This window comes from Paractinoplanes globisporus DSM 43857, from assembly GCF_000379645.1.
Taxonomy (GTDB): Bacteria; Actinomycetota; Actinomycetes; order Mycobacteriales; family Micromonosporaceae; genus Actinoplanes; species Actinoplanes globisporus.
Genome location: NZ_KB903304.1, coordinates 115344 through 207889, shown reverse-complemented (window position 1 = coordinate 207889; position 92546 = coordinate 115344). Strand labels below are relative to the sequence as shown.

Sequence of the window (92546 nt, the reverse complement as noted above, 5' to 3'; positions counted from 1 at the left end):
CCGCGGGCTGGGGTGACGGGCGGGCTGAGGCGACCGCGGGCTGGGGTGACGGGCGGGCTGGGGCGACCGCGGGCTGGGGCGACGGCGCACTGGGACGCGCGGATGGGTCGGGCGGTGCGAAGGCGGCTGGAAGAAAGGAGGCGGGGCTTGTGGACTTGGGCGTGGCGGTTAGCGGCAAGATAGGGGCATGACGCTCAGCCTGCCGATCGATGCCGAGGCCAACAAGCTGCTGTCCAGTGACCCGCTGGCGCTTCTCATCGGGATGGTGCTGGACCAGCAGATTCCGCTGGAGAAGGCGTTTACGTCGCCGTACGTGCTGGCGCAGCGGCTGGGGCATGCGCCTACGGCGGTGGAGATCGCGGAGTTTGACCCGGAGCGACTGGTGGCGATCTTTGCGGAGCCGCCGGCGTTGCATCGGTTCCCCAAGGCGATGGCGGCTCGGGTGCAGGAGGTGTGCCGGGGGCTCGTGGAGGAGTACGACGGAGAGGCGGCGAACCTCTGGGCCGGGGTTGCCGACGGCCGGGAGCTGCTCAAGCGGGTGGCGTCGCTGCCGGGGTTCGGTAAGCAGAAGTCGCAGATCTTCGTGGCGCTGCTCGGGAAGCAGTACGGCGTCGAGCCTGAGGGCTGGCGGGAGGCCGCGGGCGCGTACGGCGAGGTGGGCTCGTTCAAGTCGGTGGCCGACATCGTCGACGGTGAGTCGCTGGGCAAGGTGCGTGCCTACAAGAAAGAGATCAAGGCCGCCGCCAAGGCCTGACCGCTCGGCGGGGCCACACGCGTCCGGGCCCTAACTGGGCATTGGCTGTGTTCCGGTGCAAGGATGGGGAGTCGATCGGAGTACCCCATCGTGAAGAAGCAGCCGGAGCGGCCAGTCCTGATCACCGACGCCGCCCGCAGCCAGGACGAGCAGTTCCACAGCCGTCAGGTCCGCTACGTGACGATGATGGGCCTGCGAGCGGCCTGCCTCATCGTGGGAGCCATCCTGATCAGCGCACACCCGCCACTGCTCGCCCTCTGGCTTGTCCTCTGCGTGATCGGCATGGTCACCCTGCCCTGGGCCGCCGTGCTCATCGCGAACGACCGTCCCGCCCGGTCCAAGGCCGAGCGCGCCGCGTCCCGTGCGGCCCGGGAGAAACCGCAGCCCTCCCTGGCCCAGCACACCGCCGAGGAGGTCGAGTACCTGACGATCGACGCCGAGCCGGTCGAGGGCGCGCGCTGGGTCGCCCCCGAGCCCGAGCCCGAGCGCAAGCAGCGCTAACCCCGGGGCCGGGCGCCGATCTGGGCGACGGCCTTGGCGCCGAGTGCCGCGCCGGCCTCGAGCGCGGCCTGCGGCCCCGCATCGGAAAACCAGGCGTCGAGCAGGCCCGCCGCGAAGGCGTCACCCGCGCCGGTGGGATCCTTCACGCGTACGCGCGGAGCAGCCCCGTGCCAGATCCGGCCGTCCCGGGCCGCCCAGCACGCTCCGGCCGCTCCCTGCTTCACCACGACGTTCGCCGCGTGCTTTGTCAGGCGGGCCGCCTGCTCGGCCGCTGTGCCCGCGCCGGCCAGCACCTCGGCCTCGTCCGCGTTGCACAAGAGCAGGTCGGTCCCCCGTACGAAAGCAAGGAAAGCCTGAGCACCCACGGCCCGTAACGGCGCCGCCGAGGCCGCGTCGACGCTTGTCGTGAGGCCCAGCTCCGAGGCGGCCGCCAAGGCCGCGAGGCCGGCCCGCCGGGAACCCTCGTGCAGCAGCGGATACCCGGACAGGTGCAGATGACCCGCGCCGGCCTCCTTGATCGCGGCAACAACGTCGTCCGGGTCGAGCAGCAGCGACGCGCCCCGGTCGGTGACCATCGTGCGCTCGTGGGGCCCGGCCAGCACCACCACGCTGCCGGTCGGGGCACCGGCGTGCGCTCGTACCGCGCAGCGCACGCCCGCCGACGTCAGCTCGGCCACTCGCTCCCGGCCCGCCGCATCGTCCCCGACCGCGGCCACCAGAGTCACCCGCCGGCCGGTCCGGGCCAGCCAGGCGGCCGTGTTCGCCGCCTGGCCCCCGCCGCCCACGGAGATCGCGGCGGCGGTGTCCGAACCGATCTCGATCGGGCCCGAGTGCGCCACGAGCACGTCGGTGACCAGATCGCCGACGACGATCACGCGGGTGCGGAGAAGCCCAGCGTGACTGGCGCCGAGGTGCTCGCCACCGCGATCTCGGCGGCGAGCGCCGCGTTGCGCAGGATGATCCGCACGTTGACGGCCAGGCTGCGCCCCTCGGTGCTCTCGTGGAAGTGGGAGAGCAGGAACGGGGTGACCGCCTTGCCGGTGATGTGGTCGCGGGCCAGCAGCTCGAGGCCCTCGGCCAGGGTGCGGTCGTGCAACGCCGGGTCGAGCTGCTCGTCGGCCGGCAGCGGGTTGGCCAGGATCAGCGCGCCGGCCCCGACGGCCTGGTCGGCGCGCGCCCGGATGACGTCGGCGACCTGGCCGGGCGAGTCGAGCCGCCAGTCGATGTCGAAGCCGCCGTCGGTGACGAAGAAGCCCGGGAAGCGGTGCGTGCGGTAACCCGCCACCGCGACGCCGAGGGTCTCGAGCCGCTCCAGCGTCGCGCCCACGTCGAGGATCGACTTGACCCCGGCGCAGACCACGACGATCGGGGTGCGGGCCAGCGTGACCAGGTCGGCCGACTCGTCGAACGTGACGCTCGCCTCCCGGTGCACGCCACCCAGGCCGCCCGTGGCGAACACGCCGATCTCGGCGGCTGCGGCGACCGCGCTGGTGGCGGCGACCGTGGTGGCGCCGTCGGCCCGGCGGGCGGCGGCCACGGCCAGGTCGCGCACGCTCAGCTTGGCCACCCCCTCGGCCAGCGCCAGGTGCTGCACCTGGTCGTCGTCGAGGCCCACGATCAGCTCGCCGCCGATCATGCCGATGGTCGCCGGCACGGCGCCGTTGTCGCGCACGGTCTGCTCGATCTCGCGCGCCACCCGCAGGTTGTCCGGGTGGGGAAGGCCGTGCGAGATGATCGTGCTCTCCAGCGCGACCACCGGCCGGCCGTCCCGGCGGGCACGGGTCACCTGCTCGCCGTATCGAATCGCGAAGTCAGTCACGACGCAACCGTACGGTGCCGTTGGACCGTCCCGCTGTGAGGTGTCAGACTTGCTGGTTGGAGCTTCGTACCCTCCGCCGCGCTGGGGGCGCCGGCGGTACTTTTTACCGAAGGGCAGATTTCTCGTGACAACGCAGATTCTGGAGCGGCCGGAGACCAAGGACGCCGACACCGGCCCGGAGATGTTCCATTACGTCCGCAAGGAGAAGATCGCCGAGAGCGCGGTCATGGGCACCTTCGTCGTGGCGCTCTGCGGTGAGAAGTTCCCGGTGACCAAGACCCCGAAGCCGGGCTCCCCGGTCTGCCCGCAGTGCAAGGAGATCTACGAGGCGATGAACCACTGAGTGGCTACGGCCTCCTCGTCGGTGATCTGATCGGTGTCGCGGTCTTCGCCGCCTCGGGCGCGTCGGCCGCGATCGCCAAGCGTCTCGACCTGTTCGGTGTCGCGTTCGTCGGGTTCGTGGCCGCGCTGGGCGGGGGCATCCTGCGCGACCTGGTGATCGGGTCGGTCCCGCCGCTGGCATTCGCCGATTGGCGGTACGCCGTGACCGCCGTGACCACCTCGGTGGCCGTCTTCTGGCTGCACCCCCAGTTGTCGAGGCTGCGCCGCACCGTCCTGTTGCTGGACGCGGCCGGCCTCGGCCTGTTCACGGTCACCGGCACCCTCAAGGCGCTGAACGCCGGAGTGCCGCCGGTCGGCGCCTGCCTTGTCGGAATGTTGACCGCGATCGGCGGCGGCCTCGCGCGGGACCTGCTCACCGGCGAGATCCCGGTGGTGCTGCAGCGCGACATCTATGCCGTGGCCTCGCTCTGCGGCGCGATCCTCGTCACGATTCTGCACGCCGCGGGGCTCGCCGGTCCGATCCCGACAGTGGCCGCGGCCGTGCTCATCACCGGTGTACGGCTGCTCGCGCTGCGCCGGCGGTGGTCCGCGCCGGTCGCCGTGCCGTGAGCCGTCTCTGGCTATGCTGGCTTTTCGTGTCCGGGACTTGAAGGGATGTTCGTGAGCCCGCCATTGCCGGATCTGGAGATCTTTCCGCCCCTGCGCGCATGGCAACGCAAAGCCCTGGTGGAGTACCTCCGCCGCCGCTCCGACGACTTCATGGCCGTGGCCACGCCCGGCGCCGGCAAGACCACGTTCGCGCTTCGGATCGCGGCCGAGCTGCTCGCCGACGGGACCGTCGAGGCGGTCACCGTGGTCTGTCCCACCGAGCACCTCAAGTCGCAGTGGGCGGCCGCCGCCGGACGGGTCGGCATTCAGCTCGACCACGCCTTCCGTAACGCGGACGTGCACTCGTCCCGCGACTTCCACGGCGCCGTGCTCACGTACGCCCAGGTCGGTATGGCCCCGGCCGTGCACCGGCGGCGCACCATGACCCGCCGTACGTTCGTGATCCTGGACGAGATCCACCACGCCGGTGACTCGCGGAGCTGGGGCGATGGGGTCAAGGCCGCCTTCGAGCCCGCCGCCCGGCGCCTGATGCTCACCGGCACCCCGTTCCGCTCCGACGAGAACCCGATCCCGTTCGTCACCTATGAGCGCGGCGAGGACGGCCTCCAGCGTTCGCGGTCCGACTCCACCTACGGGTACTCCGACGCGCTCCGGGACGGCGTCGTGCGGCCGGTCCTGTTCATGGCGTACTCCGGCGAGACCCGCTGGCGTACGAGCGCCGGGGACGAGCTGGCCGCCCGGCTCGGCGAGCCGATGACCAAGGATCTGGTGGCCCAGGCCTGGCGCACGGCGCTCGACCACCGCGGCGACTGGATGCCGCAGGTGATGCGGGCCGCCGACGCCCGGCTGTCCCGGCTGCGCGAGCACGGCATGACCGACGCCGGCGGCCTGGTGATCGCGAGCGACCAGCAGACCGCCCGGGCGTACGCGAAGCTCCTGCACGAGATCACCGGCCAGCCGGCCGTAGTGGTCCTCTCCGACGACGAGGGCGCTTCCGGGCGCATCGCCTCGTTCGCCGCCTCCGAGCAGCGCTGGCTGGTGGCGGTCCGGATGGTCTCCGAGGGTGTCGACATCCCGCGCCTGGCCGTCGGCGTGTACGCGACCAGCGCCTCCACCCCCCTCTACTTCGCCCAGGCGATCGGCCGCTTCGTGCGCTCCCGGGTGCCCGGCGAGACGGCCACGGTGTTCCTGCCCAGCGTTCCGCACCTGCTCGGCCTGGCCAGCGAGATGGAGGCGCAGCGCGACCACATCCTGGGCGCGCCGAAGGAGAAGGACGGGCTCGACGACGATCTGATCGAGCGGGCCCAGCGTGAGGAGGACGCCTCCGGCGAGCTGGAGAAGCAGTTCGAGGCGCTCTCCTCGATCGCCGAGCTCGACCAGGTCATCTACGACGGAACATCATTCGGTACGGGCGCGCGCACCGGCACGGCCGAGGAGGAGGAGTACCTCGGCATTCCCGGCCTGCTCACGCCCGACCAGGTGTCGATCGTGCTGAACAAGCGGCAGGCCGAGCAGGTGGCCGCGCAGAAGCGGCAGAGGACGGCCGAGCCGGTGCCGGCCCAGCGCGACCCGGTGAGTGCGCCGATGACCGCGGGGGAGCGCCGCAACAGCCTCCGCCGGCAGCTGAACACGCTGGTGGCGGCCCATCACCACCGCACCAACCTGCCGCACGGGAAGATCCACGCCGAGCTCCGCCGGCTCTGTGGCGGCCCGCCGAGCGCCCAGGCCACGATCGAGCAGCTCGAGGAACGGATCGCGACGATCCAGACGATGTGAAGTCCTCTTGACGTCAAGAGAACTTAACATCATGATGGGCACATGACAGTGCTCGACCGCGTCGTGCGGTGGAATTTGGATCTCGACGGCGACCTCTACGGCGACGAGCGGGAGCGGTACCGGTGGTACGAGGGCATCGCCTTCGCGTCCTCGCTCCAGTGGGTGCTCATCCCGTGGGCCGCCGCGATCATGGTGTGGCCGCTCGGGAAGCCCTCGATCCTGCCGTTGTCGATCGTGCTGGCCGCGCTCTACCTGCCCATGTGCCTCTGCACGGCCTACGTGCGCGGCCGCCGGGTGGACACCACGCCCCGCTCCTGGCATGCCAAGCGGATCGCGCTGACCGTCCTCGGCAGCCTGCCGCTGGCGGTCTTCGGGCTCGGCGCGCTCTACGTGCACGACCCCGACAGCGCCACGTGGTTCGGCCGGTTGTTCGGCGCGGTGCTGGGCGCCTCGATCGGGATCGGCGCCACGATCCTGGAGACTCGTCGTCGCCGGAGGCGTGATGCCCTCGCCGGGGACGAGGACTGATGACGCCTACCGCCGGCCCGGTGCGGGCCCCGGAGGCGGACGGCGCCGCGGGCGCCCGGATCAGGGCGGCGCGCAAGGAAGCCGGACTCACTCAGCAGGGGCTCTCGGCGACGGTGCAGGTGAGCCGTCAGACCATCATCGCGATGGAGACCGGCGACTATGCCCCGTCCGTGTACCTGGCCATCAAGGTCGCACGGGCCCTGGGAGTGACCGTGGAGAGCCTCTGGGGGGTGTGAAAAGGGACGCCCCACACCTGGGCGTCCCTACCTCACGTCTTTGGGGGGATCAATTGGAGTTAGACATCATGTCCGCGCCACGCCAGGTGAACTCCGGGTCCGCCGCGTACTGAACCGCGATCTTCACCAGGTCCTCGGCGTACCGGTTGGCGTGGTGTCCGCAGAACACCAGCTCACCGCCACCAGCCAGGGTCAAACGGAGCTTTCCTGCTGCATTGCAGCGGTCGCACCGTTCATCGGCTGCGGTGCCGGCCACACTACCCGCCGGCGGCGTGAGAGTCGGGGTCATCGCCTTCCTCCTCTGTTCGAACCGATGAACATGTTCCTCGGCTACTGCTCACATCGTGCAACACCCTGCACCGTTGCAGCCTTCCCACTGTGCCCCGGGGGGACCGAGGTCACACGTGTTCCGGCTAGTGTGCCGTGATCCCAGGGTGCCACGTCAACGATCACTTCTGCACAACGGTCTGATCACCACCCGGCGATGTACGAGTGGTGACCAAACAGACACGCTGTGTTGACTGAACGAACTAATCCAGGTAATCCCGGAGCACCTGAGACCGGGACGGGTGACGAAGCTTCGACATCGTCTTGGACTCGATCTGCCGGATCCGCTCCCGGGTCACCCCGTAGACCTGACCGATCTCGTCCAGCGTACGCGGCTGGCCGTCGGTCAGGCCGAAGCGTAGCCGGACAACGCCGGCCTCGCGCTCGGAGAGCGTCTGCAGCACCTGCTGCAGCTGGTCCTGCAGGAGCGAGAACGAGACCGCGTCGACCGCGACGACCGCCTCGGAGTCCTCGATGAAGTCGCCGAGCTGGCTGTCGCCCTCGTCGCCGATGGTCTGGTCCAGCGAGATGGGCTCCCGGGCGTACTGCTGGATCTCCAGCACCTTTTCCGGGGTGATGTCCATCTCCTTGGCCAGCTCCTCGGGGGTGGGCTCGCGGCCCAGGTCCTGCAGGAGCTCGCGTTGTATGCGGCCGAGCTTGTTGATGACCTCGACCATGTGCACCGGGATACGGATGGTGCGGGCCTGGTCGGCCATCGCGCGGGTGATCGCCTGCCGGATCCACCAGGTGGCGTACGTCGAGAACTTGTAGCCCTTGGTGTAGTCGAACTTCTCGACCGCGCGGATCAGGCCGAGGTTGCCCTCCTGGATCAGGTCGAGGAACGCCATACCGCGGCCGGTGTAGCGCTTGGCCAGCGACACCACCAGGCGCAGGTTGGCCTCGAGCAGGTGGTTCTTGGCCCGCTCGCCGTCGCGGCCGATCCAGCGCAGGTCGCGCTCCATCGTCCGCTCGAGCTTCTCCTCGCCCTCCTCGCAGGCGCGCAGGCGCTCGGCCGCGTACAGCCCGGCCTCGATGCGCTTGGCCAGCTCGACCTCCTGCTCGGCGTTGAGCAGCGGGACCTTGCCGATCTGCTTGAGGTACGCCCGGACGGAGTCGGCGGACGCGGTCAGTTCGGCGTCACGGCGGGCCTGCTTGAGGGCCTCGGACTCCTCGTCGTCCCACTCGAAGTCGCCGTCGGTCGCCGAGCTGGCGGCGTCGGTCGCGGCGGCCTCGACCATGGCGGCGGGCTCCTCGACGACCACGTCCTCGATGATCTCGGCCGCCAGTTCCTCGGGGTCGATCTCCTCGGCGTCCTCGGGGCCCTCCTCGCCGGGCGCGGCGGCCTTGGCCGGAGTCGCCTTCTTGGCGGGCGCGGCGGCGGTCTTGGCGGCGGTCGCCTTCTTGGCGGGCGCCTTCTTGGCCGGCGCGGCGGGCTTGGCCGGCGCTGCCTCGGCTGCGGCCTCCGCCGGAGCGGGCGCCGCGGCGGCGGCCTGCTTCGGAGCCGCTGCCTTCTTGGCCGGAGCGGCCTTGGCGGTGGTGGCCTTCGAGGCGGGTGTGGCGGCACGGGCGGCCGCGACCTTGCGGCGGGTGCTGGCCGAGCCGTCGACGACCACGGTGACGCCGGCGTCCACGAGCCCGCGCAGGATCTTCTTGGCCTGAGCCGGGTTCACCTCGGCCGACTCGAGTGTGCGAGCGACCTCGGCCGACGTGAGCTGCCCGCCCGCGCCCTGCGCATGGGCGATCAGGGCCTCAGTGAGAGAACGAACGTCGGCACCGTTCTGGTGGGCTTCTGTCACGAAAGACCTTCCGGAGGCGATGTGGTTGAGCGGCCGTCAGCCCAGCGCAGCGCACGGCGAGGAGGCTGGCCGGTGTTGGTGTGGGGACCCCCGGAACGCGCACGATCGGAGCATCTGATGTCCGCGAAGCGGTGGGTAGGCGTGAATTGTAGCGCCGTCGAGTCAGATCCTCCCGCCGCAGCACGCCGCAGGGGGTCGCCGACCTCGCCGGAGACACGTGGCGCGAGAATGGTATCGGCGGAAAGGGCGAATACGTGAGCGAGATTCCGGCGGCCGACGAGCTGCTCTCGATAGCGGTACCCGTGGCCCGCGAGGCGGCGGCGAGGGCGCGGCGGATGCGGGCCGAGGGCATCACCGATGTCGAGACCAAGAGCACCCGTACTGATGTGGTCACCGCGGCCGACCGTGCGGTGGAACGCCAGGTGGTGGACGCTTTGCGCGCCGCCCGGCCGGGCGATGGCGTGCTCGGCGAGGAGTACGGGGAATCCTCCTCCGAGGCCGGCGCCGTGCGCTGGATCCTCGACCCGATCGACGGCACCGTGAATTATCTGTATGGGCTTCCGTCGTACGCGGTCTCGCTCGCGGCCGAGGTCGGCGGCGTGGTGGTCGCCGGCGTGGTGATCAACGCGGCCACCGGCGACGAGTGGACCGCGACCCGCGGCGGCGGCGCCTGGCGCGACGGCCGCCGGCTGCGCTGCTCGGCCCAGACCGACCTCGCGCAGGTTCTGCTCGGAACCGGTTTCGGGTACGACGCGAAGCGCCGGGCGCACCAGGGCGCGGTGCTGGCCCAGCTGATCACCCGGGTGCGCGACATCCGCCGCTTCGGCGTGGCGTCGCTCGATCTGTGCGCGGTCGGCGAGGGCCTGCTCGACGCGTACTACGAAAAGGGTCTCAATCCGTGGGACCACGCGGCCGGCGGCCTGGTCGCCACCGAGGCCGGCGCGATCGTCGGCGGTCTTCTCGGCGCGCCGCCCGGGCTGGACATGGTGGTGGCGGCTCCGCCGGCGATCTTCGGAATCCTGCACGACGCCCTGGTCGAGCTGGACGCGGCCGGCGGCGCGTAACCTCTAGGAGTTGTCGTCCTTCTTCGCCGGCTTGACGCAGGCGCCCGGCGGGAGGGTCGGCTCGCCGACCTCGACCAGCGACTGGTTGACCTCGGTGGTCGTGGCCAGCTGCCGGAACTTGTTGCCAATGACGAGCTCGATCACGGCGCCCTTGCGCTTGGCGTTGTACTCCATGTTGCCCTGGTCCAGGAAGTACGCCCGGAGCAACTGGGCCCGGCCGACCGCGTCCGGCCCGAACCGGATCTCGGCGACGCCCTTGAACTTCGTCTTGCTCTCGCCCGGCTTCTGCACGGTGAACCGGCGGTTCTTGAACTCGTTGGTCACGCTGTCGGCCAGCCCGGGGGTGCTGGTGCCGTTCAGCACCCTGACCGTGACCTCGGCCGGGTCGTCCGGCAGCGTCACATCGGCCAGCGGAGCCCCGGCCGGGCAGTTCGAACCGGTAACCGCGTCGCCCTGCGTGTCGCGGACGAGCGCGGTGATGACGAAGACCACCGCGGCCACGGCAAGCACGCCGACGACGACGAGCGCTCGGACGCGGGCAAAGCTCATGGGGCTGGCTCCAGATCGGGGTGATGCGCCCGGCGGGACGCGGGACCTGTCGAGAGGTTAGCGTCTGTGCGCCAGGCATGCGGAAACAGGGAATCCTTCCGGCGCGCCGACGATGATCCAGACCGTTGTGCCCCTACTTTGATGTCGCCTCGGTCACATCGGGAACAATGGGCCGCCTGTATGCGTACAACGATGCCGCGACGCAGGTAAGGTTCCGCGCTCGCCGGGGCAGTTTCTACAGGTCAGTACGAGTGTCAGAAATCGTCCGCCGGAAGCGGGAACCGAAACCTCGTCACAGGCGTTACTAACGCCAAGTGACTCATCGATACAGGAGAGTGAAAACCGATGGCCACCGACTACGACGCCCCGCGTCGCGATGAGGTCGACCTCGGCGAGGACAGCCTCGAGGAGCTCAAGGCCCGTCGCGCCGACTCTCAGTCGGGCTCAGTGGACGTCGACGAGGTCGAGGTGGCGGAAAGCTTCGAGCTGCCCGGCGCCGACCTGGCCGACGAGGAACTGACCGTCAAGGTGCTGCCCATGCAGCAGGACGAGTTCCGCTGCGCCCGTTGCTTCCTCGTACACCACCGCAGCCAGCTGGCCGCGGAGCGGAACGGGGAGCTGATCTGCCGCGAGTGCGCCTGACCGGCGGCTCGCGCGCAGCGCGCCACCACCCGGCCGCCGCCAAGCGGTCGGGCGTGCGGGCGTTACTGGTTTGACCCCGCTGGTTTCAATCGAGGACACCACGGGGCATTCGGCTCTGAGCCGATGTGAAGCAACACGGGGAGGACACCATGAGCCACCCTTCACCTGACGTCGAGCCGGGCGCCGCCACGCCCGACACCGACGCCGACCTGGGCGCTGTCGTTCCGGCTTCGGCCGAGGCGGGCGCCGATCCGGGCGCCGTCGTGCCGATCTCGGCCGAGACGGACGCCGATCTGGGCAAGACGGTCGCGGCGCTGACCGCCGACGACCTCGAGCCGGCGAGCCGGCGCGAGCTGCTCGGCCGTCTCGTCGGCGACATCCGCCGGCGGGGTCTGGGCCAGCTGTTCCGTCCCAAGGCCGCGCTGCGCTGGATGGCCGACGTGGTCACCGACATGGCGCCGCACGTGCCGATCCGGGACCGGGCGATGCTGCACCGCCACTTTCCCGGCCTGGACGACGAAGACCTGGCCGAGCGTCTGATCCGCAACGCCGCGCGGTCCGCCGCAGGCATCGGCGCGATCGGCGGCGGCGTGGCCGCCGTCGAGTGGATCGCCACCCCGACCCTGCTGTCCGCTCCGGTGCTGCTGGCCGCCGAGACCGTGGCCGTGGTCGCGATCGAGCTGAAGCTGATCGGCGAGCTGCACGAGGTCTACGGAAGACCGGTACCGGGCGGGACCGGACAGCGCGCCCTGCACCTGCTGCAGGCCTGGTCGCAGCAGCGCGGGATCAACCCGCTGCTGCCGGGCGTGGGCGTCGCCACCGTGCTGGGCACGGCGGCCCGGCGCGACCTGCAGCGCAGCCTGCTGCGCCGGTTCGGGCGCAGTCTGAGCACGATGGGTCCGCTGCTGACCGGCGCGGCCGTCGCGGGTTACCTCAACCGCCGCGCGACCCGCTCGCTGGGCGAGCACGTCCAGAAGGACCTCAGGCGTTCCCGGCCCGCTCTGCCGCCGCCAGCAAAGCCGTAGCCAGCTCGACCGGGTGCCGCGTGCTGATCACCCAGAAGGGTGTCGGGTCCTCCGGGTCGTCGAGCAGCACCTGCACCGCCGGGCCGATCCACGGCCGCTGGATGATGAACGACATCGGGTGGGCGCCCACCCCCAGGGACTCGCGCTTGCCGGCCGCGTCGAGGGCGATCACGTCGGCGATCACGGTCAGCGGCAGCCGGGCGTCGTCGACCTGGAGCTCGTCGGCCGTCACGGTCACCCGGATGCGGCCGAACCAGACCAGCAGGGCCGCGGTGACCGGCAGCAGCACCACGAACAGGGGCCAGGCCGGCAGGCGGGTGAAGCCGAGCAGGACCTCGAAGCTGACGATCAGATCGACCGCCAGGGCGGCCAGCCACGCCCACACGGAAAGCCCCAGCCGCTCGGTGTAGAGGACGGGTCCGGTGGTGCGCGCGGGGGACTCCGGTGTCACCCTGGAAGGGTACGGCGCGCCTCCGAAAGCGGGCACGGCAGGATGGCAGGGTGGGTGCCCGGCCTTGATGAAAGAAGCTGCCTTGACCGACGTAGTCATCCCGATCCGCAGGCTCGACCCCGACCTGCCGCTACCGGCCTACTCGCACCCGGGCGACGCCGGGGCCGACCTGGTCGCCGCCGAGGAGGCGTCGCTGCCGCCGGGCGGGCGGGCGGCCGTCCGCACGGGCATCGCCGTGGCCATCCCGCAGGGCTATGTCGGGCTCGTGCACCCGCGGTCCGGCCTGGCGGCCCGGCTGGGTGTGACCGTGCTCAACGCGCCCGGTACGGTCGACGCCGGCTACCGCGGCGAAATTCTGGTCATCCTGGTCAATCACGACCGGGAGAAGACGGTCAAGATCTCTCGTGGCGACCGCATCGCCCAGCTGGTGGTCCAGCGGGTCGAGCGAGCCGTGTTCCAGGTGGTCGACACCCTCGACGACACCGCGCGCGGTGCCGGCGGTACGGGATCGACCGGCGGACACCAGTCTTTGATCACGGAAGGTGGCAGTGATGTTCTCCCGTAAGCGCGGCGGCCCGAAGCACGTGCGTCCGACCGACGCGCCGCCGTCCGCGGCGCTCGCGCAGAGCCTCGCGGCGGACGACGACGACGGCCCGGCACCCGACCACGGCCCGTGGGACGCCAAGTACGCCCCCGACGGCGTGGAGCGGCTCGACCTGGGCAGCCTGCAGATTCCCGCCATCGAGGGGGTCGAGGTCCGGGTGCAGGCCAACCCGGAGGGCGTCGTCGAGCAGATAGTGCTGGTCGACGGCGACAGCGCGCTGCAGCTCGGCGTGTTCGCGGCCCCGCGTACCGAGGGCATCTGGGACGAGGTTCGTGCCGAGATCTCGCAGGCGATGTCCTCCGACGGTGTCTCGCCGCGTGAGGTGCGCGGGCCGTACGGCGTGGAGCTCACCGCGCGGGTCAACACCCCGGACGGCCCCGCCGACGTGCGGTTCGTCGGGGTGGACGGGCCGCGCTGGATGGTGCGGGCGCTCTACCAGGGCGTGGCCGCGGCCGATCCGACCCGCGAGGGGGCGCTCGGCGAGGTGCTCTCCGGGCTCGTGGTGATCCGCGACGCCGAGGCCCGGCCGGTCCGCGAGGCGCTGCCGTTGCGGCTGCCGAAGGAGATGACCGAGCAGGCGGCGGCACAGTCGCAGGAGCAAGGAGCCAACGGCCACCACCCGTGATTCGGCACCGCCGACGGCGTACCGTATGAACCATGTCCACCGATGAGCGCACCGGTCTGCGCAAGTTCTTCGACCGGCTGACCGCAAGCGACTCGGAACTGGACGCCGAGGCTCTCCAGCGGGAGAGCGCGAAATGCGGCGCCATGCCGGCCGGCCAGTGCAGTCGCGGCCAGGTCGTCTCCGTGTCCGGCCGGTTGCGCACGGTGGCGTACACTCCTCGGACCAACCTGCCGACGCTGGAGGCCGACCTCTACGACGGCAGCGATGTGGTCACGCTGGTCTTCCTGGGCCGCCGGTCGATCGCCGGCATCGAACCGGGCAGGCAGCTCACCGCGCGTGGCCGGATTGCCATCCGGGACGACCGCAAGGTCATCTACAACCCGTACTACGAGCTGGAGGCGCCCCGGTGACACCCGGCAGCGAGCCGCGTCACGCCGCGCAGGAATCCGTGGAGGAACGGCTCGCCGAGGAGGTCGTCGAGGAACTCGACCTCCACGAGGTCGAGGACCCTGACGAGCTTCCCTCGATGAGCGAGCAGATCGCCGAGCAGCTCGGCGGCGTACGGGGTCTCATCGAGTCGAGCCTGCCCGTTCTCACCTTCGTACTGTTGAACGTGCTCCTGGGCGACGCCGTGCTCGGGCTCGACAAGCGGACCGCGCTGTACTGGGCGATCGCCGGCTCGGTGATCTCCGCGGTCGGCATCGGCGTCTTCCGGCTGATCCGCAAGCAGCCCGTCCGGCACGCGGTAAACGGCCTGTTCGGCATCGCGATCGGCGCGTTCCTGGCCTGGCGTACCGGCGAGGCCAAAGACTTCTACCTGCCCGGCATCCTGCTGACCTTCGGGCAGGCCGCGGTGCTGCTGCTCTCGGTGATCGTGCGCAAACCCCTCATCGGGTACGCATGGGGCATCATGGCGAACAAGGGCCATCAGGACTGGTTCGGCAACACCAAGCTTTTCCGTACGTTCCAGTGGCTCACCCTGGTCTGGGTGGTGTCGCTGTCGCTCCGCGCCGGGATCCAGTACTACCTGTGGGCCCTCGGCGAGGCGAACGCGCTGGGCATCGTCCGGATCCTGATCAGCTGGCCGATCTACGCCGCCACGTTCGCCTTCACCGCCTGGGCCATCCACCGCGTGACCACGACCCAGAAGGTCGCGCCCGCCTAGCTCCCGATCTCCCGTCCTTCACTGCCCAGCACCACCGCGCGGATCTGGTCCTCGACCTCGCTGGTGCAGACGAAGATCAGCTCGTCGCCGGCCTCCAGCGAGTCGTCCGGGGTGGGCACCAGGACCCGCTTGCTGCGCAGGATCGCCACCAGGGCCGCGTCCCGCGGCAACGGCACGCTGCGCACCGGCTTTCCCTCGTACGGCGCGTTCCGTGGCAGTGTGATTTCGACGAGGTTCGCCTCGCCCTGCCGGAACGTCATGAGCCGCACCAGGTCGCCGACCGTGACGGCCTCCTCGACCAGGGCGGCCATCAGGCGCGGCTTGCTGACCGAGACGTCGACGCCCCACTGCTCGTTGAAAAGCCACTCGTTCTCGGCCCGGTTGACCCGGGCGACCACCCGTGGCACCGCGAACTCGGTCTTGGCCAGCAGGGAGACGACGAGGTTGACCTTGTCGTCGCCGGTGGCGGCCACCACCACGTCGCAGCCGGCCACGTCCGCCTCCTCGAGGCTGGACAGCTCGCAGGCGTCGGCGAGCACCCACTCGGCCTCCGGCACCCGCTCCGGCCGGAGCTGACGGGGCTGCCGCTCGATCAGCATGACCTGGTGGCCGTTGCCGATCAGCTCCTGCGCGATCGACCGGCCGACGTTGCCGGCCCCGGCAATGGCGATCCGCATGGTCAGTGCCCTTCCCTCTGCGAGCCGGCGGCGATGTCCAGCACGTCGCCCACGGTGTCGTCGGTGACGAGCATGAAGATCTGGTCGCCGTCCTGGATGACGGTCGACGGGGTGCCGAGCGTGCCCATCCCGAAGCGCATCAGGTAGGCCACCCGGGAACCGGTGGCGTCCTCCAGCGATTTGAGCGTGCGGCCCACCCAGTCGCGGTGCATCGGCGCCTCGACGATCGAGACCACGCTGGTCGGGTCCCGGAAGACCTCGACGGTGCCCTCCGGCACGAGGTGGCGGACCATCCGGTCGGCGGCCCAGCGGATCGTGGCCACGGTCGGGATGCCGAGCCGCTCGTAGACCTGGGCTCGGCGGGAGTCGTAGATGCGGGCGACCACCCGGGACACGCCGAACGTCTCGCGGGCCAGCCGGGCGGAGATGATGTTCGAGTTGTCGCCGCTGGAGACGGCCGCGAAGGCGTCGGCGCGCTCGATGCCGGCCGCCCGCATGACGTCGCGGTCGAAGCCGACACCGGTCACCGTGATGCCGCCGAACTCCGAGCCCAGGCGGCGGAACGCGTCCGAGTTCTGATCGATCACCGCGACCGAATGGCCCCGGCCGTCGAGGTTCTGGGCCAGCGTGGAACCGAGCCGGCCGCACCCCATGATCACCACGTGCACGGGTCGAGCCCTCCAGGATCAATGCTCACATCAGTGAGCGTGCCATGCGCGTCTGGCGGACGGCGGCCGGGGCGGGATACGCGGCCGGTCGACCGCCCGTACCCTTGGCACTCGTGGCAAGTTCGACCTCCCTCGCCAAGCGGCTGCTGCTGGGCAGACCGTTCCGCTCCGACCGGTTGCAGCACACGCTGCTGCCCAAGCGGATCGCCCTGCCCGTCTTCGCCAGCGACGCGCTGTCGAGCGTGGCGTACGCGCCCGATGAAATCCTCCTGACCCTCTCGATCGCGGGCGCCGGGGCCTTCGCGATCTCGCCCTGGATCACTCTCGCCGTCGCGGTCGTGATGATCACCGTGGTGGCCAGCTACCGGCAGAACGTGCACGCCTACCCCTCGGGCGGCGGCGACTACGAGGTGGCGACGGTCAACCTCGGCCCGCGGGCTGGACTCGGGGTGGCCAGTGCGCTGCTGGTCGACTACATCCTCACGGTGGCGGTGTCGACTTCCTCCGGCGTGGCGGCCCTCGGCGCGACGTGGGGGCTGGCGAAGGACAACCCGGTGCCGTTCTGCGTCGCCGGCATCGTGATCCTGACGGCGCTCAACCTGCGTGGGTTGCGCGAGGCGGGCACGGCGTTCGCCATTCCGACGTACGCGTTCATCGTGGTGATCGTCGGGGTGATCCTGACCGGCCTGTTCCGTGAGTTCATCATGGGCCAGGATCTGCGCGCTCCCTCGGCCGACCTGGTGATTTCCGCCGAACACGGGAACCTGACCAGCTTCGCCTTCGCCTACCTGCTGTTGCGAACGTTCTCCTCGGGCTGTGCGGCGCTCACCGGTGTCGAGGCGATCTCCAACGGCGTGCCCGCGTTCAAGCCGCCGAAGAGCAAGAACGCGGCCAGCACGCTGCTGCTGCTCGGTGTGCTCGCGATCGTCATGCTGGTCGGCATCGTGGTGCTGTCCCGCATCACGCACCTGCAGTTCGTCGAGGACCAGACCACGCAGATCCTCGCCGGGCCGAAGGGGTACGACCAGAAGCCGGTGGTCGCGCAGCTCGCCGAGACGGTCTTCGGGAACGGGTCGCCGCTGCTGTACGTGGTCAGCGCGGTGACGGCCCTGATCCTGTTCCTGGCGGCGAACACGGCGTTCAACGGGTTCCCGGTGCTCGGCTCGATCCTCGCGCAGGACCGTTACCTGCCGCGTCAGCTGCACACCCGGGGCGACCGGCTGGCCTTCTCCAACGGCATCATCTTCCTGGCCGCGGCGGCGATCGTGCTGGTCATCGCGTTCCAGGCGGAGACGACCCGGCTGATCCAGCTCTACATCGTGGGCGTGTTCGTGTCGTTCACGCTGTCCCAGGGCGGCATGATCCGCCACTGGAACCGCCTCCTGCGCACCCAGCGGGACCCCGCCCGCCGGAGCCGGATGAAGCGGTCCCGGGCGATCAACGCCTTCGGCATGGGCCTCACGGGCGCCGTCCTGATCGTCGTGCTGGTGACGAAGTTCCTGCTCGGGGCGTGGATCGCGATCGCGGCGATGCTGGTCATCTACGTGACCATGCTGGGCATCCACAAGCACTACACCCGGGTGGCGCAGGAGCTGCAGCCGACGGACGAGCGCCCGGTGCTGCCGAGCCGCAACCACGCGGTCGTGCTGGTCAGCAAGGTGCACATGCCCACGCTGCGCGCGGTCGCCTACGCCCAGGCGACGAGGCCGGACACGCTGACGGCGGTCACGGTCAACGTGGATGACAAGGACACCCGCGCGATCCAGGACGAGTGGGAGCGACGCCAGATCCCCGTGCCGCTCACGGTTGTCGACTCGCCCTACCGCGAGATCAGCCGCCCGATCATCGACTTCGTCAAGGGCATCCGCCGCGGCTCGCCCCGCGACGTGGTCACCGTCTTCGTGCCCGAGTACGTCGTGGGCCGCTGGTGGGAGAACCTGCTGCACAACCAGAGCGCCCTGCGCATCAAGGGCCGCCTGCTGTTCGAGCCCGGCGTGATGGTGACGAGCGTCCCGTGGCAGTTGCGCTCCAGCCAGGACCGCGACCTGGAACGCTTCGACCGCGGCCTGAGTCGGGCCCCGCAGCGCGGCCCTCGCACCCGCTCCGCCGACGCCGAGCCCCCGCCCTCCGACGACTCCGAGGGAGCCCACGCGTGACGGATCCGAGCCTCGACCTGGTCGAGGGCGACCGGGTGGAGCTGGTCGTCGGCGCCCCGGCCCACGGCGGCCACTGCGTGGCCCGGCTCGACGGCCGCGTCCTCTTCGTCCGCCACGCCCTGCCCGGCGAGCGGGTGACGGCCGAGATCACCGAACGCCACAAGGCCTTCCTCCGAGCCGACGCCGTCGAGATCCACGACCCGTCCCCCGACCGCGTGGCACCCCCCTGCCCCCACGCGCATCCCGGCGGCTGCGGCGGCTGTGATCTCCAGCACGTCGCCGGCGACGCGCAACTCCGCTGGAAGACCGAAGTGGTCCAGGAACAGCTCCGCCGCCTGGCCAATCTCTCCTTCCCCGTACGCGTCGAAGCCCTCCCCGCCACACCACGCCCCGGAAGCACGACCGTCGAGGCCGAGCAGGCGCTCCTCGGCTGGCGCAGCCGTGTTCGCTACGCCGTGGACGCCGCCGGCCGCCCCGGCCTGCTGCAGCACCGCTCGCACCAGGTCGTCCCGGTCGATCGCTGCCGAATCGCCCACCCCGCCATCCAGGAGCTCGACCTGCTCCAGCGGGCCTGGCCTGACGCCGACGCCATCGAGGTGACCGCGTCAACCGGCGGCGACCTCGCGGTGTTCACCCGCCCAACCGGCAGCGGGCCGCCGCCCACCAACGACCCTCTCGACGGTGGCTCACCCGCTGCCGCCTCGCCCGCTGCCGCCTCGCCCGGCGCTACCTCGCCCGGCGGTGACGGCCCAGCCGGCACTGCCTCGCCCGGCGACGGACGCCCGCCCGGCGCCGCCTCGCCTGGCGCCCGCCGCGAACGGCTGGCCGGCCCCTTGGAGGTCGTCGAGGTAGCGGTCGGCCGCCGTTGGCGCGTGCCGCCCGAGGGCTTCTGGCAGATCCACCCGGCCGCCGCCGACACGCTCGCCGAGGCCGTCGTCGACCTGCTCCGCCCGGCCGAGGGCGAAACGGCCTGGGACCTCTACGGCGGCGCCGGCCTCTTCGCCGCCGCGGTCACCACTCTGACCCGCGCTCGCACCACTCTGGTCGAGTCTTCCCCGGTCGGCTGCGCCGCGGCCCGCGCGAACCTCACGGACCTGCCCACGATCGAGATCGTGGAGGCTCGCGTCGAAACGGCCCTGCACCGCCGCCGCGTCACCGGCCCGGTAGACCTCGTGGTCCTCGATCCGCCTCGCTCCGGCGCCGGCGCGAAGGTCGTCCGCGGCCTCGCCCAGGCCCGCCCGCGTGCCATCGCCTATGTGGCCTGTGACCCGGCGGCCCTGGCCCGCGACGTCGGCACGTTCCGCTGGCTCGGCTGGCGGTTGACCGCCCTGCGCGCGTTCGACTGTTTCCCGATGACCCAGCATGTCGAATGTGTCGCCCTACTGGAGCCTCCTTCCTAGAGATTCGCTTCGTGTGCCTCTCGGTTCTCGAGCCTTCCAGGCTTGGCCTCCCGGCGCCTCCGACCCAGGTACACATTCGGAGATCGCGGATTTCGTACCTGGGTTGGACGCGCCCGGTGGCGCGACCTGAAATCGTTGTGGGCAGCCGAGCAGCAGGGCTCGTCAGGGCTCGTCAGGGCTCGGGATAGCGAGGAAGGCGCAGGCGCCACGCGAAGAGGGCATAGGTGCCGCCGGCACAGATCAGCCAGGTCAGGGCCGCGTGCAGGAGGGCACGCCATAGATATCCGGCGTCCGCGCCGTCGATGACGTAGGTGCCCAGTTCACGGAGCGACCAGAAGGGCATCAGGTGGGCCACCAGCGTGGGTGGGTCCGCGAGCATCTGCACCGCACAGATGCTCAGCAGAGCGAGCGCGCCTTCCAGCTCGCGCGGGAGGAGGGCGGCGATGAGGCTGCCCAGCGGGGCCGCGACTACCGCGGTGAGGGCCATCATCAGGGCGGCCGCCCAGGGCCGTTCCGGGCGCTGATCGGCCACGACGAGCGCCCAGTACGCGGCCGCCAGCGCGATGCCGCCGGCGGTGAGGGCGAGGAGCCGTCCGCCGATGACGGCCAGGGTTGACGCGCCGGTCAGCCGCAGGCGGGGGTCGACGCCACGGGCGGCGTTGACCACGAAGAGGGTGAGCGCGGAGACCGCCCACGCCATGCCAAGGGCGAGCATGCGCACCGATTGCCCCTCGGCGCTCCGGCGCAGCAGATAAAACCACAGTGGAAGAGTCACCATGAGCGCCAGCGCAACCCGCCGCCGCCCGACCTCGCGCGCCGAGAGTGCCGCCACCACCAGCGCGGTCATGCCCGGCCCTCCGTGCCTGCCTCGGCCATGCCCGTCCGGCCGCCCTCACTCGTGTGCGGCTGTGCTCGCCCACGGCCTTCGCCTGTGTGCGGCTGTGCTAGCCAGTGGGCGGCGGCTCGATGCTTCCCCGCCCGGAGAACCGTCGTGGGGTGGGCGGTCGTGGGTGAGTGCCGCTCGGTGCGGGTGGTCACGCGGTGGCTCCCAGGTCGTGGACTTGGTTGACGTGTTGCAGGTCGTGGAGGAGGTGGGTGACGACCACGACCGCCTTGCCGGCGTCGCGCCAGGCGAGGATCTGCTGCCAGAAGCTGAGGTAGGTGCCCTGGTCGAAGCCCTGGTAGGGCTCGTCCAGCAGGAGCAGGTCGGGGGAGTGGAGCTCGCCGAGGACGAGGTTGAGCTTCTGGCGGGTGCCGCCGGAGAGGTGCTGGGTCAGCTGGTCTCGGGAGGGGCGCCAGGCCAGGCGGCCGGCGAGATGCTCGCCGGTGGATCGGGCGCGGCGGGGTGCGACGCCGGCCGCGGCGCCGAAGAGCGTGAAGTGCTCGTCGGCGGTGAGCCAGCCGGCTGTGCCGCCGTCCTGGGGTACGAAGCCGACTCGGCGGGTGCGTTGGACCGTGCCGGAGCTCGGGCGGGTCAGGCTGGCGCAGATGCGCAGGAGGGTGGACTTGCCACAGCCGTTGGCGCCGACGATCGCGGCTACTTCGCCTGCGCGGACGGTGAGGTTGACGCCGGCGAAGATGGTGCGGCGGCGGTAGCGCTTGCCCACGCCGGTCAGCCGTAGCCGGACGTCGCCCGGATCGATCGCGCCGCCCGAGGGCCCCGCCCCGGCCTTCGGCACGGCCGGGTTGAGGGCCGTCGGGTTGAAGGCTGTCGGGTTGAGGGCCGTCGGGTTGAGGGCCGCCGTGTTGAGTTCGGTGATCAGGTGGCGGGCGTAGAGGTGGGCGGGGCCGAAGAGGGCATCGGGGGCGGTGGCGCATTCGGCGGCCTGCTGGGTGGTTTCCTCGGCGAGCCGGCGCGCTCGGGGAGGCTGGACGCCCAGCCGCAGCAACTCGTCCGCGAAGCGGTCGGCCCAGCCGCTCGCCGGCCCGGCTCCGCCGCTCGGCCCGGCTCCGCCGCTCGGCCCGGCTCCGCCGTGCGGGTTGGGGCGGGGGGAATCGGGTGTCATCGGGGGGCTCCGGCGGCTACCAGTTGGTCTATGCCGTCGCGGAAGCGGTGCCACTCTGCCGCTTGGGCGTTCAGGGTGGCTTGGCCGGATTCGGTTACGGCGTAGTACTTGCGGCGGGGGCCCGACTCGGAGGGGTGCCAGCTGGGCTCTACCCAACCCTGCTGCTCCAGGCGCAGCAGGGCGGGGTAGAGGGTGCCGCCCGGCACGTCGGCTACGCCGGCCGCGGCCAGGCGTTGGGCCAGGCCGTAGCCGTAGTCGGGGCGTTCGCGCAGCATCGCCAGGAGGCAGAGGTCCAGGAAGCCGTGCAGCCACGGGCGCGGTGGGGTCACCATGGCTAGGTAGGCTAGCTGCTAACTAGGCTGTCTGACTAGCTGGCTTGCTCGGCGGCCTGGATGGCGTTGCGGAAGAGCATGGCTACCGTTGTCGGGCCTACGCCGCCTACTCGGGGAGTTATGGCGCCGGCCACCTGGGCGCAGGACTCGTCCACGTCCGGTAGTAGGCGGCGGCCCTCGTAGCGGACGCCGGCTCCGATGACCACCGCGCCGGGCTTGACGTGTTCGGGCTGGATGATGTGGGGGACGCCGGCCGCCGCCACCAGGATGTCGGCTCGCTGGGTATAGCGGGGCCAGTCCTGTACGCCGGTGTGGACGACCGTGACGGCGGCGTTGGCGGTGGGGCGCTTCTGGGCCATCAGCATCGCCAAGGGGCGGCCCAGGGTGGCGCCTCGGCCGAGGATCACCAGCTCGCGGCCGGCTACGGGGATGCCGTGGTGTGCCAGCAGGGCCTCGATGCCGGCGGGGGTGCAGGGGAGCGGGCCGGGCATGCCCAGGGCGAGGCGGCCCATGTTCAGCGGGTGCATGCCGTCGACGTCCTTGTCGGGGTCGAGGGTCTGCAGGGCCCTGTCGTAGTCGAGGTGGGCGGGGATCGGGTACTGGATCAGGACGCCGTGGACGTTCTTGTCGGTGTTGAACTCGTCGATCTCGCGGTGCAGGTCGGCCTGGGTGGCGTCGGCGGGCAGGTGGCGATGGGGGGACGCGAAGCCCAGCTCGGCGGCCTGTCTTTGCTTGATGCGGATGTAGCCGGCGCTGGCGTCGTCGTCGCCGACCAGGATGGTGGCGAGGCTCGGGACAATGCCGCGCTCCCGCAGCTTGGTCGCCCGGGCTGTCACGTCGGCCAGAACGGCCTCGGCCACCGGAGCGCCGGGCAGCAGGCGGGCGGAACTCTGGGGGGTGCTGTCGGACATGGGACTCCCTCGGGCACGGAAACCCAGGCGGTCGATTCCCGTGGCCGGCTCCCCGATGGTCACCCATCCCCGTGCCGCCAGTCGCGCAGAGGTTCCAAGCATGCCATATCGCCCATTCTGTGAGCGACGTCACCGGTCTCGGGGATGTGCAGGTTGTGTGTAGGACCCGGCTCTGTCCGTTCGCGCGGCGTGCCGCCACATCCCGCGCCGATAGACTTCGCACCCATGAGCGAAGCCCACCCCGCCTCGACCGGCCTGCTGGCGTCCATCACCTCTCCGGGTGACCTCAAGCGCCTGACCCCCGAGCAGCTGACCCTGCTGGCCGCCGAGATCCGCGACTTCCTGGTGGCCAAGGTGTCTCGCACCGGCGGTCACCTGGGGCCCAACCTGGGCGTCGTGGAGGTGACGCTGGCGCTGCACCGGGTCTTCGAGTCGCCGATGGACAGCCTGCTTTTCGACACGGGCCACCAGGCGTACGTGCACAAGATTGTCACCGGCCGGCAGAGCGGCTTCGACCTGCTCCGGCAGCGCGGTGGCCTCTCCGGTTACCCGAGCCAGGCCGAGAGTGAGCACGACCTCATCGAGAACTCGCACGCCTCGACCGCCCTCTCCTACGCCGACGGCCTGTCGAAGGCGTACGCCCTGCGTGGTGAGGACCGGCACGTGGTGGCCGTGGTCGGCGACGGCGCGCTCACCGGCGGCATGTGCTGGGAGGCGCTCAACAACATCGCGGCGGCGAAGAACCGGCTGGTCATCGTCGTCAACGACAACGGCCGGTCGTACGCGCCGACCATCGGCGGGCTGGCCGACCACCTGTCCACGCTGCGGCTCAACCCGGGCTACGAGCGGGTGCTCGACCTGGTCAAGGACGCGCTCGGCAACACGCCGGTGGTGGGCAAGCCGGTCTACGAGGTGCTGCACGCGGTCAAGAAGGGCATCAAGGACGCGGTCAGCCCGCAGCCGATGTTCGAGGACCTCGGCATCAAGTACCTCGGCCCGGTCGACGGCCACGACGTGCAGGCCATGGAGTCGGCGCTGCGCCGGGCCAAGGGCTTCAACGCGCCGGTCATCGTGCACGCGGTGACCCGCAAGGGCTACGGCTACCGGCCTGCCGAGCAGGACGAGGCCGACTGCCTGCACGGCCCGGGCGCGTTCGACCCGCAGACCGGCGAGCTCACCGCGAAGCCGTCGGTGAAGTGGACAAACGTCTTCGCCGACGAGCTGGTGCGCCTCGCCGACGAGCGGCCCGACATCGTCGGCATCACCGCCGCGATGGCCGAGCCGACCGGCATCGCCGCGCTCGCCCGCAAGTACCCCGGCCGGGCGTACGACGTCGGGATCGCCGAGCAGCACGCGGCCACCAGCGCGGCCGGCCTCGCGATGGGCGGCCTGCACCCGATCGTCGGCGTCTACGCCACGTTCCTCAACCGGGCCTTCGACCAGGTGCTGCTGGACGTGGCGATGCACCGGCTGCCGGTGACCTTCGTGCTCGACCGGGCCGGCGTCACCGGGCCCGACGGCCCGAGCCACTACGGCATCTGGGACCTGAGCGTGTTCGGTGTCGTGCCCGGCATGCGTATCGCGGCGCCGCGCGACGCCACGACGCTGCGCGAGGAGCTCCGCGAGGCGGTCGCGGTCGACGACGGGCCGACGATCGTACGGTTCCCGACCGGCTCGGTGGCGCCGGACACCCCGGCCGTGCGCCGCTTCGGCCAGGTCGACGTGCTGCGCGAGGCCGACCGCAAGGACGTGCTGCTGGTGTCCGTGGGCTCGTTCGCCGGGCTGGGCATCGAGGTGGCCGAGCGGCTCGCCGAGCAGGGCTACGGCGTGACCGTGGTCGACCCGCGCTGGGTGCGCCCGGTGCCGATCGAGCTGATCGGGCTGGCCGGCCAGCACCGCATGGTCGTGACCCTGGAGGACGGCGTCCGCGCCGGCGGTGTCGGCGACGCGGTGGCCAGCGCGCTGCGCGACTCGGCGGTGGACGTGCCGCTGCGCGACTTCGGCGTGCCCGCCGGTTTCCACCCGCACGGCACCCGCGCCGAGATCCTCACCGCGCTCGGCCTGACCGCCCAGGACATCGCCCGCGACGTGACCGAGTGGGTCTCCCGCCTGGAGGAAGCGGCGGAGCCGCAGCCGGCTCCGTAAGGCCGTAGAACCGCCCGGCCGCAAAACTGCGTTACCCATTCATAACCGCTCGAAAGGGACCGCTCCGCGGCGGTTCCGTTATCTAGTCGTTATTTTTGGGCCATGGACGACAACGGCGGCATGGTCATGATCGATCTTGGTCTCGAGCGTGGCGAGCCGCCCACCTACTCCTCTCCCGGCCGGCGCCCCAACCCGATCTGGGTCCCGGCGGCGCTGCTCGCGGCGCTCGTGCTCCTGCTCACGGCCGGTTCGGTGGCGCCCTCGCCGTCGCCGCTCTCGGCGGTCTTCCGGCTCCAGGTCGGCCCGGCCGACACGTACACGACGACCGACGACGGCCAACTGCTCGCGCAGACGTTCGGGCTGCTCACCTCGTACGATCTGAGCAGCGGGCGGCTTCGCTGGCAGTCGGGCCAGTCCACCCCGGCCTACCGGCTGCGGCTCAGCGACGACCTCGTGCTGATGCGGCCCTGGACGACCGGCGCGAGTGAGGCCGGCACCACCGCCGTCTCCACCTTCACCGGCGCCGGCCTGTGGGAGCGCCCCGGCAACGTGGTCAGCATCGCCGGCTCGTCCACGCTCCTCGCCGTCTCGTCGCCGCGCACGCTGACCGGCCCCGGCCGCCGCGTCCAGGGCAACATCGACGCCGTCGACCCCACCACCGGCCGCACCATGTGGACCGTGCACGTGCCCTCCACCGCCGTGCTCCTGGGCGTCCCGGGCGTCGGCGACGACGAGTCCCGGATGCTGCTCGTCCACGACGACCGGACGCTCGCCATCCACGACCTTGAGACCGGCAAGCTCCTGGTCAGCCGCACGGTGCCGGGCGCCGACTACAACCCCGAGAACCCGGTCGTGGCCGGCGGGCGGATCCTGCTGCGGCATCCGGGCATCGTCGGGGCCGAGATCAGCTCGTACGACCCGGTGACCCTCAAGCAGGAATGGACAGAGCCGTCCGGCAGCGCGTACCAGATCGCCGCCTGCGGCATCCTCGCCTGCCTGAGCGGCCCCGACGGGGTGCGCGCGATCGACCCCTACACCGGCGACACGGTCTGGACGAACGGCGGCTGGCGCGAGCTCGTCCAGTACGGCGAGACCTACGTGGCGTACAGCGACCCCGACGGCACCACCCCGGTCGGCGTGGTCGACCCGCAGACCGGCGCGCTCCAGGTGGCGCTGGACGGGTGGCGCCCGGTGACCGGCACCGGCGCGCACGGCCAGCTCCTGCTCACCCGGGCCGTCGACGGCGGAAGTCGTACCATGGTCGCCGTCGCCCACCCCGGCGACGCACGACCGAGCCTGCTGGACACCCTGCCCCAGGGCACCGGCGACTGCCAGGCGGCCACCGGCGCGCGGCTCGTGTGCCGCACCATGTTCGGCGAGCTCGTCGTCTGGGCGTACCAGGAGAGGTAAAGCGTTGGCACTGATCGAGCTGGACCTGACCACCCAGCCCGACCCGGCGCTCAGCTCTGCTCCACCCGCCTACCGGTACCGGCTCCCCGGCCTGCTGCTAGCGGTCGTGCTGGTGCTCGTGCTCGGTGGCGCGTCCACCGGCGCGCCGACCCTGTGGCGCTACCTCGGCGCCGTGCCACCGCCCGGCGGCTCCGAGACCCAGTCGCGGCTGGTCGGCGACCGCGTCTACACGATGGCCTCGGCCGGCGGCCAGCGCATCGCCACCGCCTGGCAGATCGAGACCCCGCCGCGCAAGCTGTGGTCCGTCCGCTTCCCGGCCCGGGTGGCCGGCCCCGACGCCGTCAGCTACGGCGGGGTCGAGGCGCGGCCGGCCGGTGACGTCGTGCTGCTCTCCGACGGACCGGCCACCACCGTGGTCGACGCGCGGACCGGAGCCGGCCGCTGGCGCTCGCCGTTCGGCGTCACGCCCCTGCCGGGCGGCCGGATCGGTGTCACCCAGAGCCAGGTGTTCCGCCCGGGCACCCTGTACGACCAGGACTCCGGCGAGCCCGGCCTACTCTACTTCTCGTCCGCCGGCGAGCCGCACACCGAGCCGCCGGTCCGCACCGAGGTGCGCGGCATCGACCTGCGGACGGGCGCCGCCGTCTGGACCGCTGCGGCGGCCGGCTCCGTCAACGTCTTCACCGCCCCCGGCGACGCCCCGGCCGTGCTCGTGCTCGCCTCCGACCGGCTCGAGCGGATCGACGGCGACACCGGCCGGCTCGAGCACACCGTGAAGCTGCCCCCGATCGGCGACAACGGGCCGGCCGGCGGCACGCTCACCGACGGCCTGCTGGTGGTCCGCTACGGCGACTACGCGTTCGACGGGCAGGAGGTCGCGTACGCCACCGACACGCTGGGCAAACGATGGCAGCGATCGGTCCCCGAGGTGCTGCTCGACCCGCCGAGCTGCGGCGACCTGCTCTGCGCCGGGCCGCGCTCCGCCCTCGACGTGCTCGACCCGGTCACCGGCCGGGCCGCCTGGCGCGCGCCCGACGAGGTCGATCTCGGCGAGCAGAACGGCTACGTCCTCGAGCAGGACACCGACGGGGGTACGCCGCTGCGGCTGGTCGACCGCTCGACCGGCGAGACCCGGGTCGACCTGAGCGGCTGGGACGCCGGGCTCACCGCCGACGAGGGCCTCCCGCTGGTGCTGCGCCGGAGTCTGAGCGCGGGCAAGAGCGCGTTCGGCGTCGTGCTCCGCGGCCGGGTGCAGCTGCTCGGCGAGAGCAGCGGGCCGGTGAGCGACTGCACCTCCGACCGCCACTACGTGATCTGCCGCGGCAACGACGGATTGCAGGTCTGGGCCTACAGCAGCTGAGCATCGCGGCGCACAATGGGTGGACCGTGAGCAACGCTGTGATCGATCTTGGCGAGGTGCCGGATCGCCGGGCGACACCGGCCGAGATGCCGATGCGCCGGCCGCCGGTGCCGTACCGCGCGCTGCTCGCCGCCCTGTCGGTGGTGCTGCTCGTGCTCCTCGGCGGCGCCACCTACCAGCACCCGCCGCCGGCGCCCACGGTGATCCCGGCCAAGCTCGGCGACACCTTCACCCTCGACGGCGACCGGATGTACGTGATCGCCGCCGGCGGCGTGGACAGCTTCGACGCCGTACGCGATCGGGTCGTCACGACCTACCGACTGCCCTCGATGCGGCTGCTCAGCCGCACCACGGTCAGCGTGGCCGGCACCGTGGTCGGCGTCCAGCAGGCGGGTGACACGGTCATCGTGGGCTACCAGCTCGACGCCAGCGGCAACCAGGAGACCGTCGCCTACCCCGTCGGCGGCGGCACCGTGCTGTGGCGCCGCCCCGACCGGTTCGTCGCCGCGTCCGTCGCCGACGGCACCGCCCTGCTCAGCACGGCCGACGGCGACGTCGCGGTCGACCTGGCCACCGGTCAGGAGCGCTGGCGGGTGCCGCGCCCCACCGACGGCTTCGTCGCCGAGAGCGGCGTCGGCAACGGCTTTCCCGACTGGGTGGTCGTGCTCTCCGACTCGGGCCGGCTCGAGACCTGGGACGCGCACACCGGGCAGCGCCGTGCGACCGCCTCCGTGCCCGGCGCCGCCGACCGGATCACCGGGATGATCTGGCCGGTCAGCCAGTACCTGCTGATCGCCGAGGACGGTGGCTACGACGGGTACCGGCTGCCCGGCCTGCAGCGGCTCTGGCACACCACGGTCGACCTCAGGCAGAGCTGGATGCAGTCCGACTGCGGCTCGGTGATCTGCACGTTCCGGCAGCAGCAGGGAATGACCGTGCTCGACCCGGCCGACGGCCACGCGCTCTGGGATTCCGACCGCTGGGTGTACGCGGAACCGCTCGGGCCGTACCTGCTGGCCACGGCGAGCACCGTCGAGAGCGACGTGCCCGAGCTGTGGGTGCTCGACCCGCGCACCGGGCGGGCGCTCGGCAACTTCGGCGCCTGGCAGGGGCTCGCGCCGGCCGGGAACGGCCTGATCTACGGCAAGCGCGACGTCCGCGGCTCGTACCAGGTCTTCTACGGCCTGCTCGACCCGGCCGACCGCTCGGTCGACGTGCTCGGGCTCGCCGACCGGGTCTCCGGCGGCTGCGAGACCAGCGCCGGCGTGCTGGTCTGCCGGCTCATCGACGCGTCGGTCGCGGTGTGGCGGCTTCGGTAGCCTTCTCTTACAGCCTCTTCACACGAGGTCGGGGAGGCTATGCCCGGCGGTGGCGATGGAGGTCGTGCGGTGCGCGTGCTGGTGGTGGAAGACGAGCGGAACCTGTGCGACGCGATCGCCCGTGGGCTGCGGCGCCAGGGTATGGCCGTCGACGTGGCGTACGACGGCCTCCAGGGCCACGAGATGGCGTACGTGACTCGCTACGACGTCGTCGTGCTCGACCGTGACCTGCCCGGCAAGCACGGCGACGAGATCTGCGCCGACCTGGTCGCCTCCGGCGCGCTCACCCGGGTGCTGATGCTGACCGCGAGCGGCACGGTCGCCGACCGGGTCGAGGGCCTGCAGCTCGGCGCCGACGACTATCTGGCCAAGCCGTTCGCCTTCGAGGAACTGGTGGCCCGGGTGCAGGCGCTCGGCCGGCGCGCCACTCCCGCCGCCCCGCCGGTGCTCACGGTGGGCAACCTGATCCTCGACCAGACCCGGCGGGTCGTCACCCGCGGCGGCGCGCCGATCGAGCTCACCAACAAGGAGTTCGGCGTGCTCGAGGAGCTGCTCAAGGCCCGCGGCGGCGTGGTGTCCAGCGAGGAGCTGCTGGAACGCGTCTGGGACGCGAACACCGATCCTTTCACCACGACCGTACGGGTCACCGTCATGACCTTGCGGAAGAAGGTCGGCGACCCGCCGCTGATAGAGACCGTCGTCGGCGCGGGGTACCGCGTCCCCGAGCCGGTCGGCCTCTCATGACCGTCTACCTCGGTACGCGAAACCGCAAGGTGGACCTCAGCCTCCGCCCCACGCTGCGGCTGCGGCTCACCCTGCTCAACGGCATCCTGCTGGTCGGCGCCGGCGCGATTCTGGTGCTGCTGGCCTGGTTGCTGGTCGGGGACGCGATGCACCCGGTCGACGCGCTCAGGGGCGGCTCGTCGGTCACGCTGGCCGACGGCACGACCCGCGACGCGATCACCTGGCAGACCGGGCTGGTCGATCGGGCCTCCCGCGAGGTGCTGGTCAAGGGCCTGGTGGCGCTGCTCGCGATCGGCATCATCGGCATCGCCGGGGCGTACGCGGTGGCCGGCCGGGCGCTGCGCCCGCTGCACAAGGTCACCCAGACCGCCCAGCGCCTCGGCGAGGAGACGCTCGACCAGCGCATCCGCTACTCGGGCGCGGACGACGAGGTGGCCGAGCTCGCCCGCACCTTCGACGCCATGCTCGACCGGCTGGCCGGGGCGTTCGAGTCGCAGAAACGCTTCGTCGCGAACGCGTCGCACGAGCTGCGCACCCCGCTGGCCGTCATGCGTACCGAGATCGACGTGACGCTCAGCGACGACGAGGCCGACGTCGCCGAGTACCGCCGCATGGCCAAGGTGGTGCGCAACGCCTCGGAACGCGCCAACGGCCTGGTCGACGCGCTGCTCGTGCTCGCCCGCTCGGAGGCGCAGTCCGGCCGCCGCCTGGTCCGCAAGGTGCCGGCCGACCTGGCGACCAGCGTCTACAACGCGCTGTCCGCGGTGAAGGCCGAGGCCGAGCGCCTCAAGCTCGACGTGACCACCGACCTGAAGCCCGCGCCGGTCGTGGGCGATCCGAGCCTGCTCGACCGTCTGGCCGGCAACCTGATCGAGAACGCGATCCGCTACAACCACCTGCTGGGGAAGCTCTGGCTGCGCACCGAGATGGTCGACGGGCAGGCGCGGCTCATCGTCGGCAACACCGGTTACGAGGTCGAGCCGGCCGACGTTCCCGGGCTCTTCGAGCCCTTCCGTCGCGGTGGGTGGGAACGCACCGGTTCGCGGGGGTCCGGCTTGGGGCTTTCGATCGTACGAGCGGTCTGCGACGCCCATGGCGGGACAGTCTCGGCCGTGGCCCAGCCGGGCGGCGGCCTCGAGGTGACAGTCTCCCTGCCCACGGCCGACGCCACGCCGGTCGTCGCGGCCACCGCCTCCGTCCCCCGCGGCAAGAACGTCGGCCTCGCCACCTAGGCGGCCAGCGATCCGGCCTCGCGTCGGACCGTGCGCAAGCGGGACGGGGTGATACCCAGTTCGGCGGCGATCTCCGCCTCGGTCAGGCCCGGCCGCGCCGCCTTGATCTGATCGGCGAGTGCGATCGTCTCCGCGGCGGGACGGCGCTCTTTTTTCGGGGGCACCGCCTGGCTGGTCGTCGCCCGAGAGGCCGGCCTGCTCCGCTGCGCCGGCACCGCACGGCCCGCAACCGCACCGACGGGCTGCCGCGGCTGGCGGGTGAGGTTCGGCGTGAAGGCCGCCGGCTCCCCTGCGTCCTGCGAGAGCGCGGCGGCGATCTCCGCGCGGGTCCGGTGGTCCATCGGCGAGTTGCCGCCCCGGGCGGCCGGGGCGAGGTGGAGGGCCTGGGTCGGACGAGCCGCTGGGGCAGGATGAGCGGCCTGGGCCGGGTCTTCCGCCGCGGCGGCCGGCTCGGCGTCCGTGTTTTCCAGGGTCGTGATGCGGCCGCCCAGCTCGACCAGGCAGATGCTGGCCACGACGATCAGGCCGTCCACGGAGAGCGGCAACAGATACGGCGAGGCGCCCGTCTCGCCGTACCGCGCGGCGACTCCCGCCATGTGCCAATAGGAGACCCAGGCCGCGATGCCGGCGATCGTCGCCGTCGCGATCAGGCGGGCCGCGGCCAGCCAGCGGCGGTGCACCGGGACCCGGGAGATCAGCTCGACGGTGAGCAGCAGAGCCAGCGGGGGCCAGGCGGCGATGGCCTGGCTGATCGGGTTGTCCAGCGCGTGCAGGACGTTGGCGACCACGGAGGCGGCCACCCCGAGGAACAGGGTGGCGCGAACCGCCCACCGGACGCGACGCAGGTGCTGCAGGACCACCACCGGAACAACTCCTCAGTCAGTCGAAAGGACCGACCCATCCTGACCGGTGCTGGTTACACGAACGCTCCCGGCGCGGAACCGTGTCCGGTCCGTGCCGGGAGCGTTGCGATCATGTGATCGAGTCGCGCGGCGTGTCGGCTTGACTGCCTCAGCTCTTCTTCTCGATCTGGGCCCGGAGCCGGGGGAACTCGGCCTTCGCCTTGGCCACCGTCTTGTCGTACCAGATCAGCATGCCGATGCTGCCGTCGTCGGCCCAGCTGCACAGCGCCATGGACGCCCCGCTGGCGTCGGCCGCACCGCACTTGGCGGCGCCGCCCAGCGAGCCGGTCGGCGCGGAGACGATGCTGGAGACCTTGAGGCCGCCGATGCCGAAGCTGGAGAACATCTGGTCGAGCGTCTTGGCCGGGTCGTCGACCGGGGCCTGGGCGGCGGCGACCACCACGATGTCCTGCTTGCCGACCGTGCCGTAGAGGTTGCCGATCGAGTTGGTCGCGCCCGGGTACTCGCCGAGAGCCGATTTCAGCGTGGTGGACATGCCGGCGAACTGCGCGTCCTCGAGCTTGGGGCGGCCGCCCAGCGTCTTCGGCGCCGCGATCGTGATCTTGGTGGCCGGGGCCTGCTGGGTCGGGTCGGACGTGTCCTGGGTCGCGGTCGTCGTGGGAGTGGTCGGCTCCGTCGTCGACGTGTCGGACGCGTTGTCCTTGTCCTTGTTGTTGTTCGCGATCAGGGCCACGGCCGTGCCGCCGCCGACGCACAGGACCAGAACGATGCCGATGACCGTCAGGATGATCGGCAGCGTCTTCGATTTCGGCTTGGGCGGGGTGGGCGGCGGGTAACCGGGCTGCCCGAATCCCTGCTGGGCGTAATCGGGCTGGCCGTACTGCGGCTGCCCGTACTGAGGCTGCCCGTATTCCGGCTGGCCGTACTGCGGCTGCTGGCCGTAGTCGGGCTGACCGGAGGAAGGCTGGCCGTACTGCGGCTGCTGACCATAGTCGGGCTGACCGGAGGAAGGCTGCCCGTATTGAGGCTGCCCGTACTCAGGCTGCCCGTACTGCGGCTGCCCGGACGAGGGCTGAGCCGGGTACGGCTGGGTGGGCGGGTAACCCGGCTGCGGCGGAACCGAGCCCGGTACGTCGGGATTGGGCTGACCCGGATACTGCGCGCCCTGATACGGCTGTCCCGGGTAGGGCTGGCCGGAGGAAGGCTGACCGTTGTAGGGCGGGCCGGAGTACGGCGGCTGCGACATCAGGGCTCCATCGATCGACTACACCACCTGCGAGACTATCGGGCCCCGGCAATCGGGGTCGTCCCCCGAACCGTCTTCCGGCCCACCTCCGACCGGACAAACCCACCGCATGTGCGACAACGCCCCACACCCGGGCGGGCGTGGGGCGTCGTCCATCCGACCAAAAGTTGCTCGCGGAAGGAAGTAGGTCAGGCGGGGAGACTCGCCACACCTTTCGGCAGGAACCGCTTGCCGGTGACCCGCTCGGCGACCCCGCTGCGGTCCAGGTACGGCGTCACGCCGCCCAGGTGGAACGGCCAGCCGGCGCCGAGCACCATGCACAGGTCGATGTCCTGCGCCTCGGCGACCACGCCCTCGTCGAGCATGATCCGGATCTCCTCGGCCAGGGCGGCCAGGGCCTTCTCGCGTACCTCCTCGGCCGACAACGGCGCGGAACCGCCGACCGCCAGCTTGGCCACCTCGGGGTTGATCTCGTCGTCGACCATCAGCGGCAGGCCGGCGTCGACGATCTTCTTGAGGGTCGGCGAGTCGGCGAAGCGCGAGGGGAACGCCCGGTGCAGCGTCTCGCCCACGTGGTACGCGACCGCCGGCCCGACCAGCTGCAGCAGCGCGATCGGCCGCATCGGCAGGCCCAGCGGGTCGAACGCGCTGTCGACCACATCGAGCGGGGTGCCGGCGTCGACGGCCTGGAAGACCTCGCTGGTGAAGCGGGTCAGCACCCGGTTGACCACGAACGCCGGAGCGTCCTTGACCAGCACCGACGACTTCTTCAGCTCGCGGCCCACGGCGAACGCGGTGGCCAGCGTGGCGTCGTCGGTCCGCTCGCCCTTGATGATCTCGAGCAGCGGCAGAACAGCGACCGGGTTGAAGAAGTGGAACCCGACGACGCGGGACGGGTGCTCGAGGTCGGCGGCCATTTCGGTCACCGACAGCGAGCTCGTGTTGGTGGCGAGGATCGCTTCGGGGGAGACGATCTTCTCCAGCTCGGCCCAGATCTGCTTCTTGAGGTCGAGGTTCTCGAAGACGGCCTCGATCACGAAGTCGGCGTCGGCGATCACGGACTTGTCGACCGAGCCGCTGACCAGGCCGCGCAGCTTGGCCGCGGTGCCCTCGTCCATCCTGCCCTTGGCGACCGTCTTCTCGATCTGGCCCAGCACGTAGCCGACGCCCTTGTCGACCCGGGTCTGGTCGAGGTCGGTCATGACCACCGGCACCTGCAGCCGACGCGCGAACAGCAGCGCGAGCTGGGACGCCATCAGGCCGGCGCCGACGATGCCGACCTTGGTGACCTTGCGGGCGAGCGACTTGTCGGGCACCCCGACCGGCCGCTTGGCCCGCCGCTGCACCAGGTCGAACGCGTACAGCGAGGCACGCGCCTCGTCGCCCATGATCAGGTCGGCCAGCGCCTGGGTCTCGGCCGCGGTGCCGTCCTCGAACGACGCGTCCTTGGCCAGGGCGAGCAGCTCGAGCGCCTTGTTCGCGGAGGGGACGGCGCCGTGCAGCTTCTCGTCGAGCTGCTGCTTGGCGAAGAACAGCACCCCGTCCCACATGTCCTTGTCGACCTCGGGCCGCTCGACGGTGACATCACCGTTGATCACACCCGCCGCCCACTCCAGCGACCGCTCCAGGAAGTCGGCCGGCTCGAACAGCGCGTCCGCCACGCCCAGCTCCGCCGCCTGCGCGGGCCGGAGCACCTTCTGGGTGAGCGGGTTCTGCAGCATGACCTGGGCCGCGCCGGGCGCGCCGATCAGGTTGGGCAGCAGCTGGCTGCCGCCCCAGCCCGGTACCAGGCCGATCGCGACCTCGGGCAGGCCGAGCGCCGCCGCGCCGCCGGAGACCGTGCGGTAGTGGCAGTGCAGCGCCACCTCGAGGCCGCCGCCGAGCGCCGCGCCGTTGATGAACGCAAAAGTCGGAATTGTCGAATTCTTCAGCCGGGCGAAGACGCGGTGCCCCAGCTCCCCGAGCTCGACCGCCTGCCCCCGGGATGTAATAAACGGAATGCCCGTAATGTCAGCGCCAACACAGAAAATGTAAGGCTTTCCGGTCAAGGCGATGAAGGCCGGGTCTTCCGCCGACGCCGCCGTGATCGCCGCATCCAGCGACGCCAGTCCGCCCGGCCCGAAGCTGTTGGGCTTGGTGTAGTCGAGCCCGTTGTCCAAGGTGATCAGCGCGGCCTTCTTCGCGAGGCCGGGCACCCGGACAAACCGGACGAGAGCCTTCGTCACCAACTCATTCGGGTGCTCGATGGTCACTTCGCTGCGCCTTCCCACTGAGGGTTCTCCCAGATCACGGTGCCGCCCATGCCGATGCCGATGCACATCGCGGTGAGGCCGTAGCGGACCTCGGGGTGCTCGGCGAAGTGCCGGGCCAGCTGGGTCATCAGCCGCACGCCCGAGGAGGCGAGCGGGTGACCGATGGCGATCGCGCCGCCCCACGGGTTGACCCGCGGGTCGTCGTCGGCGATGCCGTAGTGGTCGAGGAAGGCGAGCACCTGCACGGCGAACGCCTCGTTCAGCTCGAACAGCCCGATGTCGTCGATCGTCAGGCCGGCCTTCTTGCGCGCCTTCTCCGTCGACGGAATCGGCCCGTATCCCATGATCTCCGGCTCGACGCCGACAAATCCGTAGGAGACCAACCGCATCGCCACGGGCAGCCCCAGTTCGCGGGCGGATTCCTCGTCGGCCAGCAGCGCGGCGGTCGCGCCGTCGTTCAGGCCGGCGGCGTTGCCCGCGGTCACCCGGCCGTGCGGGCGGAACGGCGTCTTCAGCGTGGCCAGCTTCTCGAGCGACGTCTCGCGAGGCGCCTCGTCGACGGTCGCCAGCCCCCAGCCCTCTTCCGCGCTCCGGATCGCGACCGGCACCAGATCCGGCTGGAGCTTTCCGTCCGCGTACGCCTTGGCCGTCTTGATCTGGGAATTGAGGCCGAACCGGTCCGCGCGCTCCTTGGTGATCTCCGGGAGGCGGTCGTGCAGGTTCTCCGCGGTCGAGCCCATCACCAGCGCGGACGGGTCGACCAGCTTCTCGGCGAGGATGCGCGGGTTGGGGTCGACGCCCTCGCCCATCGGGTGCCGGCCCATGTGCTCGACACCGCCCGCGATCGCGAAGTCGTAGGCGCCCATCGCGATCCCGCCGGCCACGTTGGTCACCGCCGTCATCGCGCCCGCGCACATCCGGTCGATCGCGTAGCCGGGCACGGTCTTCGGCAGCCCCGACAGCAGCGCGGCCGTCCGCCCGATGGTGAGACCTTGATCGCCGATCTGGGTGGTGGCCGCGATCGCGACCTCGTCCACCCGCTCCGGCGGAAGCTGAGGATTGCGCCGCATCAGCTCCCGGATGCAGCGAATGACCAGGTCATCGGCGCGGGTCTCGGCATACATGCCGCCCGCCTTGCCAAATGGTGTGCGGACGCCGTCAACAAAGACGACCTCGCGTACTACACGGGGCACAGCAGCCTCCCTGCGGGCACGTTTGATAGGCGAATGCTACTCGTCAGTAACTAAGGCGTGCCACCGCCCCACGGAAATGTCACAGACCCGCTAAGACCAAGATCAAATTCATGAGGTCGTGCCTGGTTGCATGGTGCAGACCGTCGCTCCCGCCGAGGCCGGCCTGGGGCCCAGCTTCGCTGGCCCGAGGCCTTCATTCTGCGTGAGTGGCAAAACCCGAGCGGGCCCTCCCGCAACCTGGCCCGCGGCGCCGGTGGGGGCGCGGCTTCGCCGGCGTGGGCGGTTGCGCAAAACCCCCAAACCGGCGCGCGCGGCGTTGTCAGGCCGTCAGGCTGCCGGGGGCGGATCGGGGAGCACCTCGGCGAGCTGGACCGCGAGCAGCGTGATCTGCCAGTTTCGGGCGCCGAAGCCGCGCAGCGTGTCCGACACCGTCTGCGCCGAGACCTCGTCCGGCGGTGACCAGGCCAGCCGGCGGACGTAGTCGGGGCTGATCAGGTTTTCGGGCGGCAGGCGGTGCGACTCGGCGGTCGACACCACGACCCCGCGGCAGCGGGCCAGACGAGCCGCCGCGATCGGGTCGCGTTCGGCCCATCGGTGCGGCGGGGGAGGGCCGTCCATCGGCTGGTTCACCGGCAGGGCGTCGTCGGGCAGCGCGCGGGCCTCGTCGAGCGCGTCCAGCCAGACTCGGGCCAGGCGGCGGACCGACCGGCCGCCGAAACCCGGAATGGCCAGGAGCGCCCGCTCGTCCTTGGGGTCCGACTCCGCGGCCGCGACGATCGCCGAATCCGGCAGGACGCGCCCGGGGGCCGAGTCCCGGCGGGCCGCCACGCCGTCGCGGGCGTACCAGAGAGCGCGCACGCGGGACTGCGCCCGCGCACCCCGTACCCGATGAATGCCGGAGGTGCGGCGCCAGGGATCGGGCCGGACCCGGGGCGGACGGTCGGCCGAGGCCACCAGCGCGGCGAACTCCTCCGCGGCCCAGGCGGCCTTTCCCTGCCGGTCCAGCTCGGCGGCCAGATGGTCGCGCAGGTCGGTGAGCAGTTCCACGTCCAGCGCCGCGTAGGTCAGCCACGACTCGGGAAGCGGCCGGGTCGACCAGTCCGCGGCCGAGTGGTGCTTCTCCAGCGAGAACCCCAGCAGTTGCTCGGTCAGCGCGGCCAGGCCCACCCGGTCGAAGCCGGCCAGCCGGGCCGCCAGCTCGGTGTCGAACAGCCGTCGCGGCTTCATGCCCAGCTCGGCCAGGCAGGCCAGGTCCTGGCTGGCCGCGTGCAGCACCCACTCGCTCTCGGCCAGCGCGGCGTCGAGCGTGCGCAGATCATCCAGCGGCAGCGGGTCGATCAGCACCGTGCCGGCGCCGGCCCGGCGCAGCTGTACCAGGTAGGCGCGCTGGGTGTAGCGGTAGCCGGAGGCGCGCTCGGCGTCCACGGCGACCGGGCCGGCGCCGGCGGCCATGCGGGCCACGACGTCGGCCAGCTCGGTCTCGGACTCGACCGGGCGGGGGGTGCCCTCGCGGGGGGCGGTCAGCGGGACGGCGGCGGGCAGGGGGTCGGGACCGCCAGACGTCGGGTCGGGCGGCTCGGGGAGCGGTCGTCCGTCCCCTGCCGGTTCTGGCTCGTCCCGACGGCGCAGGGGTGCTTCGTCGGTCACTCCGTAACCGTACGGGTGCACCACCCCACCGATGTGCAGCCGGGTCCCGGCGCGTCGGTTCTCGATCTAAAGCCGACTCATCCGCTGAGCCGTTCTTTCCGTACTACCTCTCGCAGCGCCGAGACCCGGGAGGCCGTGCCGGATGACCACCACGTACGACCCGTTCATCCCTGCCGACGGCACCGACCAGCACCGATACGACGGGCGGAGGCGCGCGCAGGAGCGGGAGACCGGGCCCGCGTGGGGCGCCGAGCCGCGCTGGGAGCCGCAATACCAGCAACCCCAGCAACCCCAGTTCCAGGAGTACGCCGAGCCGCACCGGCCGGCCGAGCAGCGCTGGGACTCCGAACCGCCGCGCGAACGCTGGGAACTCGAGCCGCCGCAGCAGCAGCGCTGGGAGCCGGAACCGACACCGCACCCGAGGGCGTGGCAGACCGGCACGTTCCCGGTGGCGGTCGAGCCCGAGCCGGAGCGCACCCGTTCCAGGGGTGTGGCTCCCCTGGGCGCGGCGCGGGGCAAGGTGAAGCCGCTGCTGGCCGGCCTGGTCGCGGTCCTGGCCGTGGTGGCGGGCTGGCAGGCGTACCGGATCGAGAGCATGAGCAGCTCGAACGCCTCGATGCAGTCGGTGCTGGCCGCGGAGCGGACCCGGACCGACCGGCTCGAGAAGGAGCTGGCGGGCGTCTTCGACCCCGAGGCCGTGTCGTCGAAGGTGCTGCCGAGCGTGTTCCGGGTGCGGGCCGGGGAGTTCACCGGCACCGCGTTCTCGGTCGGCACGAAGGCGGCGAACGGGCAGGCCAACCTGCTCACGAACTACCACGTCGTCGCCGAGGTGTGGACCGGCGGCGGCAAGGCGGTGACGCTGGAGCGCGGCGCCACGAAGATCAACGCGACGATCGTCAAGGTCAGCAAGGCGAAGGACCTCGCGCTGCTGCGGGCCAACCAGGAGATCGCGCCGCTCGCGGCCTCGACCGCCCAGGTCAAGCCCGGTCAGCAGGTGGTCGTGGTGGGCGCGCCGCTCGGCCTGGACGACACGGTCACCACCGGCGTGATCAGCGCCTACCGGCCGAACGACCCGGACGGACCGACGATCCAGTTCGACGCGCCGATCAACCCGGGCAACTCTGGCGGCCCGGTCGTCAACGCGAACAACCAGGTGGTCGGCCTGGCCACGGCCAAGGCGAAGGACGCCGAGGGCATCGGCCTGGCGATCCCGGTGAAGACCGCCTGCTCGACGTTCTCTGTGTGTTGAAAAGGCGCTAGCCGACGCGGTGGCGGTCGTTGAGGGCCGTCACCCCGGGCGGCGGCAGGCCGGCCGTCGAGGCCAGCATCGCGCACCAGCCGAGCAGGTGGGCGGCCGTGTCGGTGGAGGTCGGCGTCCAGGAGGCGCGCACCTCGAGGTCGGCCGTGGGCGCCGGCCCGGCCAGCTCGCCGAAGCGGGTCGACGCCGTCTGCGTGATCGTGCCGCCGATCGCCGTGTAGGCCGCCGCGTGCTGCTCGAGCGCGTCGGTCAGCCAGGTCCACGCGACCGCCGGCAGCAGCGGGTCGCCGGCCATGTCCGGCTCGAGCTCCGCCGTGACCAGCGTGACCAGCCGCAGGTCGCCGCGCCAGGCCTCGTGCCCGGCCGGGTCGTGCAGCAGGATCAGCCGGCCGCTGGCCACCTCGTCGCCGGCGCGCAGCACGGTGGCGCTCAGCGCGAACGAGTGCGGCGCCAGCCGCTGCGGCGCCGGGATCTCCTCGAGCAGGATCTCGGGTCGTGGCGCGGCCGCCCGCAACCCGGCGACGGCGCGGGCGAACGCCTCGGGGGCAGCGGAGGGGGTCGCCATGCGGGGAAGCCTATGCCGCCCAGCGGTGTCCGTCGTCGATCGCCGCGCCGACGCTCCTGCCCAATCCCGCCGCCCCGGAACGGGTCAGCCGCCGTGGCAGGATGGCGCGGTGACGTCAGTGTTGAACGATTCGCCCTTCGTCCGAGCGTGCCGCGGCCAGGATGTGCCGCACACCCCGGTCTGGTTCATGCGGCAGGCCGGTCGCTCGCTGCCCGAGTACCGGAAGATCCGCGAGGGCATCGGGATGCTGGAGTCCTGCCGGCGACCGGAACTGGTCACCGAGATCACCCTGCAGCCGGTGCGCCGGCACGGTGTGGACGCCGCGGTCCTGTACAGCGACATCGTGGTGCCGATCGCGGCGGCCGGCGTCGATCTCGACATCGTGCCCGGCACCGGGCCGGTGGTCGCCGACCCGATCCGCACCGAGAAGGACCTCGACCGGCTGCGGCCGATCACCGCCGACGACGTCTCGTTCGTGGCCGAGTCGGTGCGGCTGCTGGTCGGCGAGCTGGGCGCGACGCCGCTCATCGGGTTCGCCGGCGCGCCGTTCACGCTGGCCAGCTACCTCATCGAGGGCGGTCCCTCGCGGACCTACACCAAGACCAAGGCGATGATGTACGGCGAGCCGGGTCTCTGGCACGCCCTGCTCACCCGGCTCTCCGGGATCACGCTCGCGTTCCTGCGTACCCAGATCGAGGCCGGGGTCAGCACGGTCCAGCTCTTCGACTCGTGGGCCGGCGCGCTGTCCGAGGCCGACTATCGCGAGTACGTGCTGCCGCACTCGCGCGAGGTGCTGGCCGGCCTGTCCGCCACCGGCGTGCCGCGGATCCACTTCGGCGTGGGCACGGCGGTGCTGCTGAAGGCGATGGGCGAGGCCGGCGCCGATGTGGTCGGCGTCGACTGGCGTACCCCGCTCGACCAGGCCACCCAGCTGATCGGACCGCGTCGCGCGGTCCAGGGCAACCTCGACCCCGCGGTGCTGTTCGCCTCGTGGGACGTCGTCGAGCGGGAGGCCCGGCGGGTGCTCGACCAGGGCCGCGCCGCCCCCGGCCACATCTTCAACCTGGGCCACGGCGTGCTCCCCGACACCGACCCGGCCATGCTCACCCGCCTGGTGGAGCTGGTACACAAGGTCTCCGCCCGGTAAGGGCTCACACTCACCGACCCCGGTGGCCACCGGGGTCGGTGGCCTGGGATGGTGGATGACGTGCGGAAGCGGGTTGCGGTCATCGGCGGCGGTATCGCCGGCCTGGCCGCCGCGCTGCGCCTGCGGGACCTCCTGCCGGCCGGCGCCGACCTCATCGTGTACGAGCAGAGCGGCGTCCTCGGCGGCAAGCTGCGCACCGGCGAGCTGGGCGGTCTGCGGGTCGAGCGCGGCGCCGAGTCGTTCCTGACCTCCGGCCCCGAGGGCGGCGAGTCCGCGGCCGTCGCCCTCGCGAAACGGCTCGACCTCGGTCCGTCCCTCGTGCACCCGGCGACCGTGCCGGCCGCGCTCTCGATCGGGGGCCACCTCACGCCGATCCCGGGCGGCACGCTGGTGGGCGTACCGGCCGATGTGAGCAATCTCGGCGGCGTGGCGCACCCGGACGCCGGCCGTGACCACGACGAGGGCCGCCCGTTGCTCGCCGCAGGCGAAGATGTGGCCGTCGGCGCGCTGGTGCGCGAGCGGTACGGCGACCAGGTGGTGGACCGGCTCGTCGACCCGCTGCTCGGCGGGGTGTACGCGGGCCGCGCCGACCGCCTGTCGCTCGAGGTCACCATCCCGCAGCTGGCCGAGACCGCCCGGGTCGAGCACACCCTGCGGGCCGCAGTGCGAGCCGCGCAGGCGAAGCGCAACCGCGCCCCCGGGCCGGTCTTCACGGCGGTCGACGGCGGCATGACCCGGCTTGTGGCGGCGGCGGCCGCGGCGAGTGGCGCCCGCATCAGCCTGGGTCTCCCGGTCCGCGACATCTCCCGCACCGCGCACGGCTGGCGGCTGCTGCTGGGCCCGGCGCCCTTCCCGCAGACCGACGATGTGGACGCGGTGGTGCTCGCGGTGCCCGCTCGACCGGCGTCCCGGCTGCTCGCGGGCCTCTCGGCCGAGGCGGCCGAGGCGGTGGGCGTGCTCGACTACGCGAGCGTGGCCCTGGTCGGGATGGCGCTGCCGCCGGGGACGCCGCTGCCGGAACTGTCCGGGTTCCTGGTGCCGCCGAGCGAGGGCACGCTGGTCAAGGCGGCGACGTTCTTCACCCGCAAATGGCCGCACCTCGCCGACTCGGCGGGCCCGGTGATCGTGCGCGCCTCGCTGGGTCGCGCGGGGGAGCAGGAACGGCTGCAGTTCGACGACGAGGTGCTGCTCGAGCGGGCGCTGCGCGAGCTGGGCGAGCTGATCGGCGACGAGTTGCCGCCGCCGGCCGCGTCGTGGATCCAGCGGTGGGGCGGTGGCCTCCCGCAGTACGCGCCGGGACACCGGGAGCGGGTGGCGTTCGCGCGGGCCGCGCTGCCGCCGGGTCTGGCGCTGGCCGGCGCGGCCTTCGACGGCGTGGGCATCCCGGCCTGCATCGCCAGTGGCGAGCGCGCGGCCGAAGACGTGAGCAAGGCGATGGAAGGGTGAGTTGATGAGCGAGCAGACGAACGCGGCCAGGATCAACGAGCTGAACGCGACCATCCGGTACACGATGTGGTCGGTGTTCCGGGCCGCGACGCCGCTGCCGCCGCTGCGCGACGAGCTGGCCGGCGAGGTCGACGGCCTCTTCGACCAGCTGACGGGCAAGGACGTCACGATCCGCGGCACCTACGACGTGTCCGGCCTGCGCGCCGACGCCGACCTGATGATCTGGTGGCACTCCGGCTCGCCGGACGCGCTGCAGGAGGCGTACGGGCTGTTCCGCCGGACCGCCCTGGGCCGGCACCTGGCGCCCGTCTGGTCGCAGATGGCGCTGCACCGGCCGGCCGAGTTCAACAAGAGCCACCTGCCGGCGTTCCTGGCCGGCGAGGAAGCGCGCTCGTACATCTGCGTGTACCCGTTCGTCCGCTCCTACGAGTGGTACCTGCTGCCCGACGAGGACCGGCGGTTCATGCTGGCCGAGCACGGGAAGATGGCGCGCGGGTACCCCGACGTCCGGGCGAACACGGTGGCGTCGTTCGCGCTCGGCGACTACGAGTGGATGCTCGCGTTCGAGGCCGACGAGCTGCACCGGATCGTCGACCTGATGCGTGACCTGCGGGCGTCGACGGCGCGGCGGCACGTGCGCGAGGAGGTCCCGTTCTACACGGGCCGCCGCCGGTCGGTCAGCGAGCTGGTTGCGGCGCTGCCCTGACCATGGGTATGTGCGGAATGCCGTCTTCGTCAAATTCCGGACCGTTCTGTTCGTATCCGAATTTGGCGTAATAATCCCCGAGGTGCGCCTGGGCATTCAGCACGCTCGGGCGATCACCGATGACGTTCAATGCCTCGGCGATCAGGCGGCCGGCCAGCCCAGTGCCGCGGGCGGCCGCCGCGGTCACCACGCGGCCGATCCGCGGCGTGCCGTTTATGTCCAAGATTCGCACGTACGCCGCGACCTCGCCCGCCCGTTCGATCCACAAATGCCGGGTGTCCGGCGCGGGGTCGAGCCCGTCGATGTCGAGGTAGACGCAGTCCTGCTCGACCACGAAAACCTCGCTCCGCAGCTTCAGGATCGCGTAGAGCGTGGTCGTGGCGAGCTCGTCGAAGGATGCCGAGCGCAGGTCGCCCGCGGGTGCCGGTCGCATTGGCCGATCGTATTGCGGCGCGCCGTCACCCGTATCGTGGCCGCCCGTTGTAGGGATAGAAGCCCGAGCTGTGCGTATTCGGCTTTGCGTGGAGGTCTTCATGATCAAGAAGAGCAGGCTGTTCGGCAACAAGACCCGGGTTACCTTCTGCCTCCCGGCGGACGCCCCCTCCGGACCGGTCAGTGTCGTCGGCACGTTCAACGGGTGGGAGCCGGGCGCGCACGAACTCAAGCCGCGCCGCGACGGGACGCGTACGGTCAGCGTGCCGCTGTCCCCGGGCCACTACTCGTTCCGCTATCTGGCCAGCGACGGCGTGTGGCTCGACGACGAGTTCGCGGACGCGGTCGGCCCGCACGGCAGCGAACTCCGTTTGTAGCCGAAAGCCGGAAATTTCCTCATCTCTGGTTAATCATGGCGGCATGACCACCATGTACGAGACCTCGGACCTGCACAAGCGCGTCGCGCGGTACGAGGCCGCGCTGGATGAGCTGCGCGCGGCGCATCAGGACATCCGGAACATTCTGGTCGACCAGGTGCTCTACGAGCGGTGGCAGCAGATCGGCGCCGAGCTCGGGTTCGCGGCCGCCGCGTCGGCGCAGGCCGGCGCGCAGCCCAATCAGCAGATGTCGGAGGCGTGGGCCGGCTGAGACACTCCGTCGTCGTCACCCTCCTGCCACCGGGGTGACGCCGGCGGAGGCGCTAGTTTTGCTGGCATGGCTGTCGACACCCAGTACGAGGACCTGCTGCGCCGGGTCCTGGAGACCGGAACCCCGAAGTCCGACCGCACCGGCACCGGCACGGTGAGCCTGTTCGGCGAGCGCCTGCGGTACGACCTGTCCCAGGGCTTCCCGCTGATCACCACGAAGCGGACGCACTTCAAGTCGATCGCCGTGGAGCTCCTGTGGTTCCTGCGGGGCGACAGCAACGTGGGCTGGCTGCGCGACCAGGGCGTCACCATCTGGGACGAATGGGCCGACGATTCCGGCGAGCTCGGCCCGGTCTACGGCGTGCAGTGGCGCTCGTGGCCGATGCCCGACGGCAGCCATGCCGACCAGATCACCGGCGTTCTCGAGACGCTCCGGCAGAACCCCGACTCCCGCCGGATGATCGTTTCGGCCTGGAACGTGTCCGACCTGCCCGAGATGGCGCTCGCGCCGTGCCACGCGCTGTTCCAGTTCTACGTGGCCGACGGGAAGCTGTCCTGCCAGCTCTACCAGCGCAGCGCCGACCTGTTCCTCGGCGTGCCGTTCAACATCGCCAGTTACGCGCTGCTGACCCAGTTGGTGGCGCAGCAGGTCGGCCTGGGCCTCGGTGACTTCATCTGGGTCGGCGGCGACTGCCACATCTACAACAACCATGTCGAGCAGGTCACCGAGCAGCTGAGGCGCACGCCGTTCGAGTTCCCGACGCTCGAGATCGCGAAGGCGCCGTCGCTCTTCGACTACAAGTACGACGACTTCACGCTGGTGAACTACCAGCACCACCCGGCCCTGAAGGCGCCGGTGGCGGTGTGACCGTACACATGATCTGGGCCGAGGCCCGCGACCGTGTGATCGGGTCGGCCGGCACCATCCCGTGGCGGCTCCCCGGCGAACAGGCCATGTTCAAGGAGCGCACGATGGGCGCCACCATCGTCATGGGCCGCGCCACGTGGGAGTCGCTGCCCCGGCGCCCGCTTCCCGGCCGGCGGAACGTGGTGCTCACCCGCGACGCTTCCTACGCCGCGCCGGGGGCGGCCGTCGTGCACTCGATCGACGAGGTCGACTCCGCGGAGGACGTCTGGGTGATCGGCGGAGAGGCGATTTACGCCCTGTTTCTCCCGAAAGCCGACCATATCCTCCGTACCCGTATAGATCTGGACGTGGCGGGGGATACGCGCGCCCCGGCGCTGGGCACCGAGTGGGTGGTCACGATCACGACCGGCTGGCAGAACGCTCCCAACGGCCTACGATACGTAACCGAGGAGCTGACGCGCGCCTGATCCCGTGGGAGGTGCGATGTCGCGACTGACAATCTCGGTGGTCGCGCCGATGTACGACGAGCGAGCCGTCCTGGACCAGTTCGCGGCCCGGCTGCGCCCGGTCCTCGACGGGCTCGGCGAGCCGTACGAGGTGATCGCCGTGGACGACGGCAGCCGCGATGCCACGGTGGCCCGCCTGTTGCAGCTTCGCGCCGACTGGCCCAACCTGCGGGTCCTCTCGCTGCGGCGGAACGTGGGCCACCAGGCGGCTCTCTCGGCCGGGTTGCACGCGGCGTCCGGCGACTGGGTGGTCAGCATCGACGCCGACCTGCAGGATCCGCCGTCGGTCATCGCCGAGATGCTGGCCGCGGCCCGTTCGCGGGGCGTCGACGTCGTTTACGGCGTACGGGCGGATCGTCGCTCTGATTCGGTCTTCAAGCGCGGCACGGCGTCGCTCTACTACCGCCTGATGCGCCGTCTGGCCGGGCCCTGGGTGGGCGACCAGGCCGGCGACTTCCGGCTGATGAGCCGGGCCGTGGTGGACGTGCTCAACGACCTGCCCGAGCAGCGTCCCGTGTACCGCCTGGTGGTGCCGTCGCTCGGGTTCGCCGCGGCGGAGGTGCCGTACACCCGCGCGCCGAGAGCGGCCGGCGAGACGAAGTACCCGCTCGGCAAGATGATCCGGCTGACGCTGGACTCCATCACCGGCTTCTCGGCGGCCCCGCTGCGCATCGCCACCTGGCTCGGCATGATCAGCTTCCTGGTGTGCCTGGCGCTGATCGTGGGCGGTTTCGCGGCCTGGGCGGCGGGCGGCACGGTCCCGGGCTGGACGTCGCTGTACATCGCCGTGCTGCTGCTCGGCGGCATCCAGCTGATCTGCCTGGGCCTGCTCGGCGAGTACATCGGGCGGATCTATGCCGCCACCCAGAACCGCCCGCCCTACCTGGTCGCCTTCGACACCAGTACCGACAATGGTTTCGACACCGGTGACGACGGCCTCGAGCTCAGGCGATCGCCTGCCACCAGCCATCCACCGCCGGCGGATTGTCGACGTCAACCCGCTCGCCAGGCCGAGGTATAGCCAGGCGGACGTCGCGGGCCTTGGCCTCGGCCCAGGCGCGGTTAGCGGGCTCGGGCCACTCGTGCAGGGCCAGGTTGAACGTGGCCCAGTGCACCGGGATCATCAGACCGCCGCGGACATCCTGGTGGGTGGCGACGCCGTCCTCCGGGATCATGTGGATGTCGGGCCAGGCATCGCCGTACGCGCCGATCTGGATCAGGGTGACGTCGAACGGCCCGTGCTTCTCGCCGACCTCGGCGAAGCCCGGGAAGTAGCCGGTGTCGCCCGAGTAGAAGACCCGCCGCGACGGCCCGTTGATGACCCAGCTGGTCCAGAGCGTCTCGTCCCGGGTGAAGCCGCGCCCGGAGAAATGCCGGGCGGCGGTGGCGATGAACTCCAGGCCGGCGACCTTGGCCTGCTCGTTCCAGTCGAGCTCGATGATGCGGGTGGCCGGAACGCCCCACCGCTCGAGATGAGCCCCGACGCCGAGCGGCACCAGGAACGGCGCGGCCTGCAGGTCCACGAGGTTTTGGATGGTCTCCATGTCGAGGTGGTCGTAGTGGTCGTGGGAGATCAGCACGGCGTCGAGCGGCGGCAGGTCGCGCAGGGCGACCGGCGGCTCGTGCAGGCGTTTCGGCCCGGAGAGGCGACTGGGCGAGCAGCGCTCGCTCCAGACCGGGTCGAGCAGCACCCGGCGTCCCTCGATCTCGACGAGCGCCGAGGAGTGCCCGTACCAGGTGATGTGCAGGCCCTCGGCGTCCAGCCCGGGGTCCGGGCTCACGAGCGGGATGGGCAGCCGGGGGTGCCGGGACTCCCGGTCCCGGAACGCGGCCACCGCCAGGCGGGGCATGGACGAGGGCATCAGCTCGGTGGCCGGGACGGAATTGCGGAACTTGCCCCCCGCGAACTGCGGCGAGGCCAGGACGCGAGCCAGCCGATCGCCCTTGGCCTTCCCGCCCATCTGCCGCGGGATGTCCCTGGCCACCCACGCCGCCGCCCCTGCCAGGGCCAGCGCCACCAACGCTCCGGTACGTCCTCGCTTCGCCATCTGCCCAGTCTGACGAACTGACCTGGGGATCCGCCAGCCGCGCAACCACGATGCCACCGTCCGGCCCGGTGACTATCGACACCCATCACAATCCTCAGATCCAGCGGCCGTACGCCGGGCGGCGGTCGGTAACGTTGCCGGGCATGGACGAATCGCGGGCCCGCCGGCTCTTCGGGGAGAGCCTGGTCGCACCGGGTGACCTCGCCTCCAGCCCGTTCCGGGTCGACCGGGACCGGATCGTCAGCTCACCGTTCTTCGCGCGGCTGGCGGGCGTCACCCAGGTGATCAGCCCGGGCGGGGCCGGAAGCCTCGTGCACAACCGGATGACGCACAGCCTGAAGGTCGCGCAGGTGGCACGGGCGATCGCCGAGCGGGTGACCGTCGCCGACAAGTCCGATCTGTCGGAGAAACTGGGCGGCTGCGACCCCGACGTGGTCGAGGCGGCGTCGCTCGCGCACGACCTCGGGCACCCGCCGTTCGGGCACCTCGGCGAGCGGGTGCTCGACCAGCTGGCCCGGCAGCGGCTGCGGATCCCGGACGGATTCGAGGGGAACGCGCAGTCGTACCGGATAGTGACCAGCACGGAGATCCGGGGGCAGGCGACGATCGGGCTCAACCTGACCAACGCGGTGCGGGCGGCGATCCTGAAATACCCGTGGACCCGGCACGGCGACGCGCGGTTCATGGAGCCGCCGCCGCGGGGGGCCGCGGCGCCGCCGGACGACCCGGACGGCGGCTCGGCCAAGTTCGGCGCGTACCTGACCGAGGTCGACGACATGCTCGCCGCCCGGGAACCGTTCGCGGGGCGGGTCGCGGCGTGGCAGCAGACGGTCGAGGCCTCGGTGATGGACACGGCGGACGACATCGCGTACGCCATCCATGATCTTGAGGATGTGCACCGGGTCGGCGTGCTCCAGCAGGGCGCGGTCGCGACGGAGTTGATGTCGTGGCAGCGCTGGGGGCCGGCCACCGACCTGGACCGGGCCGGCGGCGCGATCGAGTCGCTGCGCCGCCAGCTGCACCGCAAGGACGGGTGGATGGCCGACGACGAGGCGTTCGCGGCCGCCGTCGAGCTGGTGCGGGCCGAGCTGGTCGACGGGCTGCTGGCCCGGCCGTTCGACGGGTCGCTGGAGGCGGAGGCGCAGGTGGCGGCGTTCTCGGCGACCTGGACGCGGCGGCTGGTCGAGTCGGCCGAGCTGGTCGAGCAGCCGGCCGTGCGCTCGGGGCACGTGCAGCTGGCCACCGCGCAGTGGCACGAGGTGCAGGTGCTCAAGTTCGTGCAGAACCGGTTCGTGCTGGCCCGGCCGGACCTGGCGCTGCACCAGCGGGGGCAGGCGAGGCTGCTCGCCTCGCTGGTGGAGGCGCTGCTGTCCTGGCTCACCGACCCCGACGAGGCGGAGCGCATCCCGCGGCGGCTGGGCGACCTGGTCGAGCTGGCCGAGACCGAGCTGCCGGAGGGGACGCCGGACCGGCTCGGGCAGGCCCGCGGGCGCGCGGTGATCGACTTTGTGGCCGGGCTGACCGACAACCAGGCGGTGGCGCTGATGGAGGCGCTGACGGGGCACTCGCGGCAGCTCTGGACCGATGCTTTCGTCCTCTAGGGCGCTGCGGGTCTTCGGCTTGGCCTTGATTGTGGGGTCGCTCGGCCTCGCCTTCGCGATCCGGCTGGTGACCGGGACGGCGGTCGAGACGACCGGGCTGCTGGAGCAGATCTCGGGCACGGCGCTGTACGCGTCCGCGTTCTACGGCGGACTGCTGGTGCTCTGGCCGCGAGGTCGTGCGGTCGTGCTCGGGCTGATCTCGATCGGGTTCTGCTGGGCGGTCGAGTTCTTCCAGCTCAGCAGTGTTCCGGCCGCGTTGTCGGCGCACAGCGTGGTGGCGCGGCTCGTGCTCGGGCGCAGCTTCGATCCGTACGATTTGGTGTGGTATGTCGTGGGTGTGCTTCTCGCGATGGCTCTCCATCACTTGACGTTATGCAGGTCCGAGACTGCATAATGGGGTCGTGAGCGGTGACATGGACCGGGTGTTCCGGGCGCTCGCCGATCCCTCTCGGCGGCGCCTGCTCGACAGCCTGCGGAAAGACGATGGGCAGACGCTCGGGCAGCTGTGCGGTCAGCTCGAGATGGCGCGGCAATCGGCCACCCAGCATCTCGCCGCTCTCGAAGAGGCGAACCTGATCAGCACGGTCCGTCGCGGCCGGGAGAAGCTGCACTACCTCAACCCGGTCCCGATCTACGACATCCTGCAGCGATGGCTCGCGCCGTTCGAGCAGCCCCGGCTGCGGACGCTGGCGGCCATCAAGCAGAGTGCGGAGGAGCTCGACATGACCGACAAGCCCGACTACGTGTACGTGACGTACATCCAGAGCACGCCTTCGCGCGTGTTCCAGGCGCTGACCGACGCCGATCTGACCGCCGATTACTGGGGCCACTCGAACGTCTCGGACTGGCAGCCCGGCTCGACATGGGAGCACGTGCGGACCGACGGCTCCGGGATCGCCGACGTCGTGGGCAAGGTGCTCGAGTCGACCCCGCCCTCCCGCCTGGTGATCACCTTCGAGGAGCCCGGGGCCTCGGAGCCGGCGCCCGGCGGCCCGTCCCGGGTCACCTTCGACATCGAGCCCTACCAGGACATCGTCCGCCTGACCGTGATCCAGGAAAACCTGGCCGACGATGAGGCGTTCCGCGCGATCTCGCACGGCTGGCCGGCCGTCATGGCCAACCTGAAGTCCCTGCTCGAGACCGGCCACGTGCTGTCGCAGCCGCCGTGGGAGATGCACGCGGATCTCCGCGCGGCCCAGATGGCGAAGCAGGGCTGACTTTCCTCTGCCCGGCTTCCGCCCGGCTTCGGTCCGGCTTTGGCCCGGCTTCCGCCCGCAGCGAACGTGATGGCAGCAAACGCTGTAACGGTGTAATCCTGTAATCACGTTCGCAAGGGGAGGTTGGAATGCGTTTTCGTCCCGCACCACCGGGAGGCCGTGCCGAGCCACCCAACGCCGATGACGCCGCCGCCTGGGTGACCGGCGCCGTTCCCGACGGTTGGTTCACCGAGCGCCCCGAGATCGTCGTGGACCGCGACGAGATCATCATCTGGGCCCGAGTGCCCGAGCCCGACCTGGGCCCGGACGCCACCGACGCCGACCGGGCAGCCGCCCAGGCCGGCCGCATCAATCAGTTCCGCGAGGACACCCGAGACGACCGCATTAGGGTCGCCCGCCAGATCGAGCACCACTACCAGCGCAAGGTCGCCTGGGGCATCCGCTGCGGCGACACCAACGAGTTGTTCACCCACCTGGCCGCTCCTGTAATGACGCGCCTGCGCCAGCCCGAGCGCCAGATCCTCGACACCCTGGTCGACGCCGGCGTTGCCCGCTCCCGCTCCGAGGCCCTGGCCTGGTGCGTGAAGCTGGTAGGCCAGCACACCGAGGAGTGGCTGGCCGACCTACGCCAGGCCATGACCAAGGTCGACGAACTCCGCCGCCAGGGCCCCAACACCATCTGACCCACCAATACCGCCACCGCGGGCCGCCGGCCGATGCCGACGGCCCGCACGCGCATCCGAAGTTTGCGGTCACGCTCGCGTCGCGCCCGCCCGGTTTTCGGTCACGCCCGCGCGTCCCGCCCGCCCGGGGTTGCGGTCACGCCCGCGCGTCGCGTCACGCCCGCCGGGGTTCGGTCACCCGCGTCGCGCCCGGCGCCCGGCCCCAGCCGCCACGACGGTCACCCGGGGTTGCGGTCACGCCGCGTCGCGTCGCGCCCGCGGGGTTGGCGTCACGGCCGCGTCGCGTTACGCGCCACGCCCGCGCGGTCGCAGCGGTGGGCGCGGGCGGCGGGTGGGTCGTGGCGGCGGGTTGGGGCGATGGCGGGGGTGGTGATCGGCGGCCGTTAGGGTGGGCGGCGTGTTGCGTGAGGTTACGGCGCTGCGGTATGTCACGCCGCTGCGGGAGGGCGGGTCGCTGCCCGGGGTGGTCGAGGCCGACGACCTGGGGACCTATGTCGTGAAGTTTCGCGGGGCGGGGCAGGGGCCCAAGGCGCTGGTGGCCGAGGTGATCTCGGGGGAACTGGGACGGCGGTTAGGGCTGCCGGTGCCCGACCTTGCGGTGGTGCACCTGGACCCGATCGTCGCGCGGGCGGAGCCGGACGAAGAGGTCCAGGAGCTGATCAAGGCGAGCGCGGGGGCGAACCTGGGCATGGACTTCCTGCCGGGGGCCCTCGGATACGACCCGATCGCGCACCCGGTCGACCCGGCGCTGGCGTCGCGGGTCATCGCCTTTGACGCGTTCGTCGAGAACGTCGATCGCAGCTGGCGCAACCCGAACCTGCTGATCTGGCACAACGCCCTCTGGCTGATCGACCACGGGGCCACCCTTTACTTCCACCACAACTGGCCGCGGGCCGCGAGCGTGGTGCATCGGCCGTACAAGTGGGACGACCACGTGCTCAAGCCGTACGCCACGGCGCTGGCGACGGAGGGGCCCGCGCTCGCCGAGCGGGTGACGCCCGGCCTGCTGGCCGAGGTTGTGGCCCTGGTGCCGGACGAATGGCTCGACGACGGCGATCGCGACGCCTATCTGAACCACCTGTCGGAGCGGGCCGCGCAGCCAGAGGCGTGGCTGCCATGAGAATCCCGTACGAGTACGCCATCATTCAGGCCTGCCCTCGGATCGAACGCGGTGAGCTGATCAATGTCGGCGTGATGCTTTACAGCCAGCGCCTGGACTTTCTGGCGGCGCGCACGCACCTGCACGAGGAGCGGCTGCGCTGCCTCGACCCGGAAGCCGACGTGGACGCGATCGCGGCCGCCCTCGCCTCGTGGGAGGCCACCTGCACCGGCGCCGGCGCGGCGGCCGAGATGAAGCCGGGCGAGCGGTTCCGCTGGCTGGTCGCCCCGCGCAGCACGATCCTGCGGGCCGGCCCGGTGCACATGGGCCTCGCCGCCGACCCGTCCGCCGAACTGGATCGCCTGCTCGAACTGCTGGTGCGATAGCCGACCCGCGGCTTGGCGACCCGCCCAGCTCAGGTGGCGGACGGCCCCGGTCAGGCGGCGCGCCGCCCACGTCAGGTGCGCGCCGCCGTGCCAACTGACGCGGCGTCGCGCGCCAGCCGGGTCCGGCCGCGCACCGGCAGGGTCAGGTCGAATGTCGCCCCGGGTCAGCTGGCGTGCCGCCTTCGGGTCAGCTGGCGTGCCGCCCTGGGTCAGGTGGCGCGACGGCTGGGTCAGGGCCGGGCGGCGGCCGGGTCAGGGTCGCGGCGGCCGGGTCAGGTGGTGGGCTCTCGGCGTAGGTCGGCCTGGGACTCCGGGGCCACGGGGGAGGCGCAGGTTACGTGGGTGCCGGGGTGCAGGCGGGGGTCGGTGGCGTAGTGCTCGGCCAGCTTGCGTTCGGCGGTGGTGTCGCCGGCGTCGGCGGACTGGAGCAGGTCGGCTATCTCGTCGATCAGGGTCAGGTCGCCGGTCAGTTCGCGGGACATGCCGCCCCACAGGTCCCACAGCAGGAGCTCGTCGCCGTGGCGGTGGGCCAGTTCGGTGATGACGTAGTTGCGGACGAACCAGTCGCCGCGGACGTCGTCGAGGCCGGGGTCGACGCCGAACTGGTTGACGTCGATCTCGCCGCGACGGTAGGACGACCAGACCTGCGAGGCGGGGCGCAGGCCGCCGGGGGCTAGCCGGACGTCGGCCACGTCGATCTGGGTGTCGGTGGCGACCCAGCGGGCGCCGTCCCAGTACTCCGCGACGACGTGGTCGTAGTGCCAGTGCGGGTCCAGGTAGTCGGCGAAGCCGATGCGGCTGCGGGCCGGGATGCCCTTGTGCCGCAGGGCCGAGACGGTGAGCAGCGTGAAGTCGCGGCAGCAGCCGACGATGCGCTGCTCGGGCGGGCGCGGCTCGGCCAGCGGCGTGTCGAAGCGGCGGCGGTCGGCGTCGAGCAGGCGGTCGGCCCAGCGGCTGTCGATCTCGGTGAGGCGGTCGGGCGGGAACGGGATGCCGGACGCGCGATAGTGGACGACGATGTTGCGGATCACCTCCCCGATGCCGCCGGGGTCGTCGGGCAGCGCGTCGAAGAGGGGCGCGTGGGCGCGCGGGTCGGAGAACCGGGTCTGTCGGGTGTAGTCCATGTTCACTCCTGGATCGGTTGGGCCACGTGCACGAAGGGGTCGGTGCCGGAGATCTGGTCCCAGTCGTTCAGGTAGATCTCGCGCTCGGGGCCGCTCGGCACGAGCCCGTGCCGGAGGGCGTGGGTGGAGACGGCCTCGTAGGCGTGCATGATGCGCGGATAGAAGGCGTCGTCGCGGGCGACGGTCGTGTAGACCTCGCGGTGCGCCGGCTCGACGCGGATGACGATCTCGCCGGTCGGCTCGGCGGCGCCGGTGAACGGCAGGCAGACCTCGATCGCAGCGTCGTTGTCGGGGGTGACCGGGCCGTGGTACAGCACCCAGAACTCGGGCGTGGTGACGGCGCGCTGCTGGTCGAGGTGGTTGCGGATCGCCCACTCGCAACTGCGCATCGTCTGGACGAGGGTGTTCTGGTACACCTCGACGCACACACTGGCGACCTTGGTGGTGGGGACATCGCGGGCACTCACCTCGTACGTCTGCTCGGGGGAAATGACGCCGTGCGCGAGCTGACCGCGGAGCCAGGCCACGCTGCCACGCCGGTTTTGCATGATCGCCTCCTGAGCGGCCCACCAGCGGTCGAGACGCAGCACGGCCTCGTCGTCGGGCGCGTCGAGCACCTCGGGCATCACCGACAGCGGCATCTCGACGCGACGCAGCAGGCTGATGCGCCGGGCACGGTCGAACTGGTCGGCGCGATATCGGCGATAGCCAGTGGCCGGATCGACGGAGTCGGCCCGCAGCAGGCCGGAGACGTCGTAGAGCCGGAGCGCCTTGACCGACAGCCCGGCCCGGCGGCCGAACTCACCGATGGAGAGCGTTTCGAGGTGGCGGGTGGTCATGGATTGAAGTCTGGACTCTCCCCTTGGGGGAGAGTCCAGACCTGTGGACAACGAAGTGGCCTGTGGACAAGGGGCTACCGGATCGCGGCGGAACGGGCAGACTGGGTCCCATGGATCTGCCGATCAACCCGCCAGTCAAGCCGATGCTCGCGAAACCCGTCGCGGAGATTCCGCCCGGGCAGGTGTACGAGCCGAAGTGGGACGGCTTCCGCTCGATCATCTTCCGCGACGGCGACGAGGTGGAGATCGGCAGTCGCAACGAGAAGCCGATGACCAGGTACTTCCCCGAGGTCGTGCGGGCCGTGCTGGCCAACTTCCCGGAACGGGCGGTGATCGACGGCGAGGTGATCGTGGCCGACACCGAGCGCAACACACTCGACTTCGAGGCGCTGCAACAGCGCATCCATCCCGCCGCGAGCCGGGTCAAGCTGCTCAGCGAGCAGACGCCGGCCAGCTTCGTGGCGTTCGACCTGCTGGCGATCGGCGACGAGGACCTCACCGAGCGGCCCTTCGGGGAGCGCCGGGAACGGCTCCTCAACGTACTGAAGGATGCGCAGCCACCGGTGCACATCACCCCGGCCACCGACGATCTTCCGACCGCGCGGCGGTGGTTCGCGGAATTCGAGGGCGCCGGGCTCGACGGCTTGATCGCGAAGGGTCGCGACCTCACCTATCAGCCCGACAAGCGGGTCATGACCAAGATCAAACATAAGCGTACGGCGGACTGTGTCGTCGCCGGGTACCGCGTGCACAAGTCCGGCGAGGACCGGATCGGCTCGCTGCTGCTCGGCCTCTATGACGAGCGTGACGTGCTGGTCTCGGTCGGCGTGATCGGCAGTTTCCCGATGGCGGTCCGCGAGGAGCTGTTCCGCGAGATGCAGCCGCTGGTCACGACGTTCGAGGGGCACCCGTGGGACTGGGCGGCCCACGAGCAGGGCGAGCGCACCCCGCGCAAGAACGAGTACAGCCGGTGGAACAACGGCAAGGACCTCTCGTTCACCCCGCTGCGGCCGGAGCGGGTGGTCGAGGTGCGCTACGACTACATGGAGGGCATCCGATTCCGGCACACGGCGCAGTTCGAGCGGTGGCGCACCGATCGCGAGCCCAGCTCATGCACGTTTGAGCAGCTGGAACGGCCTGTGCAGTTCAATCTGGCCGAGGTGCTGACCAGCCGCTGAGAAATCTTGTCGGACCGAGCGGTTAACCTCGGACCCGCAAGTACAGCCGTCGAAAGGCCCTCATCGTGCCGCGTCGCCTCCGCCTGGTCGCCGGACTCCTGCTCGCGACGGTTCTCGCCGTCGCCGGGTGCACCGTGCCCACGTTCGCACCGGACGGGTCGGGCGAGTCCACGCCGGCCGCCGGCGGCTCGGCCGTGCCCAGCGGCACCGCCGACTGGCAGGACTGCTCCGACATCCCGCAAAAGCTGGTCGGCACCGCGGCCAAGGGGATGACCTACGACTGCGCCACCGTCGACGTGCCGCGCGACTGGAACGACAAGGGCTCCGGCGAGACGTACGGCATCTCGATGATCCGCGTCCGGTCGAAAACGCAGAAGAACCGCATCGGCTCGCTCCTGATCAACCCCGGCGGCCCCGGCGGCTCCGGTGTCGACCTGGCGGTCTACCTGTCCTTCGGCGAGGCGCTCGGCGGCCTGCCCACCGAGATCACCGACCGGTTCGACATCCTCGGCTTCGACCCGCGTGGCGTCGGCCGCTCCGACCCGGTCAAGTGCATCAGCGACGCCGACCAGGACGCGAACTTCGGCTCCCCGCCCGACCCGGTCACCCAGGCCCAGTTCGACAGCTTCGTCGCGCTGAACAAGAAGATCGTGACCGGCTGCGGCAACAAGTACGGCGACCAGCTCGTCACGTTCTCCACCGAGCAGGCCGCCAAGGACATGGACTCGATCCGCACGGCGGTCGGCGACGAGAAGCTGACCTACCTGGGCTTCTCCTACGGCACGCTGCTCGGCGCGACCTACGCCCAGCTGTTCCCCACGCACATCCGGGCCATGGTGCTCGACGGCGCGGTCGACCCCAAGCAGACGTACGTCCAAGGGTCCGAGACGCAGGCGAAAGGCTTCGAGCGCGCGTTCACGAACTTCAGCAACTGGTGCCGGCAGACGCCGGCGAAATGCCCGATCGCGCCCGACGCGCGCAAGGCGGTAAACGACGCCATGGCCGCCGCCGAGAAGAACCCCGTGCCGTACGAGGACGGCCGCAAGGCGACCCCAGGCTGGATCTTCCTGGCCGTGATCTCGTCGCTCTACACGGAGTCGGGCTGGGCGGCGGTGGCCGGGGCGGTGTCCGCGCTCAAGGAGGGCAACGCCAAGGGCATCTTCAACCTCGCCGACCAGTACGCGGAACGCGAGCCCAACGGCGAGTACAGCAACCTGTTCGATGCGAACCTCGCGGTGAACTGCTCCGACACCAAGGATGTGCCGAGCGTCGACGAGATCCGCAAGCTGCAGGGGGAGTGGCGCACGAAGTACCCGATGTTCGGCGGCTCGCTCGCGGTCGGCATGCTCTCGTGCAGCCTCTGGCCCGGCGAGCGCGACCCGTACCCGGCCGGCCCGGCCACCGGCGCCCCGCCGATCGTCGTGGTCGGCACGACCGGCGACCCCGCCACACCGTACGAGAACACCGCCGACCTGGCGAGCATGCTCGGCGTCGGGCACGTGCTGACGTGGGAGGGCGAGGGCCACACGGCCTACCCGAGCACGCCCTGCATCGTGAAGGCGGTCGACAACTACCTCATCGGTCTGACGGTGCCGCAGGAGGGGCTGCGGTGTCCGGCAAAATGACCCCCTCGCGCTCGGCGAGGGCCTCGAGCAGCACCTTCACGCGGCGCAGGTTGTGCTTGAGCTCCTCCTGCTCCTCGTGGCGGAAGGCGTCGGCGTCGACGATCAGCTTGCTCGCGAAATGAGCGGTGATCAGCGGGATGACCAGGAGCACCATCACCGAGATGAGGATCCCGGCCAGCAGCCGTCCCTCCCAGGTCTTCGGCGAGATGTCGCCGTAACCGACGGTGGAGGCGGTCACGATCGCCCACCAGAGCGAGTCGCCGATGGAGGCGCTCTTCTCGAAGTAGTGGTAGGCCGTCGCGCAGACGACGATCAGCATGGCGTAGGCAAGGATCAGGGTGCGCGGTGAGTTCGCCAGCCAGACGACCCCGCGATAGATCCTCCGGAACGGCGTGAGCAGGACGTGCATGACCAACATCGTGCCCGAGCGGCGCACGTGTCCGGGAGGTGACGAGTGGTGAGATTCCGGTTGGCCGAACGGGCCGACGTCCCCGCCGTCCTGGCGTTGCTCGCCGACGACGAGATCAGCCGGGCCCGCGGGTTCGGTGTCGTGCCCGAGGAGGTCGACGCCAAGACCTGGGCGGCGTTCGAGGCCATCGACGCCGACCCGGGCAACGAGCTGATCGTGGGGGAGGACGACGGCGGGATCGTCGCGACCTGCCAGCTCACGTTCACGCCGGGGCTCAGCCGCGGCGGCGGGTGGCGGATGACCGTGGAGGCGGTCCGGGTGCGGTCCGACCTGCGCGGCGGCGGCATCGGCCGCCGGCTCATGGCGTACGCGGTGGACCGCGCCCGCGACCGAGGGTGCCGACTCGTGCAGCTCACGACGGACAAGCGGCGCACGGAGGCGCATCGCTTCTACGAGTCGCTGGGCTTCGTCGCCTCTCACGAGGGCATGAAGCTGGCTCTTTAGCGCCGGGCTCCACCCGCGTGATGCGGTGGTGGTGTCGACCGGCGCCTCGACCTAAACTGTCGGGGCGGTCGAAGGACCGTCGCTGCCCGGACCACGGCAGCCTTACCCTCGTCGGTGCTGCTCCTTGGGTGGAAGCCGCGGTTGCTATGGCTGCAGATGCGTGTGTGGTGTCCGTCCGGGTCCTGCCGGACGGCGACACGATGTGGATTCGTATCATCGGCGCCGTGGACGTGGGTTCGGCGCTGGCGCTCAGCCGGGCCGTCGATCGGGTCCGGGACGCGCGGCCCCGCACGATAATCATTGATCTCGCCGGCGTCACCTTTGCCGGATCCGTGCTCGTTCACTTCCTGATCGGGATCCACGCCGCCGGGCGTCGTTCCCGGATCCGCCTGCTGCGGGCGAGGCCGGTGATCCGGGTTGTGGTCGCCGCGACCGGCGTTGACCAGTTCGTCACTTTTGACGGAGATCTCCCGGGTTAGCCGCTAGTCGGGCGCGTTGAAGCGTGCCCACACGTGTTTGGTGGTGGTTGTCGTGTACCAGCCGACCTCGAGCGCCAAGGCGCGGGCCAGCACGAGTCCGAGTCCGCCGCCGGTCGGCCGGTTCTGCCGTGTGTCGTCGAGCCCGGCAGCCGGGTCATGATCGACGACGTCGATGAGGTAGTCCGGGCCGGCGCGGCGCAGCACCACGATCGTGGGTGGCAGGCCGTGTTTGAGGGCGTTGCTGGCGAGCTCGGTCGCCACGACGAGCATGCTTTCCGCGGTCTCGTCCAAGGCGTGACCGGCCGGGACGGACGCGGGAGTGATCGACTCGAGCAGCGACGCGCGCAGCGACTGCAGCTGGGTCGCGTCGTCGAGAACCCAGCGGCAGACCTCTGCCTCGAAGCCGGGGGCGCGAGGCGCGGGTTCGGGGACCATGGAGAAGGTATGCCCCCGGCGTGGCCGGATCATGTTGACGCGCGGCGGGCAATCCCCGGCCGGGAACGGAGATCTACTCCTTCGGCCAGTTCGCGGGGTTGATCCGGCTGGGCTGCACGCGGGGTGGCTCGCCCGGCATCTTCGGGTGGTCGGGCGGGTAGGGCATGTCGCCCTGGCCGTTGCGCTCGTCGCGCTCCGACCACTCGAGCAGCGGCGTGATGTCGTGGGCCACGTCGTCGATCGAGGCGTGCGGATCCCCGATCTTGGCGAACCGGGGCGGGACCGTGCGCAAATCGAAGTCGTCGGGCTCGACCTGGCTCAGCTCGTCCCAGGTGACCGGCGTGGAGGCGGTGGCCCGGCCGTTGGCGCGCAGCGAGTAGGCGCAGGCGATCGTACGGTCGCGGGCGGTCTGGTTGAAGTCGATGAAGACCTTCTCGCCGCGCTCCTCCTTCCACCAGGCCGTGGTGATCCGGTCGGGGCTGCGCCGCTCCACCTCCCGGGCCAGCGCGATCGCGGCCCGCCGCACCTGCACGAACGACCACTGCGGGGCGATCCGGATGTAGACGTGCACGCCCCGGCCGCCGGATGTCTTCGGATAGCCGATCCAGCCGAGATCGGCGAGCACCTCGCGGACCACCTGGGCGGTGGCGACCACCTCGGCGAAGCCGGTGCCGGCGTGCGGGTCGAGGTCGATGCGCAGCTCGTCGGGGTTGTCGACGGCGGCGGCCCGTACCGGCCAGGGGTGGAAGACGATCGTGCCCATCTGCGCGGCCCAGGCCACGTGGGCGAGGTCGGCCGGGCACAGCTCGTCGGCGCCCCGGCCGCTCGGGAAGGTGATCCTTGCCGTCTGGATCCAGGGCGGGACGCCGCGGGTCGGGATGCGCTTCTGGAAGAACGCCTCGCCCTCGACGCCGTCGGGAAAGCGCTGCAGGGTGGTGGGCCGGTTGCGCAGGGCGCGCAGGATGCCGTCGCCGACGGCCAGGTAGTACTCGAAGACGTCGCGCTTCGTGTAGCCCCGGCTCGGGAAGACCAGCTTGTCCGGACTGCTGAGCCGGACGGTGTGGCCGGCGATCTCATGCTCTTCCGCTACGGCTTTAGGCATGCACCGACCCTAACGAAAAAGGGCCGTCCGGCGGACGGCCCTTTCCAGCCCAAGATCAGGCGCTGCGGCGACGCCGCGTGTACCAGACCGAGGCCGCGCCGCCGGCGACCATCAGCGCGCCGAGCGAGATGATCGCGCTCGCCGGCGCGCCGGTCACCGGCAGGGCGTGGCCGGCGCTGACGCCACCACCCGTGCTCGAGCTCGGCGCGGGCGTGGCGCCCTGGACGCTCGTGCTCGGCGTGGTGGCCGTGGAGGTCGTCGGTACGGTGGCCACGTGCGCCGACGGCGTGGTGGTGCTCGGCGCCGGGCTCGTGGGGCTGGTGGTGGCCGGTGTCGTGGCCGGCGTGGTCGGCGTGGTCGCGTACCCGCCGTGGCCGCGGGTGTGCCCGCCGCTCGGGGTCGTCGTGCCGGCGCCGGTCGCGGTGCCGCCGTAGTCGCAGTTGTCGCGCTGGGTCTGGGCGCATGGAGTCGCGGTCGCGGCCGGGCGGGCCGGGTGATCGACCGTGGCCAGGGCCGGCGAGGCGGCAAGGGCCAGGGCGGCCGCGGCGGGCAATCCGGCGACCAGAATCCGACGAGTAGCACTCATGAGGAGTTATCCGTTCTGTGGCGGTATTTCCAGGTCCGGAGGGGAGCTTAGCGGCAATTGCCCGATTTACCCCCTAACACCCCCCGGCGGGTCATCATCCCGGAAGACCACCGAAACGGTGACTCCGCCACATATAGGACAAAGCGAACATTTTTACCTCGAATCGAGGGTCGGCGGCGAACAATCCACCGGTGTACGGGGCCCGCAGCTGGAGGCTCGCGCCGGAGTCGAGATAGACCGAGACCACCGTCCGGCCGCCTCGGCGCTCCTCCCGGACGTCCACCACCCGATTCCACGGCGCGAGTCCGTCGGCGAAGACCGAGCGGGTCCGGATGCCGCCCGCGCAGATCTCGACGCCAGTGCGCCGGCCGACCGCGACGCCGACCGCCGCGCCCACTGCGGGCGGTCCGAAGGCCAGCAACGCCCATACCCACCCCGGCGGCCCGGCGACCACGGCGATCGCGGTGGCGAGCGCCGCGATGATCATGCCGACGTAGAGGCCGTGGCCGAAGGACTGCCGCTGAGTGGGGTGGAACGATGCATCTTCCATGTTCCCGTCAACGGGTGTGGGAATGACAACGGCCGCACGTGGAGTGCGTCGGCACCCATCGACGTACCTTTGAAGCATGGCAACAAATGACACCACCCTGCCCACCACCGAGGACGAGTGGCGGGTCCGCCTCAGCCCGGACGAGTTCCGGGTTCTTCGCCAGGCCGGGACCGAGGCGCCCTGGTCCGGCGAGTATGTCGACACCAAGACCGAGGGAACTTACGACTGTCGCGCTTGCGGCGCCGCGCTCTACCCGAGCGACTACAAGTTCGACTCGCACTGCGGGTGGCCGTCCTTCGACGACGCCATCCCGGGCGCGATCAAGGAGATCGAGGACCGCAGCCTCGGCATGGCCCGGGTCGAGATCCGGTGCGCCCGGTGCGACTCGCACCTCGGGCACGTGTTCCGCGGTGAGCACTTCACGGCGAAGAACACCCGTCATTGCGTCAACAGCCTGTCGATCCGGCTGGAGCCGAAGGCCTGACGCGGCCGAATGGCCGGCCGACCCACATGGGGTTGGCCGGCGTTTTTTATCGGGCGGCGTTGAAGGCGGCGGCGAAGAGCAGGCCCAGGATCACGAGCGCACTGGTGAGGAACTGGACGGTGTGCACCAGGGCGTCGCGGCGGGTGGAACGCAGTGCCTGGCGGGCCTCGTGCAGGTCACGCCACGTCGAGTGGCCGCGGCTCAGGCGGTAGCCGACGACGATGACGGTGGCCGCGGTCAGCACGGCGGCGGCGGTGACTGCGGAACTCTGGTGGGACGACATGCCGAACCCCCTGGAGATGCGTAGCCGGGATGAAAGGCCAGTGTGCGGGGACTCGACCGGGGCAATCCAGAGGATTCCGCGCCCTATACGGCCATAGACCTCTCATTACGACATAGACCTTTTGTCGGGAATCTGTCAATGGATCGTTCGGCGGAGACCGAACCCGGACGCCGCTAGCGTCCGGGGCATGCGGGAGATTCGCGGCCACGATGCCGCCCTTGCGGTGCTGAACGACCCACGCTTCGTGGTACCGCCGGTGCCGTTCGCCGAGACGGGCGTCGGCTGGCTCCGGGCCACCGTCGGCCGGTTCGCGACCGGGGACGATCATGACCGTCGCCGCGCCCTGTCCGAGGCGATCATCCGGACGATCCCGCCGGCGCCGGCGAGCAAAGGTCACCCGGTCGAGGTGCTGGCCCGCGCCATGGGCATCGAGCCGCCGGTGGCCGACCTCGTCCGCGACGTGGCACAGGCCTACCAGCCGGGCAGTGGCGACGACACCCGGGCCGACGCCGCGGTCGAGCGGCTGATCGCGATCCTCGGCGGGGAACGGTCGGAGTCGACCGCCGCCCGCATCGGGGTGCTCGTCCAGGCCTGCGACGCCACGGCGGCTCTGCGGGAGCGGGTCAGGGATCGGCCGCTGGACGACGTTCTTCGCGACGATCCGCCGGTACGCGCCACCAAGCGCCAGGCCACTGTGCCGGTCACGGTCGGCGGCCTGGACGTCGGCGCCGGCGAGGTCGTGCTGGTCGAGCTGCGCGGCGACCTCGCCTTCGGCGCCGGCCCGCGGCGCTGCCCGGGGCAGGCGCTGGCGCTGGCCCTGGTGAGCGGGGACTCAGGCGGCCGGTGACCAGGAGTCGATCGACGATCGGAGGTCTTCCACCTCGCGGTGGCCCTCGTCGAGCAGCCCGGCCACGTCACCCCGCAGGGCGTTCATCGCCTGGGTGGCCTCGAACTGCCGACCGGCCCGGGCGTGCAGGTCGGCCGCGAGGAAGCGCAGCGTCAGCGTGTCCAGGTGGGTCGGCCCCAGCACCCGGCGGTAGTCGCCGAGCAGGCGGTCGACGCGGGTGAGCGCCTCGGCGTACTCCCCGGTCTCGGCCAGCAGCCCGGCCAGCTCGACCTCCACCTCGAACACTTCGGGCGAATCATCGCCCAGCGTCCGGCGGAAGTCGTCGAGCAGCGGCCGCAGATCGGTCACCGCCCGCGCCGGATCGATCGTGCCGATGATCTCCACGAGCGCGATCCGGGTGTTCAGCGTGTCGCGATGGTCGGCGCCGAGCACCCGCTCGTAGTCGGGGATGAGCTCGCGCAGCGTGTCGGCCGCGCCCGCCGGGTCACCGGCCGCGTCCTGCCAGAACGCGACCGCGTGCCGGGTGGCGAGGGTGTTCTGGTCGTCTTCGCCGAGGACCCGGCGCCGGACGGTCAGCAGGTCGCGGAAGCCCGAGAGCGCCCGATCCGGGTCGCCCGCTCTCCCGTACGCCCAAAGAAGGTTGTTGGTGATGGTCAGGGTGTCCGGATGCTCCGGCCCGAGCCGCTCGACGGCCGTGGGCAGGAGGCGCTCCCAGTACGTCACCGCCGCGGGCAGCAGGCCCTGATGGGGAAGGCTGTTCCCGGCGCGGAACACCACCGGGTGCAGTCCGCCCTCCCAGAGCGTGCCGCGATCGCTTTCCAACAGCCGATCGACGGCGGCGCGCAGCCGATCGACCAGCGCGGTGTCCCGCTCGACCTCGGGCCAGGCCGCCAGCAACGCGTCGGCCGCGCCACCGGGGTCGTCCCGCATCATCTGTTCGAAGTCGTGCTGCCACGACTCCGGATCCTCCGCCCCAGAAGGATGGGTCATGGCCGGATGTGATCACACGACGACGCCGTGTGTCGATACATTGTGGACTTTTGATCAATGTCTTGGCATGAGCACCTTCACGGCGCCGGGCTGAACCGTGGCCGAGAAGTGCTTGGTCTCGTCCCGGGCGCCGCCGTCCAACTCGTACGGCATCTTGGATTTGAGCTGGACGTCGATGCGCCGGGCGCGGGTCGTGCGCACGAACGGCGATCGATCCGAGCGCCCGACCGCCATGGTGCCGAGCGCGCGGGCCCACTGCATCGCGCCCTGGGCGGTGGCCACCCCGACGTCGAGCCAGCCGTCGTCGGGCTTGGCGTCGTCGAACGCCTGGATGCCGCCGGTGATCGTGCCGACGTTGCCGATCAGGACGCAGCTGGCCTCGTCGTCGAACCACTTCACGCCGTCGACCAGGACGCGGGCCGTGGCGGTCTCGCCGTCGACGTGGCGGAGGCCGGTCCACACGTACGCGAGCTTGCCGAGCCGGTCCTTCAGCTTCCGGTCGGCGTCGCGGATCATCGCGCCGTCGAAGCCGATGCCGGCCATCACGCCGAAGTGCTCGCCGCCGAGCTTGCCCAGGTCGATCCGGTGCTTGCGGCCGTGAAAGGCGATGTCCAGCGACCCTTCCAGGGAATGCGGAATGCCGAGATTGGTGGCGAGCAGGTTGCCGGTGCCCGCCGGGATGATCGCGACGGGCGTCTTGGAGCCGGCGGCCACGTCCAGCGCCCGCTGCACCATGCCGTCGCCACCCCAGACGATCAGGAGATCCGGCTTCTCCTTCAGGAGCGCGCGGACCTTCTTGGGAGCCTTCCGGCTCTTCGGGACTTCCTCCCACAGCAGTGTGGAGACGCCGGTATCCGTGATGCGGCGGCGCAGTTCGTCCAGTCCACCGTCGAGCGTCTTGCGCTGGTGGGCGACCACGGCGATGGTTCGGGGGGTACGCATGTGCTGCGCACTACCCGATTTCGGCGAGCGGTAATCAGTTCACGGTCTCGCGCATGCGCTGCTCGGCCGCCGCGCTGCGGATCACCATGAGGCGCAGCTCGAGCTCGTCGGAGACCATCGAGGCCAGGTGCTCGAGGGCGCGCAGCTGGCGCGGGGTGGCCTCGCGCGGCCGGTTGTCGATCACGTTGACGGTGCCGAGGCGGTACCCGTCGTGGGTGCGGATCGGCGCGGCGGCGTAGAAGCGCAGGCCCAGCTCACCGCGGACCAGCGGGTGCTCGAGCGTGCGAGGGTCGACGGCCGCGTTGTTGATCACATAGACGTCGTCCTGGGCGATCACCGACGCGCACAGGCCCGGCTCCTTGCCGACCTCGCGCACCCCGCCCAGGCCCTGGCAGGCGGCCAGCCAGACGCGGTCCTGCTCGACCAGCGACACGGTCGCGATCGGAGTGTCGAAGATGGCGGCGGCCACGAACGCGATCCGGTCGTACGCGTCCTCGATCGGCTGGTCGACGAGCCGGTAGCGGCGGACGGCCTCGAGGCGCGCCTGCTCCTCCGGACCGACGTTGTCGAGGTATTCGTACGCGTTCGAGGACACCGGGCTGTTGCTGGTCATGACGTGAACCCCCTCAGTGATCGCTCATGGGACAGGGGAAGCCTAGAAACCGCCCTGGTGTCCCGCAACGTTCACGATGGCCGATTTGGTGCCATCTCCGGATCTGGAACGTGAATGTCGCACACTGTGTGGGTCATCCGAGGGCGCGGAGGGCGGCGGCGATCAATTCCGATCGCTCGGCGGGCGTGGGCCGGGCGCCGGTCGCGGCCATGACCGCAAGCGTGCCGTTCTTGATCGCGGCGTAGGCGGCGTGCGCCCGAACCATCGCGCCGCCGGCGATCTCCCCGCCGGCTGCTGCCCCGTCAGCCGACCCGCCACCGGCTGCTGCCCCGTCGGTCGACCCGCCGCCGGCTGCTGCCCCGTCGGCCGACCGGGCGCCGGCTAAGGCCGTGGTCAGGGCCGCGTTGACGTCCTGCATCCGCGGCGCCCGCAACGCGGCCCGAGCCGACGGGTCATCCCCGATCAGCCGGCTGACCGTATAGATGTCGGCGGTGATATCCGATATTTCCCCCAGGAGCTCGACCCGAGATCGGGCCGGCGCCGAAGCGACAAGCGCCTCCAACGCCTCCAAAGGCCCAGAAGCTAACGCTTCCAAAATGTCGCTTTTAGCAGAAAAATGGTAGTAAAGGGCGGCCTTCGTGATGCCCAGCCGCTTGGCGAGGTCGGCGACCGACGTCCCCGCATAGCCCCGCGCGGAGAACAACTCCAGCGCCACCGCCAGAATCCGCGCCCGAGTGTCGGCCATGCCTCGAAACCCTACTTGACGACCGGTCGGTAGAACCGGCAGCCTCATACCTACTGACCGACCGGTAAGGAGAACGGACATGAACCCCGAAACCGTCGTCCGCCGCATGTATCAGGCCGCCAACACCCGCGACCTCGACGCCATCGACGAGATCTTCGCCGCCGACTTCCGCAGCCACCCGATGGGCACGACCGGCCGCGACCCGATCCGCCGCGCCTGGCGCCAGGTCACCGAGCGCTTCCCCGACCTGCGCATCGAGCCCCTCGAGGTGATCACCGACGGCGACCGCGCGGCCGCCTGGACCCGCATCCACGGCCCCGCCGAGCCCGCGACGATCATGGAACTCGTCCGCGTCGCCGATGGCCGCATCGCCGAACTGTGGGGCCTCAGCAATCTGAACTGGCGATAAATCAACCCCATTTGATCGTACGAGATGGGGAAGTAACGCCGAAGGATGACCGAACCCGTCTCTCGGACGCGGCGCCGCTGCGGCGCAAGGCCGCAGCGCGCGTCTCGCGTGAGTGGTCGCGCCTACCGGCGCCCGCCGAACGTCCAGGGATGCACCTCGACGCGCTCGTAGACACCCGTCGCCTCGAACAATGCCCGCACCGCCTCCGGATCGGGGAACTCGCCGATCACCGCCATTCCCTCCCAGTCCTCGCCGTTCTCGGAGAGCAACCGGCCGTGGGCGATGAGCCGCTCGGGCTCGAGGACCGGCTCCGCCGACTCGGCTCCCGGCCAGTCCGCCAGCGGTTTGGCCTGCGCGAGGATCAGGTAGCGGCGGCCGTCTTCACCGCGCTCGCCGGGGAACTGCCACATCGTCCGCCCGAGCAGATCGACGTACCGCCGCACGATGACCGCCTCATAGACGCCGGCCAGATAGTTGGGCTCCTCGAAGGCGAACACCCGCGCGGTCTCGGCGTCGGGCAGGTCGACGATGTGCACGCTGCCGGTGGCCCCCTCGAGGTCCGCGGTCAGCGTCGGCCCGCGAGCGATCATCCCGTCGGCGAACCGATCCATGAAGGACCAGTGCTCCTCGACCAGCTTCCACCGAAGCTCCCGGGAGCCCGCCCGATCCCGGCAGTAAAAGAAGAAGTCCACGCGAAGAGAATGCCCCATCCGCGCCCGGCTCAGTGTCCGTCCGTCTCCTCGGCCCAGACCCGCCAGTTGTCGATGACGCCGTACAGCGGCGCGGTGAGCCAGCCCGGGGCCGAGCGGCGGAAGACGCCCGGATCCATGCCGCCCGCACCCTCGGGAAGGGCGCCCATCAGGTGCGGGACAAACTCGCTGAGGTTGGCCCAGTGGACCAGCTCGGGGTCGGACGGCCACGCCCCGATCACCACCCCGGCCGGAATGCCGCGGCGGTTCAGGGCCTCGAGGGTCAGCGCGGTGTGGTTGAGCGTGCCGAGACCGGCCCGGGCCACCACGATCGTCGAGACGCCGAGCACGGTCGCCAGGTCGGCGAGGGTCCAGGCCTCGCCCGACGGGCGCACGCCCATCGGCACCAGCAACCCGCCGGCCCCCTCGACCAGCACCAGGTCGTGCTTGTCGGCCTCGGCCCGCACCGCGTCGACCACCGCGTAGAGCTCCAGCGGCGGCAACTGCGCCACGGTCGCGGCGGCCAGCGGCGCCATCGGCTCGGGATACTCGGCCAGCACCCGCGTCGTGTCGGGCGCCGCGAGCCGGGTGATCACCTCGATGTCGGTGGGCGCCCCGGTCGCGATCCCGGTCTGGCCCGGCTTGATGACCGCCACCCGCAGCCCCGACGCCTGAGCCGCCGCCGCCACCGCCGCCGTGACGATCGTCTTCCCGACGTCGGTATCCGTGCCGGTGACCAGCACGATCCCCCGCCACTCCCCGTGATCGATCCGCTGCGGCGCACCCCGCGACTCCGGAGCCTGCGCGGACAACTCGGCCGCAACCTCCTCACCGAGCGCCTCCCCGCCGGCCAGACTCGCCGCAGCCACGTCCTCATCGGCCGGACTCGCTCCCACCGAGGCCGGCGAGACCGGAGCCTCCAGCGGAACGGGAGCCGGCGATACAGGCGCCTGCGGAGGAACGGCAATCGGCGCGGCCGGCAACGTTTCGGGCTCGGCCGGGGGAGCGCTCTCTTCGTCAACCGGTGCCGCCGGCGTGATGGGCCGCCCGATATCGGCGCTCTCGGCCGCGGCGGTGTGGGCATCGTCGGCAGCGGCCGCGGCATGGGCGTGGGCGTCGGCGTGAGGCTGCTCGCCTTCATCGGTGGGTGAGTGGTCGCCGGCCGTGGCGGGCGGGTTGGCCTCGCCGACCTGGGTGGGCGAGTGGTCGCCGGCCGTGGCGGGCGGGTTGGCCTCGCCGACCTGGGTGGGCGGGTCGCCGCCGGCCGTGGCGGGCGGGTTGGCCTCGCCGACCTGGGTGGGCGGGTCGCCGCCGGCCGTGGCGGGCGGGTCGTCGCCGCCGAGAAAGTCGTCGCTGAAGGCGTCGTCCAAGGGGGAATCGTCGCCGGGGGAGGCGTCGGGTGGCGCGGGCTCGTCGGGAACCGAGCGCGGTGCCGGAATCAAGCCCGTTGCCGACACGGCCTGCGGCATCGAGTCCGTCTGCAGCGTTGGGGTCGCCCGCGAGTTCGGGATCGCCAGCGGTGCCGGGCCCGCGTGCGGCGTCGGGGCCAGCTGCGCGGTTGGGACGGCGGGACGGAGGGCCGGCACGGCCTCCGTCGGGGCGGTCCCGTCGGCGTCGGGCAGGGGGACCGCGGGCGGGACCATCGCGGCCGGTGGCTCCGGAAGGGGGAACGGCGGGCACGTGAAGCCGTCCGGGCCGGGGGTGAAGACCACGTTCGCGGCCGGGAGGAGGGTCAGCGTGTAGCGGGTGGGGGCATCCGAGGTCATGGGGCGCACTCCACGATGACGTCGAGGGCGTGGGCGAACGCGGCGTCGGGGACGCCCGCGTTCAGGGTAAGGCGTAGGCGGCTCGTGCCGTCGGGAGTGGACGGTGGGCGGAAGCAGCCCACGGCCACGCCGCGGTCGCGGCAGTCGGCGGCCCAGGCGACCGCGGCCTCGGGGCCCGGCGCCGGCACCGAGAGGACGGCGGCGGCGGGCGGGACCACGGCGAAGCCGGCCGCGGAGAGCCGGGACACGATCTGGGCCGCGCGGGACGACAGCAGCGCGCGGCGGTCGTCGGCGGCGCGGGCGATCGAAACCGCGGCCTGGACGCCGCCGACGATCGCGGGCGGGAGCGCGGTGTCGTAGATGAACGTGCGGCCGGTGTCGATCAGGTGGCGGATGAACTGCGGCGGGCCGGCGATCACGCCGCCGGCGCCGCCCAGGGATTTCGACAGGGTGACCGTGACGATCACGTCGTCCAGACCGGCCAGGCCGGCGGCCGCGACCCCACCGGCGCCGCGAGGGCCGAGGATGCCCAGCGCGTGCGCGTCGTCGACGAGCAGCAGGGCGCCGCGGGCCGACGTGACCCTGTGCAGCTCGGCCAGGGGCGCCAGGTCGCCGTCGACCGAGAAGACCGACTCGGTCACCACCAGCGCCGTCTGGCCGGGGTGGGCATCGAGGATCGCGGCGACACCGGCCGGATCGTTGTGCGGGGCGACGATCGTACGGGTGCCGGAGATCTTGCAGCCGTCGATCAGGGAGGCGTGGTTGTACGCGTCCGAGACGATCAGGTCGCACACCGTCGTGAGACCTCGGACGGCGGCGATGTTGGCCAGATAACCCGAGGAGAAGACCAGCGCGGCGGGCGCGCCCATCCACTCGGCGAGCGAGGACTCCAGCGCGGCGTGGGCCTCGGTCGAGCCTCGCACCAGACGCGATCCGGTCGCTCCCAACCCGTACGCGTCGAGGAACCGGGCGGAACCCTCGATCACCTGGGGATGGGCGCTGAGGCCGAGATAGTCGTTGCCGGCCAGGTCGACGACGAAGTCGGCGGCCGGACGCGGGCGCAGCTGACGGGTGAGCCCGGCCTTCGCCCTGCTCCCGGCGAGGCGCTCCAGCGCATCCAACCAGCCCGACAAAGGCACCCCCACGATCACGAGAATGGGAAACTATCACCCACCACCGACATTCCCCCGGGACGCGGGCGCTAGGACCGCAGGTACTGTACGGGCATGCCAGAGATCCTCGACCGGGCCCGTGCCCAGGTGTTAGCAACCGGCGCCGGCCTCGACGAGGAGGGCATCCTGGAGGTGCTGCGGCTGCCCGACGAGCACCTGCCCGAACTGCTTCAGCTGGCTCACGACGTACGCATGAAGTGGTGTGGTCCTGAAGTTGAAGTGGAGGGCATCGTCTCGCTGAAGACCGGCGGCTGCCCGGAGGACTGCCACTTCTGCTCGCAGTCGGGGCTCTTCGCCTCCCCGGTGCGCTCGGTCTGGCTCGACATCCCGTCGCTGGTCGAGGCGGCCCGGCAGACCGCGGCGACCGGCGCGACCGAGTTCTGCATCGTCGCCGCCGTGCGCGGGCCCGACCGCCGCCTCATGGACCAGATGCGCGAGGGCGTCAAGGCGATCCGGGAAGCGGTCGACATCCAGGTCGCCGCGAGCCTTGGCATGCTCACCCAGGAGCAGGTCGACGAGCTGGTCGAGATGGGCGTGCACCGGTACAACCACAATCTCGAGACCTGCCGGTCCTACTTCCCGAACGTGGTCACCACCCACTCGTGGGAGGAGCGTTGGGGCACGCTCAAGATGGTGCGCGACTCGGGCATGGAGGTCTGCTGCGGCGGCATCCTCGGCCTCGGCGAGACGATCGAGCAGCGGGCCGAGTTCGCGGCGCAGCTGGCCGAGCTCGACCCGCACGAGGTACCGATGAACTTCCTCAACCCGCGCCCGGGCACGCCGCTCGGTGACCAGCCGGTCGTCGAGGGCCGCGACGCGTTGCGCGCCATCGCCGCCTTCCGCCTGGCGATGCCCAAGACCATCTTGCGGTACGCGGGCGGGCGCGAAATCACGCTGGGTGACCTCGGGACGCGGGACGGGCTGCTCGGCGGCATCAATGCGGTGATCGTCGGCAATTACCTGACCACGCTGGGCCGCCCGGCCACCGAGGACCTCGCGCTGCTGGAAGACCTGAAGATGCCGGTCAAGGCGCTCTCGGCGACGCTCTGATGTACTGCGACCGCTGCGGCTCGCCGGCCGCCGAGGGTGAGCACGGCCCGTGCGAGACGGCCCGCCGGCTCGAGCCGCCCCGCTACTGCACGCATTGCCGCCGGCGGATGAAGGTGCAGGTCGTGCCGACCGGCTGGACCGCCGGCTGCGTCGAGCACGGGGTGCTCACGTCGCGTTGATCACGTCGCGTTTTATTACGTCGACGCCAGCCAGGTCGGGTGGGTGAGGACGAACTGGCCGAGCGTGTCGTTCTTGGCCGCCGCGAACATCTTGAGGCTCTCGTCGTCGAGGTACTGGGACGAGCCGACGCCGGGCGGAGTCTGATCCTTGGGGACGGTGCGGAATCCGCCGGAGTCGGCGTTCGTCTTCAGGGTGATCATGTCGTCGGGCTTGATGGTGCTCATGCTCAGCACCCAGTCCTCGAGCGAGACGCCCCCGCCGTCGACCACCATCGCCTTGCCGATGGCGGAGAGCAGGCCGGGCAGCTTGGTCGGTGAGTTGAGCCCCTTGCTCGCGGCCGTCTTCATGATCGCCTTGAGCAGCTGCTGCTGGTGGCGTTGGCGCCCGTAGTCGCCGTCGCCCTTGGACAGCAGGTCGCGCTGGCGGGCGTAGTCGAGCGCCTCGACCGGGGTGAAGCAGTGATTGCCGATCGTGTATTTGTTCGGGGTCACGCCGGAGATCTTCCGGGCGTTGGCTCCCGCCGAGTCTGTCTTGTACGGCACGGCGAACTTGCCGTTCTTGTCCTTGCCGACGTGGATCGAGGTGACGTTCTCGTCCACGTACATGCAGACCTTGCCCAGCACCTGCAGGACCTGCTTGAAGCCGGAGAAGTCGATGATGGCGGCCCCGTCGAGCTGGATCCCGAATTTGTTGGTGACCGTCTGAGCGAGCAGCTTGGTGCCTTCCTGGATGGCTTTGTCGCCGTCCAGGCCGCGGCTTCCGTACGCGAACGCGGAATTGATTTTGTTCTGGCCACCGCCGTATTTCTGCGCGCCGTTGTCGAATGCCGGAATGTCGATGAGCGTGTCCCGGGGGATCGACAGCATGTACGCCGTCGTGTGGTCGGCCGGGATGTGCAGGATGATGATCGAGTCGGAGCGGCTGGGCTCGTGCGACTTCGTCCAGCTGGGCCGGGTGTCGAGGCTGGCGAGCAGGATGTTCTTGGCGCCCTTGACGTCCGCGTGCTTCTTCGCGCCCGTCCCCTTGGCCGAGCCGAGCAGATCCTGGTCGGGCAGGGCCGCGTTCACCTGGTGTTCCGCGACGGTCAGCACCGTGATCGCGGTTCCGCTCGGCAGCATCAGGACGATGCCCGCCGCCAGCGAAAGGCGCGCCCAGAGCGGCGATTTCCGGCGTACACCACGGGGTTTTCTCGGCACTCGGCCCTCCAGAGCGGTTCGCGAGGGTCACATGCTAGCTGATCAACTCCACCGTGATTCAAGTTACAAACATCACTGCTGAACGACTCAACAGTCCGCGCTGTGCATTGGCCTCGGTAACTAGACGATCATCGACGCAATGGCGGAAGACTACCCTCCGGATTCATTCATGTGCGGGGCGACACATAGGCGTTCATGACTGCCACTGTCGGCTTCAGCGAGGGCAACAACATCTCCGCGAACAGTTGGAGTTGTCGAGGAAAGACAGGTGCCACGCGTCCGATCCTTGTGGCCGCCGCGCTGTCCCTGCCGGCCGCGACCGCCGCCTGCGGCTCCCCGCGAGCCACGACCCCGCCCGCGCGGGTCGTCACCAACGCGGTCGTCGACCTGCTCACGCAGACCGGCGGTTTCGCGGCCGGGCAGAAGGCCATCACCCAGGCCGAGGACCGGTTGGTGCGGCGCTGCATGAGCGCCGCGGACCGCGTCGGTGACCGACTACGGGTTGTACGCACTGCGCGCGGGCAAGCAGGCGGATCCGGTCGCGAACAAGGCGACCAACGACTACTTCCTGGCCCGCATGCCCGAAGACGGTGGCGGCCGCTCAGGCGACGCCCTAGCTCGCCACCCGCGTCTCGTCGCCGACCTGCTCCCGGCCGGGCACCGGCAGCGTCACGCTGACCATGGCGCCGTCGCGCTCGGCCGGGCCCGCGCCCAGCCGGCGCAACGTGCGCAGCATCGCCACGTTGTCGGCGGCCGCGTGCGCCACCAGCGCCGCGAACCGGCCGCGACCGGCGTACGCCAGCAGGCGGCGCATCAGCGCCGTGCCGATGCCGCGGCGCTGCCAGCCGTCCTCGATCAGCACCGCCACCTCGCCGAGGTCGCCCTCGGCCAGAAGGTTGGCCATCGCCACGACCCGGCCCCGGTCGTCGATCGCGAGCAGGGTGCGCCCGCGGTCGGGCTCGAGCAGCCGGCGCAGGCGGGCCTCGCTCGGCGCGCCGCCGCCCAGGTACCGGCTGCGCAGGGTGGCCGCCGAGGAGCGCTCGTGCAGTTCGCTCACGGCCTCGGCGTCGTCGGGGGTGGCCGGGCGCAGGGTGAGCTCGGCGCCGTCGGGCAGCAGCAGCATGGTCTGCTCGTCCTCCCGGCGGACGGCGCTGCCGGCCACCTCGACGAGCGCCTGGGCGCGGGCGTACTCCGCGGGGGTGAACGAGGGCTGCTCGCGCAGCACCTCGTAGGAGCCGCCGGCCGGGTCGGCCAGCATCATCCGGGAATCGGTGTAGCCCGGACGGCCCGGGAGGGGCTCGGGCCGCCAGCGGACCTCGGCCGCGTCGAGCAGGGCGACGAGCGCCTCGCCCAACGCGTCCGGGTCGTGTACCAGCCGCCCGGCCAGGGCGAGTGCCCGGGTCGGCTGGTCGGCGAGGCCCTCGGCCTCGGCCCGCGCCACGAACGCGTTCCGCCCCCGCCCGCGGGCGATGGCCGCGAGCAGGTCGGACTCCGTGAGCGTGTCGGGCGCGTCCACGAGGAAGTCGTCCACCGCGCCGGCCTCGGTGGTGTGCACCTGGACGGCGAGGATGTTGACCGAACGCAGCGCCAGGCTGGCGGTCAGTACGGAAAGGTAGCCCGGCCGGTCGTCCACCGTTGCCCGGATCCGCCACAGCGCCATGCTCGGCACTCCCTTCGGCGATTCACGTCAGCTGTCCCGGCATCAATACTGCCTTGGAGGTGTTAACCGGACATTGCCTGAGCTGCGCTTTTATGGAGAGTCGGGTCACATGACCGCGGGCACGGCGGCGGCGTCGAGCCGGTCGCCCAGGATCACCGCGGCGGCCCGGACGATCTGCGCGATCCGGTCGACCTCGGTCACGTGGAAGCCGGCGGCGGGCAGATCGTCGTCGTCCTGGCGGGCGATCACGAGCACCAGCCCGGCCCGGCCGAACGGCGCGACCGCGTAGCGGGTGCCCTCGGCGCTGGTGAGCGGGCGGGCCCGCAGCGGGGTGATCTCGGGGAGCTGCAGCGGGCCGGGGGCCCGCCAGCTCGCGTACACGACCGTGGGGTCGGCGCCGAGGCTGACCATCGGCTCGGCGGGCAGCGGCCGGGGCGCGCTCCGGGAGGCCCAGTCGGCCGGCACGACCGCGGCGGCGGCCCAGTCGGCCGCGAGCAGGCCGGGGATCGCGTCGACGAGCGTGGCGAGGCCGTCCGAAGGGTTCGCCGCGACTTGGGCGAGCAGTTCGGCGTCGTGTCCGCCGTTCACCGGGGCGCCGATCGCTTTCCAAACCCCGTCGACCTGTACGCCCGGGATGGCGGCGAGGCCGGCGAGAAGGCGCTCGACGCGGGAGGCACCGGGCCAGACCACGGTGAAGTCGTCGACGGCCCGGCCACCGAGGCGCTCGAGCACGACGACCTGGACGATGTCGGCGCCGGCGACGCCCAGAGTGCGGGCCACCTGCCCGAGTGCGCCCGGTCGGTCCGGCAGGGTGACTCGTACCCGCAGCAACATTCGTCTCCTCCCAAAGAAACGGCCGTGGTTGTCCACCATGCCAAATTGGCGTTTCGCCCTGGTTGCGCGGCCATGTCTCCGAGGTCAAGGCGCACGGATATGCCCCGCGTCACAGGAGCGTAGTGGCGGCCGCGCGGGCTTGACGAGGGGGTGAGCGCGGGTTGCGAAACGCAGTAGGGTCGGGGTGTGATCTGCCAGGCCTGCCGGGAGCGGCGCCACGAGGAGTGCCGCGGCGGCTCCTGGTGCGACTGTCAGCACAAACCGCCGGCGCCGACCCCGCCGGTGACCGGCCCACCCGGCCCGTGAGCATCTTCCGTTCCTGGCCGGCCGATCGGGACGGGCTGGTCGCGCTCTACCCGCGCAACCCTTCGCCGACCCTCCGGGTGAATTTCATCGCCAGCGCCGACGGCGCCGTCACGGTCGACGGCCTCTCCGGCGGCCTGCACGGCCCCGGCGACAAGGAGATCTTCGACTCCCTGCGAATGGTCTGCGACGCGCTGATAGTCGGCGCCGCCACGGTGAAGGCCGAAAAATACGACGCCCTGCGCCTCACCCCCGAGGCCCGCGAGTGGCGCGTCGCGCATGGCCTGCCCGAGTTCCCGCTGATGGTGATCGTCTCGTCCTCGCTGGCTCTCGACCTCGACCAGCTCGTCTTCAGCGACGCCCCCCTCCGCCCCGTCGTCCTCACCCACCGCGACGCCCCCACCGACCGCCTCGACGAGGTGGCCCACGCGGCCGACGTGATAGCCATCGGCCACGGCGGGATAGACCTGCCCGCGGCGATCTCGGCCCTGCACGACCTGGGCGCCCGGCAGCTGCTGTGCGAGGGCGGCCCGGCCCTGCTCGGCGCGATGATCGGGCAAGACCTGGTCACCGAGCTCTGCCTGACGGTCTCACCCCTCCTGGTGGGCGGCGGCCCCGGCCGCCTCGCGACCGGGGCCTCCAGCCTGCCGAGGGCGATGTCCCTGCAACACATCCTCACCCTGCAAGACATGCTTTTCCTGCGGTACGCCCGGAGGACCTGACCCACGTGCTCCGGGCGGCCGCGGATCAGGGAAGCTGCCCCGCGCGGTCGACGATGGCGATCTTCAGTTGGGCGGTCCAGCCGATCACCGCGTTCTTGGGGAAGGGTGCCGCCTCGTCGCTGACGACGACGTCTCGTTCGCCGAGGAAGTGGTAGGTCGTCGCGTCGAAGATGAGGTCGTGGCGGGTGCCGGCCTCGACGCGGGAGACGGCGATTCCCTTGCGGCCGGCCAGGTCGGCCTGGTGGACCACCGACGTGCCGGGGATGGTGGCGGCCGCCTCGAACATGGCGGCGACCGAGGCCGGCGGGACGTACTGCTCGCGCAGCGTGTCGCCGATCTTCGTCCAGGCGGACGAGTCGGCGCTGTGCTTGCTGTTGCCGCCCGTGTAGAGGAAGTCGCGCATGCCCTTCGCGTCGGTGGGCAGGTTTCCCGCGTACGCGGGAATGGGGTTGCCCTGGACCGGCAGCGGCACGTCGTCGAGGACCAGTTTGTTGCCGGCGTCGGCCTGGTGCACCGCCTTCTCGCGGAGCAGGCCGTCGCGGGTGCCGTCGACCGACAGCCAGATGCGGCGGTCCTTCTCGACCGGCGGCTGATATGTCGCCTTGTCCGCGGTGTTCGCCGGCATCGAGGCGCCGGCCCACGCGACCAGCGAGTCGACGTAGACGAACTGGTCGGGGCGGGCGGTCAGGACCGGCTCGCGACCGGCCTCGGCGGCGGCCAGGCGCAGCACCTGGGCGGCGTCCGACGTGACGGCCGGGTCGTGGTGGGGGCGGGCCGCCACCACCACGGTGGCCGCGACGGCCGCGGCCAGTGCCGCGGCGGGAGCCAGCCGCCACACCCAGCGGGAGCGCCGGGCGGGAGCACGGCCGCCATCCTCCCGGAACATCCGGTTGCGGGCGCGGGCCAGGGTCGCCGGGTCGGCCGGCGGCATGTCGGCGCGGAACTGCTCGACCAGGTCCAGGTCAGTCATCGATGGTCCCTTCGAGGGCGGGGAGAGCCTTGCGGAGGCGCTTGCGGGCGCTGTGCAGCCGGGAGCGGACCGTCCCGACCGGGATGTTCAGGGCCCGGGCCACCTCGGGGTAGCTGAGCTGGGCCTGGGCGACCAGGGTGAGGACGTCGCGCTCGCCGGCGGGAAGCTCGGCGAGCACGCCGGCCAGACCGCGCACCTGGTCGGCGGCGGTCACCCGGTCGTCGGAGTCGTCATAGAGCGAGTACGCCGGGTCGGCGCCGGTGCGAGCGAGCGCGCGGTACTGCCGGATCTCGGCGCGCTGGTGGCCGCGGAGCAGGTTGGCGGCGATCCCGTAGAGCCACGGCCGGGAGTCGGCATGCGACATGTCGTACTTTTCCCGGTTGCGGAACGCGATCAGGAACGTCTCGCCGGTCAGGTCGTCGGCCAGCGTCCGGCCGATCCGGCGGGCCAGGTAGCGGTGGATGGTCGCGGCGTGCCGGTCGAAGATCTGCCCGAAGGCCTCCGGGTCGGCCGCGGAGAGCCGGATGAGGTCGTGGTCGTCCACGACCTCCACGGCGGGTGGACTCATGCAGGGTCCCTCCTCAAGAGTCGTCACCCGGTCATTGGCCGATCGGCGGTAATCGGTTCGATGATGGGGCGCGCCTCCACAACCGGGGCAAGATCTTGTGGATAAATCTGTGGATGGCCACCAGAAGTTGTGGACAACCCATGCCAACCCCCGCCACCTGCTCGTCCTGTCGTACCCCTGAGGCAACATGATCGGCGTGTCTGACGAAACTTCCCCCGTCGGCCGGGTGCTCGGTACTACCGACGCCACGCCGCTCCAGTTCTGGACGGCCGTGACGCCCGGGAGCTACCTGCAGCTCGACGACGTCGTGGTGACCACCCGCGAGCTGCCCGACCGCGAGCCGGTGACGATCGCCGGCGTGGTCACCCAGGTCCGGGCGCGGCACGAGGGCGCCCAGTTCGACTCCGATGTCTTCGCCATCGCCGAGGGCACGCTCCCGGCCCTGGTGCAGGAGGCGGCCGAGATCACCACGACCCGGGTCGACCCCGAGCTCTACGTCCCGCCGGCGCCGGGCGCGGTGGTGCACCGGGCCTCGGGGAGCGCCCGCGACGCGGCGCTGCATTTCGACCGGATGGAGCGGCGCATCCCGATGGGCACCGGCCGCGACGGCGTCCCGGTCTTCCTCAACGCCGACTTCCTCGACGGCACCCGCGGGGCGCACGTGTCGATCTCCGGCATCTCCGGCGTGGCGACCAAGACCAGCTTCGCTACGTTCCTGCTCTACTCGGTGTTCCGCTCCGGCCAGCTGGGGGCCGACGGCACCAACGCCCGCGCGCTGATCTTCAACGTCAAGGGCGAGGACCTGCTCTTCCTCGACTACGCCAACACGAAACTCGACGACGCGACCACCTCGGCCTACAAATTGCTCGAGCTGCCCGCCACGCCCTTCTCCGACGTGCGGGTCTACGCACCGCCCCGGGCCGGCGACTCGTCCGGCGCGCCCGACGTGAGCAGCCGCCTCACCGGCGTCGACGCCTTCTACTGGACCCTCGAGGAGTTCTGCGACAAGAAGCTTCTGCCGTACGTCTTCGCCGACGCCGACGACGAACGCCAGCAGTACACGATGGTCGTCCATTCGGTGACCGCCCATCTCAACCGGTATGCGGTGCCCGCCGAGGGTGGCATCAGCATCGACGGCCGGCGCATCTCCTCCTACGGCGACCTGGTCGACCACATCGTCGAGCAGCTCACCGACGACGACACCCGCTCCACCTGGGCCGGCAGCGCGATCAACATGGGAACGGTCAACGCGTTCGCCCGCCGGCTCATCGGCAGCAAGCGCGACCTGGCCCGGCTGATCCGCGGCGACCTGGCCCAGCGCCGCCCGCACCAGATCAAGACGGCCGAGTCGGCCCAGGTCACGGTCGTCGACCTGCACAACCTGCCCGACCGGGCGCAGCGCTTCGTGGTCGGCGTGACGCTCAAGACCGAGTTCGAGGAGAAGGAAAAGGCCGGCACCGGCCGCCCCCTGCTGTTCGTGGTGCTCGACGAGCTGAACAAATACGCCCCACGCGAGGGCACGTCCCCGATCAAGGAGGTGCTGCTCGACATCGCCGAGCGCGGCCGCTCGCTCGGCGTGATCCTGATCGGCGCCCAGCAGACCGCGAGCGAGGTCGAGCGCCGCATCGTGACCAACTCCGCGATCCGGGTGGTCGGCCGGCTCGACCCGGCCGAGGCGGCAAGGCCCGAGTACGGTTTCCTCCCGCCGGCCATGCGTCAGCGCGCCCTGCTGGCCCGGCCCGGCACGATGTTCGTCAACCAGCCCGACATCCCGGTCCCGCTCTGCGTCGAGTTCCCGTTCCCGGCCTGGGCCACCCGCAAGTCCGAGTCCGGCCCGCCGCCGGCCGAGTCGATGCGCTCGATCGTCCAGGGCGCCGACCCGTTCGCCGTGGTCGGCCGCCCCGGCTCCGACGACGACATCCCGTTCTAAGGTTCTGCGATGCGCATCCTGCACACGTCCGACTGGCACGTCGGCAAGGTCCTCAAGGGCCGCACCCGGCACGAGGAGCACATCCGGGTGCTGGCCCAGGTCGTCGAGATCGCCCAGGCCGAGCGCCCCGACCTGGTGATCGTCGCCGGCGACCTGTACGACACGGCCGCGCCGACCGCCGACTCGACCCGGGTGGTGACCCGGGCGCTGTCGGCCCTGCGGCGCACCGGGGCCCAGGTGGTGGCGATCGGCGGCAACCACGACAACGGCCCCTCGTTGGATGCGCTGCGGCCGTGGGCCGAGGCGGCGGGCATCATCCTGCGCGGCTCGGTCGGGCCGAACGCCGATGAGCTGCGCATAACCGGCGAAACAGCCGAGGGCGAGCGGTGGCAGTTGATCGCGGTGCCGTTCCTGTCCCAGCGCTACGCCATCCGCGCGTCCGAAATGTACGAACTGTCAGCCGCGGAGGCCAACCAGACGTACGCCGACCACATCGCCCGGCTGATCGAGAAGCTCAGTGAGCCGTTCGGCGAAAAAGGCGTGATCAACTTGCTCACCGCGCATCTCACCATCGTCGGGGCGTCGGCCGGCGGCGGCGAGCGCGAGGCACACACCATCATGGGGTACGCGGTGCCCGCCACGATCTTCCCGAAGAACGCGCACTACGTCGCCCTCGGCCACCTGCACCGCGCCCAGCAGGTGATCGCACCCTGCCCCACGCGGTACTCGGGCAGCCCGCTCGCGATCGACTTCGGCGAGGAGGAGAACATCCCGTCCGTCGCGATCGTCGACGTCGCCGCCGACAAGGCGGCCCGCGTGCGGGACGTGCCGATCACCTCGGCCCGGGCCCTGCGCACCGTCCGCGGCACCCTCGAACAGCTCACAACGGTGAACCTGCCGGACGCCTGGCTCCGTGTCCTGGTGCGCGAGTCGCCGCGGGTCGGCCTGCGCGAGGACGTGCAGGAACTGCTGCCCAACGCGCTCGAGGTGCGGATCGACCCCGAGATGATGCCGAGCCGGGCGGGGGAGCGGATGGGACAGCGAGCCGGACGTTCCCCACGCGAGCTCTTCGGCGACTACCTGGACAGCCGCGGCAACGCCGAGGAGGGCGTCCGCGAGCTCTTCGACGAGCTGTACGACGAGGTGAGCAGCGCATCATGAGGCCCATACGGCTGGACATGTCCGGGTTCACCGTCTTCCGCGACGACACCACGGTGGACTTCACCGACGCCGACTACTTCGCGCTGGTCGGCCCGACCGGCTCGGGCAAGTCGACGGTGCTCGACGCGATCACCTTCGCGCTCTACGGCACGGTCCCGCGCTGGGGCGGCACCCGCGGCATCGTCAACGCGCTCGCCCCGTCCGCGGCCGAGGCCCGGGTCCGGCTGGTCTTCGAGTCGGCCGGCGACCGGTACGTCGCGACCCGGGTGGTGCGCCGCGACGGCCGGGGCAACGTCAAGACCGCCGGCGCCGGCCTGCAGCTCATGCCGCCGGGCTTCGACGTGACCAAGCTCGACACCGGCATGGACCTCGACGACCTGGGCGAGGTGCTGGCCGGCACCCCCGCCGAGATGGACGAGGCGATCCTGACCGCGGTCGGCCTGCCCTACGAGCAGTTCACCAGCTGCGTGGTGCTGCCGCAGGGCCAGTTCGCCGACTTCCTGCACGCCAAGCCGGCCGTCCGGCAGCAGATCCTGATCAACCTGCTCGGCCTGCGCGTCTACGAGGACGTGCAGCAGCGGGCGGTGGCCCGGGAACGCGCCGCCGAGGCCAAGCTCGGCGTCATCGACCAGCAGCTGGCCGGGCTCGCCGACGCCACCGACGAGGCGGTCGAGGCCGCCGAACGCCATCTCACCCGGATGCGCGAGCTCACCGCCGCGGTGGAGGAGTCCGTGCCCGGGCTGCGCGCCGCCCGAGCCGCCGAGACCGAGGCGGCCGGCAAGCGCGACGCACTGGACGCCGAGCTCCGGGCGCTCGCGAGTGTCCGTACGCCCGAGGGAAGCGCGGAGATCGCGGGCGCGACGGCGGCAGCCAGGGCGAGGGCCGCCGAGGCCGCGGAGGAAGTGCGCACGGCCGAGGAACGCGAGGAGAAGGTGCGCGGCGAGCTGGCCGCCGCCGGCGACGCGGGCTCGCTGCGACTGCTGCTCGACCGGCACGCCGAGCTGGAACGGCTGGTCGGGCAGGAGGAGTGGTTCGCCGGCGAGGTACAGGTCGCCGAGGTCGAGTTCAAGGACGCGCAGGCCGCCGCCGAGCTCGCGCACAGCGCCCACCTCGGCGCCACCCAGCTGCTCGAGCAGGCCCGCCTCGACTACACCGAGGCGCAGCGGATCGACCGGGCCGCGGCGCTGCGGGCGCATCTGGCCGTCGGCGACCACTGCCCGGTCTGCGAGCAGACCGTGACCACCGTCCCCGCCGTGCCCGAGGGCTCCGCCGTGCGCGAGGCCGAGGCCACCGGCAAGGCCGCCCGGGCCGCCGCCGAGGTCGCCGAGTCGGGGTGGAAACAGCGCGACGCGGTCGCCCGCAAGCTGGAGGGCAACCTCGAGCGCAAGCGCGCCCAGCACGAGCACCACCTCTCCCGGCTGGCCGAGGTGCGCGCCGTGGTGGCCGGCGCGCCCGGGGTGCCGGCGCTGGAGCGGCAGCTCGCCGAGATCGAGGCGCTGGGGCGCAAACTCGACCAGGCCGGCGTCGCGGTGCGCGAGGGCCGCGAGGCTCAGCGGAAGGCGCAGGCCGCGGCCCACCGGGCCGAGGAGCGCGAGCGTACGGCGTGGCGCACGTTCGACGAGGTGCGCGACCGGGTGGCCCGCTTCGGCCCGCCGTCCGCCGATCGCGACGACCTGGCCGCCGCCTGGACGGTCCTGGTCGAGTGGGCACGGGCCGAGCATCGCGGCCGGGCCACCGCCCGCGAGCAGGCCGGCGCGGCGGTCGACCGGGCGCACGAGGCCACCGTCCACGCGTTCGCGACGGTCGACGCCCTGTTCACCGCGGCCGGGGTGACCCCGCCGGCCCGCCGCGAGGTCAGCGGCGAGGCCGACGTGATCCGCGCGGCCGCGATCGCCGCCACGACCGCCGAGGGCGACTGGCGCAAGATCGTCGACCTGCGCGACCGGGCCCGCGACCTGAGCGAGCAGCGGACGACCCTGCAGCGCGACGGCCGGGTCGCCAAGGCGCTCGCCGGCCACCTGCGGGCCAACAACTTCGAGCGCTGGCTGCTCGAGGAGGCGCTCGACCTGCTGGTCGACGGCGCGTCGCGGATCCTGCGCGAGCTGACCGGCGGCCAGTACGACCTGATCCACGAGAAGGGCGAGTTCTCGGTGATCGACCACCACGACGCCGGGCTGCGGCGCGGGGTGCGCACGCTGTCGGGCGGCGAGACGTTCCAGGCGTCGCTGGCCCTCGCGCTGGCCCTCTCCGAGCAGCTGGCCGGCATGTCGACGACCGCTGCGAGCCTCGAGTCGATCGTGCTGGACGAGGGCTTCGGCACGCTCGACGCCGCGACCCTCGACGTGGTGGCCGCGACCCTGGAAAACCTGGCCGCCCGCGGTGACCGGATGGTCGGCGTGGTCACCCACGTGAACTCGCTGGCCGAGCGGGTGCCGGTGCGCTTCGAGGTGAGCAAGGACGCGAGATCGGCGCACGTCGAGAGGACCGGCCTGTGACGCGGATGTTCGTCGACGCGTGGGATCCGTCCTACGGCTCGTCGTTCGAGGGTGGCGGCGAGGAGGGGCCGGCCTCGCAGTCCAGCGCACAGGTCGACACCGACGTCGAGGTGCCGGCCGCCGAGTGGGCGCCGATCGACGTGTCCACCGCGATCAGGCGGCCGGACGTGGTGTTCCTCGTGGACGGCGTCCGCCGCAACGACGCGGGACTGTGGACCGAGGAGGAGGACGGCACGTCGTACGCCGGCCTGGCCGCCTCCTTCGCGGCCGGGGTGGTGCGCTGCGACCTCGCCCGCGGCTCCGCCGAGCTGGTGGACGCGCGGGTCGGGCGTGGCCTGTTCACCGCGAGCCCGTCGGCCGGCGACGTGCAGGCCGGCTCGGTGCGCTACGAGGTGCACCGGGTCTCGGGCACGGGCGAGGCGAGCAAGCTGCCGGCCGCCGTGCAGCCGTCGCTGACCGCCTTGGAGATCGACATTTCGGCCACCGCGCGACAACACGAGGATCTGCTCGTCGTGGACGGTCCGCTGCGCAACCGGCGCCATCTGCCGCGCACGATCGGGTACGTGAAGACCCAGCAGAAGCAGTACCTCCCGGCCGCGCTGACCGCGGTCGTCACCAGCCTGCGGCCGGGGCAGCGCACTCCGGTGTTCCACATCGGGACGGTCTGGGGCGGCTGGTCGTGGTATCTGAGGCTGCCCGGCGGATCGGGCGCGCCGTGGTCGGGGATCGTGCGGGTGGAGTGCTCGCCCGACCTCACCCCGGACCAGGCGATCGAGCTGGCCGGGCTGTCGGGCGCCACGCTGCCCCGGTTCGCGTCCTCGCCCTACAAGGACCCGCGCGCCCCGCAGAACCTCGTGCCGATCGCCGGACTGGAACGGCGGCTGCGCGGGATGCTCGGCGACTCGCGGGTGCTGCACCGGGCCCTGACGCTGGCGACGTTCCGCGACCGCGTTCATCCGTAGCGAGTGACGACCCTGGGCGGCGCCGCGGGGGAGAGTCGGCCGATGGACCACCTGACGGATCGGACGGCGGGGCCCGTCCCGAGCGGACCGGGGCCGGCCGGCATGGTGTGGATCGCCGGCGGCACCTTCCGGATGGGTTCGGATGATCATTATCCGGAGGAGGCGCCGGCGCACCCGGTCACGGTGGACGGGTTCTGGATCGACCCGCGGCCGGTGACCAACGCGGAGTTCGGGAAGTTCGTCCGCGCGACCGGGCACGTGACGGTCGCCGAGCAGCCGGCCGATCCGGCACGTTATCCGGGGGCCCGGCCGGAGTTGCTGGCCGCGGCGTCGACGGTGTTCCGCAGTCCCGGCCGGCCGGTGCCGCTGACCGACCCGTACCGGTGGTGGACGTACGTGCCCGGCGCCGACTGGCGGCACCCGGACGGCCCGGGCAGCTCGGTACGGCGCAAGCCGGACCACCCGGTCGTGCACGTCGCGTGGTCCGACGTGGTGGCCTACGCGGCCTGGGCCGGCAAGCAGGTGCCCACCGAGGCGGAATGGGAGTACGCGGCCCGCGGCGGGCTGGACGGCGCCGAGTTCGCCTGGGGCGACGAGCTCACGCCGGACGGCCGGTGGATGGCCAACACGTGGCAGGGTGACTTCCCGGCGCACAACACCGGGGAGGACGGCTACACCGGCACCGCACCGGTCGGCCGCTACCCGGCGAACGGGTACGGCCTGTACGACATGATCGGCAACGTCTGGGAGTGGACCGGCGACTGGTACCAGGCGCACGGCGAGATCTCCCACGCGTGCTGCACGGTGGAGAATCCCCGCGGCGGTCGCGAGGATCGCAGCGTCGATCGGCACGACCGGGCCCGCGTTCCCCGGCGGGTGATGAAGGGCGGTTCGCATCTGTGCGCGCCGAACTACTGTCGCCGCTACCGGCCGGCCGCCCGGATGGCTCAGCCCGTGGACACCTCGACCAGCCATCTCGGCTTCCGGCTGATCGCCCGTCCCACCTAGAAGATCTCCGTCCAGTCGCGTCGCATGCTCACCACCGTCCAGTCGTTCGCCCGCGCCCGGGTGAGAGCCTCCTCGGCCTCGGCGGCGTAGGCGAACTCGCGCTCGGCGTCGTCGTGCAGCACCAGGAGGCGCAGCGCCGGTGTGCCCGGCGGGCCGGCGAAGGCGAGCATCGGCAGGTCCCCGTTGGAGTTGCCGGCGGCGAGGATGGGCCGCCGCCCGATCCGGCTCCAGATGCGGACCGGCTTCTCCGGCCCGTCGTCGAAGAAGTCCATCGCGGCCTTGTAGAGAAGGTCACCATCGGCGGTGTACGTGAGCCCGAGCGCGCTGCCGATGACCCGTTCCGGCGGCACGCCGTACAGCTTCTCCGCCACCGGCCGCATGAAGTCGCGGTCTCCGCCCGACGCGATGTACGTGGTGAAGCCGTGCCGCTCCAGGTAGCCGAGAAGCTCGATCATCGGCGCGTACGGCGGGTGTGGCACCTGGTCGAAGAAGGCCGACACGCGCCGGTCGTACTCCTCGACCGTGACCGCCTCGAACGCCCGGGCGATCGCGCCCATCAGCAGCTGAAGGTCGGCGTCGTCGCCGCGGTAGTGCTTGACCATCGCCGCGCCGAGCCAGTGCGCGTCCTGCTCGTGCGCGGCCTTCCACGGTTGCCGCTCGCGCAGCGCCGGATCGTCGCGGGCCATCTCGGCCAGGCGCCGGACGGTGAAATCCAGCTGGATCGGCATGGGTTTCTCGCACCACAGGGTGCCGTCGTTGTCGAAGACGGCCACCCGGGCCGGCGCCGCCACGAAGTCGGGGCCGCCGGCCCGGGTCACCCGGGTCACGAAGTCCACGATCGCCGTCCGCGCCGGACCGTCGGCCCAGGTGCTCAGCTCGGCTGTCATCGGCGTCGGTCAGTCGCGGGCGAGGAATTCGTGGATCTTGGCGACGGCGTGGTCGATGGTGAATGTCGCCGGCTCCTGGCGCGGCGGGAACTCCTTGAACGTCTCGAGGAACTGCGTGGCGATCGCCGTGCCGTAGAACGCGATGTAGTCGTGGTCGATGAACCAGTCCCAGTACGTGTTGGACGTGACATCGGCCCGTTCGAACGGGTCGGTCCGCAGATTGAACAGCTTCGGCAGGCGGAGCGCCGTGAACGGCTCCGCCCAGAGCTGCAGAGTGCCGGTGGCCCGCTGCTCCATGAAGACAATCTTGAAGTTGTCGATCCGTACGCCCAGGACGTCGCAGTCGTCGGAGAAGTAGATCAGTCCCTTCCGCGGGCTCTTGTCCACCTCGCCGGTCAGGTACGGCAGCAGGTTGTAGCCGTCGATGTGCGCCCGGAAGGTCTTGTCGCCGGCTTGGTGACCGTGCTTCAGCTCCTCGACGATCTCGGGCTCGCCGGCCGCGGCGAGGAAGGTCGGCAGCCAGTCGTGGTGCTGGACGATCTCGTTGGACACCACGCCCGCGGGAATCTTCCCGGGCCACCGGATCATCTCCGGCACCCGGAACGCGCCCTCCCAGTTCGTGTTCTTCTCGCTGCGGAACGGCGTGGTCGCCCCGTCCGGCCAGGTGTTGGCGTGCGGGCCGTTGTCGGTGCTGTAGATGACGATGGTGTCCTCGGCGATGCCGAGCTCGTCGACGAGCTCGAGCAGCTCGCCCACGTTCCGGTCGTGGTCGATCATCGTGTCGTGGTAGGGCGACTGCCAGTGCCCGGCCTGCCCCCGGCTCTCCGGCTTGGTGTGCGTCCGCAGGTGCATGTGGGTCAGGTTCATCCACACGAAGAACGGGGTTCCGGCCTCGTGCTGGCGCCGGATGAATTCGGCGCACGCCCGGGTCGTCTCGTCGTCGATCGTCTCCATCCGCTTCTTGGTGAGCGGGCCGGTGTCCTCGATCCGCTGCTTGCCGTACGGCCCGTAGCGCGGATCGCGCTCGCCGGCGTCCTCCTCGGTGGCCCACGAGTGGATCACTCCGCGCGGGAAGAAGAGCTGGTGGAGCCGCGGGAACTCCGCTCCCGGGTAGTCGGGCAGCTCCGGCTCCTCCTCGGCGTTGAGGTGATACAGGTTGCCGTAGAACTCGTCGAAGCCGTGCGCGGTCGGCAGGTACTTGTTCAGGTCGCCCAGGTGGTTCTTGCCGAACTGGCCGGTGGCGTAGCCCAGCGGCTTCAGCAGCTCGGCGATCGTCGGGTCCTCGGCCTGCAGCCCGACGTCCGCCCCCGGCACGCCGACCTTGCTCATGCCGGTCCGGTACACGCTCTGCCCGGTGATGAACGAGGCTCGCCCGGCGGTGCAGCTCTGCTCCCCGTAGGAGTCGGTGAAGCGCATCCCCTCGTCGGCGATGCGGTCGATGTTCGGCGTGCGGTATCCCATCAGCCCGTCGCTGTAGCAGCTCAGGTTGGTGATCCCGATGTCGTCACCCCAGATCACCAGGATGTTCGGCTTGCCGGACGGCATGATGGACCCCCTCGCGTCGCGTAGTCGTCGCCGTGCCGACCATGCCGCCACCGGGGCCGTCCGGCCTCCTCCCGGCGGGGTGAGATGAGATTCGGCGGGTGCGCGAGATTGGACAAGCCACTCGTAAGCCCTGGATACCGGCAAATACCTCGATCGGCTGCTGGATGGCGTTTGGGAGCGCTCCCATCTGATGGGACACGAACGCTGCGAGAGCGCGTGCCTACACTCCGGTAATTTCGCACCGCCAGTGCGTCACCGCAGCTCACACCGGCATTTCCGGGGACCCGTGGGTCTGAGTATTATTCGGTCGCCCTGGTAGGCATATCGGCGCAGATGGATGAATTTGATCGTCTGTCGAGATGCCTCGTGACCCCCCACACGACACCGGAGGACAGTTGACCACCCGCGTCCCGGAAATTTCCGTGCCCGCGTTGATCCCGGCAGCCCTTCCCAGCCGTATCTCAGGCGACGGGGAAGGCTCCGGGCGGAGGTATCAATGCATGCGGTGGTCGAGGATCGGCTCGCACCGGGCGGGGTGTGCCTGATGACACAGCAACGGTCCGGTGGCCGGTGGCAGTCCCTCGACGGCGGTCGCGCCGACGACGGCTCGGTGATCCCGCGGCAGGCGCCGCGACACGGCGCGGCCGAGCCGAGCCACGAGGACACCCTCGTCAAGATGCTCTACGAGGAGCACGCCGGCCCTCTGCTGATGTTCGTGCTGCGGCTGACCGGTGGTGACCGGCAGCGCGCCGAGGACATCGTCCAGGAGACCCTGCTCCGCGCCTGGCGCAACGCGCACCGGCTCGGCGCGCAGGGGCAGCAGTCACTGCGCCCGTGGCTGGTGACCGTCGCCCGGCGGATCGCCATCGACGACCACCGCAGCGCCAGCGCCCGCCCCGCCGAGACGTACGACCGGGAACTCGAGAGCTTCCCCAGCACGGCCGACGACACCGACCGCGTCCTGCAGTCGATGACCGTCTCCGATGCTCTCCGCGAGCTGTCGCAGTCGCACCGTGAGATTCTTATCGAGACGTACTTCCGGGGCCGGACGGTGCCGGAGGCGGCGGAGAAGCTCAACCTTCCGTTGGGTACCGCCAAGTCACGGGTGTATTACGCTCTGCGTGCGCTGCGGACGGCGTTGCAGCAGCGGGGGGTGACGGAGTGATGACGCAGGAAGAGCACTACGACGTCGCGTCGTACGCGCTGGGCGTGCTGGACCAGTACGATGCCGAGCGTTTCGAAGATCATCTCATTGAGTGCCCGCGGTGCGCCTTTGAGCTGGAGTCCTTTGTGCAGGTCGCCGATCTGCTGGCCGACGTCGACGCGGCCGCCGTGGTCGCCGCCGAGGAGGTCAAGCGGGACGGCGTCGTGCTGCACAAGATGCTCGGCGAGGTGCGCACCGAGCGCCGCCGGGCCAACAGCCGCCGGCTCTACTCCCTGGCCGCGGCCGTCGTGATCTTCGCGATGCTCTCGATCGGCGCGCTGTTCGCGGGCGGCAAGTGGTTCGCCCCTGACGGGAAAGCCGGGACCGGCCAGACCGCCCAGCGCAGCAGCTCCCAGCTCGACCCGCTGCCGAACAGCCAGGACGGTCCCGGCATCGGTGGCCCCGAGCTGACCGGGCAGAAGTACAGCGGCTCCGACCCGCGCACCGGCGTGCACGCCGACGTGGCCCTGGAGAAGAAGGACTGGGGCACCCAGATCTCCTTCGCCGTCTCCAACATCAAGGGCCCGCTGACCTGCCGCCTGGTCGCCGTGCACACCGACGGCACCACCGAGCCGCTCGTCTCGTGGAACGTGGGGGAGAAGGGCTGGGGCACCGCCGCCAACCCGGAACCGCTGCTGCTGCAGGCGGTCACCGCGACCGCCCGCGAGGACATCGCGCACATCCAGGTGCAGGAAGTGACCGCCAACGGCACCGGTGACACTTTGGTCCGCGTACCGTAAAAAAATTCTGTAAGCGTGCGGGCCCGGCCGATTCGGCCGGGCCCTTCGTGTTTGCGCCGACACGCCGCGTGCTTCAAACAAAATTAAGGGAATTGAATGGGCCGGAGTTCAACCGACTCGGCCCCGGCCCGCGTACTACTGCCCGGAAACGCCAGAAGAAGGAATCACTGGAGGGCACGTGGTACCGGAGAAGCGAAAGTTGATGGTCGTGAGCGCGGCCATCGCCGCAGCGTTCGCAGTGACCGGCTGCGCACCGGCCGGATACAACGCCGCCGACTACGGCAATGCCGCGGAGCCCGCCTCGAACACGGCGGCGAGCCCCGGCGCGACCGCCGACCCCGCGGCCACGAGCGACCCGGCCGCCGAGGCCGACCCCGACGCCACCGCTCCTCCCGGCTCCGGCACGACCGCCGCGCTCTCCGACGACCAGGTCACCAACAAGCTGACCGGCACGGCCGTGAAGCGCATGGGCGAGGTCGTGGAGAACGAGGACGGCTTCGTCCTCTACCGCTTCGACGGCGACGCCAACAACCCGGCGAAGTCCAACTGCAACGGCGACTGCGCCAAGGTCTGGGAGCCCGCGCTCACCAACGACGGCAAGCCGGCCCTCAAGGGCGTCGCCGCGAGCGTCGTGGGCACGGTCACCCGCGCCGACGGCACCAAGCAGCTGACGATCAAGGGCTGGCCGGTCTACCACTACATCGGTGACAAGGAGCCCGGTCAGTGGAAGGGCCAGAACGTCTCCGGCAAGTGGTTCGTGATCAAGCCGGACGGCGCGAAGAACCTCACCTGCCTGCCCAACATCTCGAAGCCGGTCGCGCCGCCCGCCGACGATTCCGGCTCCGATTCCGCCGACACCGGCAGTTCCGGTAGCGACTACAGCTACTGACTTAAGCGTCCTCTAAGAAACTGCTGACTCCGGAGGTTCGAAGAATGGTTGCCGCCCGCTCCTCACGCCGGCTCTCGCGCTGGCTTGTGGGCATTTCGGCAATGGTCCTGACGTTCCTGTTGGCGCCGGTCTCACCGGCCCGCGCCGACGGGGGCATTCCGGTGCCGTCCGTGTCCTTCAACGCCAAGGGCGCCGGGGCGGTCAGCCCCGCCGACCGCGACTTCGTGATCAAGGTCAGGCTCGCGGGCCTGTGGGAGATCCCGGCCAGCAACATGGCCCAGGAGAAGTCGGACGACCCGCGGGTCGTCAACATCGGCAAGTCGATCAGCGCGCAGCACGTGGTGCTCGACAAGCTCGACCGGGACGTCGCCAAGAAGCTCAACATCGACCTTCCCCAGCAGCCGAACAGCGATCAGCAGTACTGGCTCGGCGAGATGAGGGCGGCGAACTCGGCGACCTTCGACCAGATCTACATCGACCGACTCCGCGCGGCACACGGCAAGATCTTCCCGGCCATCGCGACGATCCGCGCCAGCACTCGCAACGACTCGGTCCGGCAGCTCGCCCAGCAGGCCAACCAGTTCGTCATGACGCACATGACGCTGCTGGAGTCCAGCGGGATCGTCGACTACGGCGCACTGCCCACGGCCGCGGCCCCGACCACCCCCGGCGCGGGCCCGGTGCCCGTCGACGGGCAGATGGTCGCCGCCGCGCACAGCAGTAGCAGCGCGATCCCCGGCGTCAACACCACAGTCATCCTCCTAGTCCTCGCCGCCGCACTCGTGGCCGGCGTCATCACGACCATGCGCATCTTCCGGGCGAGGTAGACCCCGAAACCCCGTCCAGGTCGAGACAAAGAAAGGTGTCCCCTAATGCGAAGGTCCAAGTACCGGCGCGCATCCAGGAACTCGGGTTGGTTCAGCGGCCGTCGCCGGATCATCGCGGTCGCCGCAACGCTCGTGGCGTTCGGCGGCATCGTGACCGTTACCCAGGTCTCGAACGCGGCCACCAACCGGACCCAGAAGAAGGCGCTGTCGGCATGTGACAACGTCACGGCACCACCGCCGGCCAAGTTGTCCACCAAGACCAAGCGGACGACGTACACCACCAACAACGGCACCGTGGTCCAGCACCCGGACGACGGCGCCGGTGAGGTGGTGACCACCGCTCAGCTGCGGGACCGTTGCCGCCGCTGGGTGATGAACAACGTCGGCAACAACAACGGCGGCGGCGCCACCACGGCGCCGACGTCCGCGGCGGCGACCACCGCCCCGGCGGCCGACCCGAGCGCGAGCACCGACCCCAACGCGGGCGGCGACAACGGCGGCCAGGCCAGCGCCGACCCGAGCGCGTCGACCGGTGACAACGGTGGGAACAACGGCGGCGGCGACAACGGTGGCCAGCAGACCACCGCCCCCGCGCCCGACCCGAGCGCGTCCGGCGGGGCGACCACGCCGCCGCCCGGTGCCGGCCTGGGCATCCTCACCA

At 71.2% G+C, this 92546-nt stretch carries 98 protein-coding genes and 1 pseudogene (1 of these 99 only partly in view); 57 read left to right on the top strand and 42 right to left on the bottom strand.

Annotation, left to right across the window (positions count from 1 at the left end):
* The first annotated feature begins 187 nt into the window (after positions 1 to 187).
* Together A3CQ_RS0119270 and A3CQ_RS0119265 are read left to right on the top strand one after the other, a co-directional pair.
* The gene (locus tag A3CQ_RS0119270) at positions 188 to 754 is read left to right on the top strand and encodes an HhH-GPD-type base excision DNA repair protein (RefSeq protein WP_020512586.1); all 567 of its coding nucleotides are present in this window, start codon (positions 188 to 190) and stop codon (positions 752 to 754) included.
* A gap of 87 nt (positions 755 to 841) precedes the next feature.
* A complete protein-coding gene (locus A3CQ_RS0119265; protein ID WP_211216648.1) occupies positions 842 to 1255 on the top strand; it encodes a DUF3099 domain-containing protein in 414 nt (137 codons plus the stop codon).
* Here the strand turns inward: A3CQ_RS0119265 and A3CQ_RS0119260 are convergent.
* Positions 1252 to 2130: a carbohydrate kinase family protein gene (locus A3CQ_RS0119260; protein ID WP_020512584.1), complete on the bottom strand. Its 879-nt coding sequence runs from the start codon at positions 2128 to 2130 to the stop codon at positions 1252 to 1254. The genes A3CQ_RS0119265 and A3CQ_RS0119260 overlap by 4 nt on opposite strands.
* Entirely contained in the window at positions 2127 to 3074 is a 948-nt protein-coding gene (locus tag A3CQ_RS0119255; RefSeq protein WP_020512583.1) for a pseudouridine-5'-phosphate glycosidase, read from the bottom strand. Before A3CQ_RS0119255 ends, A3CQ_RS0119260 begins: the two co-directional genes overlap by 4 nt.
* A gap of 124 nt (positions 3075 to 3198) precedes the next feature.
* Between A3CQ_RS0119255 and A3CQ_RS0119250 the strand changes: the two genes are divergently transcribed.
* Genes A3CQ_RS0119250 through A3CQ_RS0119230 form a run of 5 tightly spaced genes read left to right on the top strand, consistent with a single transcriptional unit; the run spans position 3199 to position 6565 of the window.
* Positions 3199 to 3417 (top strand): DUF3039 domain-containing protein, encoded by a 219-nt coding sequence (locus tag A3CQ_RS0119250; RefSeq protein WP_020512582.1) that lies wholly within the window; start codon positions 3199 to 3201, stop codon positions 3415 to 3417.
* Positions 3384 to 4025, top strand: coding sequence for a trimeric intracellular cation channel family protein (locus A3CQ_RS0119245; RefSeq protein ID WP_020512581.1), 642 nt, complete (start codon positions 3384 to 3386; stop codon positions 4023 to 4025). The genes A3CQ_RS0119250 and A3CQ_RS0119245 overlap by 34 nt, the downstream gene beginning before the upstream one ends.
* Positions 4026 to 4070: 45 nt before the next feature.
* Entirely contained in the window at positions 4071 to 5801 is a 1731-nt protein-coding gene (locus tag A3CQ_RS0119240) for a DEAD/DEAH box helicase (protein ID WP_020512580.1), read from the top strand.
* Positions 5802 to 5843: 42 nt separating this feature from the next.
* Positions 5844 to 6329: a hypothetical protein gene (locus A3CQ_RS0119235; RefSeq protein ID WP_040432583.1), complete on the top strand. Its 486-nt coding sequence runs from the start codon at positions 5844 to 5846 to the stop codon at positions 6327 to 6329.
* Entirely contained in the window at positions 6329 to 6565 is a 237-nt protein-coding gene (locus A3CQ_RS0119230; protein ID WP_020512578.1) for a helix-turn-helix transcriptional regulator, read from the top strand. Before A3CQ_RS0119235 ends, A3CQ_RS0119230 begins: the two co-directional genes overlap by 1 nt.
* Positions 6566 to 6614: 49 nt before the next feature.
* Here the strand turns inward: A3CQ_RS0119230 and A3CQ_RS0119225 are convergent, their stop codons facing one another.
* Complete coding sequence (locus A3CQ_RS0119225) at positions 6615 to 6854, bottom strand: DUF7455 domain-containing protein (protein WP_026205883.1); 240 nt, start codon at positions 6852 to 6854, stop codon at positions 6615 to 6617.
* Between the two features lie 241 nt (positions 6855 to 7095).
* The gene (locus tag A3CQ_RS0119220; protein WP_020512576.1) at positions 7096 to 8688 is read right to left on the bottom strand and encodes an RNA polymerase sigma factor; all 1593 of its coding nucleotides are present in this window, start codon (positions 8686 to 8688) and stop codon (positions 7096 to 7098) included.
* Between the two features lie 254 nt (positions 8689 to 8942).
* Between A3CQ_RS0119220 and A3CQ_RS0119215 the strand changes: the two genes are divergently transcribed.
* A complete protein-coding gene (locus tag A3CQ_RS0119215; RefSeq protein ID WP_020512575.1) occupies positions 8943 to 9752 on the top strand; it encodes an inositol monophosphatase family protein in 810 nt (269 codons plus the stop codon).
* Positions 9753 to 9755: 3 nt separating this feature from the next.
* On the opposite strand, the gene A3CQ_RS0119210 is transcribed toward A3CQ_RS0119215, so the two are convergent.
* Positions 9756 to 10301, bottom strand: coding sequence for a LytR C-terminal domain-containing protein (locus A3CQ_RS0119210; RefSeq protein ID WP_020512574.1), 546 nt, complete (start codon positions 10299 to 10301; stop codon positions 9756 to 9758).
* 345 nt (positions 10302 to 10646) lie between these two features.
* Between A3CQ_RS0119210 and A3CQ_RS0119205 the strand changes: the two genes are divergently transcribed.
* Positions 10647 to 10943 (top strand): DUF4193 domain-containing protein, encoded by a 297-nt coding sequence (locus A3CQ_RS0119205; RefSeq protein WP_020512573.1) that lies wholly within the window; start codon positions 10647 to 10649, stop codon positions 10941 to 10943.
* A gap of 149 nt (positions 10944 to 11092) precedes the next feature.
* A complete protein-coding gene (locus A3CQ_RS0119200) occupies positions 11093 to 11968 on the top strand; it encodes a hypothetical protein (RefSeq protein ID WP_020512572.1) in 876 nt (291 codons plus the stop codon).
* Here the strand turns inward: A3CQ_RS0119200 and A3CQ_RS0119195 are convergent.
* A complete protein-coding gene (locus A3CQ_RS0119195; RefSeq protein ID WP_020512571.1) occupies positions 11925 to 12419 on the bottom strand; it encodes a DUF3093 domain-containing protein in 495 nt (164 codons plus the stop codon). The genes A3CQ_RS0119200 and A3CQ_RS0119195 overlap by 44 nt on opposite strands.
* Before the next feature lie 67 nt (positions 12420 to 12486).
* Between A3CQ_RS0119195 and dut the strand changes: the two genes are divergently transcribed.
* From dut to A3CQ_RS0119175, 4 genes are read left to right on the top strand one after another with little or no spacing between them, the layout of a single operon-like run.
* The gene (gene dut, locus A3CQ_RS0119190) at positions 12487 to 12984 is read left to right on the top strand and encodes a dUTP diphosphatase (protein ID WP_040432582.1); all 498 of its coding nucleotides are present in this window, start codon (positions 12487 to 12489) and stop codon (positions 12982 to 12984) included.
* Positions 12971 to 13648 carry a DUF3710 domain-containing protein gene (locus A3CQ_RS0119185; RefSeq protein ID WP_020512569.1) on the top strand — a complete coding sequence of 226 codons (678 nt, stop codon included), beginning with the start codon at positions 12971 to 12973 and terminating at the stop codon, positions 13646 to 13648. The genes dut and A3CQ_RS0119185 overlap by 14 nt, the downstream gene beginning before the upstream one ends.
* A 32-nt stretch (positions 13649 to 13680) precedes the next feature.
* Positions 13681 to 14058 carry an OB-fold nucleic acid binding domain-containing protein gene (locus A3CQ_RS0119180; RefSeq protein WP_020512568.1) on the top strand — a complete coding sequence of 126 codons (378 nt, stop codon included), beginning with the start codon at positions 13681 to 13683 and terminating at the stop codon, positions 14056 to 14058.
* Positions 14055 to 14813 (top strand): DUF3159 domain-containing protein, encoded by a 759-nt coding sequence (locus A3CQ_RS0119175; RefSeq protein WP_020512567.1) that lies wholly within the window; start codon positions 14055 to 14057, stop codon positions 14811 to 14813. The genes A3CQ_RS0119180 and A3CQ_RS0119175 overlap by 4 nt, the downstream gene beginning before the upstream one ends.
* Here the strand turns inward: A3CQ_RS0119175 and A3CQ_RS0119170 are convergent.
* Positions 14810 to 15496, bottom strand: a complete 687-nt coding sequence (locus A3CQ_RS0119170) for a potassium channel family protein (protein ID WP_211216646.1) — start codon at positions 15494 to 15496, stop codon at positions 14810 to 14812. The genes A3CQ_RS0119175 and A3CQ_RS0119170 overlap by 4 nt on opposite strands.
* Positions 15493 to 16158 (bottom strand): potassium channel family protein, encoded by a 666-nt coding sequence (locus A3CQ_RS0119165; protein WP_020512565.1) that lies wholly within the window; start codon positions 16156 to 16158, stop codon positions 15493 to 15495. The genes A3CQ_RS0119170 and A3CQ_RS0119165 overlap by 4 nt, the downstream gene beginning before the upstream one ends.
* 113 nt (positions 16159 to 16271) lie before the next feature.
* On the opposite strand from A3CQ_RS0119165, the gene A3CQ_RS0119160 reads away from it, so the two are divergent.
* Positions 16272 to 18314, top strand: coding sequence for an APC family permease (locus tag A3CQ_RS0119160; RefSeq protein WP_020512564.1), 2043 nt, complete (start codon positions 16272 to 16274; stop codon positions 18312 to 18314).
* On the top strand, positions 18311 to 19714 hold the full coding sequence (locus A3CQ_RS0119155) for a class I SAM-dependent RNA methyltransferase (protein WP_020512563.1): 1404 nt from the start codon (positions 18311 to 18313) through the stop codon (positions 19712 to 19714). The genes A3CQ_RS0119160 and A3CQ_RS0119155 overlap by 4 nt, the downstream gene beginning before the upstream one ends.
* A gap of 172 nt (positions 19715 to 19886) precedes the next feature.
* Here the strand turns inward: A3CQ_RS0119155 and A3CQ_RS0119150 are convergent, their stop codons facing one another.
* The 4 genes from A3CQ_RS0119150 to A3CQ_RS0119135 form a co-directional block, all read right to left on the bottom strand.
* Positions 19887 to 20561, bottom strand: coding sequence for a hypothetical protein (locus tag A3CQ_RS0119150; protein ID WP_020512562.1), 675 nt, complete (start codon positions 20559 to 20561; stop codon positions 19887 to 19889).
* A 187-nt stretch (positions 20562 to 20748) separates the two neighbouring features.
* Positions 20749 to 21720: an ATP-binding cassette domain-containing protein gene (locus A3CQ_RS53405; protein WP_020512561.1), complete on the bottom strand. Its 972-nt coding sequence runs from the start codon at positions 21718 to 21720 to the stop codon at positions 20749 to 20751.
* Complete coding sequence (locus A3CQ_RS0119140) at positions 21717 to 22052, bottom strand: PadR family transcriptional regulator (protein ID WP_020512560.1); 336 nt, start codon at positions 22050 to 22052, stop codon at positions 21717 to 21719. The genes A3CQ_RS53405 and A3CQ_RS0119140 overlap by 4 nt, the downstream gene beginning before the upstream one ends.
* Before the next feature lie 35 nt (positions 22053 to 22087).
* A complete protein-coding gene (locus A3CQ_RS0119135) occupies positions 22088 to 22963 on the bottom strand; it encodes a bifunctional 5,10-methylenetetrahydrofolate dehydrogenase/5,10-methenyltetrahydrofolate cyclohydrolase (protein WP_020512559.1) in 876 nt (291 codons plus the stop codon).
* Between the two features lie 225 nt (positions 22964 to 23188).
* Here A3CQ_RS0119135 and dxs point away from each other — a divergent pair, with 225 nt between their 5' ends.
* The 6 genes from dxs (at position 23189) to A3CQ_RS0119105 (ending at position 31173) form a co-directional block, all read left to right on the top strand.
* Positions 23189 to 25108, top strand: a complete 1920-nt coding sequence (dxs, locus tag A3CQ_RS0119130) for a 1-deoxy-D-xylulose-5-phosphate synthase (RefSeq protein ID WP_020512558.1) — start codon at positions 23189 to 23191, stop codon at positions 25106 to 25108.
* 102 nt (positions 25109 to 25210) lie between these two features.
* A complete protein-coding gene (locus tag A3CQ_RS0119125) occupies positions 25211 to 26518 on the top strand; it encodes an outer membrane protein assembly factor BamB family protein (RefSeq protein WP_020512557.1) in 1308 nt (435 codons plus the stop codon).
* Between the two features lie 4 nt (positions 26519 to 26522).
* The gene (locus A3CQ_RS60925) at positions 26523 to 27878 is read left to right on the top strand and encodes an outer membrane protein assembly factor BamB family protein (RefSeq protein WP_026205880.1); all 1356 of its coding nucleotides are present in this window, start codon (positions 26523 to 26525) and stop codon (positions 27876 to 27878) included.
* A gap of 26 nt (positions 27879 to 27904) precedes the next feature.
* Positions 27905 to 29197 (top strand): PQQ-binding-like beta-propeller repeat protein, encoded by a 1293-nt coding sequence (locus tag A3CQ_RS0119115; RefSeq protein ID WP_157296067.1) that lies wholly within the window; start codon positions 27905 to 27907, stop codon positions 29195 to 29197.
* Positions 29198 to 29266: 69 nt separating this feature from the next.
* Positions 29267 to 29941 carry a response regulator transcription factor gene (locus tag A3CQ_RS0119110; protein WP_020512555.1) on the top strand — a complete coding sequence of 225 codons (675 nt, stop codon included), beginning with the start codon at positions 29267 to 29269 and terminating at the stop codon, positions 29939 to 29941.
* Positions 29938 to 31173, top strand: coding sequence for a sensor histidine kinase (locus tag A3CQ_RS0119105; RefSeq protein ID WP_020512554.1), 1236 nt, complete (start codon positions 29938 to 29940; stop codon positions 31171 to 31173). Before A3CQ_RS0119110 ends, A3CQ_RS0119105 begins: the two co-directional genes overlap by 4 nt.
* Here A3CQ_RS0119105 and A3CQ_RS62870 read toward each other — a convergent pair.
* The 5 genes from A3CQ_RS62870 to A3CQ_RS0119080 form a co-directional block, all read right to left on the bottom strand.
* A complete protein-coding gene (locus tag A3CQ_RS62870; RefSeq protein ID WP_020512553.1) occupies positions 31170 to 32036 on the bottom strand; it encodes a DUF2637 domain-containing protein in 867 nt (288 codons plus the stop codon). The two genes, A3CQ_RS0119105 and A3CQ_RS62870, sit on opposite strands and share 4 nt — an antisense overlap.
* 148 nt (positions 32037 to 32184) lie before the next feature.
* Positions 32185 to 33282, bottom strand: a complete 1098-nt coding sequence (locus A3CQ_RS63685; RefSeq protein ID WP_020512552.1) for a hypothetical protein — start codon at positions 33280 to 33282, stop codon at positions 32185 to 32187.
* A 188-nt stretch (positions 33283 to 33470) separates the two neighbouring features.
* A complete protein-coding gene (locus tag A3CQ_RS0119090) occupies positions 33471 to 35534 on the bottom strand; it encodes a 3-hydroxyacyl-CoA dehydrogenase NAD-binding domain-containing protein (protein WP_020512551.1) in 2064 nt (687 codons plus the stop codon).
* Complete coding sequence (locus A3CQ_RS0119085; protein ID WP_026205879.1) at positions 35531 to 36727, bottom strand: thiolase family protein; 1197 nt, start codon at positions 36725 to 36727, stop codon at positions 35531 to 35533. Before A3CQ_RS0119085 ends, A3CQ_RS0119090 begins: the two co-directional genes overlap by 4 nt.
* Positions 36728 to 37054: 327 nt before the next feature.
* Positions 37055 to 38374: an HRDC domain-containing protein gene (locus tag A3CQ_RS0119080; protein WP_040432609.1), complete on the bottom strand. Its 1320-nt coding sequence runs from the start codon at positions 38372 to 38374 to the stop codon at positions 37055 to 37057.
* 142 nt (positions 38375 to 38516) lie between these two features.
* Here A3CQ_RS0119080 and A3CQ_RS0119075 point away from each other — a divergent pair, with 142 nt between their 5' ends.
* Complete coding sequence (locus A3CQ_RS0119075) at positions 38517 to 39623, top strand: S1C family serine protease (RefSeq protein ID WP_026205878.1); 1107 nt, start codon at positions 38517 to 38519, stop codon at positions 39621 to 39623.
* Between the two features lie 7 nt (positions 39624 to 39630).
* Here the strand turns inward: A3CQ_RS0119075 and A3CQ_RS0119070 are convergent, their stop codons facing one another.
* Positions 39631 to 40197 (bottom strand): DUF3000 domain-containing protein, encoded by a 567-nt coding sequence (locus tag A3CQ_RS0119070; protein WP_020512548.1) that lies wholly within the window; start codon positions 40195 to 40197, stop codon positions 39631 to 39633.
* A 109-nt stretch (positions 40198 to 40306) separates the two neighbouring features.
* Here A3CQ_RS0119070 and hemE point away from each other — a divergent pair, with 109 nt between their 5' ends.
* The 3 genes from hemE to hemQ are packed head-to-tail and all read left to right on the top strand — an operon-like array spanning position 40307 to position 43496.
* Entirely contained in the window at positions 40307 to 41344 is a 1038-nt protein-coding gene (hemE, locus tag A3CQ_RS53390; RefSeq protein WP_051115284.1) for a uroporphyrinogen decarboxylase, read from the top strand.
* Between the two features lie 48 nt (positions 41345 to 41392).
* Positions 41393 to 42790 carry a protoporphyrinogen oxidase gene (hemG, locus tag A3CQ_RS0119060; protein ID WP_020512546.1) on the top strand — a complete coding sequence of 466 codons (1398 nt, stop codon included), beginning with the start codon at positions 41393 to 41395 and terminating at the stop codon, positions 42788 to 42790.
* A 4-nt stretch (positions 42791 to 42794) separates the two neighbouring features.
* Entirely contained in the window at positions 42795 to 43496 is a 702-nt protein-coding gene (gene hemQ, locus A3CQ_RS0119055) for a hydrogen peroxide-dependent heme synthase (RefSeq protein ID WP_020512545.1), read from the top strand.
* Here the strand turns inward: hemQ and A3CQ_RS0119050 are convergent.
* Entirely contained in the window at positions 43468 to 43929 is a 462-nt protein-coding gene (locus A3CQ_RS0119050; protein WP_020512544.1) for a GNAT family N-acetyltransferase, read from the bottom strand. The two genes, hemQ and A3CQ_RS0119050, sit on opposite strands and share 29 nt — an antisense overlap.
* A 100-nt stretch (positions 43930 to 44029) precedes the next feature.
* On the opposite strand from A3CQ_RS0119050, the gene A3CQ_RS0119045 reads away from it, so the two are divergent.
* The 5 genes from A3CQ_RS0119045 to A3CQ_RS0119025 all read left to right on the top strand — a co-directional run bounded on the left by A3CQ_RS0119045 (position 44030) and on the right by A3CQ_RS0119025 (position 46970).
* Positions 44030 to 44305, top strand: coding sequence for an isoamylase early set domain-containing protein (locus A3CQ_RS0119045; RefSeq protein WP_026205876.1), 276 nt, complete (start codon positions 44030 to 44032; stop codon positions 44303 to 44305).
* 43 nt (positions 44306 to 44348) lie between these two features.
* Entirely contained in the window at positions 44349 to 44576 is a 228-nt protein-coding gene (locus A3CQ_RS0119040) for a hypothetical protein (RefSeq protein ID WP_020512542.1), read from the top strand.
* Positions 44577 to 44642: 66 nt separating this feature from the next.
* Positions 44643 to 45443, top strand: coding sequence for a thymidylate synthase (locus A3CQ_RS0119035; protein WP_020512541.1), 801 nt, complete (start codon positions 44643 to 44645; stop codon positions 45441 to 45443).
* Positions 45440 to 45910 carry a dihydrofolate reductase gene (locus tag A3CQ_RS0119030; RefSeq protein ID WP_026205875.1) on the top strand — a complete coding sequence of 157 codons (471 nt, stop codon included), beginning with the start codon at positions 45440 to 45442 and terminating at the stop codon, positions 45908 to 45910. The genes A3CQ_RS0119035 and A3CQ_RS0119030 overlap by 4 nt, the downstream gene beginning before the upstream one ends.
* 16 nt (positions 45911 to 45926) lie before the next feature.
* Positions 45927 to 46970 (top strand): glycosyltransferase family 2 protein, encoded by a 1044-nt coding sequence (locus A3CQ_RS0119025; protein ID WP_020512539.1) that lies wholly within the window; start codon positions 45927 to 45929, stop codon positions 46968 to 46970.
* Here A3CQ_RS0119025 and A3CQ_RS0119020 read toward each other — a convergent pair.
* Positions 46894 to 47997, bottom strand: a complete 1104-nt coding sequence (locus A3CQ_RS0119020) for an MBL fold metallo-hydrolase (protein WP_026205874.1) — start codon at positions 47995 to 47997, stop codon at positions 46894 to 46896. The two genes, A3CQ_RS0119025 and A3CQ_RS0119020, sit on opposite strands and share 77 nt — an antisense overlap.
* A 143-nt stretch (positions 47998 to 48140) precedes the next feature.
* Between A3CQ_RS0119020 and A3CQ_RS0119015 the strand changes: the two genes are divergently transcribed.
* The 6 genes from A3CQ_RS0119015 to A3CQ_RS0118990 all read left to right on the top strand — a co-directional run bounded on the left by A3CQ_RS0119015 (position 48141) and on the right by A3CQ_RS0118990 (position 52983).
* Complete coding sequence (locus A3CQ_RS0119015) at positions 48141 to 49598, top strand: deoxyguanosinetriphosphate triphosphohydrolase family protein (protein WP_020512537.1); 1458 nt, start codon at positions 48141 to 48143, stop codon at positions 49596 to 49598.
* A 19-nt stretch (positions 49599 to 49617) separates the two neighbouring features.
* Positions 49618 to 49992: a ribosomal maturation YjgA family protein gene (locus tag A3CQ_RS53385; RefSeq protein WP_211216642.1), complete on the top strand. Its 375-nt coding sequence runs from the start codon at positions 49618 to 49620 to the stop codon at positions 49990 to 49992.
* Between the two features lie 7 nt (positions 49993 to 49999).
* The gene (locus tag A3CQ_RS0119005) at positions 50000 to 50815 is read left to right on the top strand and encodes an ArsR/SmtB family transcription factor (protein WP_245577268.1); all 816 of its coding nucleotides are present in this window, start codon (positions 50000 to 50002) and stop codon (positions 50813 to 50815) included.
* A 128-nt stretch (positions 50816 to 50943) separates the two neighbouring features.
* Entirely contained in the window at positions 50944 to 51498 is a 555-nt protein-coding gene (gene abmR / locus A3CQ_RS0119000) for an ATP-binding transcription factor AbmR (protein ID WP_026205873.1), read from the top strand.
* Positions 51499 to 51895: 397 nt separating this feature from the next.
* A complete protein-coding gene (locus A3CQ_RS0118995; RefSeq protein WP_026205872.1) occupies positions 51896 to 52618 on the top strand; it encodes a HipA family kinase in 723 nt (240 codons plus the stop codon).
* Positions 52615 to 52983 carry a DUF3037 domain-containing protein gene (locus A3CQ_RS0118990; protein WP_020512532.1) on the top strand — a complete coding sequence of 123 codons (369 nt, stop codon included), beginning with the start codon at positions 52615 to 52617 and terminating at the stop codon, positions 52981 to 52983. Before A3CQ_RS0118995 ends, A3CQ_RS0118990 begins: the two co-directional genes overlap by 4 nt.
* 272 nt (positions 52984 to 53255) lie before the next feature.
* On the opposite strand, the gene A3CQ_RS0118985 is transcribed toward A3CQ_RS0118990, so the two are convergent.
* The gene (locus tag A3CQ_RS0118985; RefSeq protein ID WP_211216641.1) at positions 53256 to 54107 is read right to left on the bottom strand and encodes a transglutaminase-like domain-containing protein; all 852 of its coding nucleotides are present in this window, start codon (positions 54105 to 54107) and stop codon (positions 53256 to 53258) included.
* 2 nt (positions 54108 to 54109) lie between these two features.
* Positions 54110 to 54946 carry a MerR family transcriptional regulator gene (locus A3CQ_RS0118980; protein ID WP_020512530.1) on the bottom strand — a complete coding sequence of 279 codons (837 nt, stop codon included), beginning with the start codon at positions 54944 to 54946 and terminating at the stop codon, positions 54110 to 54112.
* A 110-nt stretch (positions 54947 to 55056) separates the two neighbouring features.
* Between A3CQ_RS0118980 and A3CQ_RS0118975 the strand changes: the two genes are divergently transcribed.
* Together A3CQ_RS0118975 and A3CQ_RS0118970 are read left to right on the top strand one after the other, a co-directional pair.
* Entirely contained in the window at positions 55057 to 56124 is a 1068-nt protein-coding gene (locus tag A3CQ_RS0118975) for an ATP-dependent DNA ligase (RefSeq protein WP_020512529.1), read from the top strand.
* 65 nt (positions 56125 to 56189) lie between these two features.
* Entirely contained in the window at positions 56190 to 57749 is a 1560-nt protein-coding gene (locus tag A3CQ_RS0118970) for an alpha/beta hydrolase (RefSeq protein ID WP_020512528.1), read from the top strand.
* Here the strand turns inward: A3CQ_RS0118970 and A3CQ_RS0118965 are convergent.
* Entirely contained in the window at positions 57700 to 58158 is a 459-nt protein-coding gene (locus A3CQ_RS0118965; RefSeq protein WP_040432606.1) for a potassium channel family protein, read from the bottom strand. The genes A3CQ_RS0118970 and A3CQ_RS0118965 overlap by 50 nt on opposite strands.
* Before the next feature lie 48 nt (positions 58159 to 58206).
* Between A3CQ_RS0118965 and A3CQ_RS0118960 the strand changes: the two genes are divergently transcribed.
* Together A3CQ_RS0118960 and A3CQ_RS0118955 are read left to right on the top strand one after the other, a co-directional pair.
* On the top strand, positions 58207 to 58662 hold the full coding sequence (locus A3CQ_RS0118960; protein WP_026205871.1) for a GNAT family N-acetyltransferase: 456 nt from the start codon (positions 58207 to 58209) through the stop codon (positions 58660 to 58662).
* A gap of 128 nt (positions 58663 to 58790) precedes the next feature.
* Positions 58791 to 59141, top strand: coding sequence for an STAS domain-containing protein (locus A3CQ_RS0118955; protein WP_157296065.1), 351 nt, complete (start codon positions 58791 to 58793; stop codon positions 59139 to 59141).
* 3 nt (positions 59142 to 59144) lie between these two features.
* Here the strand turns inward: A3CQ_RS0118955 and A3CQ_RS0118950 are convergent, their stop codons facing one another.
* The 4 genes from A3CQ_RS0118950 to A3CQ_RS0118935 form a co-directional block, all read right to left on the bottom strand.
* Positions 59145 to 59576, bottom strand: coding sequence for an ATP-binding protein (locus tag A3CQ_RS0118950; protein WP_020512524.1), 432 nt, complete (start codon positions 59574 to 59576; stop codon positions 59145 to 59147).
* Between the two features lie 73 nt (positions 59577 to 59649).
* Positions 59650 to 60678: a non-homologous end-joining DNA ligase gene (gene ligD, locus A3CQ_RS0118945; protein ID WP_020512523.1), complete on the bottom strand. Its 1029-nt coding sequence runs from the start codon at positions 60676 to 60678 to the stop codon at positions 59650 to 59652.
* Positions 60679 to 60733: 55 nt separating this feature from the next.
* Positions 60734 to 61264, bottom strand: a complete 531-nt coding sequence (locus A3CQ_RS60920; RefSeq protein WP_157296063.1) for an LPXTG cell wall anchor domain-containing protein — start codon at positions 61262 to 61264, stop codon at positions 60734 to 60736.
* Between the two features lie 94 nt (positions 61265 to 61358).
* Positions 61359 to 61814, bottom strand: coding sequence for a hypothetical protein (locus A3CQ_RS0118935; protein WP_020512521.1), 456 nt, complete (start codon positions 61812 to 61814; stop codon positions 61359 to 61361).
* Between the two features lie 76 nt (positions 61815 to 61890).
* On the opposite strand from A3CQ_RS0118935, the gene msrB reads away from it, so the two are divergent.
* A complete protein-coding gene (msrB, locus tag A3CQ_RS0118930) occupies positions 61891 to 62298 on the top strand; it encodes a peptide-methionine (R)-S-oxide reductase MsrB (RefSeq protein WP_020512520.1) in 408 nt (135 codons plus the stop codon).
* A 46-nt stretch (positions 62299 to 62344) separates the two neighbouring features.
* On the opposite strand, the gene A3CQ_RS0118925 is transcribed toward msrB, so the two are convergent.
* Entirely contained in the window at positions 62345 to 62581 is a 237-nt protein-coding gene (locus tag A3CQ_RS0118925) for a hypothetical protein (protein WP_026205870.1), read from the bottom strand.
* 187 nt (positions 62582 to 62768) lie between these two features.
* Between A3CQ_RS0118925 and A3CQ_RS0118920 the strand changes: the two genes are divergently transcribed.
* A complete protein-coding gene (locus A3CQ_RS0118920) occupies positions 62769 to 63428 on the top strand; it encodes a cytochrome P450 family protein (protein WP_020512518.1) in 660 nt (219 codons plus the stop codon).
* Here A3CQ_RS0118920 and A3CQ_RS53380 read toward each other — a convergent pair.
* From A3CQ_RS53380 to A3CQ_RS62155, 4 genes are all read right to left on the bottom strand, one after another.
* The gene (locus A3CQ_RS53380) at positions 63414 to 64418 is read right to left on the bottom strand and encodes a tetratricopeptide repeat protein (RefSeq protein WP_020512517.1); all 1005 of its coding nucleotides are present in this window, start codon (positions 64416 to 64418) and stop codon (positions 63414 to 63416) included. The genes A3CQ_RS0118920 and A3CQ_RS53380 overlap by 15 nt on opposite strands.
* Positions 64419 to 64472: 54 nt before the next feature.
* The gene (locus tag A3CQ_RS0118910; protein WP_026205868.1) at positions 64473 to 65360 is read right to left on the bottom strand and encodes a diacylglycerol/lipid kinase family protein; all 888 of its coding nucleotides are present in this window, start codon (positions 65358 to 65360) and stop codon (positions 64473 to 64475) included.
* Positions 65361 to 65394: 34 nt separating this feature from the next.
* Positions 65395 to 65973, bottom strand: coding sequence for a GAF domain-containing protein (locus A3CQ_RS0118905; RefSeq protein WP_020512515.1), 579 nt, complete (start codon positions 65971 to 65973; stop codon positions 65395 to 65397).
* 133 nt (positions 65974 to 66106) lie between these two features.
* Positions 66107 to 66718: a TetR family transcriptional regulator gene (locus tag A3CQ_RS62155; RefSeq protein ID WP_020512514.1), complete on the bottom strand. Its 612-nt coding sequence runs from the start codon at positions 66716 to 66718 to the stop codon at positions 66107 to 66109.
* 79 nt (positions 66719 to 66797) lie between these two features.
* On the opposite strand from A3CQ_RS62155, the gene A3CQ_RS0118895 reads away from it, so the two are divergent.
* Entirely contained in the window at positions 66798 to 67127 is a 330-nt protein-coding gene (locus A3CQ_RS0118895) for an ester cyclase (protein WP_020512513.1), read from the top strand.
* 122 nt (positions 67128 to 67249) lie between these two features.
* On the opposite strand, the gene A3CQ_RS0118890 is transcribed toward A3CQ_RS0118895, so the two are convergent.
* The 3 genes from A3CQ_RS0118890 to A3CQ_RS0118880 form a co-directional block, all read right to left on the bottom strand.
* The gene (locus A3CQ_RS0118890) at positions 67250 to 67819 is read right to left on the bottom strand and encodes a YciI family protein (RefSeq protein WP_020512512.1); all 570 of its coding nucleotides are present in this window, start codon (positions 67817 to 67819) and stop codon (positions 67250 to 67252) included.
* Positions 67820 to 67848: 29 nt separating this feature from the next.
* Positions 67849 to 68586, bottom strand: coding sequence for a dethiobiotin synthase (gene bioD, locus A3CQ_RS0118885; RefSeq protein ID WP_026205867.1), 738 nt, complete (start codon positions 68584 to 68586; stop codon positions 67849 to 67851).
* Between the two features lie 992 nt (positions 68587 to 69578).
* Positions 69579 to 70715 (bottom strand): 8-amino-7-oxononanoate synthase, encoded by a 1137-nt coding sequence (locus A3CQ_RS0118880; RefSeq protein WP_020512510.1) that lies wholly within the window; start codon positions 70713 to 70715, stop codon positions 69579 to 69581.
* Between the two features lie 93 nt (positions 70716 to 70808).
* Between A3CQ_RS0118880 and bioB the strand changes: the two genes are divergently transcribed.
* Together bioB and bsaP are read left to right on the top strand one after the other, a co-directional pair.
* Positions 70809 to 71804: a biotin synthase BioB gene (gene bioB, locus A3CQ_RS0118875; protein ID WP_026205866.1), complete on the top strand. Its 996-nt coding sequence runs from the start codon at positions 70809 to 70811 to the stop codon at positions 71802 to 71804.
* Positions 71744 to 71983, top strand: a pseudogene (gene bsaP, locus A3CQ_RS0118870) (biotin synthase auxiliary protein BsaP); the annotation flags it as partial. The gene bioB and the pseudogene bsaP, both read left to right, overlap by 61 nt.
* Positions 71984 to 71998: 15 nt before the next feature.
* On the opposite strand, the gene A3CQ_RS0118865 reads toward bsaP, so the two are convergent.
* From A3CQ_RS0118865 to A3CQ_RS0118850, 3 genes are all read right to left on the bottom strand, one after another.
* The gene (locus tag A3CQ_RS0118865) at positions 71999 to 73180 is read right to left on the bottom strand and encodes an LCP family protein (protein ID WP_026205865.1); all 1182 of its coding nucleotides are present in this window, start codon (positions 73178 to 73180) and stop codon (positions 71999 to 72001) included.
* Between the two features lie 613 nt (positions 73181 to 73793).
* Positions 73794 to 74840, bottom strand: coding sequence for a GNAT family N-acetyltransferase (locus A3CQ_RS0118855; RefSeq protein ID WP_020512504.1), 1047 nt, complete (start codon positions 74838 to 74840; stop codon positions 73794 to 73796).
* A gap of 105 nt (positions 74841 to 74945) precedes the next feature.
* The gene (locus A3CQ_RS0118850) at positions 74946 to 75674 is read right to left on the bottom strand and encodes an ACT domain-containing protein (protein ID WP_020512503.1); all 729 of its coding nucleotides are present in this window, start codon (positions 75672 to 75674) and stop codon (positions 74946 to 74948) included.
* A gap of 302 nt (positions 75675 to 75976) precedes the next feature.
* Between A3CQ_RS0118850 and A3CQ_RS0118845 the strand changes: the two genes are divergently transcribed.
* Entirely contained in the window at positions 75977 to 76699 is a 723-nt protein-coding gene (locus tag A3CQ_RS0118845; protein ID WP_245577267.1) for a pyrimidine reductase family protein, read from the top strand.
* A gap of 25 nt (positions 76700 to 76724) precedes the next feature.
* Here the strand turns inward: A3CQ_RS0118845 and A3CQ_RS57555 are convergent, their stop codons facing one another.
* Both A3CQ_RS57555 and A3CQ_RS0118835 read right to left on the bottom strand, forming a co-directional pair.
* Positions 76725 to 77669, bottom strand: coding sequence for a CU044_5270 family protein (locus A3CQ_RS57555; protein WP_020512501.1), 945 nt, complete (start codon positions 77667 to 77669; stop codon positions 76725 to 76727).
* Positions 77662 to 78237, bottom strand: coding sequence for an RNA polymerase sigma factor (locus A3CQ_RS0118835; RefSeq protein ID WP_026205864.1), 576 nt, complete (start codon positions 78235 to 78237; stop codon positions 77662 to 77664). The genes A3CQ_RS57555 and A3CQ_RS0118835 overlap by 8 nt, the downstream gene beginning before the upstream one ends.
* A gap of 187 nt (positions 78238 to 78424) precedes the next feature.
* On the opposite strand from A3CQ_RS0118835, the gene A3CQ_RS0118830 reads away from it, so the two are divergent.
* From A3CQ_RS0118830 to A3CQ_RS0118810, 5 genes are read left to right on the top strand one after another with little or no spacing between them, the layout of a single operon-like run.
* Positions 78425 to 80167 carry an ATP-binding protein gene (locus A3CQ_RS0118830; RefSeq protein WP_040432581.1) on the top strand — a complete coding sequence of 581 codons (1743 nt, stop codon included), beginning with the start codon at positions 78425 to 78427 and terminating at the stop codon, positions 80165 to 80167.
* Positions 80168 to 80176: 9 nt separating this feature from the next.
* Positions 80177 to 81328 (top strand): exonuclease SbcCD subunit D, encoded by a 1152-nt coding sequence (locus tag A3CQ_RS0118825; RefSeq protein ID WP_020512498.1) that lies wholly within the window; start codon positions 80177 to 80179, stop codon positions 81326 to 81328.
* Positions 81325 to 83823, top strand: coding sequence for an AAA family ATPase (locus tag A3CQ_RS0118820; RefSeq protein ID WP_026205862.1), 2499 nt, complete (start codon positions 81325 to 81327; stop codon positions 83821 to 83823). Before A3CQ_RS0118825 ends, A3CQ_RS0118820 begins: the two co-directional genes overlap by 4 nt.
* On the top strand, positions 83820 to 84785 hold the full coding sequence (locus A3CQ_RS0118815; RefSeq protein ID WP_020512496.1) for a hypothetical protein: 966 nt from the start codon (positions 83820 to 83822) through the stop codon (positions 84783 to 84785). The genes A3CQ_RS0118820 and A3CQ_RS0118815 overlap by 4 nt, the downstream gene beginning before the upstream one ends.
* Before the next feature lie 42 nt (positions 84786 to 84827).
* The gene (locus A3CQ_RS0118810; RefSeq protein WP_020512495.1) at positions 84828 to 85793 is read left to right on the top strand and encodes a formylglycine-generating enzyme family protein; all 966 of its coding nucleotides are present in this window, start codon (positions 84828 to 84830) and stop codon (positions 85791 to 85793) included.
* On the opposite strand, the gene A3CQ_RS0118805 is transcribed toward A3CQ_RS0118810, so the two are convergent.
* Positions 85790 to 86680, bottom strand: a complete 891-nt coding sequence (locus A3CQ_RS0118805) for an HAD family hydrolase (protein ID WP_020512494.1) — start codon at positions 86678 to 86680, stop codon at positions 85790 to 85792. The two genes, A3CQ_RS0118810 and A3CQ_RS0118805, sit on opposite strands and share 4 nt — an antisense overlap.
* Positions 86681 to 86689: 9 nt before the next feature.
* On the bottom strand, positions 86690 to 88225 hold the full coding sequence (locus A3CQ_RS0118800; RefSeq protein ID WP_020512493.1) for an arylsulfatase: 1536 nt from the start codon (positions 88223 to 88225) through the stop codon (positions 86690 to 86692).
* Between the two features lie 496 nt (positions 88226 to 88721).
* On the opposite strand from A3CQ_RS0118800, the gene A3CQ_RS0118795 reads away from it, so the two are divergent.
* The 5 genes from A3CQ_RS0118795 to A3CQ_RS0118775 all read left to right on the top strand — a co-directional run.
* Positions 88722 to 89390: a sigma-70 family RNA polymerase sigma factor gene (locus A3CQ_RS0118795; RefSeq protein ID WP_020512492.1), complete on the top strand. Its 669-nt coding sequence runs from the start codon at positions 88722 to 88724 to the stop codon at positions 89388 to 89390.
* The gene (locus tag A3CQ_RS0118790; RefSeq protein ID WP_020512491.1) at positions 89390 to 90169 is read left to right on the top strand and encodes a zf-HC2 domain-containing protein; all 780 of its coding nucleotides are present in this window, start codon (positions 89390 to 89392) and stop codon (positions 90167 to 90169) included. Before A3CQ_RS0118795 ends, A3CQ_RS0118790 begins: the two co-directional genes overlap by 1 nt.
* Positions 90170 to 90371: 202 nt before the next feature.
* Positions 90372 to 91058, top strand: a complete 687-nt coding sequence (locus A3CQ_RS0118785; RefSeq protein WP_020512490.1) for a COG4315 family predicted lipoprotein — start codon at positions 90372 to 90374, stop codon at positions 91056 to 91058.
* A 101-nt stretch (positions 91059 to 91159) separates the two neighbouring features.
* A complete protein-coding gene (locus A3CQ_RS0118780; protein WP_020512489.1) occupies positions 91160 to 91885 on the top strand; it encodes a DUF4142 domain-containing protein in 726 nt (241 codons plus the stop codon).
* Between the two features lie 45 nt (positions 91886 to 91930).
* Positions 91931 to 92546, top strand: the 5' portion of a protein-coding gene (locus tag A3CQ_RS0118775) for a hypothetical protein (RefSeq protein ID WP_040432580.1). Its footprint extends 542 nt past the window's final position; only the first 616 of its 1158 coding nucleotides appear in the window; it begins with the start codon at positions 91931 to 91933; its stop codon lies off the right edge, out of view.

What these genes read in the sequence shown, in the direction of transcription:
- abmR (WP_026205873.1), top strand. Translation starts at nt 50,944, where the DNA reads ATGCGTTTTCGTCCCGCACCACCGGGAGGCCGTGCCGAGCCACCCAAC.
- A3CQ_RS60920 (WP_157296063.1), bottom strand. Translation starts at nt 61,264, where the DNA reads ATGAGTGCTACTCGTCGGATTCTGGTCGCCGGATTGCCCGCCGCGGCC.
- A3CQ_RS0118780 (WP_020512489.1), top strand. Translation starts at nt 91,160, where the DNA reads ATGGTCCTGACGTTCCTGTTGGCGCCGGTCTCACCGGCCCGCGCCGAC.
- A3CQ_RS0118820 (WP_026205862.1), top strand. Translation starts at nt 81,325, where the DNA reads ATGAGGCCCATACGGCTGGACATGTCCGGGTTCACCGTCTTCCGCGAC.
- dut (WP_040432582.1), top strand. Translation starts at nt 12,487, where the DNA reads ATGAAAGAAGCTGCCTTGACCGACGTAGTCATCCCGATCCGCAGGCTC.
- A3CQ_RS0118950 (WP_020512524.1), bottom strand. Translation starts at nt 59,576, where the DNA reads ATGGTCCCCGAACCCGCGCCTCGCGCCCCCGGCTTCGAGGCAGAGGTC.
- A3CQ_RS0118795 (WP_020512492.1), top strand. Translation starts at nt 88,722, where the DNA reads ATGCATGCGGTGGTCGAGGATCGGCTCGCACCGGGCGGGGTGTGCCTG.
- A3CQ_RS0118910 (WP_026205868.1), bottom strand. Translation starts at nt 65,360, where the DNA reads ATGCGTACCCCCCGAACCATCGCCGTGGTCGCCCACCAGCGCAAGACG.
- A3CQ_RS0119230 (WP_020512578.1), top strand. Translation starts at nt 6,329, where the DNA reads ATGACGCCTACCGCCGGCCCGGTGCGGGCCCCGGAGGCGGACGGCGCC.
- A3CQ_RS0119205 (WP_020512573.1), top strand. Translation starts at nt 10,647, where the DNA reads ATGGCCACCGACTACGACGCCCCGCGTCGCGATGAGGTCGACCTCGGC.
- A3CQ_RS0118800 (WP_020512493.1), bottom strand. Translation starts at nt 88,225, where the DNA reads ATGCCGTCCGGCAAGCCGAACATCCTGGTGATCTGGGGTGACGACATC.
- A3CQ_RS0118830 (WP_040432581.1), top strand. Translation starts at nt 78,425, where the DNA reads ATGATCGGCGTGTCTGACGAAACTTCCCCCGTCGGCCGGGTGCTCGGT.
- A3CQ_RS0119270 (WP_020512586.1), top strand. Translation starts at nt 188, where the DNA reads ATGACGCTCAGCCTGCCGATCGATGCCGAGGCCAACAAGCTGCTGTCC.
- A3CQ_RS0118965 (WP_040432606.1), bottom strand. Translation starts at nt 58,158, where the DNA reads ATGCACGTCCTGCTCACGCCGTTCCGGAGGATCTATCGCGGGGTCGTC.
- A3CQ_RS0118810 (WP_020512495.1), top strand. Translation starts at nt 84,828, where the DNA reads ATGGACCACCTGACGGATCGGACGGCGGGGCCCGTCCCGAGCGGACCG.
- dxs (WP_020512558.1), top strand. Translation starts at nt 23,189, where the DNA reads ATGAGCGAAGCCCACCCCGCCTCGACCGGCCTGCTGGCGTCCATCACC.
- A3CQ_RS0118905 (WP_020512515.1), bottom strand. Translation starts at nt 65,973, where the DNA reads ATGACCAGCAACAGCCCGGTGTCCTCGAACGCGTACGAATACCTCGAC.
- A3CQ_RS0119210 (WP_020512574.1), bottom strand. Translation starts at nt 10,301, where the DNA reads ATGAGCTTTGCCCGCGTCCGAGCGCTCGTCGTCGTCGGCGTGCTTGCC.
- A3CQ_RS0119025 (WP_020512539.1), top strand. Translation starts at nt 45,927, where the DNA reads ATGTCGCGACTGACAATCTCGGTGGTCGCGCCGATGTACGACGAGCGA.
- A3CQ_RS0118835 (WP_026205864.1), bottom strand. Translation starts at nt 78,237, where the DNA reads ATGAGTCCACCCGCCGTGGAGGTCGTGGACGACCACGACCTCATCCGG.
- msrB (WP_020512520.1), top strand. Translation starts at nt 61,891, where the DNA reads ATGGCAACAAATGACACCACCCTGCCCACCACCGAGGACGAGTGGCGG.
- A3CQ_RS0118980 (WP_020512530.1), bottom strand. Translation starts at nt 54,946, where the DNA reads ATGACCACCCGCCACCTCGAAACGCTCTCCATCGGTGAGTTCGGCCGC.
- A3CQ_RS0119125 (WP_020512557.1), top strand. Translation starts at nt 25,211, where the DNA reads ATGGACGACAACGGCGGCATGGTCATGATCGATCTTGGTCTCGAGCGT.
- A3CQ_RS0119140 (WP_020512560.1), bottom strand. Translation starts at nt 22,052, where the DNA reads ATGGTGACCCCACCGCGCCCGTGGCTGCACGGCTTCCTGGACCTCTGC.
- A3CQ_RS0119040 (WP_020512542.1), top strand. Translation starts at nt 44,349, where the DNA reads ATGACCACCATGTACGAGACCTCGGACCTGCACAAGCGCGTCGCGCGG.
- A3CQ_RS0118785 (WP_020512490.1), top strand. Translation starts at nt 90,372, where the DNA reads ATGGTCGTGAGCGCGGCCATCGCCGCAGCGTTCGCAGTGACCGGCTGC.
- A3CQ_RS0118925 (WP_026205870.1), bottom strand. Translation starts at nt 62,581, where the DNA reads ATGTCGTCCCACCAGAGTTCCGCAGTCACCGCCGCCGCCGTGCTGACC.
- A3CQ_RS0119225 (WP_026205883.1), bottom strand. Translation starts at nt 6,854, where the DNA reads ATGACCCCGACTCTCACGCCGCCGGCGGGTAGTGTGGCCGGCACCGCA.
- A3CQ_RS0119075 (WP_026205878.1), top strand. Translation starts at nt 38,517, where the DNA reads ATGACCACCACGTACGACCCGTTCATCCCTGCCGACGGCACCGACCAG.
- A3CQ_RS0119050 (WP_020512544.1), bottom strand. Translation starts at nt 43,929, where the DNA reads ATGCGACCGGCACCCGCGGGCGACCTGCGCTCGGCATCCTTCGACGAG.
- A3CQ_RS0119105 (WP_020512554.1), top strand. Translation starts at nt 29,938, where the DNA reads ATGACCGTCTACCTCGGTACGCGAAACCGCAAGGTGGACCTCAGCCTC.
- hemG (WP_020512546.1), top strand. Translation starts at nt 41,393, where the DNA reads ATGGTGGATGACGTGCGGAAGCGGGTTGCGGTCATCGGCGGCGGTATC.
- bioB (WP_026205866.1), top strand. Translation starts at nt 70,809, where the DNA reads ATGCCAGAGATCCTCGACCGGGCCCGTGCCCAGGTGTTAGCAACCGGC.
- A3CQ_RS53405 (WP_020512561.1), bottom strand. Translation starts at nt 21,720, where the DNA reads ATGACACCCGATTCCCCCCGCCCCAACCCGCACGGCGGAGCCGGGCCG.
- A3CQ_RS0118935 (WP_020512521.1), bottom strand. Translation starts at nt 61,814, where the DNA reads ATGGAAGATGCATCGTTCCACCCCACTCAGCGGCAGTCCTTCGGCCAC.
- A3CQ_RS0119015 (WP_020512537.1), top strand. Translation starts at nt 48,141, where the DNA reads ATGGACGAATCGCGGGCCCGCCGGCTCTTCGGGGAGAGCCTGGTCGCA.
- A3CQ_RS0119135 (WP_020512559.1), bottom strand. Translation starts at nt 22,963, where the DNA reads ATGTCCGACAGCACCCCCCAGAGTTCCGCCCGCCTGCTGCCCGGCGCT.
- A3CQ_RS0119185 (WP_020512569.1), top strand. Translation starts at nt 12,971, where the DNA reads ATGTTCTCCCGTAAGCGCGGCGGCCCGAAGCACGTGCGTCCGACCGAC.
- A3CQ_RS53380 (WP_020512517.1), bottom strand. Translation starts at nt 64,418, where the DNA reads ATGACCCATCCTTCTGGGGCGGAGGATCCGGAGTCGTGGCAGCACGAC.
- A3CQ_RS0118990 (WP_020512532.1), top strand. Translation starts at nt 52,615, where the DNA reads ATGAGAATCCCGTACGAGTACGCCATCATTCAGGCCTGCCCTCGGATC.
- A3CQ_RS0118850 (WP_020512503.1), bottom strand. Translation starts at nt 75,674, where the DNA reads ATGTTGCTGCGGGTACGAGTCACCCTGCCGGACCGACCGGGCGCACTC.
- A3CQ_RS0119200 (WP_020512572.1), top strand. Translation starts at nt 11,093, where the DNA reads ATGAGCCACCCTTCACCTGACGTCGAGCCGGGCGCCGCCACGCCCGAC.
- A3CQ_RS0118985 (WP_211216641.1), bottom strand. Translation starts at nt 54,107, where the DNA reads ATGGACTACACCCGACAGACCCGGTTCTCCGACCCGCGCGCCCACGCG.
- A3CQ_RS0119180 (WP_020512568.1), top strand. Translation starts at nt 13,681, where the DNA reads ATGTCCACCGATGAGCGCACCGGTCTGCGCAAGTTCTTCGACCGGCTG.
- A3CQ_RS0119235 (WP_040432583.1), top strand. Translation starts at nt 5,844, where the DNA reads ATGACAGTGCTCGACCGCGTCGTGCGGTGGAATTTGGATCTCGACGGC.
- A3CQ_RS0118920 (WP_020512518.1), top strand. Translation starts at nt 62,769, where the DNA reads ATGCGGGAGATTCGCGGCCACGATGCCGCCCTTGCGGTGCTGAACGAC.
- hemQ (WP_020512545.1), top strand. Translation starts at nt 42,795, where the DNA reads ATGAGCGAGCAGACGAACGCGGCCAGGATCAACGAGCTGAACGCGACC.
- ligD (WP_020512523.1), bottom strand. Translation starts at nt 60,678, where the DNA reads ATGCCTAAAGCCGTAGCGGAAGAGCATGAGATCGCCGGCCACACCGTC.
- A3CQ_RS0119045 (WP_026205876.1), top strand. Translation starts at nt 44,030, where the DNA reads ATGATCAAGAAGAGCAGGCTGTTCGGCAACAAGACCCGGGTTACCTTC.
- A3CQ_RS0119020 (WP_026205874.1), bottom strand. Translation starts at nt 47,997, where the DNA reads ATGGCGAAGCGAGGACGTACCGGAGCGTTGGTGGCGCTGGCCCTGGCA.
- A3CQ_RS0118825 (WP_020512498.1), top strand. Translation starts at nt 80,177, where the DNA reads ATGCGCATCCTGCACACGTCCGACTGGCACGTCGGCAAGGTCCTCAAG.
- A3CQ_RS0118975 (WP_020512529.1), top strand. Translation starts at nt 55,057, where the DNA reads ATGGATCTGCCGATCAACCCGCCAGTCAAGCCGATGCTCGCGAAACCC.
- A3CQ_RS0118805 (WP_020512494.1), bottom strand. Translation starts at nt 86,680, where the DNA reads ATGACAGCCGAGCTGAGCACCTGGGCCGACGGTCCGGCGCGGACGGCG.
- A3CQ_RS57555 (WP_020512501.1), bottom strand. Translation starts at nt 77,669, where the DNA reads ATGACTGACCTGGACCTGGTCGAGCAGTTCCGCGCCGACATGCCGCCG.
- A3CQ_RS63685 (WP_020512552.1), bottom strand. Translation starts at nt 33,282, where the DNA reads ATGTCGCAGCCGCCGTACTCCGGCCCGCCCTACAACGGTCAGCCTTCC.
- A3CQ_RS0119035 (WP_020512541.1), top strand. Translation starts at nt 44,643, where the DNA reads ATGGCTGTCGACACCCAGTACGAGGACCTGCTGCGCCGGGTCCTGGAG.
- A3CQ_RS0119070 (WP_020512548.1), bottom strand. Translation starts at nt 40,197, where the DNA reads ATGGCGACCCCCTCCGCTGCCCCCGAGGCGTTCGCCCGCGCCGTCGCC.
- A3CQ_RS62155 (WP_020512514.1), bottom strand. Translation starts at nt 66,718, where the DNA reads ATGGCCGACACTCGGGCGCGGATTCTGGCGGTGGCGCTGGAGTTGTTC.
- A3CQ_RS0118790 (WP_020512491.1), top strand. Translation starts at nt 89,390, where the DNA reads ATGACGCAGGAAGAGCACTACGACGTCGCGTCGTACGCGCTGGGCGTG.
- A3CQ_RS0119240 (WP_020512580.1), top strand. Translation starts at nt 4,071, where the DNA reads ATGTTCGTGAGCCCGCCATTGCCGGATCTGGAGATCTTTCCGCCCCTG.
- A3CQ_RS0118855 (WP_020512504.1), bottom strand. Translation starts at nt 74,840, where the DNA reads ATGGCGCTGTGGCGGATCCGGGCAACGGTGGACGACCGGCCGGGCTAC.
- A3CQ_RS0118895 (WP_020512513.1), top strand. Translation starts at nt 66,798, where the DNA reads ATGAACCCCGAAACCGTCGTCCGCCGCATGTATCAGGCCGCCAACACC.
- A3CQ_RS0119150 (WP_020512562.1), bottom strand. Translation starts at nt 20,561, where the DNA reads ATGACCGCGCTGGTGGTGGCGGCACTCTCGGCGCGCGAGGTCGGGCGG.